The sequence below is a fragment of the Rhodococcus artemisiae genome (assembly GCF_036327795.1).
GTDB lineage: Bacteria > Actinomycetota > Actinomycetes > Mycobacteriales > Mycobacteriaceae > Rhodococcus > Rhodococcus artemisiae.
In genome coordinates, this window is sequence record NZ_JAUTXY010000003.1 from 114,657 (window position 1) to 229,593 (window position 114,937).

General features: G+C 66.5%; 111 protein-coding genes and 4 pseudogenes (1 of these 115 running past the window's edge). 71 read left to right on the top strand and 44 right to left on the bottom strand.

The annotated features are described in order from the left end of the window. The 3 genes from Q7514_RS08095 to Q7514_RS08105 form a co-directional block, all read left to right on the top strand. Window positions 1-287, top strand: partial view of a TetR/AcrR family transcriptional regulator gene (locus Q7514_RS08095; RefSeq protein ID WP_330132749.1) — the final stretch only. The gene continues 487 nt to the left of window position 1, outside the view; only the last 287 of its 774 coding nucleotides appear in the window; the start codon falls outside the window, past its left edge; its stop codon occupies window positions 285-287. A 149-nt stretch (window positions 288-436) separates the two neighbouring features. Continuing rightward, complete coding sequence (locus Q7514_RS08100) at window positions 437-1,276, top strand: tyrosine-protein phosphatase (RefSeq protein ID WP_330132750.1); 840 nt, start codon at window positions 437-439, stop codon at window positions 1,274-1,276. A gap of 54 nt (window positions 1,277-1,330) precedes the next feature. Beyond that, on the top strand, window positions 1,331-2,167 hold the full coding sequence (locus Q7514_RS08105) for a tyrosine-protein phosphatase (protein ID WP_330132751.1): 837 nt from the start codon (window positions 1,331-1,333) through the stop codon (window positions 2,165-2,167). Between the two features lie 10 nt (window positions 2,168-2,177). On the opposite strand, the gene Q7514_RS08110 is transcribed toward Q7514_RS08105, so the two are convergent. Together Q7514_RS08110 and Q7514_RS08115 are read right to left on the bottom strand one after the other, a co-directional pair. Then, complete coding sequence (locus tag Q7514_RS08110) at window positions 2,178-2,474, bottom strand: VanZ family protein (RefSeq protein WP_330133078.1); 297 nt, start codon at window positions 2,472-2,474, stop codon at window positions 2,178-2,180. A gap of 99 nt (window positions 2,475-2,573) precedes the next feature. Further along, entirely contained in the window at window positions 2,574-2,981 is a 408-nt protein-coding gene (locus Q7514_RS08115; RefSeq protein ID WP_330132752.1) for a DUF1707 SHOCT-like domain-containing protein, read from the bottom strand. A gap of 162 nt (window positions 2,982-3,143) precedes the next feature. On the opposite strand from Q7514_RS08115, the gene Q7514_RS08120 reads away from it, so the two are divergent. Continuing rightward, the gene (locus tag Q7514_RS08120; protein WP_330132753.1) at window positions 3,144-4,580 is read left to right on the top strand and encodes an FAD-dependent oxidoreductase; all 1,437 of its coding nucleotides are present in this window, start codon (window positions 3,144-3,146) and stop codon (window positions 4,578-4,580) included. Window positions 4,581-4,583: 3 nt separating this feature from the next. Here Q7514_RS08120 and Q7514_RS08125 read toward each other — a convergent pair whose 3' ends face one another. The 6 genes from Q7514_RS08125 to Q7514_RS08150 form a co-directional block, all read right to left on the bottom strand. Then, complete coding sequence (locus Q7514_RS08125) at window positions 4,584-4,958, bottom strand: DUF1707 SHOCT-like domain-containing protein (protein ID WP_330132754.1); 375 nt, start codon at window positions 4,956-4,958, stop codon at window positions 4,584-4,586. 38 nt (window positions 4,959-4,996) lie between these two features. Further along, window positions 4,997-5,254, bottom strand: coding sequence for a hypothetical protein (locus Q7514_RS08130; protein WP_054714170.1), 258 nt, complete (start codon window positions 5,252-5,254; stop codon window positions 4,997-4,999). 118 nt (window positions 5,255-5,372) lie between these two features. Then, window positions 5,373-7,163, bottom strand: a complete 1,791-nt coding sequence (locus tag Q7514_RS08135) for an acetyl/propionyl/methylcrotonyl-CoA carboxylase subunit alpha (protein ID WP_330132755.1) — start codon at window positions 7,161-7,163, stop codon at window positions 5,373-5,375. Window positions 7,164-7,283: 120 nt separating this feature from the next. Continuing rightward, window positions 7,284-8,735, bottom strand: coding sequence for a condensation domain-containing protein (locus Q7514_RS08140; protein WP_330132756.1), 1,452 nt, complete (start codon window positions 8,733-8,735; stop codon window positions 7,284-7,286). Between the two features lie 7 nt (window positions 8,736-8,742). Next, complete coding sequence (locus Q7514_RS08145) at window positions 8,743-9,156, bottom strand: SufE family protein (protein WP_330132757.1); 414 nt, start codon at window positions 9,154-9,156, stop codon at window positions 8,743-8,745. Then, complete coding sequence (locus Q7514_RS08150) at window positions 9,153-10,046, bottom strand: sulfurtransferase (protein ID WP_330132758.1); 894 nt, start codon at window positions 10,044-10,046, stop codon at window positions 9,153-9,155. The genes Q7514_RS08145 and Q7514_RS08150 overlap by 4 nt, the downstream gene beginning before the upstream one ends. A gap of 62 nt (window positions 10,047-10,108) precedes the next feature. Here Q7514_RS08150 and Q7514_RS08155 point away from each other — a divergent pair, with 62 nt between their 5' ends. Further along, window positions 10,109-10,501, top strand: a complete 393-nt coding sequence (locus tag Q7514_RS08155; RefSeq protein WP_330132759.1) for a group III truncated hemoglobin — start codon at window positions 10,109-10,111, stop codon at window positions 10,499-10,501. 57 nt (window positions 10,502-10,558) lie between these two features. Here Q7514_RS08155 and Q7514_RS08160 read toward each other — a convergent pair whose 3' ends face one another. The 4 genes from Q7514_RS08160 to Q7514_RS08175 are packed head-to-tail and all read right to left on the bottom strand — an operon-like array spanning window position 10,559 to window position 13,750. Further along, window positions 10,559-11,137, bottom strand: a complete 579-nt coding sequence (locus Q7514_RS08160) for a hypothetical protein (RefSeq protein WP_330132760.1) — start codon at window positions 11,135-11,137, stop codon at window positions 10,559-10,561. Beyond that, window positions 11,130-11,792, bottom strand: a complete 663-nt coding sequence (locus Q7514_RS08165) for a Maf family protein (protein WP_330132761.1) — start codon at window positions 11,790-11,792, stop codon at window positions 11,130-11,132. Before Q7514_RS08165 ends, Q7514_RS08160 begins: the two co-directional genes overlap by 8 nt. Before the next feature lie 3 nt (window positions 11,793-11,795). Beyond that, entirely contained in the window at window positions 11,796-12,113 is a 318-nt protein-coding gene (locus Q7514_RS08170; RefSeq protein ID WP_330132762.1) for an acyl-CoA carboxylase subunit epsilon, read from the bottom strand. Continuing rightward, window positions 12,110-13,750, bottom strand: coding sequence for an acyl-CoA carboxylase subunit beta (locus Q7514_RS08175; protein ID WP_330132763.1), 1,641 nt, complete (start codon window positions 13,748-13,750; stop codon window positions 12,110-12,112). The genes Q7514_RS08170 and Q7514_RS08175 overlap by 4 nt, the downstream gene beginning before the upstream one ends. A gap of 116 nt (window positions 13,751-13,866) precedes the next feature. Here Q7514_RS08175 and Q7514_RS08180 point away from each other — a divergent pair, with 116 nt between their 5' ends. Genes Q7514_RS08180 through Q7514_RS08195 form a run of 4 tightly spaced genes read left to right on the top strand, consistent with a single transcriptional unit; the run spans window position 13,867 to window position 17,355 of the window. Further along, complete coding sequence (locus Q7514_RS08180; protein ID WP_330132764.1) at window positions 13,867-14,715, top strand: biotin--[acetyl-CoA-carboxylase] ligase; 849 nt, start codon at window positions 13,867-13,869, stop codon at window positions 14,713-14,715. A 23-nt stretch (window positions 14,716-14,738) separates the two neighbouring features. Next, window positions 14,739-15,302, top strand: coding sequence for a PH domain-containing protein (locus tag Q7514_RS08185; protein ID WP_330132765.1), 564 nt, complete (start codon window positions 14,739-14,741; stop codon window positions 15,300-15,302). A gap of 48 nt (window positions 15,303-15,350) precedes the next feature. Beyond that, the gene (locus Q7514_RS08190; RefSeq protein ID WP_330132767.1) at window positions 15,351-16,034 is read left to right on the top strand and encodes a response regulator transcription factor; all 684 of its coding nucleotides are present in this window, start codon (window positions 15,351-15,353) and stop codon (window positions 16,032-16,034) included. A 13-nt stretch (window positions 16,035-16,047) separates the two neighbouring features. Further along, window positions 16,048-17,355, top strand: coding sequence for a sensor histidine kinase (locus Q7514_RS08195; RefSeq protein ID WP_330132768.1), 1,308 nt, complete (start codon window positions 16,048-16,050; stop codon window positions 17,353-17,355). A gap of 10 nt (window positions 17,356-17,365) precedes the next feature. Here the strand turns inward: Q7514_RS08195 and Q7514_RS08200 are convergent, their stop codons facing one another. Continuing rightward, complete coding sequence (locus tag Q7514_RS08200; RefSeq protein ID WP_408016064.1) at window positions 17,366-17,851, bottom strand: GtrA family protein; 486 nt, start codon at window positions 17,849-17,851, stop codon at window positions 17,366-17,368. A gap of 233 nt (window positions 17,852-18,084) precedes the next feature. On the opposite strand from Q7514_RS08200, the gene Q7514_RS08205 reads away from it, so the two are divergent. The 6 genes from Q7514_RS08205 (at window position 18,085) to Q7514_RS08230 (ending at window position 25,129) form a co-directional block, all read left to right on the top strand. Further along, a complete protein-coding gene (locus tag Q7514_RS08205; protein WP_330132770.1) occupies window positions 18,085-19,356 on the top strand; it encodes a 5-(carboxyamino)imidazole ribonucleotide synthase in 1,272 nt (423 codons plus the stop codon). Window positions 19,357-19,379: 23 nt separating this feature from the next. Next, window positions 19,380-19,883 carry a 5-(carboxyamino)imidazole ribonucleotide mutase gene (gene purE, locus Q7514_RS08210; RefSeq protein WP_330133079.1) on the top strand — a complete coding sequence of 168 codons (504 nt, stop codon included), beginning with the start codon at window positions 19,380-19,382 and terminating at the stop codon, window positions 19,881-19,883. A gap of 11 nt (window positions 19,884-19,894) precedes the next feature. Continuing rightward, complete coding sequence (locus tag Q7514_RS08215) at window positions 19,895-21,073, top strand: sensor histidine kinase (protein WP_330132771.1); 1,179 nt, start codon at window positions 19,895-19,897, stop codon at window positions 21,071-21,073. A 10-nt stretch (window positions 21,074-21,083) separates the two neighbouring features. Beyond that, a complete protein-coding gene (locus tag Q7514_RS08220; RefSeq protein WP_330132772.1) occupies window positions 21,084-21,788 on the top strand; it encodes a response regulator transcription factor in 705 nt (234 codons plus the stop codon). A gap of 114 nt (window positions 21,789-21,902) precedes the next feature. Beyond that, window positions 21,903-22,688: an ABC transporter ATP-binding protein gene (locus Q7514_RS08225; protein WP_330132773.1), complete on the top strand. Its 786-nt coding sequence runs from the start codon at window positions 21,903-21,905 to the stop codon at window positions 22,686-22,688. Then, window positions 22,685-25,129, top strand: coding sequence for an FtsX-like permease family protein (locus Q7514_RS08230; protein WP_330132774.1), 2,445 nt, complete (start codon window positions 22,685-22,687; stop codon window positions 25,127-25,129). The genes Q7514_RS08225 and Q7514_RS08230 overlap by 4 nt, the downstream gene beginning before the upstream one ends. Here Q7514_RS08230 and Q7514_RS08235 read toward each other — a convergent pair whose 3' ends face one another. Further along, on the bottom strand, window positions 25,130-25,609 hold the full coding sequence (locus Q7514_RS08235; protein ID WP_330132775.1) for a MarR family winged helix-turn-helix transcriptional regulator: 480 nt from the start codon (window positions 25,607-25,609) through the stop codon (window positions 25,130-25,132). A 147-nt stretch (window positions 25,610-25,756) separates the two neighbouring features. On the opposite strand from Q7514_RS08235, the gene Q7514_RS08240 reads away from it, so the two are divergent. Both Q7514_RS08240 and Q7514_RS08245 read left to right on the top strand, forming a co-directional pair. Further along, entirely contained in the window at window positions 25,757-27,199 is a 1,443-nt protein-coding gene (locus Q7514_RS08240) for an MFS transporter (RefSeq protein WP_330132776.1), read from the top strand. A gap of 92 nt (window positions 27,200-27,291) precedes the next feature. Then, window positions 27,292-27,660 carry a hypothetical protein gene (locus tag Q7514_RS08245; protein ID WP_330132777.1) on the top strand — a complete coding sequence of 123 codons (369 nt, stop codon included), beginning with the start codon at window positions 27,292-27,294 and terminating at the stop codon, window positions 27,658-27,660. A gap of 41 nt (window positions 27,661-27,701) precedes the next feature. On the opposite strand, the gene Q7514_RS08250 is transcribed toward Q7514_RS08245, so the two are convergent. Beyond that, window positions 27,702-28,436, bottom strand: a complete 735-nt coding sequence (locus tag Q7514_RS08250) for a TIGR03089 family protein (RefSeq protein ID WP_330132778.1) — start codon at window positions 28,434-28,436, stop codon at window positions 27,702-27,704. 36 nt (window positions 28,437-28,472) lie between these two features. Beyond that, entirely contained in the window at window positions 28,473-29,969 is a 1,497-nt protein-coding gene (locus tag Q7514_RS08255) for an LCP family protein (RefSeq protein WP_330132779.1), read from the bottom strand. 267 nt (window positions 29,970-30,236) lie between these two features. On the opposite strand from Q7514_RS08255, the gene rfbD reads away from it, so the two are divergent. The 4 genes from rfbD to Q7514_RS08275 are packed head-to-tail and all read left to right on the top strand — an operon-like array spanning window position 30,237 to window position 33,940. Beyond that, entirely contained in the window at window positions 30,237-31,103 is an 867-nt protein-coding gene (gene rfbD / locus Q7514_RS08260) for a dTDP-4-dehydrorhamnose reductase (RefSeq protein WP_330132780.1), read from the top strand. Between the two features lie 59 nt (window positions 31,104-31,162). Then, window positions 31,163-32,080 carry a glycosyltransferase family 2 protein gene (locus Q7514_RS08265; protein ID WP_330132781.1) on the top strand — a complete coding sequence of 306 codons (918 nt, stop codon included), beginning with the start codon at window positions 31,163-31,165 and terminating at the stop codon, window positions 32,078-32,080. Continuing rightward, window positions 32,077-33,162 (top strand): mannose-1-phosphate guanylyltransferase, encoded by a 1,086-nt coding sequence (gene manB, locus Q7514_RS08270; protein ID WP_330132782.1) that lies wholly within the window; start codon window positions 32,077-32,079, stop codon window positions 33,160-33,162. Before Q7514_RS08265 ends, manB begins: the two co-directional genes overlap by 4 nt. Next, entirely contained in the window at window positions 33,155-33,940 is a 786-nt protein-coding gene (locus tag Q7514_RS08275; protein WP_330132783.1) for an SGNH/GDSL hydrolase family protein, read from the top strand. The genes manB and Q7514_RS08275 overlap by 8 nt, the downstream gene beginning before the upstream one ends. A 22-nt stretch (window positions 33,941-33,962) precedes the next feature. Here the strand turns inward: Q7514_RS08275 and Q7514_RS08280 are convergent, their stop codons facing one another. From Q7514_RS08280 to cofD, 3 genes are read right to left on the bottom strand one after another with little or no spacing between them, the layout of a single operon-like run. Beyond that, a complete protein-coding gene (locus Q7514_RS08280) occupies window positions 33,963-34,514 on the bottom strand; it encodes an NUDIX hydrolase (protein ID WP_330132784.1) in 552 nt (183 codons plus the stop codon). Window positions 34,515-34,516: 2 nt separating this feature from the next. Next, window positions 34,517-35,887: a coenzyme F420-0:L-glutamate ligase gene (locus tag Q7514_RS08285; protein ID WP_330132785.1), complete on the bottom strand. Its 1,371-nt coding sequence runs from the start codon at window positions 35,885-35,887 to the stop codon at window positions 34,517-34,519. Beyond that, window positions 35,887-36,876 carry a 2-phospho-L-lactate transferase gene (gene cofD / locus Q7514_RS08290; RefSeq protein ID WP_330132786.1) on the bottom strand — a complete coding sequence of 330 codons (990 nt, stop codon included), beginning with the start codon at window positions 36,874-36,876 and terminating at the stop codon, window positions 35,887-35,889. Before cofD ends, Q7514_RS08285 begins: the two co-directional genes overlap by 1 nt. A 344-nt stretch (window positions 36,877-37,220) precedes the next feature. On the opposite strand from cofD, the gene Q7514_RS08295 reads away from it, so the two are divergent. Next, window positions 37,221-37,481, top strand: a complete 261-nt coding sequence (locus tag Q7514_RS08295; RefSeq protein WP_199233150.1) for a WhiB family transcriptional regulator — start codon at window positions 37,221-37,223, stop codon at window positions 37,479-37,481. Window positions 37,482-37,625: 144 nt separating this feature from the next. Here the strand turns inward: Q7514_RS08295 and Q7514_RS08300 are convergent, their stop codons facing one another. Further along, window positions 37,626-38,123, bottom strand: a complete 498-nt coding sequence (locus Q7514_RS08300; protein WP_330132787.1) for a metallopeptidase family protein — start codon at window positions 38,121-38,123, stop codon at window positions 37,626-37,628. Between the two features lie 90 nt (window positions 38,124-38,213). Here Q7514_RS08300 and Q7514_RS08305 point away from each other — a divergent pair, with 90 nt between their 5' ends. The 14 genes and pseudogenes from Q7514_RS08305 to secA all read left to right on the top strand — a co-directional run bounded on the left by Q7514_RS08305 (window position 38,214) and on the right by secA (window position 54,442). Then, window positions 38,214-38,609: a DUF3499 domain-containing protein gene (locus tag Q7514_RS08305; RefSeq protein ID WP_330132788.1), complete on the top strand. Its 396-nt coding sequence runs from the start codon at window positions 38,214-38,216 to the stop codon at window positions 38,607-38,609. Between the two features lie 77 nt (window positions 38,610-38,686). Next, a complete protein-coding gene (locus tag Q7514_RS08310; protein ID WP_330132789.1) occupies window positions 38,687-40,057 on the top strand; it encodes a phosphomannomutase/phosphoglucomutase in 1,371 nt (456 codons plus the stop codon). Window positions 40,058-40,150: 93 nt separating this feature from the next. Next, window positions 40,151-41,233: a tobH protein gene (locus tag Q7514_RS08315; RefSeq protein WP_330132790.1), complete on the top strand. Its 1,083-nt coding sequence runs from the start codon at window positions 40,151-40,153 to the stop codon at window positions 41,231-41,233. After that, window positions 41,233-42,471 (top strand): mannose-6-phosphate isomerase, class I, encoded by a 1,239-nt coding sequence (gene manA / locus Q7514_RS08320; RefSeq protein ID WP_330132791.1) that lies wholly within the window; start codon window positions 41,233-41,235, stop codon window positions 42,469-42,471. The genes Q7514_RS08315 and manA overlap by 1 nt, the downstream gene beginning before the upstream one ends. A gap of 175 nt (window positions 42,472-42,646) precedes the next feature. Then, window positions 42,647-42,952, top strand: a pseudogene (locus Q7514_RS08325) (alkane 1-monooxygenase); the annotation flags it as partial. Window positions 42,953-43,026: 74 nt separating this feature from the next. Then, window positions 43,027-43,401 carry a hypothetical protein gene (locus Q7514_RS08330; RefSeq protein WP_330132792.1) on the top strand — a complete coding sequence of 125 codons (375 nt, stop codon included), beginning with the start codon at window positions 43,027-43,029 and terminating at the stop codon, window positions 43,399-43,401. A 111-nt stretch (window positions 43,402-43,512) separates the two neighbouring features. Further along, window positions 43,513-45,018, top strand: a complete 1,506-nt coding sequence (gene ahcY / locus Q7514_RS08335) for an adenosylhomocysteinase (RefSeq protein ID WP_330132793.1) — start codon at window positions 43,513-43,515, stop codon at window positions 45,016-45,018. A 35-nt stretch (window positions 45,019-45,053) separates the two neighbouring features. After that, window positions 45,054-45,671 carry a dTMP kinase gene (locus Q7514_RS08340; RefSeq protein WP_330132794.1) on the top strand — a complete coding sequence of 206 codons (618 nt, stop codon included), beginning with the start codon at window positions 45,054-45,056 and terminating at the stop codon, window positions 45,669-45,671. Window positions 45,672-45,676: 5 nt separating this feature from the next. Next, window positions 45,677-46,353: pseudogene (gene mtrA, locus Q7514_RS08345) on the top strand (MtrAB system response regulator MtrA). Beyond that, on the top strand, window positions 46,350-48,125 hold the full coding sequence (gene mtrB, locus Q7514_RS08350; protein ID WP_330132795.1) for an MtrAB system histidine kinase MtrB: 1,776 nt from the start codon (window positions 46,350-46,352) through the stop codon (window positions 48,123-48,125). Before mtrA ends, mtrB begins: the two are co-directional and overlap by 4 nt. Beyond that, window positions 48,122-49,906, top strand: a complete 1,785-nt coding sequence (lpqB, locus tag Q7514_RS08355) for an MtrAB system accessory lipoprotein LpqB (RefSeq protein ID WP_330132796.1) — start codon at window positions 48,122-48,124, stop codon at window positions 49,904-49,906. The genes mtrB and lpqB overlap by 4 nt, the downstream gene beginning before the upstream one ends. A 30-nt stretch (window positions 49,907-49,936) precedes the next feature. Continuing rightward, complete coding sequence (locus Q7514_RS08360; RefSeq protein ID WP_330132797.1) at window positions 49,937-50,581, top strand: ComF family protein; 645 nt, start codon at window positions 49,937-49,939, stop codon at window positions 50,579-50,581. A 215-nt stretch (window positions 50,582-50,796) separates the two neighbouring features. Beyond that, a complete protein-coding gene (gene hpf / locus Q7514_RS08365; protein WP_330132798.1) occupies window positions 50,797-51,465 on the top strand; it encodes a ribosome hibernation-promoting factor, HPF/YfiA family in 669 nt (222 codons plus the stop codon). Window positions 51,466-51,649: 184 nt separating this feature from the next. Beyond that, entirely contained in the window at window positions 51,650-54,442 is a 2,793-nt protein-coding gene (gene secA / locus Q7514_RS08370) for a preprotein translocase subunit SecA (RefSeq protein ID WP_408016065.1), read from the top strand. Between the two features lie 21 nt (window positions 54,443-54,463). Here the strand turns inward: secA and Q7514_RS08375 are convergent, their stop codons facing one another. Beyond that, on the bottom strand, window positions 54,464-54,811 hold the full coding sequence (locus Q7514_RS08375) for an Rv3235 family protein (RefSeq protein ID WP_330132799.1): 348 nt from the start codon (window positions 54,809-54,811) through the stop codon (window positions 54,464-54,466). A 322-nt stretch (window positions 54,812-55,133) separates the two neighbouring features. Here Q7514_RS08375 and Q7514_RS08380 point away from each other — a divergent pair, with 322 nt between their 5' ends. The 6 genes from Q7514_RS08380 to Q7514_RS08405 all read left to right on the top strand — a co-directional run bounded on the left by Q7514_RS08380 (window position 55,134) and on the right by Q7514_RS08405 (window position 61,350). Continuing rightward, complete coding sequence (locus Q7514_RS08380; RefSeq protein ID WP_330132800.1) at window positions 55,134-55,589, top strand: HAD family hydrolase; 456 nt, start codon at window positions 55,134-55,136, stop codon at window positions 55,587-55,589. Beyond that, on the top strand, window positions 55,586-56,998 hold the full coding sequence (locus Q7514_RS08385; protein WP_330132801.1) for a WS/DGAT/MGAT family O-acyltransferase: 1,413 nt from the start codon (window positions 55,586-55,588) through the stop codon (window positions 56,996-56,998). The genes Q7514_RS08380 and Q7514_RS08385 overlap by 4 nt, the downstream gene beginning before the upstream one ends. A 3-nt stretch (window positions 56,999-57,001) precedes the next feature. After that, complete coding sequence (locus Q7514_RS08390; protein WP_408016057.1) at window positions 57,002-57,505, top strand: DUF6912 family protein; 504 nt, start codon at window positions 57,002-57,004, stop codon at window positions 57,503-57,505. A 74-nt stretch (window positions 57,506-57,579) separates the two neighbouring features. Continuing rightward, window positions 57,580-58,710, top strand: coding sequence for a ferredoxin reductase (locus tag Q7514_RS08395; RefSeq protein WP_330132802.1), 1,131 nt, complete (start codon window positions 57,580-57,582; stop codon window positions 58,708-58,710). 47 nt (window positions 58,711-58,757) lie between these two features. Further along, the gene (locus Q7514_RS08400) at window positions 58,758-60,053 is read left to right on the top strand and encodes a fatty acid desaturase family protein (RefSeq protein WP_330132803.1); all 1,296 of its coding nucleotides are present in this window, start codon (window positions 58,758-58,760) and stop codon (window positions 60,051-60,053) included. A gap of 61 nt (window positions 60,054-60,114) precedes the next feature. After that, window positions 60,115-61,350, top strand: a complete 1,236-nt coding sequence (locus tag Q7514_RS08405) for a fatty acid desaturase family protein (protein WP_330132804.1) — start codon at window positions 60,115-60,117, stop codon at window positions 61,348-61,350. Window positions 61,351-61,418: 68 nt separating this feature from the next. Here the strand turns inward: Q7514_RS08405 and rsgA are convergent, their stop codons facing one another. Both rsgA and aroA read right to left on the bottom strand, forming a co-directional pair. Then, window positions 61,419-62,438 carry a ribosome small subunit-dependent GTPase A gene (gene rsgA, locus Q7514_RS08410; RefSeq protein ID WP_330132805.1) on the bottom strand — a complete coding sequence of 340 codons (1,020 nt, stop codon included), beginning with the start codon at window positions 62,436-62,438 and terminating at the stop codon, window positions 61,419-61,421. Then, window positions 62,405-63,691: a 3-phosphoshikimate 1-carboxyvinyltransferase gene (gene aroA, locus Q7514_RS08415; protein ID WP_330132806.1), complete on the bottom strand. Its 1,287-nt coding sequence runs from the start codon at window positions 63,689-63,691 to the stop codon at window positions 62,405-62,407. The genes rsgA and aroA overlap by 34 nt, the downstream gene beginning before the upstream one ends. An 80-nt stretch (window positions 63,692-63,771) precedes the next feature. Between aroA and Q7514_RS08420 the strand changes: the two genes are divergently transcribed. Further along, on the top strand, window positions 63,772-64,518 hold the full coding sequence (locus Q7514_RS08420; protein WP_330132807.1) for an SOS response-associated peptidase: 747 nt from the start codon (window positions 63,772-63,774) through the stop codon (window positions 64,516-64,518). A gap of 23 nt (window positions 64,519-64,541) precedes the next feature. On the opposite strand, the gene ybaK is transcribed toward Q7514_RS08420, so the two are convergent. Further along, a complete protein-coding gene (gene ybaK, locus Q7514_RS08425) occupies window positions 64,542-65,039 on the bottom strand; it encodes a Cys-tRNA(Pro) deacylase (protein WP_330132808.1) in 498 nt (165 codons plus the stop codon). A 224-nt stretch (window positions 65,040-65,263) separates the two neighbouring features. Between ybaK and Q7514_RS08430 the strand changes: the two genes are divergently transcribed. Continuing rightward, a complete protein-coding gene (locus Q7514_RS08430) occupies window positions 65,264-65,932 on the top strand; it encodes a sigma-70 family RNA polymerase sigma factor (RefSeq protein ID WP_330132809.1) in 669 nt (222 codons plus the stop codon). Then, a pseudogene (rsrA, locus tag Q7514_RS08435) lies at window positions 65,929-66,198 on the top strand (mycothiol system anti-sigma-R factor); the annotation flags it as partial. The gene Q7514_RS08430 and the pseudogene rsrA, both read left to right, overlap by 4 nt. Before the next feature lie 13 nt (window positions 66,199-66,211). Here the strand turns inward: rsrA and Q7514_RS33175 are convergent. Next, window positions 66,212-66,286 (bottom strand): 50S ribosomal protein bL37, encoded by a 75-nt coding sequence (locus Q7514_RS33175; protein ID WP_022597109.1) that lies wholly within the window; start codon window positions 66,284-66,286, stop codon window positions 66,212-66,214. A gap of 104 nt (window positions 66,287-66,390) precedes the next feature. Here Q7514_RS33175 and Q7514_RS08440 point away from each other — a divergent pair, with 104 nt between their 5' ends. After that, the gene (locus tag Q7514_RS08440) at window positions 66,391-66,606 is read left to right on the top strand and encodes a biotin/lipoyl-binding carrier protein (RefSeq protein WP_330132810.1); all 216 of its coding nucleotides are present in this window, start codon (window positions 66,391-66,393) and stop codon (window positions 66,604-66,606) included. Window positions 66,607-66,623: 17 nt separating this feature from the next. After that, entirely contained in the window at window positions 66,624-68,096 is a 1,473-nt protein-coding gene (locus tag Q7514_RS08445) for a sensor histidine kinase (protein WP_330132811.1), read from the top strand. An 83-nt stretch (window positions 68,097-68,179) separates the two neighbouring features. On the opposite strand, the gene Q7514_RS08450 is transcribed toward Q7514_RS08445, so the two are convergent. Beyond that, on the bottom strand, window positions 68,180-68,434 hold the full coding sequence (locus Q7514_RS08450) for a WhiB family transcriptional regulator (RefSeq protein ID WP_132470936.1): 255 nt from the start codon (window positions 68,432-68,434) through the stop codon (window positions 68,180-68,182). A gap of 17 nt (window positions 68,435-68,451) precedes the next feature. Here Q7514_RS08450 and Q7514_RS08455 point away from each other — a divergent pair, with 17 nt between their 5' ends. Continuing rightward, complete coding sequence (locus tag Q7514_RS08455) at window positions 68,452-68,652, top strand: hypothetical protein (RefSeq protein WP_330132812.1); 201 nt, start codon at window positions 68,452-68,454, stop codon at window positions 68,650-68,652. Window positions 68,653-68,658: 6 nt separating this feature from the next. Here Q7514_RS08455 and Q7514_RS08460 read toward each other — a convergent pair whose 3' ends face one another. Continuing rightward, window positions 68,659-69,621: a diacylglycerol/lipid kinase family protein gene (locus tag Q7514_RS08460; protein WP_330132813.1), complete on the bottom strand. Its 963-nt coding sequence runs from the start codon at window positions 69,619-69,621 to the stop codon at window positions 68,659-68,661. A gap of 47 nt (window positions 69,622-69,668) precedes the next feature. Between Q7514_RS08460 and Q7514_RS08465 the strand changes: the two genes are divergently transcribed. Beyond that, window positions 69,669-70,136 (top strand): hypothetical protein, encoded by a 468-nt coding sequence (locus Q7514_RS08465; protein ID WP_330132814.1) that lies wholly within the window; start codon window positions 69,669-69,671, stop codon window positions 70,134-70,136. On the opposite strand, the gene Q7514_RS08470 is transcribed toward Q7514_RS08465, so the two are convergent. Further along, complete coding sequence (locus tag Q7514_RS08470; protein ID WP_330132815.1) at window positions 70,116-70,586, bottom strand: GNAT family N-acetyltransferase; 471 nt, start codon at window positions 70,584-70,586, stop codon at window positions 70,116-70,118. The genes Q7514_RS08465 and Q7514_RS08470 overlap by 21 nt on opposite strands. A 110-nt stretch (window positions 70,587-70,696) precedes the next feature. On the opposite strand from Q7514_RS08470, the gene Q7514_RS08475 reads away from it, so the two are divergent. Continuing rightward, entirely contained in the window at window positions 70,697-71,497 is an 801-nt protein-coding gene (locus Q7514_RS08475) for a ParA family protein (RefSeq protein ID WP_330132816.1), read from the top strand. Window positions 71,498-71,522: 25 nt separating this feature from the next. On the opposite strand, the gene Q7514_RS08480 is transcribed toward Q7514_RS08475, so the two are convergent. Beyond that, window positions 71,523-72,755 (bottom strand): Rv3212 family protein, encoded by a 1,233-nt coding sequence (locus Q7514_RS08480; protein WP_330132817.1) that lies wholly within the window; start codon window positions 72,753-72,755, stop codon window positions 71,523-71,525. A gap of 4 nt (window positions 72,756-72,759) precedes the next feature. Next, window positions 72,760-74,457 (bottom strand): DEAD/DEAH box helicase, encoded by a 1,698-nt coding sequence (locus Q7514_RS08485; protein ID WP_330132818.1) that lies wholly within the window; start codon window positions 74,455-74,457, stop codon window positions 72,760-72,762. 203 nt (window positions 74,458-74,660) lie between these two features. Here Q7514_RS08485 and Q7514_RS08490 point away from each other — a divergent pair, with 203 nt between their 5' ends. Together Q7514_RS08490 and Q7514_RS08495 are read left to right on the top strand one after the other, a co-directional pair. Then, window positions 74,661-75,365, top strand: coding sequence for a ferritin-like fold-containing protein (locus Q7514_RS08490; protein ID WP_330132819.1), 705 nt, complete (start codon window positions 74,661-74,663; stop codon window positions 75,363-75,365). Between the two features lie 46 nt (window positions 75,366-75,411). Then, window positions 75,412-75,642, top strand: coding sequence for a DUF3107 domain-containing protein (locus Q7514_RS08495; protein ID WP_132470929.1), 231 nt, complete (start codon window positions 75,412-75,414; stop codon window positions 75,640-75,642). A gap of 102 nt (window positions 75,643-75,744) precedes the next feature. Here Q7514_RS08495 and Q7514_RS08500 read toward each other — a convergent pair whose 3' ends face one another. Beyond that, window positions 75,745-76,407, bottom strand: coding sequence for a TetR/AcrR family transcriptional regulator (locus Q7514_RS08500; protein ID WP_054719363.1), 663 nt, complete (start codon window positions 76,405-76,407; stop codon window positions 75,745-75,747). 211 nt (window positions 76,408-76,618) lie between these two features. Here Q7514_RS08500 and Q7514_RS08505 point away from each other — a divergent pair, with 211 nt between their 5' ends. The 8 genes from Q7514_RS08505 to Q7514_RS08540 all read left to right on the top strand — a co-directional run bounded on the left by Q7514_RS08505 (window position 76,619) and on the right by Q7514_RS08540 (window position 86,513). Further along, window positions 76,619-77,692, top strand: a complete 1,074-nt coding sequence (locus tag Q7514_RS08505) for a DUF3152 domain-containing protein (RefSeq protein ID WP_408016058.1) — start codon at window positions 76,619-76,621, stop codon at window positions 77,690-77,692. An 81-nt stretch (window positions 77,693-77,773) separates the two neighbouring features. Next, on the top strand, window positions 77,774-78,958 hold the full coding sequence (gene moeZ, locus Q7514_RS08510) for an adenylyltransferase/sulfurtransferase MoeZ (RefSeq protein ID WP_330133083.1): 1,185 nt from the start codon (window positions 77,774-77,776) through the stop codon (window positions 78,956-78,958). 142 nt (window positions 78,959-79,100) lie between these two features. After that, complete coding sequence (locus tag Q7514_RS08515) at window positions 79,101-79,955, top strand: TIGR02569 family protein (RefSeq protein WP_132470928.1); 855 nt, start codon at window positions 79,101-79,103, stop codon at window positions 79,953-79,955. A 145-nt stretch (window positions 79,956-80,100) separates the two neighbouring features. Then, a complete protein-coding gene (locus tag Q7514_RS08520; RefSeq protein ID WP_330132820.1) occupies window positions 80,101-81,531 on the top strand; it encodes a nitrate/nitrite transporter in 1,431 nt (476 codons plus the stop codon). A 51-nt stretch (window positions 81,532-81,582) separates the two neighbouring features. Next, window positions 81,583-84,141 (top strand): nitrite reductase large subunit NirB, encoded by a 2,559-nt coding sequence (gene nirB, locus Q7514_RS08525; RefSeq protein WP_330132821.1) that lies wholly within the window; start codon window positions 81,583-81,585, stop codon window positions 84,139-84,141. Window positions 84,142-84,229: 88 nt separating this feature from the next. Next, window positions 84,230-84,667 carry a nitrite reductase small subunit NirD gene (nirD, locus tag Q7514_RS08530; protein ID WP_330132822.1) on the top strand — a complete coding sequence of 146 codons (438 nt, stop codon included), beginning with the start codon at window positions 84,230-84,232 and terminating at the stop codon, window positions 84,665-84,667. After that, window positions 84,664-85,797, top strand: coding sequence for a uroporphyrinogen-III synthase (locus tag Q7514_RS08535; RefSeq protein ID WP_330132823.1), 1,134 nt, complete (start codon window positions 84,664-84,666; stop codon window positions 85,795-85,797). Before nirD ends, Q7514_RS08535 begins: the two co-directional genes overlap by 4 nt. Then, on the top strand, window positions 85,794-86,513 hold the full coding sequence (locus Q7514_RS08540) for a sirohydrochlorin chelatase (protein WP_330132824.1): 720 nt from the start codon (window positions 85,794-85,796) through the stop codon (window positions 86,511-86,513). The genes Q7514_RS08535 and Q7514_RS08540 overlap by 4 nt, the downstream gene beginning before the upstream one ends. 6 nt (window positions 86,514-86,519) lie before the next feature. On the opposite strand, the gene Q7514_RS08545 is transcribed toward Q7514_RS08540, so the two are convergent. The 3 genes from Q7514_RS08545 to Q7514_RS08555 are packed head-to-tail and all read right to left on the bottom strand — an operon-like array spanning window position 86,520 to window position 89,390. Continuing rightward, window positions 86,520-88,262, bottom strand: coding sequence for an NTP transferase domain-containing protein (locus Q7514_RS08545; RefSeq protein WP_330132825.1), 1,743 nt, complete (start codon window positions 88,260-88,262; stop codon window positions 86,520-86,522). Window positions 88,263-88,305: 43 nt separating this feature from the next. Beyond that, complete coding sequence (locus Q7514_RS08550) at window positions 88,306-88,599, bottom strand: MGMT family protein (RefSeq protein ID WP_330132826.1); 294 nt, start codon at window positions 88,597-88,599, stop codon at window positions 88,306-88,308. Window positions 88,600-88,601: 2 nt separating this feature from the next. Further along, complete coding sequence (locus Q7514_RS08555; RefSeq protein ID WP_330132827.1) at window positions 88,602-89,390, bottom strand: alpha/beta fold hydrolase; 789 nt, start codon at window positions 89,388-89,390, stop codon at window positions 88,602-88,604. A gap of 84 nt (window positions 89,391-89,474) precedes the next feature. Here Q7514_RS08555 and Q7514_RS08560 point away from each other — a divergent pair, with 84 nt between their 5' ends. The 3 genes from Q7514_RS08560 to Q7514_RS08570 are packed head-to-tail and all read left to right on the top strand — an operon-like array spanning window position 89,475 to window position 96,864. Beyond that, window positions 89,475-92,831 carry an ATP-dependent helicase gene (locus tag Q7514_RS08560; protein WP_330132828.1) on the top strand — a complete coding sequence of 1,119 codons (3,357 nt, stop codon included), beginning with the start codon at window positions 89,475-89,477 and terminating at the stop codon, window positions 92,829-92,831. Next, window positions 92,828-96,175 (top strand): ATP-dependent helicase, encoded by a 3,348-nt coding sequence (locus Q7514_RS08565; protein WP_330132829.1) that lies wholly within the window; start codon window positions 92,828-92,830, stop codon window positions 96,173-96,175. Before Q7514_RS08560 ends, Q7514_RS08565 begins: the two co-directional genes overlap by 4 nt. A gap of 5 nt (window positions 96,176-96,180) precedes the next feature. Next, window positions 96,181-96,864 (top strand): alpha/beta fold hydrolase, encoded by a 684-nt coding sequence (locus Q7514_RS08570; protein WP_330132830.1) that lies wholly within the window; start codon window positions 96,181-96,183, stop codon window positions 96,862-96,864. Window positions 96,865-96,871: 7 nt separating this feature from the next. Here Q7514_RS08570 and Q7514_RS08575 read toward each other — a convergent pair whose 3' ends face one another. Continuing rightward, window positions 96,872-97,261, bottom strand: coding sequence for a DoxX family protein (locus Q7514_RS08575; protein ID WP_330132831.1), 390 nt, complete (start codon window positions 97,259-97,261; stop codon window positions 96,872-96,874). Between the two features lie 34 nt (window positions 97,262-97,295). Between Q7514_RS08575 and Q7514_RS08580 the strand changes: the two are divergent. Then, window positions 97,296-98,032 (top strand): annotated as a pseudogene (locus tag Q7514_RS08580) (potassium channel family protein); the annotation flags it as partial. Window positions 98,033-98,042: 10 nt separating this feature from the next. Next, window positions 98,043-98,942 carry an NAD(+) diphosphatase gene (gene nudC / locus Q7514_RS08585; RefSeq protein WP_330132832.1) on the top strand — a complete coding sequence of 300 codons (900 nt, stop codon included), beginning with the start codon at window positions 98,043-98,045 and terminating at the stop codon, window positions 98,940-98,942. Here nudC and Q7514_RS08590 read toward each other — a convergent pair. Next, window positions 98,932-99,549, bottom strand: coding sequence for a TetR/AcrR family transcriptional regulator (locus Q7514_RS08590; RefSeq protein ID WP_330132833.1), 618 nt, complete (start codon window positions 99,547-99,549; stop codon window positions 98,932-98,934). The two genes, nudC and Q7514_RS08590, sit on opposite strands and share 11 nt — an antisense overlap. Window positions 99,550-99,667: 118 nt before the next feature. On the opposite strand from Q7514_RS08590, the gene Q7514_RS08595 reads away from it, so the two are divergent. After that, window positions 99,668-100,528: an SDR family NAD(P)-dependent oxidoreductase gene (locus Q7514_RS08595; protein WP_330132834.1), complete on the top strand. Its 861-nt coding sequence runs from the start codon at window positions 99,668-99,670 to the stop codon at window positions 100,526-100,528. A 49-nt stretch (window positions 100,529-100,577) separates the two neighbouring features. Here Q7514_RS08595 and Q7514_RS08600 read toward each other — a convergent pair whose 3' ends face one another. After that, on the bottom strand, window positions 100,578-100,847 hold the full coding sequence (locus Q7514_RS08600; protein ID WP_408016059.1) for a mycoredoxin: 270 nt from the start codon (window positions 100,845-100,847) through the stop codon (window positions 100,578-100,580). A gap of 130 nt (window positions 100,848-100,977) precedes the next feature. Here Q7514_RS08600 and Q7514_RS08605 point away from each other — a divergent pair, with 130 nt between their 5' ends. After that, window positions 100,978-103,113 (top strand): ATP-dependent DNA helicase UvrD2, encoded by a 2,136-nt coding sequence (locus Q7514_RS08605; RefSeq protein ID WP_330132835.1) that lies wholly within the window; start codon window positions 100,978-100,980, stop codon window positions 103,111-103,113. Window positions 103,114-103,146: 33 nt separating this feature from the next. Here the strand turns inward: Q7514_RS08605 and Q7514_RS08610 are convergent, their stop codons facing one another. Both Q7514_RS08610 and Q7514_RS08615 read right to left on the bottom strand, forming a co-directional pair. Next, on the bottom strand, window positions 103,147-104,169 hold the full coding sequence (locus Q7514_RS08610; protein ID WP_330133085.1) for an alpha/beta hydrolase: 1,023 nt from the start codon (window positions 104,167-104,169) through the stop codon (window positions 103,147-103,149). A 248-nt stretch (window positions 104,170-104,417) separates the two neighbouring features. Further along, on the bottom strand, window positions 104,418-104,777 hold the full coding sequence (locus Q7514_RS08615) for a VOC family protein (protein WP_330132836.1): 360 nt from the start codon (window positions 104,775-104,777) through the stop codon (window positions 104,418-104,420). Between the two features lie 139 nt (window positions 104,778-104,916). Here Q7514_RS08615 and Q7514_RS08620 point away from each other — a divergent pair, with 139 nt between their 5' ends. Both Q7514_RS08620 and Q7514_RS08625 read left to right on the top strand, forming a co-directional pair. After that, window positions 104,917-105,057 carry a hypothetical protein gene (locus Q7514_RS08620; RefSeq protein WP_330132837.1) on the top strand — a complete coding sequence of 47 codons (141 nt, stop codon included), beginning with the start codon at window positions 104,917-104,919 and terminating at the stop codon, window positions 105,055-105,057. Between the two features lie 122 nt (window positions 105,058-105,179). Next, window positions 105,180-105,491 carry a WhiB family transcriptional regulator gene (locus Q7514_RS08625; protein ID WP_206039552.1) on the top strand — a complete coding sequence of 104 codons (312 nt, stop codon included), beginning with the start codon at window positions 105,180-105,182 and terminating at the stop codon, window positions 105,489-105,491. A 76-nt stretch (window positions 105,492-105,567) separates the two neighbouring features. Here Q7514_RS08625 and Q7514_RS08630 read toward each other — a convergent pair whose 3' ends face one another. The 3 genes from Q7514_RS08630 to Q7514_RS08640 all read right to left on the bottom strand — a co-directional run bounded on the left by Q7514_RS08630 (window position 105,568) and on the right by Q7514_RS08640 (window position 109,335). Beyond that, the gene (locus tag Q7514_RS08630) at window positions 105,568-106,893 is read right to left on the bottom strand and encodes an ABC1 kinase family protein (protein WP_330133086.1); all 1,326 of its coding nucleotides are present in this window, start codon (window positions 106,891-106,893) and stop codon (window positions 105,568-105,570) included. 38 nt (window positions 106,894-106,931) lie between these two features. Continuing rightward, window positions 106,932-107,813, bottom strand: a complete 882-nt coding sequence (locus Q7514_RS08635; RefSeq protein WP_330132838.1) for a TOMM precursor leader peptide-binding protein — start codon at window positions 107,811-107,813, stop codon at window positions 106,932-106,934. A gap of 94 nt (window positions 107,814-107,907) precedes the next feature. After that, window positions 107,908-109,335, bottom strand: a complete 1,428-nt coding sequence (locus Q7514_RS08640) for a zinc-dependent metalloprotease (RefSeq protein ID WP_330132839.1) — start codon at window positions 109,333-109,335, stop codon at window positions 107,908-107,910. Window positions 109,336-109,422: 87 nt separating this feature from the next. On the opposite strand from Q7514_RS08640, the gene Q7514_RS08645 reads away from it, so the two are divergent. Beyond that, entirely contained in the window at window positions 109,423-110,448 is a 1,026-nt protein-coding gene (locus Q7514_RS08645) for a YlbL family protein (protein ID WP_330132840.1), read from the top strand. A 38-nt stretch (window positions 110,449-110,486) separates the two neighbouring features. Here the strand turns inward: Q7514_RS08645 and Q7514_RS08650 are convergent, their stop codons facing one another. Beyond that, a complete protein-coding gene (locus Q7514_RS08650; RefSeq protein WP_330132841.1) occupies window positions 110,487-111,086 on the bottom strand; it encodes a PPA1309 family protein in 600 nt (199 codons plus the stop codon). Window positions 111,087-111,250: 164 nt separating this feature from the next. Between Q7514_RS08650 and Q7514_RS08655 the strand changes: the two genes are divergently transcribed. Continuing rightward, window positions 111,251-114,262: a UPF0182 family protein gene (locus Q7514_RS08655; protein WP_330132842.1), complete on the top strand. Its 3,012-nt coding sequence runs from the start codon at window positions 111,251-111,253 to the stop codon at window positions 114,260-114,262. A 97-nt stretch (window positions 114,263-114,359) separates the two neighbouring features. Here the strand turns inward: Q7514_RS08655 and Q7514_RS08660 are convergent, their stop codons facing one another. Then, complete coding sequence (locus tag Q7514_RS08660; protein ID WP_330132843.1) at window positions 114,360-114,884, bottom strand: transglycosylase family protein; 525 nt, start codon at window positions 114,882-114,884, stop codon at window positions 114,360-114,362. Between the last annotated feature and the right edge of the window lie 53 nt (window positions 114,885-114,937).

Here is a 114,937-nt window from a genome sequence, read left to right on the forward strand (position 1 = left end):
TCGTCCGCCACTCAGCCTTGCTCCAACGAGAACTGGAAGAGGGACGAGAACCAGGCCAGGCTCAAACCGAGAGCCAACGTGAATATGCCGCAGCGCTCAATTGCGTCATCTCATCGGAGCAGTTCCCCCACACCTCGGCGATTCTCACCTCCGGCGCCCTCGGAACCGGCTCCGACCGCGACGACGAACCCGACCAGGACTTCACGGAAGGCCTCGAGCTCATCCTCGACGGCCTCGCAGCACGGATCACAGCCGCCTCTCGAGCGTCTCCGGGGAGTGTCCGATGAACGGTGGATCCGAATGATCCACCACGACCGTGCCGCGAAGGTCCTGGTTACGGAATACCTCGACGGCACGCTTGCCATGGGAACAGAATGAAAGTGAATTCTGGGATCGTAAGCTGCTCAAACGGATCATGTTGCGTAACTTGTGTGGCATGACTGATGCCGTGGACAACGCAACCGATCTGGCGCCGACCTTTGCCGTTCCGTCGCTCGTCAACCTTCGAGACATCGGGGGCCGAACCAGCTCGTTCGGCGGCATCATCCGCACCGGTGTGGTCTTTCGCTCGACAGCGCTGGCCGACATCACGGACACCGATATCGATGTGCTCACCTCGCTTCAGATTTCGGCCGTGTACGACCTTCGAACGGCAGCGGAACGCGAGCGGCGTCCGGATCGGCTCCCGGAGGGGGCGAAGCTCGTCGGTCTCGATGTGCTCGCGGATCGCCCGACGGGCTCGGTCGCGGGATCTCTCGGTGACGTGGTTGCCGACCCGGTTGCCGCTGCGGCTCACCTGGGAGACGGGCGTGCTGAGCAGCATCTGCTCGCCACCTATCGAGAGCTCATCACGTTGCCGAGTGCAGTGGCCTCGTACCGAGAGCTGTACACGGGTATCGCACACGGAGATGTTCCCGCGCTCATTCACTGCACCGCAGGCAAGGACCGGACGGGTTGGGCCGCCGCGGCGCTGCTCATGTTTGCCGGCGCGACCGAGCAGGATGTCTTCGACGACTACATGTTGACGAACGAGATGCTGCTACCGAAGTTCGAGGAGATGTTCGCCCGGTTCGAAGCTGCAGGCGGAGATCGTGCCCTGTTCCTCCCGTTGCTCGGGGTTCAGCGCACCTACCTCGAGAGTGCATTCGACGAGGCGCTGCGTCGTTACGGCACGATCGACGAGTACTTCGCAGCCGGACTCGGGCTCGACGACGACAGTCTGCAGGCACTGCGCACCCGGATGATCGACACCGAGGGCCCGTCTGTCCCAGCGTGATGTTCGTGTCGCAAGCGGGCACCGAATGCCCTCGCCGCCGGTAGCTTGGTGCGTATGAGCGATGGGGCGGGCAATGAACCCGATAAGGCGGCTTTCGCAGTTCCTTCGCTCGCCAACCTCCGCGACATCGGGGGCCGAGCCAGCTCGTTCGGTGGCGTCATTCGCACCGGAGTGGTGTTCAGGTCCACCGACCTGAGTAGTGTCACCGACACCGATCTGGACTTACTCGCCGAGCTGAAGATCACCACAGTGTTCGATCTGAGGACAGTGGACGAACGCGATCAGGCCCCGGACAGGTTGCCACCTCGAGCAAAGGGTGTCGACCTCGATGTACTGGCCGACAAGGATGCCGGGTCGATTGCTGCTGCCATGGGCGACCTGGTGGCCGATCCCGTCCAGGCAGCACTCGGATTCGCCGGCGGGAAGGGGGAGCAGTACCTCCTCGAGACGTATCGCGATCTCGTCACGCTGCCGAGCGCGCAACGTTCGTATCGGAGGATGTACCTGGATATCGCGCTGGGTGACGTACCCGCGCTCATCCACTGCACCACCGGCAAAGACCGGACCGGTTGGGCCGCCGCGGCGCTGCTCATGTTCGCGGGTGCGACAGAGGAGGTCGTCTTCGACGACTACATGTTGACGAACGACTTGCTGCTCCCGGAGTTCGAGGAGATGTTCGTTCATTTCGAGAAGCTCGGCGGCGATCGCTCGCTGCTCGTCCCGCTACTCGGGGTCGAGCGCAAATACCTCGAAGCGGCCATCGACGAGGCGCTGCGTCGTTACGGCACGATCGACGAGTACTTCGCGTCGGGTCTCGGCCTGGACGACGACAGCCTGCAGGCATTGCGTACCCGGATGGTCGACACCGAGAACGCCCGACCTGCCGAATAGGGCTGGTGGTCTACTTCGTCCGACCGGAATGAACTCGCCGCCCGACAGCGGCGGCGATCGCCAGGCCGATCGCAACACCCACGAGATCGGCGCACCAATCCCATATCGAACCGGACCGTCGCACCGCGATCGTGGCCTGCAGGACCTCAGTGAGGATGCCGTAGACCGCGAGCCACGCCACGGTGACGATCGGCGAGAAGCGTGCGTATCGAGAGCAGTACGCGAGCACGGCGAACATCAATGCGTGCGTGACCTTGTCGGTATGGGGAGGTCCGCTGGGAACCGTACCGCCGGGCGTCAGCAGCATGAAGGTGATCGTGATTGTTGCGAGCACCAACGGCACAACGCGGTACCAGGCGCCGAGGCACGAGGAAGAACGGCGATACCGGAACGAACCTGTCACAGGTCAGTTCTTCTTCTCGGGCTCGTCGTCCTCGTCGTCTTCGTCGTCATTTCTGCCCGCATACAGGACGATCGACACGGCCGGAACGAGGAGGAACCAGAGCCACGTGTCGAACGCGAAGAACAGCACGAGGGCCAGAAGCGGCGTCAGGCCCATCACGATTTCTCGCCAATGCCCGAGCGTGCCCGATGCGGTGTCCTTCTCCTGCACCGTGTCCGGCGTGTTCGCCGCCACATGGGGAAGGTCGGTGAACAGGATTTCGAGTTCTCCCCGCGTGGTCGCAGCCGTGGCCTGCGCGCTGCGTTCCTCGAACTCGGACAGGTTGAGACGTCCGTGACTGAAATGCTCGCCCAGCAGATTCAGCGCTTCGGCCCGCTCGGTGTCGCCGATTCGGATTTCGGGGGAGTCCATGATCAGAGCCTAGATCACAACTTCCGTACCTCATGCTCGCTGTCGCGATGAATTCTTCCCGCTGGACGGGAAGCCGTGCGCGCATCGGATTCGCACCGAAGATGATCCGTGTCACACCCATTCGCGGTGGAGTTTCGAACCAATGGCGAAAAGAGGGCACAGGTGAGTGGCAAAGCGTTCGACGAAGTATTCGACGTTGTTGTGGTGGGGTCCGGGGCCGCAGGTTCGGCCGCAGCGCTCGAGGCGCACCGGAGCGGAGCCGATGTTCTCGTGGTCGAGAAATGCGACGAGGGCAGCGCAGGAGGGAACACGCGCGTGTCCGGCGGAGGGTGGTGGGTCAATCGAGACCCGGAGCGGGCGCGGATCTTCCTTCGCGAGCTCAGCGGGTCCTTCCCCGTCGCAGATGATGTCGTCGACGCCTGGGCGACCGAGACGGCCGAAATCTCGACGTGGTTGAAGGAACTCGGCGCCGACGTCGCGATGAGTGGCGACTACCACACCGACCCCGAGTATCTGTCCGTTGAGGGCAGCGACTCGTATGCAGGCATGGACACCATCGAAGGACGCATGGGCAACGGTCTGCTGCACGCCTTCCTGATCTCGGCGTTGGTCGAACGCGGCATCGAGATCCGATTCGACACACCGGCCACGCGGTTGATCGTCGAGAGTGGCAGTGTCGTGGGCGTCGAGGTGGACGGCGTGAGCGGTTCGCAACGTATCGGTGCGCGTGGCGGCGTCGTCCTCGCGACCGGTGGTTTCCAGGCCGACACGTCGATGGTGCGTGACTATCTACGAATCGAGGATCATGTGCTGTGGGGGTCGCCCGCTTCGACCGGCGACGGCCACCGTATGGCGCAAGCGGTGGGCGCCGATCTATGGCACATGGGAAACATGATGACCATCACCGGAGTTCGAGACACCGCCGGCACCGGTCATTACCTCGCACTGTGGAACGCTCACAACTATCTGTGGGTGGGGGACGACGGTCGGCGTTTCGTGGACGAGACCGCACCTCCGTGCCACGGGCACACACTCCGTGGAGGATCGTACGAACTCTTCCCTCTTCGGCCGTTCCACTTGATCTTCGACGAGCAGATGCGCACTGCCGGTCCGTTGAGTCCGGCAGCCGAGGTCCTGCCGGTGGGATGGAATCTCCTCATGAACGGCTCGCGCTGGAGCGCCGACAACAGCGAGGAGGTCGAGAAGGGCTGGATCACGAGTGCGGAGTCGATCAAGGCACTGGCCGAGAAGATCGCGATGGACGCGTCCACACTCGGGCGTACCGTGGAGTACTACAACACCTCGTGCGCGGAAGGGCGCGACGACCACTTCGCCCGCGATCCGGGCACGCTCGGGCCGGTCGTGCAGGGCCCGTTCTACGCGCTGAAGATCACCCCGCTGCTGGGGTGGACCAATGGCGGACCGCGACGGGACGGACGCGCGCGCGTTCTCGACACTCGGGGTGACGTCATCGAGGGGCTCTACGCTGCGGGCGAGATCAGTTCCACCTACAGCTGGCGCAAAGACGGCGGATTCCACATCGGCGATGCCCTCGCGTTCGGCCGCGTGGCGGGACGCGACGCCGGGACGAGGGCATGATGGTCACCCGGTTCCGGTACCTCGCATCAGTCGCAGTCCGCGCCTGGCGACGATGAACAGGACCACGAATCCGAGCAGTATTGCGATCGGGTGCCGGACCGCCACCATGATGACCAGTGCCGCGAGCGCGAACGGAACCAGCGTCAGCAGGTCGGTGGCGACGTTTCCTGCTGCGGGTTCGTACAGGAACGACGGTGCAGACGGCAGGTCCGAGAACAACGGGACCAGATCGGCCCGCGTGACGGCCTGTGTCGCGAGCGCGACTCGATCGTCGAATTCGACGAGGGACAGGCGACCGGCCGAGAAGTGCTCACCGAGCAGCGCGACCGCTTCTTCGCGCTCTGCGGTGCCGATTCGGATTTCGGGCAGTTCGGCCATATGCCCAGAGTAGTAGGACTCGGGCGAGGTGGTGCGTATCACGCATCGCGCACAGTCAGCCCCAGCCCTCCCGTGGCAAATCTCGTGACTGCGGCGCGGGCAGCGTCGAGCGCGTCGGTGTGTCCGTCGATCGCGGTCCCGCTCAACGCACCGTCGGGCAGCAACGTGATGGTGGCCTGCACGTCGGCGGTCGTCGACTCACACACCGACCAGCCGTATGCGGTGTCGTCGGCCCACGCGTCGAGCTCACGCGCGAGGAGGTACCAGTTGCCGGCGTTGATCTCGACAGGTTCCATCAGATGCCTTCCGAACTTCTGTGAGGTGGAGAAAGCGACGGCGCCCGATCCCCTGGGCGGATTCCAGGGGACGGGCGCCGTCGATGGTGTTCAGCGCGCGTGATAGTTCAGTGCGTCATCACTTGAGTTCGGCGAGGACCGTTCCCTGGGTGATGGCTGCGCCCGGCTCCACCGACAGACCGGTGACGACACCGGCCTTGTGCGCGGTGACCGGGTTCTCCATCTTCATGGCCTCGAGCACTGCGATGAGGTCGCCCTCGGCGACTTCCTGGCCCTCGGCCACCGCGACCTTGACGACGGTGCCCTGCATCGGAGCGGTCACGGCATCACCCGACGCCTTGCCGCCACCGGCGCCGCCGCGCTTGCGCGCCTTCGGCTTCTTGCGGATCGCGCCTGCGGCGCCGCCGTTGCCGCTGAGCGAGAACTGACCGGGCAGCGACACCTCGACGCGGCGACCGCCGACCTCGACGACCACATTCTGACGCGGCAGGGCCTCGTCCTCGTCATCGGCTGCACCTCCGCCGGTGAACGGCTCGATGGTGTTGTCCCACTCGTTCTCGATCCACTTGGTGTAGACGTCGAATTTCTCGCCGTCACCGATGAACGCCGGGTTCTCGACGATGTGGCGGTGGAACGGGATGACCGTGGCGAGGCCGTCGACCTCGAACTCGGCGAGGGCGCGGGCGGCGCGCTGCAGCGCCTGCTCACGGTTTTCGCCGGTGACGATCAGCTTGGCGAGCATCGAGTCGAACTGGCCGCCGATGACGTCGCCCTGGACGACACCCGAGTCGACGCGCACGCCGGGGCCCGTGGGCTCCTTGTAGACGGCGATGGGGCCGGGGGCGGGCATGAAGCCACGGCCGGCGTCCTCGCCGTTGATGCGGAACTCGAAGGAGTGGCCACGCGGTGCCGGATCCTCGGTGAGCTCGAGCTTCTCGCCGTTGGCGATGCGGAACTGCTGGCGAACGAGGTCGATGCCGGCGGTCTCCTCGGTGACCGGGTGCTCGACCTGCAGGCGGGTGTTGACCTCGAGGAACGAGACCGTGTCGCCCTGGACCAGGTACTCGACCGTGCCGGCGCCGTAGTAGCCGGCTTCCTTGCAGATGGCCTTGGCGGACGCATGGATACGTCCGCGCTGATCGTCCGTCAGGAAGGGCGCGGGAGCCTCTTCGACGAGCTTCTGGAACCGACGCTGCAGCGAGCAGTCGCGCGTGCCGGCGACGATGACGTTGCCGTGCTGGTCGGCGATGACCTGGGCCTCGACGTGGCGCGCCTTGTCGAGGTACTGCTCGACGAAGCACTCTCCGCGACCGAAGGCTGCGATGGCCTCACGGGTGGCGGACTCGAACAGCTCGGGGATCTCCTCGATCGTCTGCGCGACCTTCATGCCGCGACCGCCACCGCCGAAAGCCGCTTTGATGGCCACGGGCACGCCGTATTGCTTGGCGAATTCGACGACCTCGTCGGCGTTCTTGACCGGGTCCTTGGTGCCGGCGGCCATCGGAGCATTGGCGCGCTCGGCGATGTGGCGCGCGGTGACCTTGTCTCCGAGGTCGCGGATGGACTGCGGCGAGGGGCCGATCCAGATCAGGCCCGCGTCGATGACTGCCTGCGCGAAGTCGGCGTTCTCGGAGAGGAAGCCGTAGCCGGGGTGGATCGCGTCGGCGCCGGACTTGGCCGCGGCGTCGAGGATCTTGTCGAACACCAGGTAGGACTCGGCCGAGGTCTGGCCACCGAGGGCGAACGCCTCGTCTGCGAGCTTCACGAACTGTGCGTCCGCGTCGGGTTCGGCGTAGACCGCGACACTTCCGTAGCCTGCGTCCTTGGCGGCTCGGATGACCCGCACAGCGATCTCGCCGCGGTTCGCGACGAGCACCTTCGAGATCTGCGCGCTGGCATGACTGGGCACGGAGCCTCCTGTTGATCGATCGTTAGGTTATTTCCGTCGTCGGCAGTGTAAGCGCCAATCGGATAGACGATGTAACCGGATGGCCTCTACACACTACGGTGCGCGATCGAACCCTCAATGCTACCGACCGGTAGCCGGGAGCTCGTGGTTCTCCAGGTCGGGCGCCCACGGCCCGGATGTGTTCAGCCGTCGCATCAGGTCGCGTACCCGATCCAGGAATTCCGGAACGTTCGCCGCGGCCTCGGGATTGTCGGGGAATCGGGCCGAGACATTGATGCCTTCCGGTGTCCGGTTGATCCAGACGTAGACGTCGTGGGTGTAACTGCGACTCCGCAGCGCACGCGCATTCGCTTCCGGCCATTGCGCGGCCATGGGCACGAACCGGACGTCCATGTACGACACGAGGAATCGAGGGCGGATCGGCACGCCGAGCAACTCACCGACCCTGTCGAAAGGAATGCGCGCGCTCGCCCGGGTACGACGCAGCTCCTGTGCCGCGCGGCCCGCGAGGGAGACGAAACCGGCGGAGCCGTCGAGGTCGAGATCGATCGGACGCAACCCGACGAACCAGCCCAGGGACCCGGCCCACATCGGCCCGGTACGGGTGTGCGACGGAACGACGGTGCGGAAGCGATCGGCGCCGGTGAGGTCTGTCGTGGCCTGGCCGAAGCACGCGAGCACACCCGCGAAGAATCCGACGTCGGCATCTCGGCAACGTTCGGAGAACCGGGTTGCGTCCTCGCTGTCGAACCAGCGCTCGGACAGGCGTTTCTGGGGCGTCGTCCGGGTGGTGCGGCGCCCGATCGGCAGCGGGAACCCGGGCATCGCTCCGTCGCTCTCACGCAGCGTCTCGCGCCAGATCCGCACCGCCTCGTGGTCGGCGTCGATGTCGTGGACGTCGGCGCGCTCGGACGCCCCGAAATCGATGTAACTGCCGACGGGGAACAGATCGGCCGGTCGGCCGGTCCGCTCCTCCTCGTACAGCGCCGTGATCTCATGCGCGACCAGCACGATGGAGTAGCCGTCGATGATCGAGTGATCGGCTCCGAAGAACACGGTGAAGGCGCCCGACCCACCTGATTCCTCGTCCGGATCGGCGGAGTCGTGGGCCAGCGTCGCGAAGACATACGCGGGCCACAGCTGCGGCGTCGTGTAGTCGTCGAACAACAAGTGGAGCTGCGTCCGGATGGTGGCGGAATCGGCCGGATCATGTTGGACACGCCGCACCGCCACTTTGCCGGGTGGGGCCGTCCGGCGGATCAGGGCGCTCGCCGGATTGCCCTTCGACGTGAACACCGCCTGACTGCGCAGGGGCTCGTGACGGTCGATCCACCGTTGGAGAGCACGACCGAATACTTCGGTGTCGATCGGACCGGCGATCTCGAATGCGGTACCCAGCCACGATTCCCGGCCTTCGCCGGACCGCGGGTCTGCGGACCGGCGAAGGTGCGCCTCGTGGATGTACGACGCAGGGCGCGGGTCCTGGCGCCACGCGTCTTCCTCGGCGCAGGGCAACCACTCGGTCAAGGTCCCCGCCGGGATCGAGTAGTCGGTGAGTTCCGTGAACTCCATGGATCCGTCAGGCTCGCAGATGCCGTTTGATGCGCGCCAGCATCGCGCTCATGCCGCGCAGTCGCAGCGGGCTGACGGCGTCGGCGAGACCGAGATCCGAGTAGAAGTCGTCGGGAACGTCGAGGATCTCCTGTGCGCTGAGCCCGTCGAGACCCTGATGCAGGATCGACGCGAAACCACGCGTGGTGGGTGCCTCTGCGGGCGCACTGAAATACAGTTTCACGTGCGCGCGGTCGGCGGCGTCGACGGAAAGGAACAGGGGCGACTGACATTCCGGGACAGGCTCCATCGCCGCTTCCTCGAGTTCTGATGGCAGCGGTGGCAGTTCGCGGCTGAACTCGAGGAGCAACTGGAGTTTGTCCTGGCCCTCGACGGCGGCGAAGTCGTCGACGATCTCGGCGAGCGGTGCGGGAATGCTCATGACGCGGGAACGTTTCCCGGCTCCTCGCCCTTGGCGATCGGGACGCGCACGGCGTTGCCCCACTCGGTCCACGAGCCGTCGTAGTTCCGCACGTTCGGGTATCCGAGGAGATGAGTCAGCACGAACCAGGTGTGGCTCGACCGCTCACCGATGCGGCAGTACGCGACGACATCGTCGTCCTTGCCGATACCCGCATAGATCTCGTCGAGCTCGGCGCGTGAACGGAATCGGCCATCCGGTGCCGCGGCCTTCGCCCACGGGATCGACACCGCGGTGGGGATGTGGCCGCCGCGCAGCGCGCCTTCCTCCGGGTAGTCGGGCATGTGGGTACGTTCGCCGGTGTACTCCTGCGGAGACCGGACATCCACCAGCGGGCCCTTGCCCAGGTGTTCGAGCACCTCACCCTTGAAGGCCCGGATGGGCGCGTCGTTGCGCTCGACGACGGGGTAGCCGCTCGTCGTGGTGACGGGAATGTCGAGGGTGGTGTCGCGATTCTCGGAGATCCACGCGTCGCGGCCGCCGTCGAGCAAGCGGACGTCCTCGTGACCGAAGAGCGTGAACACCCACAGTGCGTACGCGGCCCACCAGTTGGACTTGTCGCCGTAGATCACGACGGTGTCGGTGCGCCGGATTCCTTTGCGATCCATGAGCGCGGCGAACGCAGTGCCGTCGATGTAATCGCGGGTGACCGGGTCGTTGAGATCGAGATGCCAGTCGATCTTCACTGCACCGGGGATGTGTCCGACGTCGTAGAGGAGCACGTCCTCGTCGGATTCGACGACCTTGACCTCGGGGTGGCCCAGATGAGCGGACAGCCACTCGGAGGACACGAGGCGGCCGGGGTCTGCATAGGCAGCGAAGGAGGTGGTGGGGTCGGGCGCGACGGGCACAGGGGCTCCTGAGGCAGTGGTGGCAGGTGCGTCGTCGATTCTAGGCGGTACCTTCGGTGGGTGTGACCTCCAGTCGACCCCGCCGCACCGAACTCTCGTCGCGTGCCGACATCGACGGGTTGGTCGAGCTCTTCTACGACCAGGCCATGGCGGACCCTCTGCTGGCCCCGGTCTTCGAGGTGCTCGCGATCGTGGGACTCGACGAACACCTCGTGGTCGTGGGCGATTTCTGGGAACAGGTTCTCTTCCGCACGACACGCTACGAGGGCTCGTTCACACCCGTTCACCGCGCGTTACACGGGAAATACGGGCTGACCCCCGAGCGATTCGAGCGCTGGCGCGAGCTGTGGCACGAGTCGGTCGACGAACTGTTCACCGGCGTCGACGCCGACCGCGCGAAGTCGAAGGCGGACGCGATGGTCACGGCGTTGCGTCGCTCGACGACAGGGGTGTGAACCGCGGTCAGCGGCCGACTTCACCTCCACGAGGAAGAGCACTCGATCGCAGGGATCTCAGTCATCGTCTTCCAGCGCGTCGAGCACATACTGCGCGAACCACCGATTGTGGGGACGGGAGCTCGGGCCGCCGGCATTATCGGCCAGTAGTGCTGCCAGAGGCCCGATGGTGGACTCGTCGAGTGGCAACATGAAGAACTGGTCGTCGGCGCCCTCGTCGGAGAGGAACCAGTCGATCGCCACGGCGTCGCCTCCCGCGGATGCATCCTCGACCGGGCGGAAACGCAGCAGCGGGTAGCGCAGGAGAAGTTCGTCGAGCGGACATCCGAGCTGCCGCACCAGAGCGGAGATCGAGGTGACCATCACCGTGCGGTAGTCGACCGTCTCGCCGTTCTCGGTGTATCGGTCGACATAGAGGACCTCGAGCGGCCCGACGTCGAGTGAGAAAAGGCGGGTCATCCCGGCCTTCTCGTTGGTCGTCGGGAGACAACTCAACGTCCACTTCTCGCCCGCGACCGATTCCGGATCGTCGAATGCGGTGGCGAGGTAGCCCGCGACCAGGTCGACGACCACCTCGAAGAACGGTTCCTGTCGGAGGCGCTCGAAGCTTGCTTCGGACGCGCCGAGGTCACTCATGTGCTGAGGGGTTCGAGGACCAGAGGTCGGCGACGGAGATTCCCACGTCGGCGAGGAGTCTACGGACGAGCGGCAGACCGATCCCGATCACGGACGACGGATCGCCCTCGATACCGTCGATGAACCAGCCGCCGAGGCCGTCGAGTGTGAACGCTCCGGCGACCTGCAGTGCCTCACCGGTCGCGAGGTAGGACTCGAGGTCGGCATCGGACGGGGTGCCGAAACGCACCGTCGTGCCGGAATGGTCGTCGGCCTGCGCGACGATCTGCCCGCCGCGTGCACGCAGAACGCTGTGGCCGGTCAGCAACTCCGCGCTGTGGCCGGACATTCGCTTCCACCGGGCTCGGGCCACCTCGACGGTGCCGGGTTTGCCCTGAAGTTTCCCGTCGAACAGCAGCATCGAATCGCAGCCGATCACGACGAGATCGTCGTGGCCTTCGAGGACGTGGCCTTCTGCGGTCAGTGTGTGCACAACGTCCGCGGCCTTGGCTCGGGCCAACGTGGTGACCACGACTTCCGGTGCCGCGTCCGGGCCGAGTTCTGCGATGATCGCGTCCTCGTCGACTTCCGACACCTGTACGAGCGGCTCGACCCCGGCGCCGCGCAGCACGGACAACCGTGCCGGCGACGCCGAGGCGAGGACCAGACGGGGCATCGATCAGCCGCGGTTGGGATACGAGTACGGCGAGAACGGAGCCCACTGGCGGTGCATCCGAGTGGGGTCGCCCCACGTTTCCGGCGGCTTGCCGTCGCTCTCGGGCGCGCCGCCCGCGGCGGCAGCCGCGAGCACCGTGACCAACGCTGCGACATCGGCGTCGGTCGGGTTGCCCTTCACGATCCGGATGGCGGGTTCGTCGGAATCCGCTGCAGGCGCTGCGTTCGCGGTCGCCGGGGTGTCGGTGCCCGCGAGGGCACCGTCGGTCACGGCGGTCAGCTCTGCGTCAGTGATGATTTCTTCCTCGGTCAGCGCGGTCACAGCGGAATGTTCCCATGCTTCTTCGGCGGGAGCGAGACCATCTTGCGTTCGAGCAGTCGCAGTGCGGACACGATCTGGCCGCGGGTGTGCGACGGCGGGATGACCGCGTCGACGTAGCCGCGCTCTGCCGCGACGTACGGGTTCACGAGGGTGTCCTCGTACTCGTTCTGCAGCTCGAGGCGCAGTGCGTCGACGTCCTCACCGTTCGCGGCGGCGTCCTTGAGCTTGCCGCGGTAGACGAACCCGACGGCACCCGAGGCGCCCATGACGGCGATCTGCGCGGTCGGCCACGCGAGGTTGACGTCGGCACCCATGTGCTTCGAGCCCATCACGTCGTACGCGCCGCCGTAGGCCTTGCGGGTGATGACAGTGATCTTGCCGACAGTCGCCTCGCCGTACGCGTAGAGAAGCTTCGCGCCGCGGCGGATGATGCCGTTGTACTCCTGCTCGGTGCCGGGCAGGAAGCCGGGGACGTCGACCAGCGTGATGATCGGGACGTTGAATGCGTCGCAGGTGCGTACGAAGCGGGCGGCCTTCTCGGAGGCGTCGATGTCGAGGCAGCCGGCGAACTGCGTCGGCTGGTTGGCGACGATGCCGACGCTGCGGCCGTCGACGCGACCGAAGCCCACGATGACGTTCTGGGCGCGTTCGGCCTGAACCTCGAGGAACTCGTCGTCGTCGAGGAGGCGGCGGATGACCTCGTGCATGTCGTACGGCTGGTTCGCGGAATCCGGGATGATCGTGTCGAGTTCGAGATCCTCGTCGGTGAGCGAGTCCTCGATGGAGCCGGCGATCGGATCTGTCGGGGCCATGCGCGGCGCCGCGGCCTGGTTGTTCGACGGCAGGTAGGAGAGCAGATCCTTGACGTAGTCGAGGGCGTCCTGCTCGTCGCTGCCGACATAATGGGCGACACCCGACTTGACCATGTGGGTGTGGGCGCCACCGAGGTCTTCCATGGTGACGTCTTCGCCGGTGACGGTCTTGATGACGTCGGGGCCGGTGACGAACATCTGGCTGGTCTGGTCGACCATCACCACGAAGTCGGTCAAGGCGGGGGAGTAGACGTGCCCACCGGCAGCGGGGCCCATGATCAGCGAGATCTGGGGGATCACGCCGGAGGCCTGCACGTTGCGGTGGAAGATCTCGCCGTAGAGGCCGAGAGAGACGACGCCTTCCTGGATGCGAGCGCCGGCGCCTTCGTTGATGCCGATCAGCGGTCGGCCGGTGCGAAGCGCCAGGTCCATGACCTTGACGATCTTCTCGCCGTAGACCTCACCGAGACTGCCGCCGAAGACGGTCGCGTCCTGGGAGAACACACAGACGTCGCGGCCGTCGACCGTGCCGTAGCCGGTGACGACGCCGTCGCCGATGGGACGGTTGTCGGCGAGGCCGAAGTTGGTGCTGCGGTGGCGGGCGAGCGCATCGATCTCGACGAACGAGCCTTCGTCGAGGAGCGCGGTGATGCGCTCGCGGGCGGTCATCTTGCCCTTGGCGTGGACCTTCTCGATGGCTGCTTCACCGACCGGAGCCTGAGACTTGGCCTGGCGTTCGCGCAGGTCTGCCAGCTTGCCGGCGGTGGTGTGGATATCGGGCGTACTCGCCGCCTCGGGCGCGGACGGCTCCTGGACAGTGGTCATGGGCAGTCAGCTTAGCGATCGTCAATCTGCACCGCCGCACGGAGGTCCGTGTGCGTTGAATGATTGAACTGAAGCTACCGGCCAGTACCCATTTTCGCCCACTTTAGGGTGGACCCATGCCGAGTAACCCCGAATTGCCGAACGACCCCGATACGCGATCGCCGCTCGACGTGTCGCGTTTGCGGAAAGTGCTGGTCGACGGTGCCGGGGGCAGTGCAGGGTTCTACGAACGCCTCGACGTCGTCGAGGAGACGGGGTCGACGAACGCCGACCTGCTCGCCGAGGCCGCGTCCGGCGACCGCCGTGTCCTGCTCGCCGAGTTCCAGAGCGGCGGACGCGGACGGCACTCACGCGCCTGGAACGGAATTCCCGGGGCGCAGGTGATCGTCTCGGTGCTGCTGAAGCTGCCCGGCGTCGCCCTTCCCGATCTCGGTTGGCTTCCGCTGCTCACGGGCATCGCGACGGTCGACGCCATCCACGAGGTCACAGGCGTTCCGGCCGAGCTCAAATGGCCCAACGACGTCCTCGTCGACGGCCGTAAACTCGCCGGCATCCTGGTCGAGGTCGCGTCGACAGCCCCGGTTCCCACAGTTGTCGTCGGTGTCGGGCTCAATGTCACCCTCACCGAGGACGAACTGCCGGTGCCCACAGCGACGTCACTGATGCTCGCCGGTGCCCGCGAACTCGATCGCACGAGGCTGGCAGAGGTGTTGCTGACCTCGTTCGGTGAGCGCATCCGGCAGTGGGAACGGCACGGCTGGGATCCGACCGCCGCTGCCGACGCGTACCGGGACCGGTGCAGCACCATAGGCAGGCGGGTGCGCGCGATCCTGCCCGGCGACACGGAACTGCACGGGGTCGCCGTGAACATCGACGAGCAGGGCCGCATCGTCATCGCGCCGGACGGCGACGGCGAACCCGTCGCGGTCGCTGCCGGCGACATCACGCACCTGCGGCCGGTGTAGACCGATGTGCAATCGTGGTGCCCATGGGATACCCGGAGGATGCCCTCGCACCGGATGAGAACCTGCTGCTCCACCGGCATCCACACGCGAAGATGCTGATCGTTCCGGTCATCGTCTTCCTGCTGGCCACGGCTGTCGCCGGGTTCCTCGTGGGGCTCGCGCAGACCCGCCTCGACGGTGGGGCGTCCACCTTCCTGGTGATCGCGGTCCTGCTGTTGTGGGCCGTCCTCATGGGGTGGCGGTGTCTCGCCCCGTTGATCAGGTGGCTGACGACGCATTTCATCGTCACAGATCGGCGGGTACTCGTGCGCCAGGGCGTCATCACCCATTCCGGTATCGATATTCCTATGGGTCGGATCAGCAACGTGCAGTTCCGGCACGGGTTGGTCGACCGACTCCTGCGCACAGGCACGCTCGTCGTGGTTTCCGCGGCCGACGACCCACTCGAGTTCGACGACATTCCCGATGTCCAGAAGGTCCACACGTTGCTGTACCGGACTGCATTCGATGTGCAGGACGACTCGTACACCGACCGGTCCGCGGCGCCACGATCGGGTGAAGGCGAGAGACACCGGAAGGCGTGGTGACTGGCGTGGTGATCCGGTTTCCCACCGCACTGTCCGTAGGCTGAGCGGGTGACTGCCGTTCTGCTAGCGGAAGACGACGAAGCCATCGCGGCGCCCCTGTCCCGCGCACTCGGGCGTGAGGGCTACGAGGTGACCATCGAGGCCGCCGGTCCGAGAGCGCTCGAACAAGCGCTCTCCGGAAACTACGAGTTGTTGATCCTCGACCTCGGGCTGCCGGGTATGGACGGCCTCGAAGTATGCCGTCAGATCAGAGCGAACCGTTCCGACCTGGCAGTACTGATGCTCACCGCCCGCACCGACGAGGTCGATTTCGTGGTGGGTCTCGACGCCGGCGCCGACGACTACGTCGGAAAGCCCTTCCGGCTCGCCGAACTGATGGCGCGGGTACGGGCGCTGCTGCGCCGCCGCGGCGGCGGAGACGCGGACGAGGTCGTCGAGGTCTCCGGCATCCGCCTCGAACACGCGGCCCGGCGGGTTCTCGTCGACGGCGCCGAGGTCACCCTCGCCAACAAGGAGTACGAACTCCTGCGCGTTCTGCTCGACCACGCCGGTCAGGTCGTCTCACGCGACGCGATCCTCGACGAAGTGTGGGGCGACGCCGACCTCCGAGGTTCGAAAACCCTCGACATGCACATGTCCTGGCTGCGCCGGAAGATCGGCGACGAGGGGCCCGCGGGGGAACGACGCATCGCAACCGTGCGCGGGGTCGGTTTCCGGCTGAACACCGACTAGAGGGGGCGCGACGGTGCGCAGGCGCATCCTCAACGCCGTCCTGGCCGCGGTGCTGCTCGTAGCTCTTCTGCTCGGGCTTCCCCTCGCCTTCACCGCCTACTTGTTCGTGGAGGACACCACACGCCGAGACCTTCGGGATCGGCTCGAACGGATGTCCGACGAGATCATCGCGCAGGAAGGCACCGACGGCCTCGTGGTCGGCGGACTCGATACCAGTTCGCTGCGCCTGCTCGTACCCGACGGTGGGCGGGTGGTCGTCGTGTATCCCACTCCCGAGAACGAGGCGGCGCGCCTCGACATCGGCGACGTCACCCCGGCGAACCCACTCGTCGAATCCTTGTCTATGGGTACCTCGGGGTCGCTGCGGGTCGAGGCGCCCTCCGAGGGCATGCGCACGCTGCAACGGCAGGTGCTCGCCGCGGTCGGGTTCCTCGTACTGCTGTCCGTCGCGGTGGGTGCACTGGTTGCGGTAGCCACCGCCCGGCGGTTGGCCTTCCCGCTGCGCGACGTCGCTGCGCGTGCCGCCAGGCTCGCCGAGGGCGACTTCAAACCGGTGCCACAGCGTCATTCCATCGTCGAACTGGACCGGGTGTCGGACGTCCTCGACTCCGCGGCGGTGGAGATCTCGGGTCGGCTGCAACGTGAGCACGCGCTCGTCGGCGACGTGTCCCATCAACTCCGCTCCCGGATGACGGCGATCAGATTACGGCTCGACGAACTCTCCACACACGACGACCCGACGGTGGTCGAGGAGGCAGAAGCCGCGATGGCCCAGGTCGATCGCCTCACCGTCGCCATCGACGGGCTGGTTCGTCAGTCGCGGAACAGCGGCGCCGAACTTCGCACCGAGGTGTCCGTGGTGGGGGAACTGGCAGGGGTGATCGCGGACTGGCGAGGTCCCTATCAGGATGCGGGTCGCGAACTGCTGCTTCGAGGTGACCCGGCCCTGCGATCGTCCGTGACCGCCTCGCGCCTCCGTGAAGCAGTAGCGGTTCTCGTCGACAACGCGTTCGCTCACGGAGGAGGAACCTGCACCGTCGCCGTTCGGGAGGTCGCGATGCGGGGAGACTCGACAGTGTGTGTCGAAGTCAGTGACGAAGGGGAAGGCGTCAGCGACGACCTCGTGCCGCACATCTTCGAACGAGGCTTCTCCGGTGGCGGATCCACCGGTGTCGGTCTCGCCCTCGCTCGCGCACTCGCGGAAGCGGACGGTGGGCGCCTCGAACTGCAGCGGCGCAGACCCGCGTTGTTCGCGATGTTCCTCGGTGGGGCCCGCGACTGGACATCGGTACCCCCCGGCGGAGTCCGGGAACCGAGATGAGGCCGTGTCGTCAGGTCCGGTCGAGGTCGGGCCTGTCCAGTTCCTCCACTGTGTGCACGTCCGGCATGGTTTCGTCGGGGAACACGAACCGCTTGAAACAGTAGAAGCGGAAGAACATCTGCAGCAGGTTTCCGATGACGTACGCGCTGACGAAGTCGGCGATGTTCTCGACGGAAAGGCTGACCTCGGGCACACGCAGGTTGAACACGTAGCTCGAGATCCACAACGGAATGAAGCTGAGCACGACTCCGATGCCGCTGACGAAGAAGAACAGGAACGCTTCGTGCGCGCGTTCCCGCCCGCCACGGTTCCGGAACGACCATTCGCGGTTGAGGATGTACGAGCAGATCACCGCAACGACACCGGCGATGATCTTCGCGGTGACAGGCTTCTCCGAGAGGACCGTCAGCTTCAAGGTGTAGAAGATCCCGGAGTCGATCAGGAACGTGGTGCCTCCGACGATCGCGAACTTGATGAGTTCGCGGTGACGCAGCATCAGCTCTCGTAGTGGTGCGGGAAAGCGGCTCAGAGCATCATCGACGACGGACACTCGGCCGAGTCTACGAAACGCGGAGCGGTTTCTACGAACCACAGCGAAAATTTTCAGGCTTACCACAGGAAAGTGACGAATCGGAATGCCAGTCCCGAAATGTTCACCGGATCGCCACGCGAAGGCGATGGGCGCCGGGTCACGTGGCAGCTCGCCGCGCTGTGACACCATTGTCAGCTGTGACCGGAAGACCTGACTCTCTCCCCAGACCCGATTCCCCCCGCGCCCTGACGGCCGGGATGCCCGTCGTGACGATGATCGGCGGTGGCCAGCTCGCGCGGATGACACATCAGGCTGCGATCGCGCTCGGCCAGACGCTGCGTGTACTCGCGGGCAGTGAGGACGAACCGGCCGCTCAGGTGAGCCCCGACGTCGTATTCGGCAGCCACGACGATCTCGACGCGCTGCGGCGCGCCGCCACCGGTGCCCACGCGCTGACCTTCGACCACGAGGGCGTTCCGACCGAACACCTCGAAGTTCTGCAGAGCGAGGGCGTTGCCGTACTGCCTCCGCCGCAGGCGCTGATCTTCGCGCAGGACAAGATCGCGATGCGCAAGCGGCTCGGCGCGTTCGGTGCGCCCATGCCGAAGTTCGCCGAGATCACCTCGACCGGCGACCTCGCCTCGGCTCGGGAACACCTCGGATGGCCGTTCGTGCTCAAGGCTGCCCGCGGCGGGTACGACGGCCGCGGGGTGTGGATCGTCGACGACGAGGCCGAACTCGAGCGGATCGTCGCGGAGCAACTCGACCGCGGTGTGCCGCTGCTCGCGGAGGAGAAGGTTGCATGGCGTCGGGAACTGTCGGCAATGGTCGCCCGCTCGCCGTTCGGGCAGGGTGCAAGCTGGCCCGTCGTGGAGACGGTGCAACGAGACGGCCAGTGCTCCGTCGTGATCGCACCGGCACCGAACCTGCCTGCGGACGTCGCGGCCGCGGCCGAACAGCTTGCGTTGCGGATCGCGGGCGAACTCGGCGTGGTGGGTGTGATGGCCGTCGAACTGTTCGAGACGCAGGCCGGCGAGCTCATCGTCAACGAACTCGCGATGCGCCCCCACAACTCCGGCCACTGGGGGATGGACGGTGCGCGTACGGGCCAGTTCGAGCAGCACCTGCGCGCGGTACTCGACTACCCGCTCGGCGACACGACGCCCCTCGCGCCTGTCGTCGTGATGGCGAACGTTCTCGGTGCCCCGGAAGCGCCGGCAATGAGCATGGACGAGCGTCTTCATCATCTGTTCGCGCGGATGCCCGATGTGCGCGTACACCTCTACGGCAAGGGTGAACGCAAGGCCCGCAAGATCGGGCACGTCAACCTGCTCGGCGCACCGTCCGGCTCGCTCGAGGACGGGGAGTACGTCGCTGCCGTCCGGGAACGCGCAGAGCGCGCCGCGCACTGGCTTTCGCACGCAGAGTGGACCGACGGCTGGAACGAACACACGGGAGAGTCAGAGTGACAGACACGACACGGGGAACCGCCATGACGCAGGGCGCACAGGTCGGCCTGATCATGGGCAGCGATTCGGATTGGCCCACGATGGAAGCCGCGGCCGAGGCGCTCGCCGAGTTCGGTATCCGATTCGAGGTCGGTGTCGTCTCCGCCCACCGCACCCCCCAGCGCATGCTCGATTATGCGAAGGACGCCGCCGGTCGCGGGATCGAGGTCATCATCGCCGGCGCCGGCGGTGCAGCCCACCTGCCCGGGATGGTGGCGTCCGCGACCCCCCTGCCGGTGATCGGAGTTCCGGTTCCGTTGAAGTACCTCGACGGGATGGACTCGCTGCTGTCGATCGTGCAGATGCCTGCTGGTGTCCCCGTGGCCACCGTGTCGATCGGCGGGGCACGTAACGCCGGACTGCTCGCGGCCCGCATTCTCGGGACTGCCGACGCGGCGCTGCGTGAACGCATGGAGCAGTTCCAGGCCGGACTCGAGAGCATGGTGCTCGACAAGGACGAGGCGTTGCGGCAGAAGCTGCTCGGCTGACGGTGTGACCCGTGCAGACCACCTCGATGATCGAACGTTGGCAACGGTGGAGTCGTGGCCGCGTGCTCGTCGTCGACTCGGTCATCGCGGGCATGGTCACGGCGTTCGGATTGCTCGTCGTGGCGACCTCGGATCTGGAGTGGAGTGATGCGGCACTCGTCCTCGCGCTGAGTGTGCCTCTCGCCTGGCGCCGTACCCGCCCGGTGCTCGCGGGCGCGGTCGTCGCCGCTGCGGCGTTCGGTCACCTCGCGGTGTCCTCGGACATGTCGCCGGTGGCACCGGTCGCGGTACCCATGGCGGTGTATGCGCTCGCTGCGTATGCCCCGCGCTTGTGGGCCAACATCGCCCTGGTGGCAGCGGTGACCGGGGGCGCGCTGGCAGGGATCCGGTTCTTCGGGCAGTACGAAGGGCGCACCCTCTTCGACACGGTGGCGTCGGCGACGATGGTGGCGCTGTTCGTAGGCGGGATATGGGCGTTCGGTCGTCTCCGGGGTCTGCGGGTGCGGGAGATGGAAGCCCTCACCGAACGCAACCGATTGCTCGAGGTCGAACGTCTCAAAGAGGCCGAACTCGCCGCGACCCAGGAACGGACGCGTATCGCGCGGGAGATGCACGACATCGTCGCGCATTCGCTCACCGCGATCATCGCCCAGGCCGACGGTGGCCGGTACGCGGCGTCCGCCGACCCGGAAGCGGCAGCCACCGCACTCACCACGATCTCCGAAACGGGTCGACGGGCGCTGACCGACATGCGATCGCTGCTGTCGGTACTGCGAGAGGAGACTCCGCGTGAATTCACCACGACACCGGGTATCGGCGACATCCCCACGCTCGTCGAGCAGATACGTACGAGCGGCCTGGAAGTGACGCTCGCTGTGACAGGGGAGATCCGTGATGTCTCGGACGGCCTGGGCCTGTCCGTCTACCGGATCGTGCAGGAATCTCTCACCAACGTCCTCAAACACGCTGGACCTCGCGCGCACACCGAAGTGACCCTCGACTGGCGCACCGACACGCTCGTCGTCGAGATCGTCGACGACGGTCGCGGCGCCGCTGCGCTCGTGGAAGCACGGCCGGGGGGACAGGGTCTGACCGGTATCGAAGAGCGTGCTCGGCTGCACGGTGGTCGCTCGATCACCGGGCCACGGGACGGCGGTGGCTATCGGGTCCGTGCCGAGGTCCCGGCATAGGCTGGCCGTCGTGATCGAATTCGCCGAACCCATCCGCGTCGCACTCGTCGACGATCAGCAGCTCGTGCGCGCGGGCTTCCGTATGGTGCTCGAGTCGCAACCCGACATCGAGGTTGTCGCCGAGGCCTCCGACGGCGAGGCTGCGGTCGTCGAACTCGGTCGGGTGCGCACCGACGTGGTCCTGATGGACGTCCAGATGCCGCGGCTCGACGGGATCTCCGCGACCCGCACCCTCCTGCGCGCTCCGGATGCCCCGAAAGTTGTGGTGCTCACCACGTTCGACAACGACGACTACGTCGTTCAGGCCATCGCTGCCGGCGCGAGCGGTTTCCTCCTCAAGGACGCCCTTCCGGAGGACCTGCTCGATGCAGTGCGGACCGTGCACCGGGGCGATGCTGTCATGGCGCCGCGCGCGACACGTCGTCTGCTTCAGCACGTCACACCGCTGTTGGGGGAGGGGAAATCGAGTTCTGCTGCAGCAGCGTCGGTTCCGGATGACCTCACGCCTCGTGAACTCGAGGTTCTCGTCGCGATGGCTCACGGGCTGACCAACACCGAGATCGCTGATCGGTTCGTGCTGTCGGCGGGAACCGTGAAGACCCACGTGGGTAGGGTTCTGGCGAAGACCGGTTCACGCGATCGGGTCCAGGCGGTGCTGTTCGCATTCCGGGCCGGTCTCGTGCGGCCCGACGAGTTGCTCGGAGCAGGTGAGTAGGACCGTGGTCGGACCCGCGTCGTAGGTCGGTACTACCAGGGTGCGAGGGCGGCGTGGGGCAAGATGGAGCTGCGCTCCGATGTTCTCGCGACACATCGTTCCTACCGTCGATGTATGACTTCGAGAAGCACATTCGTTCCGGCTTGTTCCGCTCACGACGTGGTCCGTGTCTATGGACGCGGTGATGCCGAGGTGCGGGCCCTCGACGGGGTTTCCGTAGCATTCGAGCGAGGCCGCTTCACCGCGATCATGGGTCCGTCCGGCTCCGGTAAATCGACCCTCATGCATGCCCTCGCCGGTCTCGACGGTGTCGATTCCGGACGTGTGGTTCTTCACGGTGACGGTCGCCGAGAGGATGTCGAGATCAGTGCTGCCTCGGATGCGGTGCTGACCGGATTACGCCGCGACCGTATAGGTTTCGTGTTCCAGGCGTTCAACCTGCTGCCTGTGCTCACCGCCCGCGACAACGTGCTGCTGCCGATGCGCCTCGCCGGTACGCGACCGTCGCAGGAGTGGTTCGACGAGGTGACCGGCCGCCTCGGTCTGAGCGCTCGTCTCGACCATCTGCCACACGAGATGTCCGGCGGTCAGCAGCAGCGGGTCGCTGTCGCGCGGGCGCTGTTGCCGCAACCCGACGTCATCTTCGCTGACGAACCGACCGGCAATCTCGATTCGCAGTCCGGCGCGGAGGTGCTGTCGATGCTGCGGTCGAGTGCGCGGGAAACCGGTCAGACGGTGGTGATGGTGACGCACGATCCGGTTGCGGCGTCGTATTCGGACCGGGTGGTTCTGCTCGCCGATGGGCGCCCTGCCGGTGAGATCGCGCACCCGACCACGGATACCGTCATCGACACGATGCGCGCGCTGAACGTGACCGGTGCGGCGGTGGCGGCGCGATGAGGCACCTTGTTCTGGCGCAGGCCCGCGCCCACCGAGGGCGGTACGTCGCGACGGCGCTCGCGGTGATCGTTGCGGTGGCGTTCGTCGTGCTGACTCTCGTGCTCAGTGACACCGTGAATGCGTCGATCACGAAATCGACTGCGGCGCAGTACGAAGGGATTGCCACGGTGGTGACACCCGAGGGGCCCGAGACGGACCCGGATCGGACGTTGTCCGCGGTCGGGGCAGCGCCGGGTGTGCGCGCGGCCACCCTCGACGTGACCGGTCCCGTCCGGCTCGCGTACGCGGACGGAGCATCCGCGTACGGTACTGCGGCCACGATCGCTTCCGACGAGTCGATGCGCTGGCAACGGCTCGCGGATGGCCGATGGCCCGCCGGCGACGGAGAGATAGCGGTGGGTTCGTCGTCGGGGCGCGCGGTCGGTGACACCGTCACGGTGGCCGATCTGTCGGGTGGGACGGCACCCGCGTCCGTGACTGTGGTCGGTGTGGTGGACGTGGCCGGTTCGCCCCTCGCGATGGATTCGGGCCAGATCTTCGGTGACGCTGCGCAGGTACGGGCGTGGTCCGGAGAGTCTGCGGACTGGGAGATACGTGTCGCGGGCGACGGTGATGCGGTGCGCGACGCGGTCGCGCTCGCCGCGCCGGGGACCGAGGTGGTCTCGGGTGAGGCGCGTGCCACTGCGGTGTCCGACGCGCACGTCGGGGACATCGCCCTGCTGCGCAACGTTCTGCTGTGCTTCGCGGCGATCGCGGTGGTCGTGGCAGGACTCGTCATCGCGAACACGTTCGCGGTGCTGCTTGCCGCACGGACCCGTGAGCTGGCGCTCATGCGATGCGTCGGTGTCACCGCTTCCCAGGTGCGGCGCAGCGTGCGAGGTGAGGCGCTGATCGTCGGCTCCGTCTCCGCCGTTCTCGGCGTGCTCGCCGGGTGCGTGCTCGCTGCGGGTGTTGTTGCGGGTGCCCGCGCGGCGGATGCTCCGCTTCCTCTGACCTCCGTCTCGGTGACGATCACGACGATCGTCGCCGGACTCGTACTCGGAACCGTCGTCACGGTGGTCGCAGCGAACGGCGCGGCTCGAGCGGCGACACGGGTATCGGCGCTCGCAGCGATGCATCCGCTCGAAGCTCAGCCCGAGCCGGTGGGCGAGTCGTGGGTGCGCCGCGCGTGTGCGCTGCTGGCGATGGCCGGCGGTTCGGCATTACTGGTCATCGGCGCCTGGGTGAGCAACGTACTGATCGCATGTCCAGGTGGTCTGCTGCTGTTCGTGGGTGTCGTCCTGGCCTCGCGCCGGATCGTGCCGGCGGCAGTGGGGGCTGTCGGGGACGCCTTCGCCAGGGTGGGCGGGCCGATCGCATCCCTCGCGGCCGGAAATGCGCGACGCAATCCGCGGCGGACTGCATCGACTGCGACGGCCCTGTTCATCGGGGTGACGCTGACGGCGACGATCGTTGTGGGCATCGGCACGCTCAAGGCCGGGGCACCCGAAGTCGTCGATCAGAACTTCCCGGTGGATATCGCTGTCAGCGCGACTACAGAACCGGTTCCCGTGGGCGGCTCGGCCCGCTTCACCGCGATCGACGGGGTTCACGCGGGCACCGAGATCGCGTCTGCGACGGTCACGGTGGCAGGTACGGAATTTTCTGTCCTGGGTGTCGATCCGGCGTCCGCCGCGGCGACGATCCGCGCCGAAGTGCGCCTGCCCGAAGCCGGGACGATCGTGCTCGAGCGGTCGCTGGCGGAGACATTGGGCGTGCACGACGGCGAGATCGTCGAGGTCGGCGGTGGCACCGGCATGCACGACCTGACCGTCGCCATTGCAGACGCCGGGTCGCCGGACATGATCTCCATGGGCGACCTGAGTGCAGTCGATGATTCGGCAGCGCCTGAAACGATGTGGCTGAAACTGGACGACGATCTGTCCGAGGAGGACCTGGTCGCTGTCAGCGACGAGGTGTCGCGGGTGGCGGAGGCAGCGTTTCCGGGTAGCGAGGTCGTCGGAGCTGTGAAGATGAGGCAGACACTCGAGAACGTCCTCGACACGATGCTGCTGATCGTGGCCGGCCTCCTGTCGGTCGCCGTGGTGATCGCGCTCATCGGGGTGGGCAACACCACGGCCTTGTCGGTTCTCGAACGGCGACGAGAGACGGCGATGCTCCGCTCGGTGGGTCTGTCCCGGTCAGGAGTGCGGAGCCTTCTCGTGCGTGAGGCAGTGATCATCGCGGGAGTCGCGTCGGTCCTGGGTGTCGCACTCGGTCTGGTGCTCGGGACGTTCGGCACCGCATCGGTCATCGGTGCGAGCCATGTCGGTCTCGGCGCTGTGCCCTGGCTGCAGTTGGCAGGAATCGTTGTCGCGGGCGGCGTGGCAGGCATCGTCGCCTCCCTGGTGCCGGCGCAGCGGGCGAGTCGGGTGTCGCCCGTGGCTGCGCTGGCCGGGTAGTCACGAGCTCTTCGGGTGCCCGATGTCGGCGCGCCGGGTCCACGGCGAGCCGGACAAGCGTTCGATGTCGGTGTTGAACCGTTCGAGATAGCGCGCGAATTCGGCCACGTCGTCGGCGTCCCAATCGACCAGAACGCGCTCGAGCGACTCGATCGCTCGGGCGCGTTCGTGGTCCAGGCGTCGGGCGCCGTCCTCGGTGATCTGGAACTTGCGTGCGATGCCCCCGTCAGGGTCGGGGATGCGCTCGGCCAACCCTGTCTTCAACAGTGTCGAGGTCTGGCGATTGACCGTGGATGAATCGAGTCCGAATGCGTCGCTCAGCTGGCCGATGCTCATCGGTCCCTGGGCTGAGAGGCGACTGAGCATGGTGTACGCACTGCGGTCCAGACGTCCGGCATCTCGCCGGCGGGGGCCGAAGAAGTTGAGATGCCGCCCGATGAGCATCATTTCGAACTCGATCAGGTGCGTCGGCTTGTCCATCTGTGTGTCTCATCACTCCTAGGTCGCGTTTTCCCAGTATGGGCGAACTCGGTGTTGACCCGCGAATATGCATCATGCATACCATGTGCTCAATACATATTACCCGCTGGCTTGGGTTTTTCTTTACTCGAAGACGGAGTTCGTTTCATGCAAGGTTCTGTCGCGGCGCCGGAAGTGCGTCCCTCGCTGTTGGTGGGGGTGCTCGCGTTCACCGGAATTGTCGGCGCTCTCACTCAGACGCTCGTGGTTCCCCTCATCGGTCAACTGCCCATGATGTTGGACACGACCGCGTCCAATGCATCATGGGTGATCACCGTCACTCTGCTCACGGGCGCGGTCGCGACGCCGGTCATCGGGCGCCTCGGCGACACATACGGCAAGCGTCGGATGCTGTTGATCTGCACGATTCCGTTGATCCTCGGTGCGGTGCTGTGTGCGCTGTCGTCGTCGCTGCTGCCGATGCTTCTCGGTCGCGGATTGCAGGGGCTGGGCGTCGGCCTGATTCCGCTGGGTATCAGTCTGCTGCGTGACGTTCTCCCGCCCGAGCGTCTGCACTCGTCGATCGCTCTGATGAGCGCGTCTATGGGTATCGGCGGCGCTCTTGGCCTCCCCATTGCTGCTGCTGTCGCCGAGAACACGAGCTGGCGTGTGCTGTTCTGGGCAACGGCAGTCCTCAGTGCGGTGGTATTCGTGCTGCTGTGGAACGTGGTGCCCGATGGTCAGGCCAAGGCGAATCCCGGACGCTTCGACATCGTGGGCGCCATCGGTCTCGGTATCGCGCTGACATCCTTGCTGGTCGCGGTGTCGAAGGGAGCCGACTGGGGATGGGGGAGTTCGACGACTCTCGAGCTGTTCGCTCTTGCGGCGATCGTGCTGGTGGCCTGGGGTTGGTGGGAACTACGCCGCACCGACCCGCTCGTCGACCTGAGGATCGCGGCCCGGCCCGCAGTTTTGCTGACCAACGCGGCATCACTTGTGGTCGGATTCGGGATGTACGCGCAGTCGTTGATCATCCCGCAGCTGCTCCAGCTTCCCACCGAAACCGGATACGGACTCGGCCAATCGATGCTGGCAATGGGTCTGTGGATGGCGCCCGGCGGTTTGATGATGATGGCCGTCTCGCCGATCGCCGGCAAGCTGTCGTCGGCGCGCGGGCCCAAGGTCTCCCTGTTCGTAGGGTGCGTGATCATCGCGATCGCGTACGGCTCGTCGCAGTTGCTCATGGGCTCGACGTGGGGCCTGATGATCGTTGCCGCGATCTGCAGTACCGGCGTCGGATTCGCGTACGGTGCAATGCCCGCGCTGATCATGAGTTCCGTCCCTCAGAGCGAAACGGCATCCGCCAACAGCGTCAACTCGCTGATGCGCGCGATGGGCACGTCGATCTCGGCCGCCGTCGTCGGTGTCGTGCTGGCTCAGATGAGCGTGCAGTCGGGCGGCTACAGCATCCCGACCGAAGCAGGCTTCCGGACAGGGCTGCTCATCGGGTGTGGGGTCGCGTTGGTCGCGGCCGCAATCACGCTCAGCATCCCCGTCGCCAAGCGGAAGAAGCTCGACAAGGTGGAAGACGCCGTCCCGATACGGGCCTGAACAGCGTGTCGCGGGTGGGCGGTCCTCGGGTGAGGGCCGCCCACCGTCGCTAGGCTCCACTCGTGTCGAGAACAGGCCGGTCTTCACACCGCATGACGCGGGCATCGCGGGGAGTGCCGTCCGCCCGTATCCCTACCGCTCTGGCGTTGGGTTGGGCCCGGCTCTGGGGCGGTGCGGTGATGTTCGACGATGAGTTCGGTCTCTATGTGTGTACCGGCATGCGCGGCGGATTCGCGCGCGGTGGCACCACCGTCGGCGGAGTGTTCCTCACCCGAAAACCACCACCGCGCCGGCTGCTTCGACACGAAGCCGTCCACGCCGACCAATGGGCGCGACACGGACTCGGTTTCGCTGTGCGCTACCTGTGTGAGGAACTACGCAATCCCGGTTCGCGCAACAGATTCGAGATCGAAGCAGGGCTCGAGGACGGCGGCTACCGGACCGGCGGCGCCGGGCAGTAGTTGTCGACCTCGCTGCCGGTGGCTCAGCGCCACGGTGTGCGTCATGCGTCCAATCGTGCGGTGATCTTCTCGCTGGCGATGCGCCGTTCGATCGCGGCAGGGTCGGGATTGCTCACCTGGACGAGGGAAGCGCCGACCGAGAGTGCAGCGAGCAATCCGTCGACGAGCTCGTCGACGGTGCCCCAGTCGCGGCTCGACAACACGCGGTCGGTTCCGGTGATCCCCGATCGCGCCGCGGACTCCTTCGCCGCCGCAAGCACGTCGGCGGCCGTGCGGCCGCCGAGTGCGGCGTCGCCGGCGCCGGACGTCACCGTCGTCGTCGATGCTGTCGGGCGGAACTGGTCGCCGTGCAGCCGCACATTCGTGGCGTAGTCGGTGACACCCGGTGGCAGGTCGGCCACGGGGCGTCCGAATGCGTCCAGGGACAGCGCTGCCACCTCTGTGACGTCGTCGACCTCGTCGAGCCGGTCCGGGGTGACGAGCGCGAGATCCGCGTCGGGGTCGGCGTCGAGAACCACTTCGGTGCCTGCCCACCATGCACCGAGCAGGACCGCCGCGCTCTGCCAATGTGCGGGCAGTAGCACCGCAACCCGGCCGCCGGGTAGCAACCCGAACTCGTCGCGGATCATGTTGGCGGTCTTGGCTGCCCAGTTTGCGAGCGTGAGTGCGGACAGTTCGATCCGCGCGCCGGTCGCATCGTCGTACCACGTGATGCGCGGGCCGGCGGGATCGGACGCGAGGATCGGGTCGAGCAGGGCTGCGGTCAGGGTTGTCACGGAAAACCTCGTTCTCGGGAGTCGGTGCGGGATCGATCAGTTGACGCAGCGCGGTCCGTCGGACCCGGCGTCGATGGGCGGTGCGGCCGGGGCCGGCGTCGCCGACTCACCCGCCGGCATCACATCGGATTGCGTTGTCGTGTCCGACGTGGATCCTGAGCTCGATCCGGAGTAGGACGACGAACCCGGGCCGGTGTAGTCGTCGGCGAGCACCACCTCGACGGTTCCGGACGGGAGGTTCGGGTCGGAGTCGATGTCGACGTTCCCGAGCGCGGCGGCAACGGCGAGTGCCTCGTCGGAGTCGGGATCGGCGGCGTACAGGGTGGTCGAGGACATCGTGCCGCCCTCGTAGTTGCCGACCACGCCCTCGACGTAGCCTTCGGAACTCATCGCCAGCGACACCTCGGATGCCAACCCGGACACGCTGCCGGCGTTGGAGACGTTCACGGTCACGGTCGACGGGTCGATATCGGGGGCCGGTGTGTCACTGGCGGTGGGTGTCTCGGATCCGTCGTAGTCCGCACCGACCAGGCCGGCCACATACTCACGGACCTCGTCCGGATCGACCTGGACGACGGACTCGCCGTAGTCGGTCATCGCATTGATGTCCTGCACCGGAATCGTCGAGAACTGCACCGCACCACCCGCGAGATCTTGCATCTGGGTAGCGAGTTGCACGATGTCCCAATCCGAATCGAGCACCACCGAGCGCTGCACCGCAGCGGTCAGTTGCCCCACCTTCGACGGATTGCTCAACGTCTTCGCGCTGAGGACCTTCTGCACGAGCGAGGCCATGAACACCTGCTGCCGCACGATCCGATCCAGATCGCCTCGCGGCAGGTCGTGACGCTGACGGACGAAGCTCAGTGCATCGGACCCCTGCAGGGTCTGTTCCCCGGCCGTGAAACGGGCGCCCGACATCGGTTCGTCCACCGGGGCGTTCAGGCACACATCGACGCCGCCGACCGCGTCGGTGAGTAGGACGAAGCCGAGCAGACCGACCTCGGCGTAGTGATCGACCGTCACGCCGGTCAGGTCCGCGACCGATTCGATCAACGCTTCCCGGCCGGCTTTCGTGGAGGTCTCCTCGACCGCGGCCTCTTCACCGGACTCGACGGCCTCGAGTCGCGCGAGTTCCTTCGTCGCGCCGTACGCGGCGTTGATCTTCGACATTCCGATCTCCGGCACGTCGACGTAGGTGTCGCGGGGAATGGATATGGCTGTCGCGGAGCTTCCGTCGTTGGGCACCCGGATCAAGATGATGGTGTCGGTGTTGTTGGCGACCTCTTCGCCGGCGCGCAATGCGTCGAGCTCGCGCTGCGACAGGGGGTTGCCGTGCGCGTCGGTGCGGCTGTCGGTACCCACCAGGAGGATGTCGAGGGCGCCGTCCGCGCCGTTTCCGAGGTTGAGACCGTCCACCGATGCGAGCGACGATGCGAACGAATCGTAGGTGCGCCATCCGACCCCCGTAGCGATCAGGACGAGTGCGGCGGCGATCGCGGCAGCGAATTGGCGCGGCCGGCCTGTGAACACCCGTGATACCCCCTGAGTGGCCTGGGGCCTCGCGCGTTCCGCGGTCGGGCGCCGGGACGTGTGTCCCTCGCGTACGGGCCGGGACGACGAGCCCGTCGGACGCGTCCTACGCCGCTCGTCCGTGCTGGGGCGCGCCCTGGTCCTGCGGCGGGGCGGCTCTGACGGCACGTGCGATCCTCCTTCGACTGGCGTCCGGGTACCCGATGAAGGTTACTGGTGGAATTCCTCGGCGGGCGTGTCCGACACCGGCGTGCCAGACTCGAACAGGTGCGTAACGTTCTTGTGACCGGGGCCCACGGCCAGCTCGGCCGCCATGTGATCGACCTTGCGACCTCCTCCGGAATTCCGATTCGTGGCGCAGGCTCCGCCGAGATCGACATCACCGATGACGCATCGGTGGCCGGCGCCGTCGCTCCGGGGTCGGTGGTGATCAACTGCGCCGCATACACGGCGGTCGACGCGGCGGAGACCGACGAGGAAGCCGCCACGGCGGTCAACGGGCACGGACCGGCAGTGCTCGCCCGGGTCTGCGCCGACGTGGGTGCAACCCTGATCCACGTGTCCACCGACTACGTGTTCGCCGGAGACGCCACACAGCCGTACCCGGTCGATGCGCCCACCGACCCCCGTAGCGCCTACGGACGGACCAAGCTGCTCGGTGAGCAGTCTGTCCTCGCGGCCCTGCCGTCCGCGCACATCGTGCGGACCGCATGGGTCTACACCGGCGACGGAAACGATTTCGTCGCGACGATGCGACGTCTCGAACGTGACCGCGACACCGTGCGCGTAGTCGACGACCAGGTCGGATGCCCTACCTATGCCCGCGACCTCGCCGCGGGCCTGCTGGAACTCGCCACCCGCGCCGACGCCGATCCGGTACCGGGTGGGATTCTGCACGCGACCAACGCGGGTGAGGCCACGTGGTACGACCTGGCTCGCGCAGTCTTCGCCGGTGTCGGCGCCGATCCGGAACGGGTTCACCCCTGCACGAGTGACGAGTTCGTCCGCCCGGCTCCGCGTCCCGCCTACTCGGTACTGGACGGGCAGGCCTGGTCGGCTGCCGGTCTCACTCCGCTCAGGCCGTGGCGGGAAGCGTTGAGTGCAGCGCTCGGCGCATTGGATGCGCCGGAATGAGCCCGGCGAAGTCCGCCTGTGACTCGTCGCACATCGCTTCGGCCGCTATGGTTGCGCGCGTGGATTCGACGCTGGCCGTGGTGACGGTGACCTACTCGCCCGGCGAGCACCTCGAGAACTTTCTGACGTCGCTCGCGACGGCGACGTCGCTGCGCACCCGGGTGATCATGGCCGACAACGGTTCGACCGACGGCGCGCCGGAAGCGGCAGCGCTGGCGCATTCGAACGTCACCCTGCTGCACACCGGGGGCAACATCGGCTACGGCGGCGCAGTCAACCGTGCGGTTGCCGAGATCGACGGGTCGGCAGAGTTCGTGGTGGTCGCCAATCCCGACGTCCGCTGGAGTCCGGGCTCACTGGACACGCTGCTGGAGGCGGCCGGGCGGTGGCCGCGCGCCGGTTCGCTGGGGCCGCTGATCCGTGAACCGGACGGGAGCATCTATCCGTCCGCGCGCACGGTGCCGACGTTGTCGTCCGGTGCCGGCCACGCACTGCTCGGAACGGTATGGCCCACGAACCCGTGGACACAGCGCTACCGCCAGGAGAACGAGGCGATCAGTGAGCGGCCCGTCGGATGGCTTTCCGGGTCCTGCCTGCTTCTTCGTCGCGCCGCGTTCGATACCGTCGATGGATTCGATTCCCGCTATTTCATGTACATGGAGGACGTGGACCTCGGTGATCGTCTCGGGCGCGCCGGATGGCACAACGTCTACGTTCCGTCCGCCGAGGTGACGCACGCGAAGGGGCACGCGGCGGGACGTCACCCGGAACTGATGCTTCCGGCGCATCATGAGAGTGCGTACCGATTCCAGGCCGATCGGCATCCGCATCCGTGGCAGGCGCCGTTGCGCTGGGCGCTGCGCGGTGGTCTCGCGGTGCGATCCAAGCTGGCGGTTGCTTCGGCCGTGCGCGAGCGCGATGCAGGCAAGGTCGGTCATGAGGGGACCGATTTCGACGAGAAACAGGGGAAATCATGACGAGTGCTGCCGCACCGCATACCGACGCGGTGATCCTGGTCGGCGGGCAGGGGACGAGGCTTCGCCCGCTGACACTGTCGGCGCCGAAGCCCATGCTGCCCACCGCGGGACTGCCGTTCCTGACACACCTGCTCGCACGGATTCGCGAGGCGGGCATCAAGCACGTGGTGCTCGGCACGTCGTTCAAGGCGGAGGTCTTCGAGGAGCACTTCGCGGACGGATCCGATCTCGGTCTCGAGATCGAGTACGTCACCGAGACCGAGCCGCTCGGGACGGGCGGCGGCATCCGCAACGTGCTGCCGAAGCTTCGCGCAGAGAACGTCATGGTGTTCAACGGGGACGTGCTCGGTGGAACCGATCTCGGTGCGGTGCTCGACACCCACGTCCGCACCGAGGCCGACGTCACCTTGCACCTCGTCCGTGTGGGTGATCCCCGCGCGTTCGGTTGTGTGCCGACCGACGCCGACGGTCGCGTCACGGCCTTCCTGGAGAAGACGCAGGATCCGCCGACCGACCAGATCAACGCGGGTTGCTATGTGTTCCGCCGCGAGGTCATCGAGGCGATCCCTGAGGGTCGTCCGGTGTCGGTCGAGCGTGAGGTGTTTCCCGCGCTGCTGACAGAGGGCAAGAAGCTGTTCGGCCACGTGGATGCCGCGTATTGGCGTGACATGGGCACGCCGGAGGACTTCGTGCGTGGTTCGGCGGATCTGGTGCGCGGGATCGCTCCGTCGCCGGCGTTGCCCGGCCAGCGTGGGGAGTCGCTGGTGCATCCCGGTGCGTCCGTTGCTCCGGGTGCGTTGCTGATCGGGGGGACGGTGGTCGGCCGCGGCGCCGAGATCGGTGCGGGTGCCCGCCTCGACGGTGCCGTGATCTTCGACGGTGCGCGGGTCGAGGCCGGTGCGGTGATCGAGCGGACGATCGTCGGATTCGGTGTGCGGGTGGGTCCGCGCGCGTTGATCCGCGACGGTGTGATCGGCGACGGCGCCGACATCGGTGCGCGCTGCGAACTGCTGCGTGGTGCGCGGGTGTGGCCCGGCGTCCAGATCCCGGATGGAGGGATCCGGTTCAGCACCGATGTCTGAGATCGACAACGCCGTGACCTACAGGAAGTATGTGGCGCTGGGGGATTCGTTCACCGAGGGAGTGGGAGACGACGACCCCACTCGCCCGAACGGTGTGCGCGGGTGGGCCGATCGTGTTGCCGAGCAGCTCGCTCGCGGCAATGACGGATTCGGCTATGCCAACCTCGCGATCCGTGGACGGTTGCTCCGGCAGATCCTCGATGAACAGCTCGATGCTGCACTTGCACTCGAACCCGACCTCGTGACGATCTATGCGGGCGGCAACGACATCATGAGGCCCGGCCTGGATCTCGATGTGCTCGTCGCGCAGTACGAGGAGGCGATCGCCGCGCTCACCGGAACCGGCGCCCGGGTGCTGATGTGGACGGCGTACGACGTCGGCTGGGCCCCGGTGTTCCGGCACCTGCGGGGACGGATCGCCATCTACAACGAACTCGTCCGGGGGGTCGCCGACCGCCACGGTGCGACACTCGTCGACTACTGGCGGTTCGGTGAATACCGGGACTACCGCATGTGGGACTTCGATCGCTTGCACATGTCGCCGGAAGGGCACCGCAACATGGCGATCCGGGTGTTGGATGCGTTGGGAGCGCAGCATCGGATCGAGCCCGTCGATCTCGGGCCGACACCGGTCGTTGCTCGCCCCGAGCAGCGTCGGGCCGACGCCAAGTGGGCGCGCGAGTTCCTCGTGCCGTGGGTGGGGCGACGGGTCCGAGGCGAATCGTCGGGCGACGGGATTGCCCCGAAGCGCCCGGTGCCGGCACCTATCGACCTGTAGCGCGCCGGCCGACCACAGCGGATCAGCGTCGAGCAGCAGCGAGCCGTACGAGGAGGTCGATCGTCTCGTGTTCTGCGTCGGTCGGCAACGCGTCGATCGGCCACCACTGCAGGTCTGTCGACTCGTCGCTGCGCACCGGTACCGCACCCACCGGTGCGATCACGAGGAACCTCAGGTCGAGGTGCCGTGTGGGTACGCCGAGCGAGCACGTGATCGGGTGCGTATGCGCCGAGAGCACGTTCGGATCGATCGTGAGTTCGTCGATGCCCGACTCTTCGCGGGCCTCGCGCAGCGCGGCATCGACGACGGTCTCGTCGCTCTCCTCGCAGTGCCCACCCAGCTGGATCCACCTGCCGACCCGCGGATGCAGCGTGAGCAGGACATTGCGGTGATCTGCGTCGAGTACGAGCGATGACGCGGTGATATGCCCGGGAACGTGGGAGCGCAGGCAGCCGCCTGGCGCGGAGTCGAGGAACGCGAGCATCGTGTGCCGTAAGGACTCGGCGTCCACCGAATCGGTGTACCACGCGTCGAGCCTCTCGAGTGCGGACGCGTGCAGGGAATCGGCCGACACGATTACAGCTCCCGCAGGGCGTCGCCGGGATCAGCGGCTTCGCGCGGCTGCGGCGCGTCATTCGGATATCCCACCGCGATCGCGCCCAGAGGCGACCAGTTGCCGGGGAGATCGAGTTCCTCACGCACGACGTCGGGGGCGAAGATCGTCGAGCCGATCCAGCAGCTTCCCAGGCCGCGTGTCGCGAGTGCGACGAGCAATCCCTGCACGGCCGCGCCCGCGGCGACGGTGAACATCGTGGCTTCGGCGGCGGTGCGGCGCGCATCCGGATACTCGTGGGCCCCATCGGGGACCCAGAACGGCACCAGAACTTCGGGTGCGTCGTAGAGGATCGATCCGCGTGCGAGACGGCGTTCGATGGCGACGGGATCGAGTCCGTCGCCCGCGAGATCGTCGGCCCAGCGGTCGCGCATCCGATCGAGGAGCCGGCGGCGGACCTGCTCGGTCCGCACCCACACGAACCGGACCGGGCGGGTGTGGTGGGGCGCCGGCGCGGTGAGAGCTTCGGCGACCGCGTCGCGCAGGTCTTCGGGATCGACAGGGTCGGCGGAGAACTCGCGAATCGATCGGCGCAGCAGCAGTGCTTCACGTCGGCCCCGTTCGAGTGCTTCGGCGGTGCCGAGCCAGAACAGGTCGTCCTCGCCGCCGCGCACGAGTGCGCGCGCGGTGGAACCGTCGTCGGGTAGATCGAGCCCGCGCACCACCGCGACGGGGACTCCGCCGAGCTTGCCCTTGACGAGATCTCCAGCGGCCGCGATCTCGTCGGCGAGTGCGACGGACGTGACCATGAGTTCGTTGCCTTGCGAGTCGTGGGAGCCCTCGTAGCCGTGGAGGACCGGCAGTCCGGCCGATCCGATCGCTGCGTCGGTCTGGCCGATACGCCACGCACGACCCATGGTGTCGGTGACCACGACGCCGACGGTGACTCCGAGTAGTTCGGAGATCCGGGTGCGCAATGCGGCGGCGCTGGCATCGGGATTCTCGGGTAGGAGCGCGAGTTCCGCGCCGTCGACGTTGGAGCCGTCGATTCCCGACGCGGCCTGCACGATCCCGAGCTTGTTCTCGGTGATCAGGGTGCGGCCCTTCTGAGCGAGCACCCTCACCGCTTCCTGTGTGACGAGGCGTCGTCGGAGTGCGTCGCGCGCGTCGGGGTCGGTGGGCGAGGGGACGATGCGGCCCTCGGTCTTCGACAGGACTTTGCTGGTGACCACCAGGATGTCGCCGTCGGTGAGCCACGGCGCAGCAGCGACGAGGGCGGCTGCGAGGTCGTCGCCGGGTCGGAACTCGGGTAGTCCGGTGACCGGCCGGATCTCGAGAGGGCCGCCGGGTGCGTGGTCGCGCACCGGGGCGTCGGTCGTGCTGTCTGCGGGCATCACAATTGCACTCCGGCGAGTTCCAGTGCGGCACGTGCCATGTCGGCGGTCGTGTCGGGATCGGACATGAGGAGCGGCACGCTCCGCACATCGACGCCCGGGACATCGGCGTCATCGGTCGAGTGCACGAGCCAGCCGTCGAGGATTCCGGTGCCGCTACGCGCTCCGTAATGTCGACCCACGGCCTCTGCGGTGGTGTCGACGCCGATCACGTCGAGGCACGCGTCGGCCATGCCGCGCAGTGGCTTACCGCCGACGACGGGGGACAGGCCGATGACCTTCGCCTTCGTCGTCCGTAGTGCGCCGCGGATGCCCGGAACGGCGAGGATCGCGCCGACGCTGACGACAGGGTTCGACGGCGCCAGAACGACCACGTCGGCGGACTGGATCGCGTCGAGGACACCCGGTGCAGGTTTTGCCTCGTCTGCGCCGATGTGGGCGAAGCTGTGGGTGGGGACCTGTGCGCGATGACGCACCCACCATTCTTCGAAGTGGATTGCGCGCTGATTGCCGTCGGCGGGGTCGGTGATCACGACGTGGGTCTCGCTGCGGTCGTCGGACGCCGGGAGCAACGTGACTCCGGGCTTCCATCGCGTACACAGCGCTTCGGTGACGGCGGAGAGCGGATATCCTGCACGCAGCATTCTCGTGCGGATCAGGTGGGTGGCGATGTCGCGATCGCCGAGACCGAACCAGTCGGGGTCTGCTCCGTATGCCGCGAGTTCTTCCTTGGCATTCCAGGTTTCGGCCTTGCGGCCCCAACCGCGCTCGGTGTCGATTCCGTCGCCGAGTGTGTACATGCATGTATCGAGATCGGGACAGATCCTCAGGCCGTGCATCCACACGTCGTCGCCGACGTTGACGACGGCGGTGATCCGATGCGGCGCGTCGGGGTCGATGTCCGAGCCCGGTGCGATGTCGAGGAGTTTCCGCAACCCTGTGAGGAAACGGGCACCGCCGACACCTCCGACCAATACAGTCACATTCACGGGGCCAGCCTATGTGGTGCGCGTGGTACCCCGTCGAGCGCCGTCCTAAACCAAGAAATTGCAAAGTCGTCGATCGTAAGCGAGAAAATCCGTTCCGCTTGACCGCGACACGCCCGGCGTGTCTAATCACATATGTGTCATTCCGAGTTTCCGGATCGGGATCGATTGCGACGACGTCGCATTCGAACAAGATTCGGGGGGTGGCAGAAAGATCCCGATCCGCGAAAGTTGCGGCGCTGCAGGTGAGGAGGCGGAGGATGGCCGACGAGCGCGAAGTTTTCGAGATCTCTCGGATCGATACGCCAGTCGAGAGTGACTGCGACGATTCCGACAGCGGAACACCGATTCTGCAACTGATTACAGGATTCGGTGATTCGGCGGACGTAGAAGAGCAGTGGCAGGAACGTGCACTGTGCGCACAGACCGACCCGGAGGCGTTCTTCCCTGAAAAGGGTGGTTCGACGCGGGAAGCGAAGCGCATCTGCCTGGGGTGTGAAGTTCGTGACGAGTGTCTCGAGTATGCCCTTGCTCACGACGAACGTTTCGGAATCTGGGGTGGGCTGTCCGAAAGGGAACGGCGGCGCCTCAAGCGCGGCATCGTCTGACGGTCGGGTCAGGTCCGGTACGGGGAGTACGGGCTCGATCCATTTGTGTCCGGAGGTGATGCGTGACGAAGGCCGGGTACTCGGGCGACCGAGTGCTCGGCCTTCGTCGCGTCCGGCCTTGCTTGTCCGTTCGGCCCTGCTCGTTCAGCTCTCGTCGCCGAGATCGCCGAGTTCCGGATCGACGACCTCCGGTTCGAGACCGAGGTAGGTCGCGACCTGGTGGACGAGCACGTCGTGAACGAGGTCGGTGAGATCGTCGGGATCTTCCGCGCGGAGCTCGAGCGGCCGACGGAACAACACGATCCTGGCGCGAGTCGCAGCGCCGCGACGGTCGATACCCGCGGGGACGAGGCGCGACAGTGGGACCGGCCCGTCGGCGACGACCTCGTCGGGCCAGTTGACCGAGTCGGGGTCGCGTGCGCGAATCTTCGGAACATCGTCGACCGCGAGATCGAGTTTCGTCAGCCGGTCGTGCCACTGAGCGTCGATCGGCGCGAACGCGCTGAGCACCAGGAGGTCGAATTTCTCGGCCCGCGACTTCCATGCCGGCAGGTCGTGAGGAAAGAGCGGTCCGCGGATTCCGCGACCGCGTCGCGTCACCGCGCGGGATGACACGGGGGTGGTACGACGTGCTCGGGCCATGCAGTGGAGATTACGACAGAGGAAAACAGACGGATGCTCCCCGGTGTGTCCGAATAGTCCCGGGGCCGGCGACACGCTACGCTCCGATGCGTGAGATCACTGCGTCGATGCTGCCGGCCTGGGTGCAAGAACCCTGCTGTTGCGACGCTGACCTACGTGTATTCGGACTCGACCGCCGTTGTGGGGCCCCTGGCAACGGTCGCAGAGCCGCACTCGTGGGATCTGTGCGAAACGCACGGCTCGAGAATCACCGCGCCGAAGGGCTGGGAACTCGTCCGATACGAGGGGGCGTTCGACACCGCCACCCCCGACGAGGACGATCTCACCGCTCTCGCCGAGGCGGTGCGCGAGGCAGGCATGGGCGAACGCGACCGCGCCGAAGCGGATCCGGCGGAGGCCGAGGTCGCGCCGCGGGTAGCGGTTCCGTCGACCGCCCGCACCGGCCGCCGAGGTCACCTTCGGGTGTTGCCCGATCCCACGAGCTGAGTCCGTCGCACTAGGCTGATCGCGGACCTGCGCCACGAGGATGGCGCGGTGCAATTCGACGATCAGGAGCGGAAACAGTGGCGAGATCTGCCGAATCGGTTGCAGCCGTGATCAAGGCGTACGACGTTCGCGGCGTGGTGGGGACGCAGATCGACGAGGAGTTCGTCCGCGAGGTCGGTGCGTCGTTCGCACGTCTCGTCCGGGACGACAGCGCCGCAACCCGAGTGGTGATCGGTCACGACATGCGCGAATCGTCCCCGACGCTGGCCGGCGCCTTTGCCGAGGGTGTCGTCGCGCAAGGACTCGACGTGGTGCTCATCGGCCTCGCCTCCACGGATCAGCTGTACTTCGCCTCCGGCATTCTCGACGCGCCCGGTGCGATGTTCACCGCGAGCCACAACCCGGCCGAGTACAACGGCATCAAACTGTGCTGGGCCGGTGCGAAGCCGGTCGGCCAGCAGACCGGGCTCGGAACTATCTCCACCGACGTGATCGAGGGGGTTCCGGCCTACGACGGCGCTCACGGCACGATTACCGAACAGGACGTCCTCGAGCAGTACGCGTCGTTTGTTCGGGGATTGGTCGATCTGTCGCAGATGCGCCCGCTGAAGGTGGCGGTCGACGCCGGGAACGGAATGGGCGGACACACCGTCCCGGCCACGTTCGGGCCGCTCCCGATCGACCTGGTGCCGCTGTACTTCGAACTCGACGGGACTTTTCCGAACCACGAGGCCAACCCGCTCGATCCCGCGAACCTGGTGGATCTGCAGCGCCTCGTCGTCGAATCCGGTGCCGATGTCGGCCTGGCCTTCGACGGCGACGCGGACCGTTGCTTCGTCGTCGACGAGCGCGGTGGACTCGTGACTCCGTCTGCTGTGACCGCCTTGGTCGCGGCTCGCGAACTCGGTAAGGAGCCGGGGGCCACGATCATCCACAACCTGATCACGTCGCGCGTCGTGCCCGAACTGGTCGCGGAGCTCGGTGGGAAACCGGTGCGCACCCGTGTCGGCCACTCGTTCATCAAGCAGCAGATGGCCGAGACCGGTGCGGTGTTCGGCGGCGAGCATTCTGCCCATTACTACTTCCGCGACTTCTGGGGCGCCGACTCCGGCATGCTCGCCGCGCTGCATGTCCTCGCCGCGCTCGCGGGTCACGACGGTTCGTTGTCCGATCTGATGGCGTCCTACAACCGGTACGAGGCGTCGGGTGAGATCAACTCCACCGTCAGCGACGCGGCGGAGCGGACCGAGGCAGTCGTCGATGCGTTCGCGGACCGCACCCGGTCCGTCGACCGGCTCGACGGAGTGACCGTCGAACTCCCCGGCCACACCTGGTTCAACCTGCGGGCGTCGAACACTGAGCCGCTGCTGCGGCTGAATGTGGAGGCGCCCACCCGCGCGGAGGTCGACGCACTGGTCGAAGAAATTCTGGCTGTCGTGCGTGCGTGACGGAAGCATTCGTGGCAGCGATAATCGAAGTGTCCGGTGTGTATGCAGCGTCGGGCCGACCAGAGTCTGCGAGGAGAGAAAGGGGGCACGGTCGTGACGGCTCCCTCGCCGCTGTTCGACTTCGATGACGCGAGTGCGCTCATCGAGGCCGATGTCGACGGCATCCTGCGTAGCGCCGCGCTCGGGGGCGCGCAGATTCGCGCGAGCGTCTCTGCCGCCGACGAGTTCCTGCGCGACCGCCTGCGGGGCATTCATCCGCGCAGCGTCGTTCTCGTCGCCGGCGGTGTCCGCGCCGGTCGCGCGGCTGAGCTCGTGGTTGCTCTTCTCTCGGATCGTTGTGCAGTGCCGCTCGTGGCCGCTCCCACCACACCTCCGTGGGTAGGACCGCTCGACGTCGTGGTCGTCGCGGGGGACGATGCGGGCGATCCGACGCTGGTTGCGTCCATCGACGGTGCGCTTCGGCGAAGCGCGGAGGTCGTAGTGGACGCCCCCGACGAAGGGCCGGTCCGGTCGGTGGCCGCAGGCCGTGCAGTGTTACTTGCGCCGCGCATTCACGTCCCGACTGCCTATGTGTTCGCGCGGCACCTCGCTGTGTTCTGCGCGGTGCTCACGTCGCTGGAGACATCCCGCCTCGGTGGCGCGGTCCCTGATCTCGGGCGGATCGCCGATTCGGTCGACGCCGAGGCCGCGCGTGACCATCCGTCGTACGAGGTTTTCGAGAACCCGGCGAAGGCGCTGGCGACGCGGATGTTGTCGCGGCGGGTGGTGTTTGCGGGGGATTCACCGGCGACGGCGGTGCTGGCGCGGCATTCCACGGATTCGTTGTTGCAGATCGCCGGTGTGGTTGCCACGCCGGCGGCACTACCGGATGTTCTGGTGGCGCGAGATCGCCTGCTCGATTCGACCGCTGCTTCCGACACGTACGACCCGTTCTTCCACGACGAGGAACTGGACGGTCCCGCACCGGTCGCACCGGTGCGGGTGTTCGTGCTCAGCACGGACTCGGATCGACCTGCCGCGCGACGCCGAGCCGCGGCACTACCGGATATGGAATTGGTGTCTGTTGTGGGGGAGTTCGAAGCCCGTGAGGTACCACCTGCGCTCGAGCAGGTGGCGGTACTGACCGTGCGACTGGAGATGGCGGCGGCCTATCTGCGTCTGGTCGGTGGTCGGTAGTGCACCGACTCGAAGGTGCAGTGCGCTCCTACGCATGGGGTTCGCGTACTGCCATTGCCACGTTGTGCGGCAGGACCGTGCCGTCCGATCATCCGGAGGCGGAGCTGTGGTTCGGCGCGCACCCGGCCGATCCTGCTCGGGTGATCGACGACGACCATGTGCCGGTGTCACTGCTCGATCTGCTCGACGAGGATCCTCCCGCGCAGCTGGGGGACGACATCGTCGAACGCTTCGGACCGAGGCTGCCGTTCCTGTTGAAGCTGCTCGCGGCGGAGGAACCGTTGTCGTTGCAGGCGCATCCCAGCGCCGCGCAGGCTGCTGAGGGCTATGCGCGTGAGGAAGCGCTCGGCGTGCCACTCGACTCGTCGGTGCGCAATTACCGCGACCCGAACCACAAGCCCGAACTGGTCGTCGCCTTGACACGTTTCGAGGCGCTCGCGGGATTCCGCTCTGCGGCGCGTACCGTCGAGCTGCTCGAGGCGCTGCGCGTGCCCGAACTCGATCCGTATGTGGGCCTGCTTGCGGGTCAGCCGGACTCCGATGGTCTCCGTGCCCTGTTCACCACCTGGATCACGTTGCCGGCGCAGGCGCTGTCCGCGCTCGTTCCGCGCGTCCTGGACGGGTGTGTGACGTATCTCGCGACCGGAGGTGATGCTCCCCGTGAGTTCGTCGCCGAGGTACGCACCGCGTTGCAGCTCGCCGAGATCTATCCCGGCGACGCGGGTGTTCTCGCATCATTGTTGCTGAACCGGATCACCCTCGAGCCCGGTCAGGGCTTGTACCTCGACGCGGGCAACCTGCATGCCTACCTGCACGGGATGGGTATCGAGATCATGGCGAACTCGGACAATGTCCTGCGCGGCGGCCTGACTCCCAAGCATGTCGATGTGCCGGAACTGTTGAGAGTGCTCGATTTCGGTGCGCCCGGTGTGCCGATCCTCGAGGCGGACCTTGTGGGTTCGCACGAATGGCGGTATCGCACGCCGGCTCCGGAGTTCGCTCTGTCGCGTTTCGAACTCGATGCGGGCGAGACCGTGTCGCTGGCTCCGTGCGGACCTCAGATCCTGCTGTGTACGTCGGGCTCGGCCACGGTCGAGTGCGGCGGCGAGAGCATCGAGTTGGGGCAGGGGCGCTCGGTGTGGCTTCCGGCCTCCGATCCGAAGCTGGAGATTCGTGCGGGTGACGCTGCTGTGCAGGCGTTCCGCGCTCGCCTCGGGTTGGATCCGGGAGACAGGTGACATCGTGACGGCACAGATTCGAGCGGTGTAGATCGCTCGAATTCGGGGCGCTTCCCTGGGGGAGCGCCCCTTTTGCGCAGCTATGAATGTTTACAAATCAGAGAATTTGTCTATACCAAGTACGAAAGTGCGATTAATGTCCATGATGCAGTGACATGAATCATTTCTTTACGGGATGAAGGGCACGGCCACGGCCACGAACACGGGAGGGGTTCAGGACCCATCCGCATCACAATGGCACGACCGCAAGCGATATCTGTGGCTACTCGGTCTCGTTCCACCTACCGCGGTCTTCATGGCCACGGTGCTGGTGTGGGGCGGCAACCGGCTGGGGCTGGACGCGGTCACGCCCGTCATCTGGTGGATCGGACCGATCCTCGTCTTCCTACTCGTTCCTGCCCGCGATCTCGTATTCGGACCAGACGGGGAGAACCCGCCCTCGGAGATCGTCGAGACGCTCGAGAACGACCGGTTCTACAGGAGTTCTCGTCCCGGCAGCGGCAGGGTCTCGCCCAGGGATATGGGCTGCGGCTCGTCGACGAATTCGCCGATGCGGTGGCGGATTCGGTGTATGCCCACGTCGGTGACGCGCGCTCAGCCCTTGTCGACGGGTTCGGCTCCTACTTCGTCGCTTCTGCCGCTGATCCGCTGGTGCGGTCACTACTCGACGGTGAGGCCAAACCGGACCTGCTGCGCTTGATCACGACGGACGCCGCGCCGATCCTCGAGCGCGGCGCAGGCAGGCTCGCCGACACCTTCGCGAACAGCTGGATCTCGGCACCCACTACGGACGCCGTGATGCTTGCCCGTGTCGTGGTGCGCGTGGCGCTGAGCTTCATCTCGATGCCACCGACGTCCGGCTCGGATGTCGCGACCGAGCTCGCGGATATCCTCGTGCCCTTCGTCGAGAAGGTCGCCGTGACGGAATGAGCACACCGTGAACCGGGCTGCGATGGACAGGGCTGGGGCAGGTCATACGGCGACAGATTGTATAGCCTGGTGGGCATCCACCGATTGCCGATAGGAAGAGGCATCCGCACAGTGTCTGACACCACGTTCGTCGCCGACCAGATCAACGGGCTCGATTTCAAGGTCGCCGATCTGTCGCTGGCCGAGTTCGGCCGCAAAGAGATCCGTCTGGCCGAGCACGAGATGCCCGGGTTGATGGCGCTGCGCCGTGAGTACGCAGAGGTTCTGCCGCTGAAGGGTGCGCGCATCTCCGGTTCGCTGCACATGACGGTGCAGACCGCAGTCCTGATCGAGACCCTCGTCGCGCTCGGCGCGGACGTCCGGTGGGCCTCGTGCAACATCTTCTCCACGCAGGATCATGCTGCGGCCGCCGTGGTCGTGGGCCCGCACGGCACCCCCGAGGAGCCCAAGGGTGTGCCCGTGTTCGCGTGGAAGGGCGAGACCCTCGAGGAATACTGGTGGGCGGCCGAGCAGATGCTCACGTGGCCGACGGGAGACGGCGCGGAGCAGAGCTCGACCCGGGAATACGGCCCCGCCAACATGATCCTCGATGACGGTGGCGACGCCACGATGCTCGTCCTCAAGGGCGCCCAGTTCGAGAAGGCCGGCGTCGTGCCGCCGACGGACGAGGAGCAGGACTCCGCCGAATACCAGGTGTTCCTGCAGCTGCTGCGCGAGTCGCTCGCTGCGGATTCGAAGAAGTGGTCCACCGTCGCCGAGTCCGTGCAGGGCGTCACCGAAGAGACGACGACGGGTGTGCTGCGGCTCTACCAGCTGGCGGCTGCCGGTGAGCTGGTGTTCCCCGCGATCAACGTCAACGACTCGGTCACCAAGAGCAAGTTCGACAACAAGTACGGGACCCGCCACTCGCTGCTCGACGGCATCAACCGCGGCACCGACGTCCTGATCGGCGGCAAGTCTGCGCTGATCTGCGGCTACGGCGACGTCGGTAAGGGCTGTGCCGAGGCGCTGCGCGGGCAGGGCGCACGCGTGTCGGTCACCGAGGTCGACCCCATCAATGCCCTGCAGGCGATGATGGACGGGTACGACGTCGTCACTGTCGAGGATTTCATCGGCCGGGCCGACATCGTGATCACCTCGACCGGCAACAAGGACATCATCACCTTCGAGCACATGAAGGCCATGAAGCACCAGGCGATCCTGGGCAACATCGGTCACTTCGACAACGAGATCGACATGGCGGGCCTCGAGCGGGCCGCCGACGTCACGCGGATCAACATCAAGCCGCAGGTCGACGAATTCCGATTCGCCGACGGCCACACGATCATCGTGCTGTCCGAGGGCCGGCTGCTGAACCTCGGCAACGCCACGGGCCACCCGTCGTTCGTGATGTCCAACTCCTTCGCGAACCAGGTGATCGCACAGATCGAGCTGTGGACGAAGCCCGACGAGTACGACAACCAGGTCTACCGCCTGCCCAAGCACCTCGACGAAAAGGTCGCGCGGATCCACGTCGAGGCACTCGGGGGCACCCTCACCAAGCTCACCAAGGAACAGGCCGAGTACATCGGTGTCGACGTCGAGGGCCCGTACAAGCCCGAGCACTACCGCTACTGATACGGCGAAACCGAGAAACCGAGAAGCACAGCCGCATGGGTGTTCTGATCGTCGTCGAGACCTGGCGTGCGCACGGTTCGTCGGTGGCGACACTCGCCTTCCCGCGCTACGGGCAGTCCGTGCACGCCGACCTGGGGGCCGAGGCTCTGCGGGGCGGGCACGGCGACACCGCCTCGAGTATCGAGGCAATGGCATTGCTCTGGGCGCTGGATCGGCGTGATGCGGCGGAAGAACTTCGAAAGCTCCTCGCCGACAACGACATCGTGCTGCTCGATCGATACGTAGCGTCGAACGCTGCGTACACCGCTGCGCGGCACCACGAGTCGGCGTCGGGGTCGTCGGTCGAGTGGGTGCGCGAACTCGAGTTCGGCAGGTTCGGTCTTCCCGCGCCGGATCTGCAAGTGCTGCTGCGGGTCCCCGTGGATCTGGCGGCCGAGCGTGCACGCACGCGGGAGGCCGCAGATTTCACGCGCGATCGCGATGCCTACGAACGCGACGGCGATCTGCAGGCACGCACCGGTGAGGTGTACGACGGGCTCGCGTCGGACCGGTGGATGTCGGAGTGGATTGTCGCCGGACCGGATTCCGACCCGCAACAACTCGCCGTTCAGATCTCAAATCTGCTTCACAACGGTCAAGGAGTGACACGATAGAGGTTATGAAGCCGAGGATTCTGGTTGTCGACGACGATTCTGCACTCGCAGAGATGCTCACGATCGTCCTGCGTGGTGAAGGGTTCGAACCCTTCGTGGTGGGCGACGGGACTCAGGCTCTGGGCGCAGTGCGCGAGATCCGCCCCGATCTGGTCCTGCTCGACCTCATGTTGCCCGGCATGAACGGGATCGACGTGTGCAGGGTGCTCCGGTCGGATTCGGGCGTGCCCATCGTCATGCTCACTGCGAAGTCGGACACCGTCGATGTCGTCCTCGGCCTCGAATCGGGCGCCGACGATTACATCGTCAAACCGTTCAAGCCGAAGGAACTCGTCGCGCGTGTACGGGCGCGGCTGCGCCGTACCGAGCAGGAACCCGCCGAGATGCTCTCCATCGGCGAGATCTCGATCGACGTCCCCGCACACAAGGTCAGCCGTGGCGACGAGCAGATCTCCCTCACCCCGCTCGAGTTCGACCTGCTCGTCGCACTCGCGCGGAAGCCGCGGCAGGTGTTCACCCGCGAGGTGTTGCTCGAGCAGGTGTGGGGATACCGTCATGCCGCCGATACCCGCCTGGTGAACGTTCACGTGCAGCGTCTGCGCGCGAAGGTCGAGAAGGATCCCGAGAACCCCGAGGTTGTGCTGACTGTCCGGGGGTCGGCTACAAGGCCGGACCGCCGTGATCCGTGGTTACCGTCTGCGGCGGAGGATCACACGAAGAACTCTGCCGCTGCTGAGGTGGTCACGCACGCTGAGCAGTGGGCTCGCGCATACCTGGCGTCGATCACTTCAGCTGAGGGTCGTTGCGTCGACCCTTTCTCTGTCGCTGATCGTGATGCTCGTGCTGGGTGTAGTCCTCACGAGCCAGATCACCGACCGTCTCCTCGAAGTCAAGATCGATGCGGCCACCGAGGAGATGGAACGTTCCCGCGCGCTGGTCGAAGCCCAGCTTGCGGGAGCCGACGATTCCGGTTCCCTGACCGTCCGGCTCGACGGTGCTGCCGCAACCCTGACCAACAGGGGGAGCGAGGCGGGGCAGGACACCGGTGTCGCCGGAACCTTCGACCCGGTGCTCATCGTCCCCGGTGACGGTCCGCGCGCACCGACGTCGAGCGGTGCTGCGGAGCAGATCCCGCAGAACCTGCGCGCGTTCGTTCAGAACGATCAGATCGCGTACCAGTTCGCGACGGTCGACGACCCGGACGGGTATTCCGGACCCGCTCTGATCATGGGTAGCCCGACCGAGTCCGACATCTCGACCCTCGAGCTGTACCTGGTGTTTCCCCTCGGCGGCGAGGAACGCACTCTCGCGCTCGTCCGCGGAACCCTGTTCGTCGGTGCCGGTGTGCTCCTGGTGTTGCTGGCGGCGATCTCCATGATCGTCGCCCGGCAGGTCGTTCTTCCCATTCGCTCGGCGTCGCGGATCGCGGTGCGTTTCGCGGACGGACGGCTCAAGGAACGCATGCCGGTGCGCGGCGAGGACGACATCGCGCGCTTGGCGATGTCGTTCAACGAGATGGCGGAGAGCCTGTCGCGACAGATCACTCAACTCGAGGAATACGGCAATCTGCAGAAGCGGTTCACCTCCGACGTCAGCCACGAGCTCCGCACTCCGCTGACCACGGTCAGGATGGCTGCCGATCTCATACACGATGGCAGCGACGAACTGGATCCCTCGCTCAGACGTGCCTCCGAACTGCTGGTCGCCGAACTCGACAGGTTCGAGTCTCTGCTGAACGACCTCCTGGAGATCAGCCGCCACGACGCCGGGGTCGCCGAACTCGCGTCCGAGCAACTCGACCTGCGCATGTGCGCGCGGGCGGCGATCGGGACAGTCCGTCATCTCGCGCGCGAGACGGCCACCGAACTGATCGTGGATCTGCCGGACGAACCCGTCAACGCGGACGTCGATCCGCGCCGTGTCGAGCGGATCCTACGCAACCTGCTCGCCAACGCCATCGACCACGGCGAGGGTAAACCGATCCTGTTGCGGTTGCGCGCCGACGACAACGCCGCCGCGTTCGTCGTGCGCGACCAGGGCGTCGGATTGCGCCCGGGTGAGGAGAAGCTCGTCTTCAACCGGTTCTGGCGCTCCGACCCGTCGCGGGTGCGACGTTCGGGTGGCACCGGTCTGGGTCTGGCTATCAGCGTCGAAGACGCGAATCTGCACAACGGCAAACTGGAGGCCTGGGGTGAACCAGGGCGGGGCGCCAGCTTCCGGTTGACGCTGCCACGCGTGCGAGGACGCAAGGCGGGCCGTAGCCCGCTTCCGCTCGTGCCCACCGCGGCTCACGCGGTCCAAGGTAAGCCGCCGCCGTTGGTACCGGAAGCCGAGACGGACGGGGTCGTCGAGGACCCGGCGGTCCCCGGACACCCCGGAACGAACGACAGTGCCGGAACGAACGACAGTGCCGGAACGAATGAGCCTGCACGATCTGAAGGAGCCTCAACATGAGCCACACGCGCTCACGTGTCCTCGGCCCCGTGATCGTCCTGCTGTCGGTGCTCGCGTTGATGGTGTCCGGCTGTGCGAGCCTTCCCGATTCCTCGTCACCCCAGGCCATCGGGACGATCGACCGGGGACCCGCGACGACGGAGGTCCCGGCACCCGAACCGGGACGCGAACCCGACCTCCTCTTGCGTGACTTCCTCCAGGCGAATACCGACCCCGCCAACCGGCACGTCGCAGCCCGTCAGTTCCTCACGTCGGGGATGTCGGGTCGGTGGGATGATGCGGCCAGTGCCACGATCGTCGACAAGGTCGATGTGCTGGCCGAGGAGCGCGACGACAACACCGCGAAGTACGTCGTGCGTGCGAACATCGTCGGGCATCTCGAGGAAGGCGGCCTCTACCGCGCCGACAACGGTGAACTCGAAGCGAAGTTCACCCTGGTCCGTGACGACGGCGAATGGCGGATCGACGAGCTGCCGCCGGGCGTGATCATGGACAAGCCCCGATTCCTCAACAGTTATCAGCGTCGCTCGCTGTACTTCGTCACCCCCAGCGGCAGCACCGTCGTTCCCGATCCCCGGTGGATCTCCGGAACACCCGAGCAGGCCGCGGCGCAACTGATCGGGCTTCTCATCGAAGGTCCCAAGCCCTCGCTCGCCCCTGCGGTCCACAACGAGCTTGCCGGCACGACGATCCTCGGGGCGATCACCAAGGCAGACGGTCGGACCGGTCAGGTCGGCGTGGGTCTGGGCGGCATCCGGGTGGATTTCGGCGGACTCACGTCGCTGACGGAACCGGCTCGGGAACTCCTGGCGGCCCAGGTGATCTGGACCTTGGCCAACGCAGAGATCGCGGGACCCTACGTCCTTCTCGCCGACGGACGGCCGCTCGACGAGCGGTATCCGAACGGCTGGACCACCGCGGATGTCGCGTCGATGAATCCACTCGCGACTTCGGGAACACCGATCGGATTACATGCGCTGCTCGGCGGCAGTCTGGTCAATGTCGCGGAAACCGGCGTGACTCCGGTTCAGGGCTTCTTCGGATCGGTCGACAACCTTCGCTCGGTCGGGATGTCGCGGGACGGTGCACTCCTCGCAGCGGTTGCGGACACCGGCCGACCGGAACCGGAACCCGCTGCAGAACTCGTGGTCGGTGCCTACAACGACGGATCGCCCGAGCCGGCTGTCGAAGGAGAATCGATCACCCGGCCGTCATGGGCTCCCGACAGCAATTCGGTCTGGGCTGTTGTCAACGGCACAGCCGTCGTGAGGGCCGTCAGAGAACCCGGGAGTGGACGCGTCACGGTCGTGGGGGTCGAAGCCGGAGCAGTCCGCGCTCTCGGTGGCCGCATCAGCGAGTTGCGACTGTCGCGCGACGGCGTGCGCGCAGCGATGATCATCGACGGACGTGTCTACATCGCAACCGTGGTGCAGACCCCGAACGGAGAGTTCTCGCTGACGAGTCCACGCGAGATCGCGTTCGAGCTGGGTGGACCCGCCCTGTCGCTGGACTGGAGCACGTCCGACACCGTCGTGGTCTCTCGCTCTGCCTCCGACATCCCCGTTGTTCAGATCGCGATCGACGGATCGCGAATGGACGCGCTTCCGAGCCGGAACCTCACGCCACCCGTCGTGGCGGTCGAAGCGTCGACGACCACCGAGTACGTGGCCGACACGAGAGCGGTGTTCCAACTCAACAACAGCGACCCCGCGGGCGACCGCTACTGGCGAGAGGTGCCCGGCCTGGCCGGGTTGACCGCGGTACCGGTGTTGCCGGGCTGATCTGTCGTATCGGGTCGGCACACTGTGCGAGTGCTGTCGGCTTTGCTCGATCTCGTGCTCCCCGTCCGCTGTGGCGGCTGCGACGCACCCGGTACGCCGTGGTGCCGTGAGTGTGCCCGCGTTCTCAATGATCCACCGGCGCAGGTGCACGTGCGTGTCGACCCGGGAGTGCCGGTGTGGGCGCTCGGGGCGTACTCCGGTGTGCGGCGCAACGCTGTCGTCGCGGCCAAGGAGCGTGGCCGCCGAGACCTCGCGGCACCACTCGGGTTGGCGGCGGCGGTCGCCGTCGCTCGCTTACGACGGTGGGGTGAGCTCCCCGCAGGGCCGCTGATCGTGGTGCCTGCCCCGACCCGCGCCCGGGCGGCGCGTGCGCGCGGGGGAGACCCGGTCACGCGGATGGCCCGATGCGCGGCCTCGCACGACCCGACGCTTCACGTGCATCCGATGTTGGTCACGGGTGCGACGGTGCGCGACTCGGTCGGGCTGTCGGCGTCTCAGCGGCAGGACAATCTCGCCGGAAGGATCTCCATACGTGCCGATTCCGTACCGCGGAGCCTTCCCTTGCTCGTGATCGACGACATCGTCACCACCGGAGCGACCACGAGGGAGGCTGTCCGAGTGCTCCGAAAAGGGGGGTTTCGGACGTCCGGAATTCTGGTGATCGCGCGCGCCTGACGCCGTCTGTGTGATAGGTGACGACACGCCTGAGAAGTGAATTCGATCGGAACAGTGGCGGACCTTCCGGTTACGTACTACCGTCGGCCTCAGACCCGGAAACAACAAGGTAGACGGGTAGAAATACTCGATCTTCCCCGTTTCGGGCAGAGCGCCCAGGCGCTCATCGATCCTGCCGGTGCGCGTGCTGCGCCGGCCGTACTCGGGAGGTACGAGTGACGACCCCTTCGAATTCCACCGTCGCGGTCGCCGAGACAGGCGACTCCGCTCCGCAGACCGTGAACGCCGACGTCGTGGTGAAAGGCCGCAACGTCGAGGTCCCGGATCATTTCCGGATCTACGTGTCGGAGAAGCTAGCTCGGCTCGAACGGTTCGACCCGACGATCTTCCTGTTCGACGTCGAACTACAGCACGAACGCAATCGTCGCCAGATGAAGAGTTGTCAGAGAGTCGAGATCACGGCTCGGGGTAAAGGGCCCGTTGTTCGCGCTGAGGCCAAGGCCGACAGTTTCTACGCTGCGTTCGAGTCGGTGACGGCCAAGCTCGAATCTCGACTGCGCCGCACGAAGGACCGCCGCAAGGTGTCCTATGGAGACAAGACCCCGGTGTCGGTTGCAGAAGCAACGGCAGAGCTGGCTCAGGACGACTCGCTCGCGATCTCGCCGGATCTGGGCCTCGACGGATATGAGCAGGAGCCCCAGGGCCCCGGTCGGATCGTTCGTACGAAGGAACACACAGCGGAGCCGATGACGGTCGACGACGCACTCTACGAGATGGAACTCGTGGGCCACGACTTCTACCTGTTCCACGACAAAGAGACCGACAAGCCATCAGTGGTGTACCGCCGTCATGCGTTCGACTACGGGTTGCTCAGACTCGGATGACATCCGTGTGAGACGGCGATGAGGTAGTGGCCATCGCCGTTGGTTCGAGAGAACGCCTACCATGGAATCCGGCCGGGGTCCGAAAGGCCTCGGCCGGATTTCTTGTCCGTGCAGGTACCCGAGATTGAGGACGAACACACCAGTGCTGTCGCTGACGAAGCTGCTCCGGATCGGTGAAGGTCGCATGGTCAAGCGGCTCAAGCACATCGCAGAGCACGTCGAATCCATTGCTCCTGAATTCGAGAGCTTGACCGATGCGGAGCTGCGGGCCAGGACCGACGAGTTCCGCGGTCGACTTCAGGATGGGGAAACCCTCGACGACCTGCTGCCGGAGGCGTTCGCGACGGCGCGGGAAGCCTCATATCGTGTCATCGGCCAGAAGCACTACACCGTCCAGATCATGGGTGGTGCGGCGCTGCATTTCGGCAACATCGCCGAGATGAAGACCGGTGAGGGCAAGACCCTCACCTGTGTTCTTCCGGCCTACCTCAATGCTCTGGCCGGCGATGGCGTCCACGTCGTCACCGTCAACGATTACCTCGCCAAGCGCGACTCCGAGTGGATGGGGCGTGTCCATCGGTTCCTCGGTCTCGAAACCGATGTGATCCTCTCCGGCCTCACCCCGGCCCAGCGCCGCGCCGCATATGCGGCCGACATCACGTACGGCACGAACAACGAGTTCGGCTTCGACTACCTGCGCGACAACATGACGCACTCCCTCGACGACCTGGTGCAGCGCGGGCACCACTTCGCGGTCGTCGACGAGGTCGACTCGATCCTCATCGACGAGGCCCGTACCCCGCTGATCATTTCGGGTCCGGCCGACGCGTCGAGCAAGTGGTACGCGGAGTTCGCGCGCATCGTGCCGATGCTGAAGCTCGATGTCCACTACGAGGTGGACATCAAGAAGCGCACCATCGGTGTGCACGAAGCCGGCGTCGAACTCGTCGAAGACCAGCTCGGCATCGACAATCTGTACGAGGCGGCGAACTCCCCGCTGGTCAGCTACCTCAACAACGCGATCAAGGCGAAAGAGCTCTACACCAAGGACAAGGACTACATCGTCCGCGACGGCGAGGTCGTCATCGTCGACGAGTTCACCGGACGTGTGCTCTCCGGTCGCCGCTACAACGAGGGCATGCACCAGGCGATCGAGGCCAAGGAAAAGGTCGAGATCAAGGCGGAGAACCAAACCCTCGCCACCATCACGCTGCAGAACTACTTCCGCCTCTACGACAAGCTCTCGGGCATGACCGGTACGGCCGAGACCGAGGCGGCCGAGCTTCACCAGATCTACGACCTCGGCGTGATCCCGATCCCGACGAACCGCCCGATGATCCGTGTGGACCAGGGCGACCTCATCTACAAGTCCGAGGAGGCGAAGTTCGCTGCCGTGGTGGACGACGTGGTCGAGCGGCACCAGAACGGTCAGCCCGTCCTGATCGGTACCACCAGCGTCGAACGCTCGGAGTACCTGTCGAAGCAGTTCACCAAGAAGGGTGTGCCCCACAGCGTCCTCAACGCGAAGTTCCACGAACAAGAGGCGCAGATCATCGCGGAGGCCGGCCGGTCGGGCGCGGTCACCGTGGCGACCAACATGGCGGGTCGCGGTACCGACGTCGTGCTCGGTGGTAACCCCGACATCCTCGCCGACATCGCGTTGCGCAAGCGTGGCCTGGACCCGGTCTCTACTCCGGAAGAGTACGAAGCAGCCTGGGACCCGACTCTCGAGCAGATCAAGGCCGAGGTCAAGGCAGACGCCGAGCGGGTGCGTGAGGCGGGCGGACTGTACGTCCTCGGCACCGAGCGGCATGAGTCGCGGCGTATCGACAATCAGCTGCGTGGTCGTTCCGGTCGCCAGGGCGATCCGGGTGAGTCCCGGTTCTACCTGTCGCTCGGCGACGAATTGATGCGGCGCTTCAACGGCGCTGCACTCGAATCGATCATGACCCGCCTCAACCTGCCCGACGACGTCCCGATCGAGGCGAAGATGGTGTCGAAGGCCATCAAGAGCGCGCAGACGCAGGTCGAGCAGCAGAACTACGAGATCCGCAAGAACGTCCTCAAATACGACGAGGTGATGAACCAGCAGCGCACCGTCATCTACGAGGAGCGTCGCCGGATTCTGCGTGGCGAGGACCTCGAAGGCCAGGTCGAGCGCATGCTCACGGATGTCGTCACCGCGTATGTCGACGGAGCGACCGCCGAGGGTTACGTCGAGGACTGGGACCTCGAGCAGCTGTGGACAGCGCTCAAGACCCTCTACCCCGTCAGCGTGGACTACAAGAAGCTGGTCACGGAGAACGAGGACCTCGACCGCAACGAGTTGCGCGAGATCCTGCTGCAGGACGCGCGGGATGCATACGCGCGTCGAGAGGCCGAGATCGAGGGCATCGCCGGTGACAGCGCGATGCGCGAACTCGAACGGCGGGTGTTGCTCTCCGTCCTCGACCGCAAGTGGCGCGAGCACCTCTACGAGATGGACTACCTCAAGGAGGGCATCGGCCTGAGGGCGATGGCTCAGCGAGACCCCCTCGTCGAGTACCAGCGCGAAGGCTTCGACATGTTCACGGGCATGCTCGAGGGGCTCAAGGAGGAATCGGTCGGCTTCCTGTTCAATCTGCAGGTCGAGGCGAACACAGCTCAGGCGCCGGCGGCAGGGGGCGGAGTTGCCGTCACCCCGGCGTCCGCGGCCGTGGCTGCCCGCAACGCACCTTCGTTGACCAAGTCTGCGCAGCAGCCCCAGCCGCAACCCGCGACTCGACAGCAGGCGGCTCCGGCTCCGGCAGCGCTGCGAGCGAAGGGTCTCGACGAGACCGAGCGCAGACTGACGTACACCGGGCCGGCCGAGGACGGCCGCGCTCACGTCGCCCGGAGCACCGGTCCGAGCGAGGGTACCGGCCCCCAGCAGGGTGGCACACGCCGGGAACGCCGCGCCGCAGCCCGCAAGGATGCCAAGAGCAATCGGCGCGGCTGATCATCTCCCGGTCGCCGGCTTTCAGCCGAGCCAGAGGGTTGTGATGACCCATCCGTGACGGGTTCGTCCGCGCACCGGTGTGCGCACGACCCGTCCGGCCATCGCGAACACACGGTGCCCGCGCGCGTAGGACCCGAACAGTTCTGCCGTGCGGGCATCGACTGTCTGCAGGCGGGTGCGAAGTACGACGGCGGAGTCGGCTTCGGTTCGAGCGTGGCGTGCCGCACCGAACGTCGTGACCAACGCCGGTGTGAGGACTGTCATGAGTTGGGCGTCCGGTCGGCGCCCGTCCACGACTTCGAGGACGAGTCTCACGGCGAGCTCCGCGAACCGGTGCGCGCTCGTATCGACCTTCCGGCTGGGTGCCATCTCCACGACGTAGGGCGGTCGAAGCCGATCCGCGGCGACACGGGTTCGCCCCGACCTGCCGGAGTGTGGTGTGGTCCGACGTAGGACATGGGGACGGTGCGCGGTGCAGGATTCCTCAACCGGAGGTTCGAAATGTGGAACGGGTCGGATGAAGCGGCCCGACTGTGGACGTGACATACGCATGCCTCCCGGAACATCGACTGGCACCGGCCGGCGGATGCCGGTCGGTGGTGGGCCCCGGGAGAGGACGGAACCAGGAACATCGTGACATATCGTCGCGCAGAGAGCCCGATGACAGGGTCAGGGATCGAGGAGCCGAACGGTGCTACGCGGATTGATCTTGGATTTCGGTGGTGTTCTCGCCGGCCCGGGTGCGGAGGCGGACGCGTTGTGGGCGATGGTCGCCGAGTTGCGTGGTCGCGGTGTGCGCACGGCGATCCTGAGCAACGATCCCGGTGGCTCCGGGCCGGGTGCGCGGGCACTGCGTCGTCTCGGTTCGGGTCGGATGGTCGACGAGGTCGTCCTGTCGGGAGACATCCGTGTGGCGAAGCCCGACCCCGGCAGCTATCTGCTGGTTGCGCAACGGTTGGCTCTGGAGCCGTCGCACTGCGTGTTCGTCGACGATCTCGTCGTGAACGTACGCGGTGCCGCCGCGGTGGGGATGGTCGGTGTCCACCACGTCGTTCCGCGCGCAATGAGGGAGGAGTTGGCCGTACTCTTCAATATCGGTGAGGCATCGGAAGATGCCGACGGGATGGAGGGGGGCGCTTCGCTATGACGAGCCGCATGACGGCGCAGGACGCATCGTTCTACTACCTGGAGACGAGCAATACTCCGATGCACATCGGATCGTTGGCCATCCTCGAACCACCGGAAGGTGGACTCGAGTACGAGAACGTCGTCCGCCTCGTCGAGAAGCGTCTCCCGGAAGTCGCGAGGTACCGGCAGAAGGTCCGCGAGGTGGCCTTCGGCCTGGCGCGTCCGGTCTGGGTCGACGATAGGGACTTCGACATCACCTATCACGTGCGACGCTCGGCGCTGCCCCGGCCGGGATCGGACGAGCAACTCTTCGATCTGATCGCGCGTCTGATCTCCCGTCCGCTCGATCGCACGCGTCCATTGTGGGAGATGTATCTCGTCGAAGGCCTCGCCGACGGCCGGGCCGCGTTGTTCACCAAGTCCCACTCCGCCCTCGTCGACGGCGAGGAGTCCCTCGAGATCGGGCAGGTGCTCTTCGACCGCACTCCCGAGCCGCGTGAGGTCCCCGAGGAACTCTGGATGCCCGAGCAGGAGCCGTCGGACACCGCGCTGCTGGTGGGTGCGCTCGCGGGCGTGGTGGCACGACCCGGTGAGGGCGTGGCAGCTGTGCGTACGGCGCTCGGAGATTTCGCATCGACTGTCGCGGAGACGGTCGACGTGGTGGGCAGGCTTGCGAGAACCGCTGCGCAGTCCGCACCGGAATCGCCGTTGAACGCATCCATCTCACGCAGCCGCCGATTCACGGTCGTGCAGTCCGATCTCGCGCCCTATCGAAAGATTCATGCGCGATACGGATGCACGATCAACGACGTGGTCCTTGCCGTCATCGCGGGTGCATTGCGCTACTGGCTGTTGTCGCGTGGGGAGCCACTCACCGAGGCGACGACGGTACGCGCGATGGTGCCGATGTCGGTGTACACCCAAGAACCGGAGGGGCCGGTCGGTGACGGTGACACCATCCGGGTCCACCCTCAGGGCGAGGTGTCGTCGTTCCTGGTGGATCTGCCGGTGGGCGAACCGAACGCGGTGGTGCGACTGTCTCACATCTCTCATGCGGGTGAGGCGTACTCGCGACAGCGGCGACGGATCGCCGCGCAGACGATGATCCGATTGTCGGGCTTCGCGCCTGCCACGATGCACGCGGTGGGGGCGCGGGTCGCGACCGGATTCTCGCAGCGGATGTTCAATCTCATGATCACCAACGCCCCGGGTCCGCAGCACGCGCTGTACCTCGCGGGGGCGCGCGTCCTCGCGATGTATCCGGTGTCGCCGTTGCTCAAGACACAGGCGCTCAGCGTTGCCCTCACGTCGTACGACGGCAATATCTACTACGGTTTGAATGCAGACCGTGATGCGATGCCCGACGTGGATGTCCTCGCATCATTGCTGCACGAATCGCTCGAGGAGTTGTTGGATGCCAGTAGGTGAGAAGTGACGCGCGTCTATGTACCGGCGACGCTCACGATGTTGCAGCGGCTCGTGGCCGACGGCGAGATCGATGCGGTGAGCGGGACGGCCTTCGCGGTCACCGCTGCGCTGCGTGAGGCGTATACGGCCGGTGACGATGATGAGCTGGCCGAGGTCGCGATGGGGGAGGCTGCCAGAGCGTCGCTACGATTGCTCGCGGCAGAGGACGACGACGGGGCACTCGGACCTCGGCGGGTCGTGATCGCGGCCGACGTCGACGGTGCGACACCTCGCCCCGATCTCGACGACGCGGTGGTCAGGCTCGACGCGGCCGTCCCGATGTCGGCCCTCGCGTCGGTCCACGTGGACCTGGGTGCGGCCGAGAGCGACGTCGCGCGTGCCGTGGCGGTGATCGACGCGGCCGATCTCGGCGACGAAGAAGCGGAATTCGTGCTCGGCGACGCCGAAGATCACGAACTTGCGTGGTACGCCGCTCAGGAACTGCCGTTCCTGCTCGAGCTTCTCTGAACGCTCGCAACCTACGCTACCGTAACTTCTGTTAACCTACGGTGGCGTAGGAATCGGCGAGGAGAAGGTGTCGGATGGGTTTGAAGGAATGGATCGAGAAGCCGGCGGCGCATGTCGTGTCCTCGGAACGGTCCCTGTCGAATGTAGTGCGTGGCGCTGTCGCACGGGTGACCACACCGCTGTTGCCCGACGACTACCTTCATCTGGTCAATCCGCTCTGGTCGGCACGTGAGCTCCGCGGCCGAATCGTCGAGGTGCGTTCGGAGACGCCCGACTCCGCCACGATTGTCATCCGTCCGGGGTGGGGCTTCGACTTCGAGTACGAGCCGGGTCAGTACGTCGGTATCGGTCTGCACATCGAAGGGCGCTGGCACTGGCGTTCCTATTCGCTGACGTCCACGCCGGTTCGCGACGACAAACTCATCTCGATCGCCGTGAAGGCGATGCCGGAGGGCTTCCTCTCCAGCCACCTGGTCAGCGGTGTTCCGGCCGGGACCGTCGTTCGGCTGGCGGCGCCGCAGGGTGACTTCGTCCTCCCCGATCCGCCCCCCGAGAAGATTCTCTTCCTCACGGCGGGCAGTGGCATCACACCCATCATGTCGATGCTCCGGACACTCGACCGCCGCGCGAACGAGCGTGGAGCCGTGATCTCGGATGTCGTGCACGTCCACTCGGCGCCCACCCCCGACAGCGTGATGTTCCGTTCCGAACTGGAGGGGTTCGACGAGTCCCACGAACGATTCCGCTCGCACGTCCAGTTCACGCGCACGCAGGGGAAGTTTGCGCTCTCGAGCCTCGACGAGGTGTGCCCGGACTGGCGCGATCGCGCCGTCTGGGCTTGCGGTCCACAGGCGATGCTCGACGATATCGCTGCGTTCTGGAAGGGCGCGGGTATCGACGAGAAGCTCCATCTCGAACGATTTGCAGTCTCCCGAGCCGATACGTCGGGATCCGGCGGTACGGTGACCTTCGCGAAGTCCGGTAAGACGGTCACCATCGACGGTGCGACGACCCTGCTCGAGGCGGGGGAGAGTGTCGGTGCTCTCATGCCCTTCGGCTGCCGCATGGGAATCTGTCAGACTTGTGTGGTGCCGTTGGAGAAGGGGCACATCGTCGACCTCCGGTCGGGCAAGGAGCATGCAGAGGGCGAGCGTGTCCAGACCTGCATCTCTGCGGCCGCGGGCGACTGCACGCTCGACGCCTGACCGCGTCGTTCAACACAGGTCGTTCAACACAGGGGGAAGGGCCCCGTTTGGCTATCAGCGATATTCGGGAATTCGCGCATCTTACCGACGCCGATGTCGAGGCGCTCGGACGTGAGCTCGACGCGATTCGAAGCGATATCGAGCGTTCGCGCGGTGTGCGCGATGCGCGGTACATCCAGAACACCATCCGGCTGCAGCGGACGCTCGAGGTCATCGGTCGTCTGGCGCTGTTCCGGTCACGAGAGCGGCCGTGGTGGTTGTTGGGCACCGCGTCGCTGTCGTTGGCGAAGATCATCGAGAACATGGAGCTCGGGCACAACGTGATGCACGGGCAGTGGGATTGGATGAACGATCCCGAGATCCACTCGACCTCCTGGGAGTGGGATCAGACGGGCCCGTCCGCCCACTGGAAGCGCGCGCACAATTACGCGCACCACACCTACACGAACATCGTGGGCATGGATGACGACGTCGGATTCGGCATCCTCCGGATGACCCGCGACGAGAAGTGGCGTCCGATCAACCTCCTGCAGCCGGTAGCGAACGTGATTCTTGCTGCGGGCTTCGAATGGGGCATCGCGCTGCACGACCTGACGGCGGCGAAGGACCTTGCCGGTGTGCCTCATGCACAATGGAATTCGGAGCCGAACAAGGAGTTCGCTGTCAAGGCGGGTAAGCAGATCCTCAAGGACTGCGTCCTCTTTCCCGCGGTCACGGGTCCCGCGTGGCGCTCGACGCTGAAGGCGAATCTCACGGCGAATCTCATCCGTAATCTCTGGGCGTACGCGGTGATCTTCTGCGGGCACTTCCCGGACGGTGCGGAGAAGTTCACCCCCGACGAATTCGAGCGGGAGACGCGCGCGCAGTGGTATCTGCGTCAGTTGCTCGGCAGCGCGAACATCTCGGGCGGCAAGGTCATGGGATTCATGACCGGTAATCTGAGCTATCAGATCGAGCATCACCTGTTCCCGGATCTGCCGAGTAATCGGTATCCCGAGATCGCGGCCCGGGTTCGCGCGTTGTGCGGCAAGTACGACCTGCCGTACACGACCGGATCGTTGGGGCGTCAGTACTGGCTCGCCCTGCGGACGATCCACAAGCTTGCACTTCCCGACCGGTTCTTGAAGGCGACCTCCGACGATGCGCCCGAGACGTCATCCGAGCGCAAGTTCCGGCACGTGCGTGCGAACGTGGGGATGCCGGCGATCACCACCGACCCGATCACGGGCCGTCGACGGGGTCTGCTCACCGCGCTGCGGGCGCACGCGGAGCACGCTGTGGCCGCGCGACGCACGAAGGCTGCTGTGCGACACGGGAAGACGCCCGCAACCAGCAGTGCGTGATTCCTGTCACAGCCGGAAATCTACCAACCTACGGAGTCGTAACCTACGGTAGGGTAAGTGCATGGCGATTTCGGATGTCAAAGAGTACGCGCACCTTACTGAGGCCGACGTCGAGGCCATCGGCCGCGAACTCGACGCGATCAGGCGCGAGGTGGAAGAGTCTCGCGGTGAGCGTGATGCCCGCTACGTCCGCAATACCATCCGGCTGCAGCGCGGGCTCGAGATCGGGGGGCGTGTGGTCCTGCTCGGCTCGCGGAAGCGCCCCCTCTGGATTCTCGGGACGACCATGCTGTCTCTGTCGAAGATCATCGAGAACATGGAGCTCGGGCACAATGTGATGCACGGGCAGTGGGATTGGATGAACGACCCGGAGGTGCACTCGGCGAGCTGGGAGTGGGACAACGCCGATCCGTCGGCGCACTGGAAGATCACCCACAACTACCACCACCACAAGTACACCAACATCCTGGGCATGGACGACGACGTCGGATACGGTCTGCTCCGGGTCACGCGCGATCAGCGCTGGAAGCCGTTCTACCTCGGCAACATCGCCTACAACGCGCTCCTCGCGTCCCTGTTCCAGTACGGCATCGCGATTCAACTACTCGAACTCGGCAAGGTCATCCAGGGCCGTGACGATCGTGAAGTGACGAAGGCCCGTGGCAAGGAAGTGCTCGCCAAGATCGGCAAGCAGAACCTCCGTGACTACGTCGTCTACCCAGCCCTCACCGGTAAGGCGTGGAAGTCGACGATCAAGGCCAACGCCACCGCCAACTTCGTCCGTAACCTGTGGACCAACGCGGTGATCTTCTGTGGCCACTTCCCGGATGGCGCCGAGAAGTTCACCAAGAACGATATCGAGAACGAGACCCACGCCGAGTGGTATCTGCGGCAGATGCTCGGGTCGGCGAACATTTCGGGCGGCAAGGTCATGGATTTCATGACCGGCAATCTGAGTTACCAGATCGAGCACCACATCTACCCGGATCTGCCCTCGAATCGGTACGCCGAGATCGCCGTGCGGGTGCGCGAACTGTGCGACAAGTACGACCTGCCGTACACGACCGGTCCGCTCGCCGTGCAGTATTGGAAGTCGTGGCGAACCATTGCCAAGCTGTCGCTTCCCGACAAGTACCTCAAGGACACGCGTGACGCAGCGCCGGAAACGGCGTCCGAGCGCGGATTCGGCGGGCCCGCCGAAGTGGATCCGGTCACGGGTCGCAGGCTGGGTCTGGCCACGACCATCGAGAAGGCCCGTAAGCGTGGTCTCGTCCGCCGTGTGCTCGGGATGCGCTGACCGACACGGAGGGACAGACGACAGAGCCCGGCTTCGTTTCGACGAGGCCGGGCTCTCGCATGGGTGGCCTACCAGGAGTCGTTCGTGGCCAATGCGGTGAGCAACTCTCGTACAGCCATTGCGCGGCGCAACGACTGTCCGTCGAGTTTGTCGAGTGCACACTCGGGATCCGCCGGCGGCCCCAGGTGGGTGCATCCGCGCGGACACTGCTCGACGGCCACCGCGAGATCGGAGAATGCGCCGATGACGTCGTCGGATTCGATGTGAGCGAGTCCGAACGACCGGATACCGGGCGTGTCGACGACCCACCCGCCGCGGGGGAGCGGTAGTGCCACCGACTGCGTGGAGGTATGGCGTCCTTTACCGACTCCGGACACGACGCCGGTGGCGCGCGCGGCGTCGGGGACGAGCCGATTCACCAGGGTGGACTTGCCCACTCCGGAATGGCCGATCAGCGCTGTGACACGGCCCTGCAACAGTGCGGTCAACTCGGTGAGGTCGTCGTCCTGCCCGGCGAGCATCACCGGAACGGAGAGGTCTGCGAAGTGCGCAGCGAACTCGTCGGGATCGGCCAGGTCGCTCTTCGTCAGGCACAACACCGGCGTCAGGCCACCCGTGTATGCGGCCACCAGCGCGCGCTCGACGAGGCCGGTGCGCGGTGGAGGGTCGGCCAGCGCGACCACGATCAGCAGATGCGAGGCGTTGGCCACCACGACTCGTTCGTACGGGTCGGTGTCGTCTGCGGTTCGTCGCAGGACCGTGCTGCGATCGTCCACGCGCACGATCCGTGCGAGGGTGTCGGGGCGTCCCGACAGATCGCCGACCACCCCCACTTGATCTCCCACCACGATAGGAGTTCGTCCCAGTTCCCTGGCGCGCATTGTGGTGACGCCCCGATTCGGGTCGCCGCCCAGAACCACACCCCAGCGTCCGCGGTCGACGGAGACGACCATGCCGTCGATCGCGTCGCTGTGCGCGGGCCGATCCTTGGTACGAGGCCGCGATCCTCTGCCCGGGCGGACACGGACATCGGACTCGTCGTACTGTCGCCGTTTCAGGAGCGGACTCCCGTCAACATCCTGTCCCACAGGGATTCGAATCCCGGCAGCGTCTTGGCCGTCGTACCGATGTCCTCGACATCGACTCCGTCGATCACGAGACCGATGATTGCGCCGGCCGTCGCCATCCGGTGGTCGGCATAGGATCGCCACACCCCGCTGTGCAGCGGCACCGGTTCGATACGCAGGCCGTCGTCGGTCTCGGTGACCGATCCGCCGAGGCCGTTGATCTCGGTGGCCAGAGCGGCGAGCCGGTCGGTTTCGTGGCCGCGCAGATGAGCGATCCCGCGCAGGTAGGACGGGCCGGCCGCGAACGCTGCGACCGCCGCGATCGTCGGGGCCAACTCGCCCACGTCGTGCAGGTCCACGTCGATGCCGGCGAGTCTCTCCGGTCCGTGCACGGTGAGCGCACCGTCGGTCAGCGACACGTCCGCGCCCATGCGCTCGAGAATGCCGCGGATCGCATCCCCGGCCTGAGTGGTCGTCGCGGGCCACAGTGGCACCGAGACGGTGCCGCCGGTGACGGCCGCAGCGGCGAGGAACGGCGTGGCGTTCGACAGATCGGGTTCGACCGTCACGTCGTGGGCCTTGATCGTGCCCGGCGCGACCCGCCACGTGTTCGCCTCCGACGTGTCGACGGAAACTCCTGCCGCCCGGAGCATGTCGACGGTCATGTCGATGTGTGGCATCGACGGCACCGGCTTGCCGTCGTGGTGCACGACGACGCCCTCGTCGAACGCCGCGCCCGACAGCAACAGACCCGAGACGAACTGCGAGGACCCGGACGCATCGATCGTGACACTGCCGCCTCGCACCGAGCCCTTGCCTCGCACGGTGAACGGAAGCCCGTCGCCGTCGATGTCCGCCCCGAGGCCGCGCAGCGCGTCGAGGACGGTGCCCATCGGGCGGACTCGTGCCTGCTCGTCGCCGTCGAAGTGCACGTCACCCACCGCGAGCGCGGCCAACGACGGTACGAACCGCATGACCGTGCCGGCCAGGCCACATTCGACCGAGCCGCTGCGCAACGTGCCGGGAGTCACGTCGAGGGTCGTGCCTCCGTCGCGGTCGACGATCGCGGTGCCGACTGCGCGCAGCGCACCGATCATCAGATCGGTGTCGCGGCTACGCAAAGCTCCGGTGATCGTCGACGGCCCGTCGGCCAGCGCGGCCAGGATCAGGGCGCGGTTCGTGATCGACTTCGATCCGGGTAGCGCAACGGACGCGTCGACAGCGTTCACGGCTCGGGGTGCTCTCCACAGGCTCACCCGACCATCTTCGCCCATGGACCGGCCGAACCTCGACTGCGGATGCTGCTGTGAGGTGAAAATGGCGAGGTGTCGGTCGCGGCTGCCAGACTCATGGCATGTGCGGTAGGTATGCGACCACAGCGGATCCAGCGACGTTGGCAGCCGAACTCGATGCGATCGACGAGACGGGTGACGCCGAGATCGTGCCCGAGTACAACGTGGCACCCACGACCGGTGTGCTCACCGTGGTGGCACGGCACGATCGCGAGGAACCGGAGAGCGCAGCACGACGTCGGATCCGGCGCATGCGCTGGGGCCTGGTGCCGTCCTTCGCGAAGGAGATCGGCAAGAGCGCACCGCTGTTCAACGCCCGATCCGAGTCTGTCGCGACCAAACCGTCGTTCGCGCAGTCGCTTCGCTACAAACGCTGCCTCGTCCCGATGGACGGATGGTACGAATGGCAGGTCGAACCGGCTTCCGGCGGAAAGACCCGCAAGGTTCCGTACTTCATGTCGCAGGGCGACGGTTCACGCCTCTACATGGCGGGCCTGTGGGCGGTGTGGCACGACCCGCGCACCCCCGACGCACCACCGCTGCTCAGTACCACGATCCTCACCGCGGATTCGATTGCGCAGCTGGGCAATGTGCATCAACGGATGCCCCTGATCATGCCGCCCGAACGATGGGACGCCTGGCTCGATCCCGACAGCCTCGGGCATCCGGATCTGATCGTGCCCAGCGCAGAGGCGGTCTCCGGGATCGAGATCCGCCGTGTGTCGGACAAAGTCAACAGTGTCCGGAACAAGGGTCCGGAACTCGTGACACCTGACGAAGGCAGCGGAGACCAGCTGGCATTCCTCTAGACCGCCCGGGAGCGGGCAGGTGGTCAGCGGCCGGAGACGACGGACGCCACCACGGCGTCGGTGAGGCGGATCAGATCGGCGGGGGACAGTTCGATCTCGAGGCCCCGCCTGCCGGCGCTGCACAGCACGCGATCCCACTGCTGCGCCGAGGCGTCGACGACGGTGTGCAAACGCCTGCGTTGACCGAGCGGGGAGATTCCACCCAGTACGTACCCGGTGGCACGTTCAGCGGCTGCGCGTTCCGCCATCGCAGCCTTACCGCCACCCAGGGCTCCCGCTGCGGCCTTGAGCGACAGCGTATCGGGGACGGGTATCACCGCGACAGCGAGCGAACCGTCCGACAGGGAGATCACCAGCGTCTTGAAGAGCTGCGCGGCAGCCACACCGAGTCGTTCACCGAGGACGTCCACCGCCTCCGAGCCGTACGACCCCGATTTCGGATCGTGCGAGTATTCGTGAACACGGTGGTCGACCTTCTCACGCTTCAGCAGGGTGGTCGCAGGGGTGGAGGTAGAGGCCATGAACATCAGACTAGGAATACCTGCCGGACAGATGGTGGGAGGCCCGGAAATGTGAAGGTCCGGGAACAACTCGCACTGAGATGTTGTTGATCCCCGTGGGCCGCATGTCGAGGACTTCGGCCCCCGTCGAGCGAACACGTCGAAGCGAGAAGATCGGAGCACCGGTGCCGGTATTGAGCCCTCCCCGTCCCGATCCCGATTGCCCGGTAGCCTTCACCGAGGGGATGAGTGAAGGGATCGGTGTGGTCGAGGAGTCTGCAGAACAACTGGCCGAGCGGTTCGAGCGGGATGCGATGCCCTTGCTCGACCAGCTCTATGGCGCCGCATTGCGGATGACCCGTAATCCTGCCGACGCCGAAGACCTGGTGCAGGAGACCTATATCAAGGCCTTCTCGGCATTCCGGTCGTTCCGGGAGGGCACCAACCTCAAGGCCTGGATGTACAGGATCCTGACGAACACGTACATCAACACGTACCGGAAGCGGCAGCGTCAACCCGCCCAGTATCCGACGGACGAGATCACCGACTGGCAGCTCGCGGCAACCGCCGAGCACTCGTCGACCGGTCTGCGGTCCGCCGAGGTGGAAGCGCTCGATGCGCTGCCCGACGACGACATCAAGGCAGCACTGCAGGAGCTCCCGGAGGACTTCCGGATGGCCGTGTACTACGCGGACGTCGAAGGTTTCCCCTACAAGGAGATCGCCGAGATCATGGGCACGCCGATCGGCACCGTGATGTCCAGGCTGCACCGGGGACGCAAGCAATTGCGAGGGCTCCTCGCAGATGTCGCGCGTGAACGTGGATTCCACCGTGGCCGCGCGAAGGACGAGACGGCGACTGTCAGCACCGACGGGTCTGTCGGCACCGAGGGTCAGAAGGGAGTCTCGCAGTGAGCGAGCAGGCAGATTTCGAGCAACTCGACTGCTCAGCGGTCATCGCGGACGTGTACCTGCTCCTCGATTCGGAGTGCGACGAGGCATCGAGAACTCGACTGCAACGGCATCTCGACGACTGTGGTTCGTGCCTCGAGACGTATGGCATCGAGGAGAAGGTCAAGGCGCTGCTCAGCCGCAAGTGCGGTGGCGAACACGCGCCGGAAGGCCTACGGGAACGTTTGATGATCGAGATCCGTCGGACCGTCGTGGTGAACGTCCGCGACGACTGTCTGTGCGTCAGGCGTTGGGACGCTTGCCGTGGTTTGCGGCGTTGCCCTTGCGGCTGCGCTTCTTGCGACCTCGCTTACCCATGGTGGGATCTCCTTTCCTGTTGATTACAGTGTTCCACGTGCGGTCGAGTGGCCTTGTCGGCAGGTCCACCGTCCGGGCTCCGGAGCAGCGAATCGAGGTGTTCGATGGCAGAGGACGTGCGCGCCGAAATGGTCTCCACAGTCTTCGAGGTGGTTGTCAGTGAAGGCGATGTGGTGGCGGAGGGAGACACCCTGGTCATCCTGGAATCGATGAAGATGGAGATTCCGGTGATCGCGGAGAATGCGGGCACCGTGACCTCGGTCGACGTCGTGGTCGGCGACGTCATCCAGCAGGGTGACCTCATCGCGGTCATCTCCTGAGCGCGGAAGTTCAGACGGTGTCGACGCTCAGCGCGCTGCTCGCAACCCATACCGATCTGCCGGGCGCTGCTGTCGACCACCTCCAGAGGGTGGTGGGGGAATGGCAGTTGCTCGCGGACCTGTCGTTCGCCGATGTACTGCTGTGGGTCAACGCGGATCCCCGCGGCATCGTGTGCGTGGCTCAGTGCCGCCCGACGACGACCTCGACGGTGCTGCCCGAGGATGCCGTGGGCATCGTCGTATCGGACGACGAGCACCCGTATGTGCGTGAAGCGTTCGAGACCGGACGGATCGTCACCGCGCAGCCGGGCTCCGGCGATGCGATCAACATGCGGCAAGCGGTGCCCGTGCGATGGGGCGACGACATCGTTGCGGTCCTCAGCCGCGACGCCGCACGTGTATCGAGACGGTCGGCGAGTGCATTGGAGACCGCCTATCTGGAATGCGCCGATGCGCTCTACCGGATGATCAGTGAAGGAAGTTTCCCCACCGCCGAGGCACGTTCCGACACGAAGTCGAGCCCGCGTGCCGGAGACGGTTTCATCCGGCTCGATCGGGAAGGCCGTGTGGTCTATGCGAGTCCGAACGCCCTGTCGGCCTATCACCGCATGGGATTCAACTCGGATCTGCGCGGGCAGGACCTGATCGAGACGACTCGGGCGCTCGTCACCGATCCCTTCGAGAGCCGCGATGTCTCCGACTATCTGAGGAGCGCTGTGGAGGGCCGCAACGGGCAGCGCATGGAGGTCGAGGCCCGTGGCGCGACGGTGCTGATCCGTGCCCTCGTCCTGACACCGGGGGGCCGGATCGACGGTGCGGCGGTCGTCATCCGCGACGTCACCGAGGTCAAGCGACGCGACCGCGCGCTGATGAGCAAAGACGCGACGATCCGCGAGATCCACCACCGGGTCAAGAACAACCTGCAGACGGTTGCCGCACTGCTGCGACTGCAGGCGCGCCGAACGGGCAACGGCGAGGCACAGCAGGCACTCGGCGAAGCAGTCCGACGTGTGACGTCGATTGCGCTGGTGCACGAGGCACTGTCGATGTCGGTCGACGAGGAAGTCGACCTCGACGACGTCTTCGACCGGTTGATACCGATCGTTGTCGATGTGTCGGCGGTGGGCAGTCAGGTGCGTGTGCATCGTGAGGGCAATCTGGGCGTGTTTCCGGCGGACCGGGCGACCCCGCTCGTCATGGTGCTGACGGAACTCGTGCAGAACGCGGTGGAGCATGCGTTCGATCCGGGCGCGCACGGCACTGTCACTGTGAAGGCGCACCGTTCGTCCCGTGTGCTAGATGTGGTGGTGCACGACGAGGGCAAGGGGCTACCCGACGGCTTCCGCCTCGAGGATTCCGATCGTCTCGGCCTGCAGATCGTCCGGACGCTGGTCGCTGCCGAACTGGGGGGCTCCATCGAGTTGGAGACCAGCAGCGCCGGCGGAACGGAAGCCCGGCTCAGCCTGCCGCTGGGCAAGCGGCCTGCCTGACGACAACCAGGACGCACAAAGGCCCGGCACCCGAAGTGGTGCCGGGCCGTGCGTCGACTTCGATGCCTCACACAGGCGTTACGTCACACAGCGGTGCGTGCCCGGGTCCGGGCGTTGCGACGCTTGAGTGCGCGGCGCTCGTCCTCGCTCATACCGCCCCACACACCTGCATCCTGGCCGGACTCGAGAGCCCACGACAGGCACTCGGTGGTGACCGGGCAGCGGTTGCACACGAGCTTGGCATCAGCGATCTGCGCGAGCGCCGGGCCGCTGTTTCCCACAGGGAAGAACAGTTCCGGATCCTCGTCGCGGCAGATGGCCTTGTGGCGCCAGTCCATGCTTCTACTCTCCTTCGATGGTGCTGCGCGCACCGGATGATGGTCTTATCGAGTTCATGCTGGAGTCGCGAAGTATTTCCGCGGAGTTACTTGTGAATGCTTTCACGAACGAGCGTGAAGTCAATAGAATCGACCACGACCGTGGGGAAGCTCACGCCGGCATTGATGCCGTGTTGTTCTCGAAGTACATTTTTACATCCTGGCCAGCGGAGATGTAAGACGAATCACAGAATTACCCGCTTGGATTCTGACGCGGGAGCCACTACGTCCAGTAAGTCCGGAACGGATACGAATTCGACGTCCGTTCGCATTCCCAAGTAATCGCCGTCGACCTGGAGTCCGATCGGTCGCGTCGATAGTGCCCGTACCCGTGGGATGTCGTCGATACGAATCAGATGTGGGGATTCGGGTTCGCCGTGACGTGCCAGCAATTGACGCACCACTCGAAGACTCGGTGCCACCCGGGTGGTGGTCATGGCGAACACACCCAACCCGGTGTCGAACGACGTACCGGGATTGGTGTGCACCGGACGCTCGTCGAGGAAGGTCCACGGACTCGAGTTCGACACGAATGCGTAGTAGACACCCTCGGCAGGATCACGGCCGGGAATCTCGAGTGTCAGCGCGGGCTCCACCCTCTTCGATTCGAAGAACTGTTTGACGGAATGCCGCACGTATCGCGCGGTGGTGACCTTCTTCCCGGAAGCCCGGGACAGGTCGATGGCCTCACACACCTGGGCGTCGAGTCCCAGGCCGGCGTTGAAGACGAACCAGCGGTCCTCGCAGAAACCGAGCCCGATCCGCCGTCGGGACCGCTCGGAGAGCAGCGTCAGAAGCTGCTCGGTGGCCTCCATCGGATCGGCGGCGATCCCCAACGAGCGCGCGAACACATTCGCCGAACCTCCCGGAACCACGGCGAGCAACGGCATCGTCGGATCTGCGGTACGCGGGGACGGTTCGCCGAGCATCCCGTTGACGATCTCGTTGACCGTGCCGTCACCGCCGTGCGCGATGACCACGTCCATACCGTCGGCGTGCGCCGATCGGGCCAGTTCTGCTGCGTGCCCGCGGTGAGTCGTGTGCGCCACGGTCAGCGAGACCGGACCTGCCAGAGCGTGAGCGAGCCGGTCGCGACCGGCCGGTGTGGTCGTCGTCGCGTTGGGGTTCACGATCAGCAGTGCGCGCACGGAACATCAGCCTAAGTGGTCTTTCACGGGTCCACTACGCTGGCCGGGTGACCACCGAATCTTCCCGCAGCGCCATTCCGTCGACGGTCCGTATCGCCGGCATACTCGTCGTACTCGAGGGCGTTGTGGCAATGGGGTTCGCGGTGTACTCGATCTTTCGCGCCGCATCGGGTGAACACGACCAGTCGGTGACCAACGGATACGGCTTCGCGTTGTGGCTGGCGCTGTTGTTCGGTGGCGTCCTTGCCGCGGGCATCGCATTGCTGCGGGGGGCGCGTTGGGGCAGAGCAGTGGCCGTCGTTGCGCAGATCCTTCTGCTGCCGGTCGTGTGGTCGCTGCTCACCGACTCACATCAGCCCGCGCTCGGGGCACTGATGGCCGTGATCGTGGTTCCGGCCTTGGTGTTGTTGTTCGCACCGGCGACAACGGGATGGCTCGCGCAGGACTACGCGCCCGACTCGCCGCCGGACACGGATACAGATACCAGCAGCGGCTCAGGTTCCGAGCGCACGTAATGCCTCTCCGCTGAGCCGGAAGGTTGTCCACTCGTCCTGAGGCTCCGCGCCGAGTGACCGGTAGAAACCGATGGACGGCTCATTCCAGTCCAGGACAGACCAACTCAAGCGTGTGTAATCGCGTTCCACGCACTCGTGGGCGAGAGCCGCAAGCAGGCCGCGCCCGTGTCCCGCACCTCGGTGCTCCGGGAGCACGAACAGGTCTTCGAGGTAGATGCCGTGCACGCCGTCCCACGTCGAGAAGTTCCGGAACCACAGCGCAACACCCACCACTGATCCGCTCGATTCCTCCGCAACGTGGGCGAATACCGACGGCTCCGGTCCGAACAGGGCGGTGTTCATCTGCTCCGGAACAACCGTGCACAACTCTCGCGCATGTTCGTACTCTGCGAGGGCGTAGATCAGGTCGGTGATGGCGGCGATGTCGTCGGGGCGGGCGCGGCGGATCACGGGCGGAATACCTCCTGCGGTCGTGTCGGTCGGCGTACCGGCGACACACGCGGGCAGCCGTGTATGCGTCAAGTGTCGCGCGGGATGCCGCTATGAGCGAGGATCGACGCGTGGCAACAGTACTTGCGGTGGCAAATCAGAAAGGTGGCGTCGCGAAGACGACCACCGTCGCGTCACTGGGTGCTGCCCTGGTGGGTCTCGGGCAACGTGTCCTCGTGGTCGATCTCGACCCGCAGGGCTGTCTGACGTTCTCCCTGGGGCACAACCCGGATCGGCTCGAGCGGTCCGTGCATGACGTGCTCATGGGTGATGTCGACATCGCGGACGTGCTCATCGAGACGGGGGAGGGCCTGGTCCTGCTACCGGCGACGATCGATCTGGCCGGCGCGGAAGCGCTACTGCTGATGCGCCCCGGGCGGGAATACGCTCTCAAACGTGCTCTCGCGGTCGTCGAGGACGAGTACGACATCGTCATCGTGGATTGCCCGCCCTCACTCGGTGTGCTCACCCTCAACGGCCTGACCGCCGCCCGGTCGGTCCTGGTACCGCTGCAATGCGAGACACTCGCCCACCGAGGCGTCGGACAGTTGTTACGCACGGTCGACGAGGTCAAGCAGATCACCAATCCCGATCTGGAGATGCTCGGCGCCCTACCTACCTTGTACGACGCGCGGACCACGCACAGCCGTGATGTGCTCGCCGATGTGTCCGATCGGTACGACCTGCCCGTTCTCGCGCCACCGATTCCGCGGACCGTGCGGTTCGCCGAAGCATCGGCGTCGGGTGCGACGGTCCTGTCCGGACGAAAGAACAAGGGCGCGCAGGCCTATCGGGAACTCGCAGAGAACCTGCTGGCGTGTTGGACGGACGGTGCCGCGCCGGTCACGCTTGCGGTTCAGGCCGAGGCGTAGCACGCAGAGGATCCAGCGGGCCCGTTCACTGCGTGCCCACCTCCGTCAGCGCGACCACATCGTCGCCCCGTTGTTCGAGGACCGTGTCGCCGGCGACGGACAACGAGACCGTGGTGCCCCTGTCGCGGTCGACGTCGATGGTCCGAGAAATCTCGCCCGTCGCAGGGTCGACCACGGCGATCGCGTCGTCGATCGGTAGCAGCACTGATCCTGCCATCCGGGAGCCGCGTCCGAGCGTGCTCTCGACGGTCCAGAGCGGCGTGAAATCCTCGGTGTCGAGCGCGACTGTGTCTGTGCCGGTCCACCACAGGAGCAGATCGTCGAATCCGTCCGCCGGACCGGTGGCCGCGCCGGCCCCGGCTACCTGCGGCAACTCGTGCCGGTCGACTGCGGAACCCGATGCATCGAACACCTCGAGGCGTGCACCGCCGTCCGGGCCGGGCGGAAGATAGACGGCGGTGTGATCGTCGACCACTGCGACGATCTGCGCGTCGCCGTCCGGTACCGCGGCAGGCAGGATCGAGGATGCGAACTCTTCGGGCTTCTGGCTGTCCTCTGGCGTGGTATCGAGCAACGTCAGCCGCCCGGCCGGTTCCCTGGCGCATTGTTCGAGCACCGCGACGTGATTGTCGTCGGCGTCCGCCGACCGGAGCACGCAACCGCTGCGAGGCTGTGCATTGGGGTTGACGGGCGCGTCGACCCGGCCGTATTCGACCGTGCGCACCAGATCCGATCGCCACACCTCCAGGCGGGTGTCACCGAGCGCGATCAGGTGCGTCCCGGTGTCGACAAGACGCACCTCGCTGTCGGTGTCGCTCGAACGTTGCGCACCACGTGCACCGGTGCCCGCGTCGAGCGCTGTCACCTGCCCGCATCCGCGTGGATCGTTGTAGACCGACACGACGGAGCCCCAGACGCCGACAGCTGCGCACAGCGGCCGGTCGCGTCGGTAGCTCCACCGCTCGGCCCCCGTCCGCAGGTCGCGGCCGACGACGGTGTCACCGTCGGCCGTGGCAACGGTGTCGGCGATCACGACGGCATGTGCCGTCGCCGAACTCGGAGCGCGCCACGACTCCTCGAGGGTGTCGGGCACGGACTCCGCGACAGGAGGGGCGGCGGCCGCCCCGTCCCAGGTGATCGACGTGGTGCCGCGTGCATCCGATCGCGACCATACGACACACACCGCCACCAGGACGGCGACGACGAGTACCGCTGCAACGATCAGATCCGCCCGCGTGCGACGCTCGGGCACAAGCACGTGGCTAGCGGGCCGAGTTGCTCGACACTGCGTCCTTGACGCCGGCAGTGTCCGATGCCCTCGTGTCCGACGCCGTGGTATTCGATGCCGCATCGCTCTCGGCGATATTGCGGCGCCGGCGGCGACGCCGGCGGGTGGGTGAGGCAGTGCCATCGGTGGTGTCGCCGGCGTCACCGTCGGCACCGGACGTCGCTGCTGCCGGGGCCTCGGCTGCGGGAGCATCCGCCTGGTCGGTGCCCGTGGCGGTAGTACCGGCGACCTTGCCTCGCACGGTGCGACGACGGGTCCGGGTGCGCTTGGGTCGTGTCGGGCCCTCGCTACGCGCTGGGCGCTCACCCGATCCGCCCTCGGACTCGGTGCGGGTCGTCGTGGGCTTGCGAACACGGCCCGTGGATCCCTCGGGGATGCTGAGCTCCTCGAACAGATGCGGCGAGCTCGAGTACGTCTCGACGGGGTCCGGCATACCGAGGCCGAGAGCCTTGTCGATGAGCTGCCAGCGCGGGATGTCGTCCCAGTCGACCAGGGTGACGGCGATGCCCGTGCGACCCGCACGACCTGTGCGGCCGATCCGGTGCACGTATGTCTTCTCGTCTTCGGGGCACTGGTAGTTGATGACATGGGTGACGTCGTCGATGTCGATGCCACGTGCGGCGACATCGGTGGCGACGAGAACGTCGATCTTGCCGTCGCGGAAACGTCCGAGCGATTTCTCGCGCGCGATCTGACCGAGATCGCCGTGGACGGCACCCACCGCGAAGCCGCGATCTGCGAGTTCGTCGGCGACCTTCTGCGCGGTGCGCTTCGTGCGGGTGAAGATCATCGTTGCGCCGCGGCCCTCGGCCTGCAGGATGCGAGCGACCAATTCGGCCTTGTCGAGCGCGTGAGCCCGGTAGACGAGCTGATTGGTGAGCTCGTGGACCGCGGAGGACTGGGGTTCCTCGGCGCGGATGTGGGTCGGCTGGGTGAGGAAGGTACGCGCAAGCGTGATGATCGGGCCGGGCATCGTGGCCGAGAACAGCATCGTCTGGCGCTTGTCGGGCACCATCCCGAGGATCCGCTCGATGTCGGGAAGGAAACCCAGATCGAGCATCTCGTCGGCCTCGTCCATCACGAGCACGCCGATTTTGCCGAGGATCAGGTGCGACTGGTTGGCGAGGTCGAGTAGTCGGCCCGGGGTGCCGACGATGACGTCGACGCCCTTCTTCAACTGGTCGATCTGCTGCTCGTAGGGGCGGCCACCGTAGATGGCGAGGACCTCGAGGCCCTTCTTGCCGCTGCCGGGGAGGTACTTCGATGCGTTCTCGAGGTCGTGCGTGACCTGGACGCACAATTCGCGGGTCGGGACGATGACCAGCGCGCGTGGAGTGCCGTCGAGCGGAGCGGTGCCGGAGGCGGCGGTGGTGACCCGGTGCAGCAGTGGTACGCCGAATCCGAAGGTCTTACCCATTCCGGTGCGGGCCTGGCCGATGAGGTCGTCGCCGGCGAGTGCAAGCGGCAGCGTCAGTTCCTGGATGGCGAATGTGCGTTCGATGCCCACCTCGGACAGCGCGCGCACGATTTCGTCACGGACGCCGAGTTCGGCGAAGGTGGGGGCAATGTGAGTGTCGTCGAGTTGCGCGGAGACGGTGTTTTCGCTCGCATCGTCTTCGTGGTCGATGGTGATCTTGCTCAGGGGTCTGGCCTTCCTGGTCTCGGCACGCACGCACGAGGTGGACAAGGCGACCGGCCTGCGTATTCACGCGAGCCTGAAGATGGGGCCCGCGAGCGCGGCAGCGATCCTCAAACGGGTGCGCGCACATTATCGTCGAAGACCGCGGGCCACGGTGAGCGGCTCGATGCGCAGTCTTCTGACCCCATTGTACCGCGAGGGGCGCATTCGACGAGGTAGTACTACGCTTTGTCGTCATGGGAGCCGAAACGTCGCCGTCCGCCGCAGAACCCCGCCTGTCGCCCTCTGCGGCGCCCTTACCGGCCGATCATCCGGGGGTCTTGGAACTGTTCTCGGTGCTCGCCTCCGGTGAGATCGCCGCGTTCTACCGTCTCGCGGACGAAGCCAAATTCTCGCCGTCGCTGCAGGGGAAAGTCGCGTTCGCGCAGATGGCGGCCTCCGAGATGCGCCATTTCGAGATCTTGCGCACAGCACTCGAAGAGCGAGGCGTGGATATCTACACGGCTATGGCGCCCTACCATCAGGTGCTCGACGCCTACCACGACTCGACGACACCCTCGACGTGGCTCGAGTCGTTGGTCAAGGCCTATGTCGGCGACGGAATCGCAGCCGATTTCTACTGTGAGATCGCCGACATGCTCGATCCTCAGGTTGCCACCGTGGTGCGCGGAGCGCTCGCCGAGACCGGACACTCGAAGTTCGTAGTGCAGGAGGTCAGGTCGGTCGTCGAACGCAGCAGCACGCAGAAGGACCGGCTCATGTTGTGGGGTCGGCGTCTACTCGGTGAGGCGATCACACAGGCCCAATACGTGCTCGCACAACGTGAGGAGCTCGCCGAACTCGTCATTCTCGCGTCGGGCGACCTGTCGAACATCGCTGCGCTCATCGATCGGATGCAGGTCGAACACGCCAAGCGGATGGCAGTGCTCGGCTTGCATTAACCTGGCGAGGACAAGCAGTTCAGCCTGAGAATCTCGGAGGTCTTTCGTGGAGGTCAAGATCGGTGTCGCGGACAGCCCGCGCGAAATCGTCATCGTCAGCGAACAGACACCCGACGAGGTGGAGGCGCTCGTGACCGATGCCCTGAACGGCGGCAACAAGGGCGTGCTCGCGCTGGTCGACGAGAAAGGCCGCAAGGTTCTCGTGCAGGCCACCAAGGTCACGTACGTCGACATCGGACCGGGCACCGCCGGCAAGGTGGGCTTCGCCGCGAACTGACGTCGCATACTACGAAGGGGCCGGGACGCACTCGAAGTTGCGTCCCGGCCTCTCGGCGTTTCTGCCCCTTCGGTGTTTCGCTGGGTGGCTGTCGTGCGGGAGTCAGCGCTTCTGCAACTCGGGCTGCAGTGGGACGTGCTTGAGACCGCCCCAGGCAAGGGCGACGGTGGTGTCGACAGCGTCGTCCTTGGAGATGGGCCGTGCTGCATCGAGCCAGTAGCGAGCCGTGAACTGGCTCGTACCGACGAGCCCGACTGCGAGGATCCGCGCGCGATACGGATCGAGACCCGAATCGTGAGCGACGAGATCGAACACGGCGTCGACGCAAGCCTCGGTCGCCTGCTCGACGCGGTGTGCCACCTGCGGCTCGCCCATGAGATCGGACTCGAACACCAGTCGGAAGCCCTGGCTGTCGTTGTCGACGAAATCGAAGAATGCCTGGACCGCGGCGCGGACGCGCTGCTTGTTGTCGGTGGTCGACCGCAGGGCCTGCCGGACCCCGTTGATCAGGATGTCGACGTAGTTCTGGAGAACAGCACAGTACAGCTCGAGTTTGCCGGGGAAATGCTGGTAGAGCACCGGCTTGCTGACCCCCGCGCAGTCTGCGATCTCGTCCATACCGGCGGCGTGGTAGCCCCGCGTGACGAACACCTCGCTGGCCGCCTCGAGCAGCTGAGCGCGTCGCTCGTCCCTCGGCATGCGAGAGCCCCGCTTCGTGCCGTTGGTGTTGCCTCGTCCCGAGGCTCGGGCGGCGACTTCGGTCATGCTTGCTCCCAATCTGCACAAGCGGCGATCGTGAGCATTGCCACGTCGACGCGAATCATCTCTGCAGGTTACAGGTCGGTGTCGGTGCAGGCGGATAGCCCTACCGTCGAGTATCCGCCTTTTCTGGTGGTGCGGTAGCCCCTTGTGCGAGAAGTGAGGACCCGTCACGGACAGGCCGTCCGATCGACCGCAGTGTGACATTCTGACAACCGTGATCGACCGAGGAGGAGCACGTACGACCCGCAGACCGCACGGCTCGGCCCTGTCTTCGCAGGACTCGCAGCAATCACAGGACTCCCGGCTCCGCGCGCGCCGGTCACTCGACGATTCGGGTCCGCGTTCCGGATCGCGGCAACCGCTCCGGGCGCAGTGGGATCCGGTCGGAGGCGACCGCCGTCCGCCGCGCCGGCCTCGACCGACGCGAGATGTGCGCAAGCAGAGCCGGCTCGGACGCTTCGTCGCGCGGTACGGGTGGCGCGCCTACGCCGTGCCCGTACTCGCCGCAGTGACGGTCTTCGTGATGTGGGACGCGGTGCAGGGCGACGCAACAAGTGCGGTCGCAGACGGTGAGGACACGACAAGGGCCGTGGACGACGCCATCGTCGAGGCGCCCATCGCCGACGGGAACTTCCCGGCCGATCTGGAATCCGGCGTGCTGCCGGACGGAGGATCATTCACCGAGAGCGGCGCCGGTACATGGCGGGTTCTTCCCGGCAGTACCGAGCAGGCGGGATTCGGTGAGCGGCAGGTGTTCACCTACACGGTCGAGATCGAGGACGGTGTCGACACCACCGCGTACGGCGGGGATGCCGCATTCGCCAGGATGGTCGACGAGACTCTCGCCGACCCGAGAAGTTGGACCGCCGATCGGGCATTCGCGTTCCGGCGGGTCGACAGTGAGGTCCCCGACTTCCGGGTCTCGCTCACCTCGCAGATGTCGATCCGGCAGTTCTGTGGATTCGACATCGAACTCGAAGGCTCGTGCTTCAATCCCGGTGTCGAACGTGTCCTCGTGAACGAGCCACGTTGGGTTCGGGGGGCGGTCGCGTTCCACGGCGACATCGGTTCCTACCGCCAATACCTGGTCAACCACGAGGTCGGGCACGCGGTGGGCTATCCCGACCACGAAGGGTGCACCACCGACAGTGGACTCGCGCCGATCATGATGCAGCAGACATACGGCACCGCGAACGACGACATCGCCCGGCTCGATCCCGAGGGGCTCGTTCCCGCCGACGGAAAGGTCTGTCGCTACAACCCGTGGCCATTTCCCCGCGGAGCATGACCACCTCGGAGCGGGGTCGTCGACGGTGGGACAATCGGCGGCGTACCCGCAGAGGAGTAGATCGTGACCGCACTGCCGTCGGTGGAACCGACTCTTGCCCTACCAGCGCTTGTGGAACCCGCTGGTGAGCTGACCCGCGAGGAGATCGCGCGATACAGCCGGCACCTGATCATCCCGAACGTCGGCGTCACGGGCCAGAAGCGGCTGAAGAACGCCAAGGTGCTGTTCATCGGAGCCGGCGGTCTCGGATCGCCCGCGCTGTTGTATCTCGCGGCTGCCGGTGTCGGCACCATCGGCATCGTCGAGGACGATCACGTCGAATCCTCGAACCTGCAGCGGCAGATCATCCATGGGCAGGCGGATGTTGCGCGTTCCAAGGCGGAGAGCGCGCGCGACAGCATCCGCGCCATCAACGACAACGTCGCAGTGCACCTGCATTCGGAACGACTCGATTCGAGCAACGCCGTGGCGCTGTTCGAACAGTACGACCTGATCCTGGACGGCACCGACAACTTCGCCACCCGGTACCTCGTCAACGACGCCGCGATCCTCGCCCGGAAGCCGTATGTGTGGGGGTCGATCTTCCGGTTCGAAGGCCAGATCTCGGTTTTCTGGGACGATGCCCCTGGCGGACGCGGGCTCAACTACCGCGATCTCTACCCGGAGGCTCCGCCACCGGGCATGGTGCCGTCGTGTGCAGAAGGTGGTGTGCTCGGTGTCCTGCCGGGCACGGTCGGCACGATCATGGCAACCGAGGCGCTCAAGCTGATCACCGGGATCGGCGATCCCTTGCTGGGCCGTCTGATGATCTACGATGCACTCGCCATGACTTTCCGCACCGTCACGCTGCGACGCGATCCGGGGCGCTCGCCTGTGACGGAACTCGTCGACTACGAGGAGTTCTGCGGGATCGTGCCCGAGGACGCGGCCGCAGTGGGAGCAGATGCGTCGATCACCGCGACCGAGCTGCGGACGATGCTCGACTCCGGTCGAGACCTCGCATTGATCGACGTCCGGGAACCGGTGGAATGGGACATCGTCCGCATCGACGGGGCGCGACTCGTTCCGAAGGACCGGATCCTCTCCGGCGACGCACTCGCCGAGCTGCCTCAGAACACACCGATCGTCCTCTACTGCAAGACGGGCATCCGGTCGGCCGAGGCTCTTGCCGTACTCAAACGGGCCGGGTTCGCCGACGCGACCCACCTCCAGGGCGGTGTCGTGGCCTGGGCGCAGCAGGTCGACACATCGTTGCCGTTGTACTGACAGCGATGGGCACCGCTCGGGGAGTGAGTGCGGGCGGTCGCGAGATGGGCGCAAGCTCTCAGGGCGGATCGGTGTCAACTTGTGACCTGGGTGCCGGGGTGCCTTCCCTGCGGTGCCGCATACCAGCGGTAGCGTTGGCCGCGTGAGTTCGCTCGAACCCCCGCAACACGTGTGCTCCACGTTCGGTCTCCGCGACGTCCAGCCGATCCCGCTCGGGGCGGACTGGGACGGCGGTTATCGCTGTGGAGATGTGGTCCTGTCCAGGGTTGCCGACCACGCGCGGGCAGCGTGGTCGGCGAAAGTCCGGGAAACCCTCACTGTGGACGGGGTCCGGCTGGCCCGGCCGGTCCGCGCGACCGATGGACGATACGTGGTGTCCGGCTGGCGTGCGGACACCTACATCGTCGGAACCTCCGAACCTCGACACGACGAAGTGGTGTCCCTGTCGTTACGGCTGCATGCGGCCACGTCCCAGCTCGAGCGGCCTCGGTTCCTGATGCAGCCTCCGGTCGCGCCGTGGGCGGACGTCGACGTCTTCGTCGCGGCGGACCGGGCGGCGTGGGAGACGGTACCGCTGCGTTCGGCGCGTGCCGCCGGTGCGCCCGAAACGGTCACGCCCGACGGTCGCAAGAGCCTCGATTTGATCGCGCAGCTCGCCACGTTCCGCAAGCCTGTGCACCTTCCGGACCAGCTGGTCCACGGCGACCTGTTCGGCACGGTGCTGTTCGCGGGCCGAGCTGCTCCGGGGCTGACCGATATCACTCCGTACTGGCGACCGGCGTCGTGGGCCGCCGCCGTGGCCGTCGTCGACGCTCTGTCGTGGGGTGGCGCCGACGACGCATTGATCGGCAGGTGGGAGGACCTTCCGGAATGGCCGCAGATGCTCCTGCGCGCGGCGATGTTCCGGCTGGCGGTGCATGCATTGCACCCGCGGTCCACCGAGGAAGCGTTCCCCGGTCTCGCGCACACCACAGACCTGGTGCGCCTGCTCCTCTGACGCTGCTCCTCACACCGGACACGCCCTCACACCGGACATCGGGGACCGGTGAGGAACTCTTGACTTTCCAGTCACCGCAGGCAGCACCGCGGCAACACCCGCTCCATACCTTGGGTGCATCAGAAACCTGAGAGGGGTGGCCGGCGTGAGTGTCGTACTCGAAAAAGAGCCGCTGCGAAGCAAATTCGCACGCAAGCACTACATCGACAAATGGGACGCCGAGGATGTCGACGCGTGGGAAGCGGGCGGCAAGGACATTGCCAAGCGCAACCTGATCTGGTCGGTGATCGCCGAACACGTCGGTTTCTCGGTGTGGTCGATCTGGTCGGTGATGGTGCTGTTCATGCCCACCGAGATCTACGGAATCGACGCCGCCGGCAAATTCTTCCTCGTCGCCGTGCCCACGCTCGTGGGCTCGATCCTGCGCATCCCGTACACGGTGGCGACCGCGAAGTTCGGCGGGCGTAATTGGACGATCTTCAGCGCACTGGTCCTGCTCGTCCCGACTGTGGCCACGCTGTATCTGATGCTGAACCCTGGTCACTCCTACACTACGTTCATGCTGGTCGCGGCCCTCGCCGGTGTCGGCGGCGGCAACTTCGCGTCGTCGATGACGAACATCAACGCGTTCTATCCACAGCGCCTCAAAGGGTGGGCGCTGGGTCTGAACGCCGGTGGAGGCAACATCGGTGTCCCCGTGATCCAGCTGATCGGCCTGCTGGTGATCGCGACCGTCGGAAACACCGCACCGTGGATCGTCTGCGCGATCTACTTGGTCCTCTGCTCGGGCGCAGCCCTCGGTGCAGCCCTGTTCATGGACAATCTCGGCGACCAGCGCGCAGATCTCCGGGCGATGGGCGAGAGCCTGAAGTTCAGCGACTCGTGGGTCATCTCCTTCCTCTACATCGGCACCTTCGGCTCGTTCATCGGATTCAGCTTCGCGTTCGGGCAGGTGCTGCAGATCAACTTCCTCGCCGGCGGCGACACCCCGGCGCAGGCCGCCCTCCACGCCGCACAGATCGCCTTCATCGGCCCCCTGCTCGGCTCGGTGGCCCGCCCGCTCGGCGGCAAACTCGCCGATCGGATCGGCGGGGGGCGCATCACCGTCTGGACGTTCGTCGCGATGGCGCTCGCCGCCGGCGTCCTCATCGTGGCGGGAACCCTCGACGACGCCACCGAAGGCGCCGCATCCGGCGGGATCATGGTCGCATTCGTCCTCGGCTTCGTCGCACTGTTCCTTCTGTCCGGACTCGGCAACGGCTCGGTCTACAAGATGATCCCGTCGATCTTCGAAGCGAAGGCGCAGGGGCTCGAGCATCTCGATCGAGCCGGGAAGGCAGCGTGGTCGCGCAGTATGTCGGGTGCGCTCATCGGTTTCGCCGGTGCTATCGGCGGTCTCGGGGGAGTCGGCATCAACCTGGTACTCCGCGCCTCGTACTCCGGTGAGGCACAGTCCGCGACGATGGCCTTCTGGGTCTTCGGCGCCTTCTACCTGGCCTGCATAGCGGTGACCTGGGTGGTCTTCCTGCGGGTCCCGCGGCAGGACGCGGAAATCGAGCCGGCCCCGGCCTCCTGACCTGCACCACCAGTACCGGCACCACCTGCACGAAGAGAAAGCGAAGAACCCATGAGCCGCAAGAACGTACTCGTCGCCGGTCACGGCATGGTCGGACACCGTTTCGTCGAGGCGCTGCGCGCACGCGACGAGCAGGACACATGGTCGGTCACGGTGCTGTGCGAGGAGGCGGACCCGGCCTACGACCGTGTCGGTCTGTCGTCGTACGTCGGCTTGTGGGACCGCAAGGAACTTGCCCTCGCCGGCAATGACTACCGCGGCGACGAGCTCGTCGATCTCCGGACCGGCACCCGTGCTGCGTCGATCGACCGGACCGCGCGCACGGTCACCACCGGCGACGGGGAGGTCCTGTCCTACGACGCGCTCGTCCTCGCGACCGGCTCCTTCGCATTCGTGCCGCCGGTCCCCGGCCACGACCTGCCCGGATGCTTCGTCTACCGCACGCTCGACGACCTCGACGGGATCCGCGACGCCGCAGCACGCACTGTCGCCGACTCCGAAGCCACCGGACGCAGCGCCGCCGGAATCGTGGTCGGCGGTGGCCTGCTCGGCCTCGAGGCCGCGAACGCCCTGCGAGGCATGGGCCTGACCGCGCACATCGTCGAATACAACGACCGGCTCATGCCCGCCCAGGTCGACGAAGGCGGCGGCAAGGTCCTCGACCGGCTCGTCACCGGCCTCGGCCTCGTCACTCACACCGGCGTCGCTACCGAGAAGATCGAACCGGGGTCTGCGGGGCTGAGGGTGTCGCTGTCCGACGGCAGCACGATCGACGCAGGTCTGGTCGTGTTCTCGGCGGGTGTGCGCCCCCGCGACGAGCTGGCGCGGGAGGCCGGACTCGACCTCGCGGGCCGAGGGGGTGTGCTGACGGATCTCTCGTGCCGCAGCACCAACGACGAGTCCGTCTACGCGATCGGGGAGGTCGCCGCGGTCGACGGCGTCTGTTACGGGCTCGTCGCACCCGGCTACAGCACTGCCGAGGTCGTCGCCGATCGATTGCTCGGCGGCGACGCCGAGTTTCCCGGTGCAGACATGTCGACCAAGCTCAAGCTCCTCGGTGTCGACGTCGCGAGCTTCGGCGACGCGCACGCACGGACCCCCGGCGCGCTCGAGGTGGTGCTGTCGGACTCCGCAAAGGGCACTTATGCGAAGCTCGTCGTCTCCGACGATGCCAAGGTCCTCCTCGGCGGCATCCTGGTCGGTGATGCCTCGGCGTACGGATCGCTGCGACCCCTGGTGGGTCGTGAACTGCCCGGTGACCCGGCATCGCTGATCTCACCGGCCGGTGAAAAGCCCGGAGCGGGATCACTGCCCGACGACGCCGAAGTGTGTTCGTGCAACGGCGTCACCAAGGGTGCGATCTGCGGGGCGATCGCCGAGGGCGCATGCGATATCTCGCAGATCAAAGAATGCACCAATGCCGGCACCACCTGTGGTGGCTGTCTCCCCACCGTCAAACAGCTTCTCGCGTCGTCGGGCGTGGAGATGTCGAAGGCGCTGTGTGAGCACTTCGAGCAGTCCCGCGCCGAGCTGTTCCAGATCGTGCAGGCAACCGGGATCCGCACCTTCTCGGCTCTGATCGAGCGCCACGGCACCGGACGTGGTTGCGACATCTGCAAGCCGGTCGTCGCCTCGATCCTGGCTTCGACGGACTCCGACCACATCCTGCACCGCAGCCAGGCAGGTCTGCAGGACACCAACGACCATTTCCTCGCGAACATTCAGAAGAACGGCACCTACTCCGTGGTGCCGCGGATGCCCGGCGGTGAATGCACCGCCGAGCAGCTCATCGTCATCGGCGAGGTGGCCCGCGACTTCGGGCTCTACGTGAAGATGACCGGCGGGCAGCGCGTGGACCTGTTCGGCGCCCGCGTCGAGCAGCTCCCGCAGATCTGGAAGCGACTTGTGGATGCGGGTATGGAGTCGGGTCAGGCCTACGGAAAGTCGCTACGGACCGTCAAGAGCTGCGTGGGCTCGACCTGGTGCCGTTACGGTGTGCAGGACTCGGTGGGCATGGCCGTCGACCTCGAGAACCGCTACCGGGGCCTGCGGTCTCCGCACAAGCTCAAGTTCGGTGTGTCCGGGTGTGCGCGCGAGTGCGCCGAGGCCCGGGGCAAGGACGTCGGTATCATCGCCACCGAGGGCGGATGGAACCTCTACGTGTGCGGCAACGGCGGTCAGTCGCCCAAGCACGCGCAGTTGCTCGCCGGCGGTCTCGACGACGAGACCCTCGTCAAGTACATCGACCGGTTCCTCATGTTCTATGTGCGGACTGCCGATCGGCTCCAGCGCACCGCGCCGTGGCTCGACGCGCTCGACGGCGGGCTCGATCACCTCCGGGCTGTCGTCTGCGAGGACAGCCTCGGCATCGGCGAAGAACTCGAGGCGGCGATGGCCAAGCACGTCGCCGGATACAAGGACGAGTGGGCGGGTGTGCTCGAGGACCCGGAGAAGCTGGCCCGCTTCGTCTCGTTCGTCAATGCCCCCGACGAGGCCGATCCCACCGTGCAGTTCGACGATTCCGGCGCACGCAAGGTGCCTGTTCTCATGGGTATGCCGGGAGTCCGGACCGGCGAGACGGCCGGCGTCGGCCCACATCCTGCGGAATAGAGCGTGATTACCCGGTGGGAACCGCCGGGTAACGCAGGCGAAACACCGCAGGATCAGAATTTCGGGTAACAAGTCTCGAGGAGGACCCATGACCGTCATCGCGACGCCGACCGCGGAGACCGCGACACGCGACAGTGTGCTGAACGGCCGGCTGGAATGGACATCGGCCTGCCCACTGAGCCACCTCATCCCAGGGCGGGGAGTGGCCGTGTTGCTGCGAGGGGGAGAACAGGTGGCATTGTTCCTGCTCGACGACGGCACATTGCGTGCGGTCGGCAATATCGACCCGATCGGACGCGCTGCTGTGATGTCGAGGGGAATCGTCGGTGACCGTGCCGGTGAACCGACCGTGGCGTCGCCGCTGCTCAAGCAGGTCTACTCGCTCGACGACGGTCGTTGCCTCGACGATTCCACCGTGAGCCTGCAGGTATACGACGTCCGCGTGTGGGCAGGGGTCGTGCAGGTTCACAGCCCGCTCCGCGGTCGCAGGGGTGTCGAGACCGTGGACTCCGGCGTCGTTTCGTGAGCTCGGAGAACACGCCACTGCGCGGGTTCACCATCGGGGTGACGGCGTCGCGGCGCGCCGACGAGTTCGCGACGCTGCTCACACGGCGAGGTGCCGACGTCGTCCGCGCTCCCGCGATCCGGATCATCCCACTGTCCGACGACGCCGAGCTCGAGCACGCCACCCGTGCCATCGTCGCCGCTCCACCGGACGTAACCATCGCGACCACCGCGATCGGTTTTCGCGGATGGATCGGTGCGGCGGACGGCTGGGGGCTCGCGGACGATCTGTCGCGGGCGCTGAGCGCGAGCCGCATCCTCGCAAGAGGACCGAAGGTGACAGGGGCGATTCGGGCCGCGGAACTGCGAGAGGAATGGTCGCCGGAGTCCGAATCCTCGGGCGAGGTCCTGGAGCACCTCCTTGCGGAAGGTGTCGCGGGAAAGCGGATCGCCGTTCAACTCCACGGGGAGCGAACCGAGTGGGAACCCGGAGAAGACCTGTGCGACGTGCTGCGCGCCGCCGGAGCAGACGTAGTACCGGTGCCCGTGTACCGCTGGACTCCACCCGAGGATTCGACGTCGCTCGACCGGATGATCGAGCAGATCAGCGACCGCGCACTCGACGCCGTCACCTACACCAGCGCCCCGGCGGTCGCGTCGATGTTGATGAGGGCCAAGGCAACCGGAATGCTCGAACCGATGTTGCAGGGGTTGCGCACCGGAGTGACCGCCGTGTGTGTCGGTCCGGTGACAGCCGCGCCGTTCGCCGAACTCGATGTGCCCGTGACCATGCCGACCCGGGCGAGGCTCGGATCGCTTGCACGCCACATTGCGGAGGACCTGCCCCGGCGGGCTGTCCGGATCAACATCGGCGCACACGTGCTCGGGCTGCGGGGCCGGTGCGTTGTCGTCGACGACGAGGTGCGCTGCCTCGCTCCCGCAGGCATGGCACTGATCCGGGCACTGGCGGTGAAACCCGGAAACGTCGTGTCCCGAGAAGAACTGCTGACCGTCCTGCCCGGCGGTGGTGGGGATACCCACGCCGTCGAAACCGCGGTGGCACGGTTGCGTTCGGCACTCGGTGTGCCGGCGCTCGTGCAGACAGTCGTCAAACGTGGATACCGACTGGCAGTGGAGTTGGAGGAACTATGAACTCGACCGACCCGGCACTGCTCCTCGTCGCGCACGGCACCCGGAATCCCCGGGGAGTCGAGATGATCGCGCAACTCGCGGGCGAAGTGTCGCAGACAGCGGGGCCGACGCGCGTGGCGTTCGTCGATGTGCTCGGACCCTCGCCCGCGGAGGTTCTGCGCGACAGTGACCGCCCGACCGTGCTCGTGCCTGCCTTTCTCGCGTCGGGCTATCACGTGCATACCGACGTTCCCCGGGAGGTGGCCGAGAGCGGTCATCGCGATGTCGTGGTGACCGATGCTCTCGGACCGGATCCGGTGCTGGCGCGGGTGCTGGTGACGCGCTTGCACGACGCGGGATGGCGACCCGGCGATGCGGTGGTACTCGCGGCGGCGGGATCGTCCGACCTGCGGGCACTGTGCGACGTCAGGTCCGCCGCCCGGATGCTGGCGGCACTCACCAGGACCACGGTCAGGATCGGATATGTCGCGACCGGAAGTCCGCGGGTGGCCGACGTCGTGAACGACCTGCGGGTGCAGGGGGACCGCAGGGTGTTCATCGCGTCGTATCTGCTCGCCGAGGGGCTGTTCCACGGCCGGCTGTTCGAGTGCGGCGCCGACGGTGTCGCTGCGCCGCTCGGGGTGACGGACTCGATCGTCGAGTTGGTCGCGCGGCGCTACCGGGCGGCGATCACCCCCGCGCTCCGACCGAACACGGCAAGCGTGTACACCACCTGACGGTGGTCACCGGGGCAGGAGTACGAGTTCGACCGCATCGCCGTCGGCGGCATTCGGCGGCACCAGGGCGATTGCCGAACGGCCGATGAGGCCGGCCAGATGTGACGTTCGAATCGTGTTGTCGCACAACCATTTGCCGCTATCCAGCTGTCGTGCCGGGAGGAAGCGGGTGAGGTCCCCGGCAACCTCCGATGCGTTCGCCAGTGGCGCCGTCAGCGGAGTCGCTGATGTGCGGAGGGTGCGCCCGTCGATGATCGCGGGCAACATCACAAGCAGGGTCGCCAGTGCCGCAACGGGATTGCCCGGAAGGCCGAGCACCGCTCGGCCGTCCGGAAGCACTGCCGCGACCTGGGATCCCCCCGGCTTGCACCGTACCCGTTCGACCACCACCGAGGCCCCGGCGCGGTCGAGAGCACCGCGCAGCTGATCCGCCGCGCCGCGACCGGTTGCGCCGACGATCACGATCGCGTCGGCGTCCGTGGTGGTGCGCAGCAGGACGTCGAATGCGTCGGCAGTGTCTCGGAGATGCTCGTTGCCGGCCACCTCTGCGCCGCACCACGACACGTAATGCGGAAGCACCGGCCCGAGCGAATCGCGCGTCTGCCCCTCGCGCAGCGGGCCGCTGCGACGGATCTCGTCGCCGGTGAGCACCAGGTGGACCCGCACAGGGCCGCGTACGTCGACGTGCGAGACCTCGCCGCTCGCTGCCGTCGAGACGATCGCGGGCGTCACGGCCGATCCGGCTTCCGCCAGGACGTAGCCGGGCTCCCATTCCTCACCGATGCCGCGGAAGTCGTCGCGCACCGGAGCGTCCGGGAGTCGTGAGACGATGCCGTCCTCGACGGCGATGTACTCATCGCGCACCACCGACGTCGCGCCGGACGGTAGGTGCGCGCCCGTGGCAATGCGGGCGGCCTCCCCGGGATTCAGTGCGAATTCACCCGCAGCCCCGGCATATCGGACTTCCGTCCGCAGAGTCCACGGGCCGGCCCCGGACACTGCGTACCCGTCCATGGCGGACGTCGCGGCGGGTGGCAGCGGCGCCGCTGCGACGAGTGCAGACGCGAGCGTGGACCCGAAAGCCCCCTCTCGCGCAACACTACGAATCGGCAACGGACGCTGAGCATCCCGAAGAATATTTCGCGCTGCGTTCGGGTCCACCCGGGTGCCCGTGGCTACCCGGGCGCGATGCAGGTCATCGGGTGTGTCGCAATCCTCGGTGCCGCGCACGGCCGCGGTGACGTAATGCTCCGGCAATAGCGCCTTCATGGGCTGATCGGACGGGTCGGGTCCGAGTGCCGACAGACGTGTGGACAGTGCGTGTCCACGCCATGCTGCGAGCAGGAACTGCAGGTTCCCGTCGTTGTCGACCGCGAAGGCCGCGTCTGCGTCGGGTGCGGCGTCGAGCGCACCGACCAGAACGGCGATCGACTCGGCGGTGACGAACGGGAGATCGGCCGCGAGGATGACGACGACCTCCGCGGCGGGGTCGGCGGAGGCCAACGCGGCGACGGGCCCGCCGCCGATCGGGGACTCCTGGGTCTGGACGACCGCGGGGTCGAGACCATCGCGGTGCGGCCCCACGACCGTGATGCGGGGAAAACCTTCCACCGCGGCGAGCGCGGTGTCGAGCATCGACCGACCCGCGACCACGAGTGCGGGCTTGTCGACGCCACCCATCCGGGTTGCTCGCCCACCCGCGATGATGACGGCCTCGGACCCGGACACAGAGTCGGACAGCATGGACATGTACTCATGCTGCCCGACACCGTCCGACGACGTGCGTGCGCCGTCAGAATGTGTGACGCGCTCGGCTCATATCGACCCGATCGCCGCTGATCGGTGTGCCGTCGAGTGCGAGCCTCGACAGCTGACGATGGGCGAGATGCGGGGCCGGTTTGCCGGACGCCGGGACCACCCGGTGCCAGGGCAGGTCGGAACTGTCGGTCCGCATGATCCACCCGACGGTGCGGGGGGTGGACAGCCCCGCCGCGTCGGCGAGGTCGCCGTAGGTCGCCACGAACCCGGCGGGAATCGCCGCGACGAGCGCGCGTACGTGCTCGATCTGAGCATCTGTCGTGACCACGCCTACAGCACCTTCCTGACCAGTGCTGCAGCACTCTCGGGCATAGCCTGGTCGATCATGTGGTCGCAGTCGAGCTCGAGCATCGTCAGATGCGAACCGAGCTGCCGGGCCAGTGCCGCGAGAAACTCGTCCGACGTGTACGCGGGGCGGACCTTGCCGGCACGTGCGAGAACCGTGGGGACGTGGGCGGGCGGCAGCACGAACTCTCGTGCGAGTTCGCCCCACGACGCCACCAGCGCCGGCACGCAGTAACGCCAATTCACCCGTCCGGAGTCGAGTGCGACCAGATGCTCTGCGATCTCTGCATCGAGAAGTTCCGGGTCGACCTCACCCCAGTCCCCGTGCACCTTCTCCGCGCGGGCCTCGGCCTCATCTGTGTAGTCGGGAAAGCGCACGGTGAGATCGGCGACCTCGAGCAACCGGCCCGGCGGTAGTGCGATCGCAGGATCGAGCAGGACGAGCGCGCGAACCCGGTCGGGTGCTGCGGCGGCGAGGTGCAGTGCCAGTGCGCCACCGAAGGAATGCCCCAGCACCGTGACCGGTTCGCGGGTGTGCGCGTGGAGGACACCGAGAAGGTCGTCGACGTGGGAGTCGAAACTCCACGGAGGCTCCCACGGCGACCGGCCGTGGCCCCGCAGGTCCGGAGCGATCACGCGGAGGTCCGGGAGATGCCGATCGGCCAGGTTCTGCCAGCGTCTGCCGTGGCCGGTCAGGCCGTGCAGGGCCAACACCGGTGGTCCGTCGGCAGGTCCGAACAGATGTGTGTGGAGGGGTGGTGCGGAGGCGCTCACCTCGTTCACTATGGCACCCGGGTGACGCCGTGGACGACGGAGGTGGTGCGCCGGCCTGTCGGACCCTTCTGGTGGGATACCGGTATGACCGACGCCGATCTCCGCACGGGACTGCGGGGCGCTCCTGAGCGCCCGCACCGCCCCGCCGCGCGGCTCGTCCGGCGGCCGGATGACAGGTCCGTGCCCCGGGCGTGGGCACCGGACGTCCAGCAGATCTTCGCCGACGCTCCGCCCGCCCCACAGTGGCGACCGTGGCAGGTCCTCGGCGGTCCAGGCACCGGGAAGACCGGCCTGCTCGTGGACCTCGCGGTACATCGCATCGCGTCCGGGGCTCAACCCGACTCGGTGCTCGTGCTCACACACTCGCGGCGGGCGGCCACGGCGGTGCGCGAGGCGATCACCGCGGGCCTTCTGAGGGCAGGCGCGGCGAGTGGTCCGCGCGCCACCCGCGAGCCGCTCGTCCGCACGGTGCACTCCTACGCGTTCGCCGTGCTGCGCCTGCAGGCGTCCGCGCACGGGAATCCTCCGCCGCGATTGATCACGGGTGCCGAGCAGGATGCGGTCCTGCGTGAGCTGTTGCGCGGCGACATCGACGACGGCGCGACGATGTGGCCTGAGCGTCTTCGACCCGCACTCGGCATGACCGGTTTCGCCGTGGAATTGCGCGATCTGATGCTGCGGGCCAACGAGCGCGGTCTGGGTCCCGAAGACCTCATCGAGCTCGGTGAGCGTCGTGAGCGCCCCGAATGGGTCGCGGCCGGGTTGTTCGCGCAGCGGTACGAGCAGGTGATGCTCCTGCGGGGAGCGGTGGGGCTCGAGGCTCCCGAAGCCACCGCTCCGGCGCTCGATGCTGCCGAACTGGTCGGCGCAGCACTCGCGGCGTTCGCGACCGATCCGGATTTGTTGGCGGGGGAGCGCACTCGCATCCGGCATCTTCTCGTCGACGACGCCCAGCATCTCGATCCGCAGGCCGCTCATCTCGTGCGGGTCATCGGCACGGGTACACGCACGAGCACGATTGCGGGCGACCCCGACCAGAGCGTGTTCACCTTCCGCGGCGCCGATCCGGAGTTCCTCACCGGGCTCGCCGGGCACGATCTGCAGCGTCGCGTCATCTTGGGCACCGACTTCCGCGCGGCAGTGGGGATCGCGTCCGTCACCGACGCGATCGCCGGACGTCTCCCCGGGCTTCCGCCACATCGCGGCGCCTCGGTGCCCGAGGTTCCGGTCTCCGACGGCATTGCTCCAGGCGCTGCGGTGGCCGACGACACCGGGCGGGTGCGCGTGGCCGTGATGTCGTCGCAGGCGAAGGAGGCGGCTGTCGTCGCCGATACTCTGCGCCGCGCCCACCTGGTCGACGAGGTGCCGTGGTCGAAGATGGCCGTGATCGTCCGATCCGTCCCGCGGGTGCTTGCGCCACTTCGCCGTGCACTTCTTGCGGCCGGTGTACCGATGACCACGGCCGCATCCGAATTACCTCTGGCCAGGCAGCACAGTGTCGCCGGGATGCTCCTGGTGCTGCGGGCGGTGTCCGAGCGCCGTTTCGGTCCCGAGGAGGCGCTCGCGTTGTTGTCGGGTCCGGTCGGCGGCGCCGAGCCGGTCGCGTTGCGTCGGCTCCGGCGCGGACTGCGCCGGGTCGAACTTGCCTCCGACGGCGACCGTGACTCGGCCGAACTACTCCGGACACTCCTCGTCGAGGACTCCGCCGAGTCCGACCGGATGATGCGAGGACTGACCGACGTGGAGGCGGCCCCTCTGAAACGGGTGCGGTCGGTGGTGGCCAAGGCGCGATCGGCATTGCTTCGCGGCGGAGGTCTCGAGGACGTGTTGTGGGCGGCATGGCAGGCAACCGGCCTGGAACGTCGCTGGGTGGCGGCATCCGCGCGCGGCGGCCCGGTGGGCGCACAGGCCGACCGCGATCTCGACGCGGTGGTGGCGCTGTTCGACGCGGCAGCCGACTACGTCGACCGGCTCCCACGCGCCCAGATCTCAGGATTCGTCGACTACCTCACCGAACAGGAGATCCCGGGCACGGTGCGCAGCCGTGCCGCGGCCGAATCCGAGGCGGTCACCGTCCTGAGCGCGCACTCCGCGGCGGGCCGCGAGTGGGATGTCGTCGTGGTCGCCGGCGTACAGGAAGGGTTGTGGCCGAGCCTGCGGGCGCGTGGCAGCCTGCTCGGCATCGAAGCACTCATCGACGCGGTGTCCGGGGCCGACGGAGGAGACGGCAGCACCACCCGCCTCTCGCGGACGGCCCCGTTGCTCGCCGACGAGCGGCGGCTGTTCCTCGTCGCCTGCAGTCGTGCACGCACGCACCTTCTCGTCACGGCGGTCGACTCGGTCGGCGGCGATACCGAGCTGGTGCGGTCGCGGTTCGTCGACGAGCTTCTCGGATCCGACGACGAGAACGGTTCCGAACAACCGGTCGTGCCCGACGAGGTGCGCACGCGCGTACTCGCCCTGCCCGCGATCGTCGCGGAATTGCGTTCCGTCGTATGCGATCCGGTGCTCGTGGAGCACGAACCCGACCGGGTACAGCGTGCCGCCGTGCAACTCGCGAGGCTCGCCCGCGCGGGAGTGCAGGGCGCCCACCCCGACAAGTGGTACGGCACCGCAGATCCGAGTACCGATCTGCCGCTGTGGGAGCCGGACGAGGATGCGGTACGCCTGTCGCCGTCCACCGTCGAACAGCTCGTCACGTGCCCTCTCCGCTGGATGTTCGAGCGCCACGGCGGATCCGACGGCGAGAACTCGCACGCTGTGACAGGCACGCTCGTGCATACCCTCGTTCAGGCGCTCGCGGGGCGAATCCCCCCGGACCGGATCGATCAGGCGCTCGAGAACGCGTGGGGTTCGGTCGATCTCGGTTCCGACTGGTATGCGCGCCGCGAACTCGAACGGACGCGCAGAATGCTCGACACCTTCTCGACATGGCTGCAGGGCACCCGCGGCGAACTCGAGGAAGTGGGCGTCGAGGTCACGGTCGACGGCATGATCGAACCCCGTAAGGAAGGCGCGCCCCGGATACGTCTGCGCGGGCGAATCGACCGGCTCGAACGCGACCCTGACGGGCGCCCCGTGGTCGTCGACGTCAAGACCGCGAAGAATCCCGTGTCGAAGGACGCCGCGCGCGACCACGCTCAGCTGGCGGCCTATCAGGTGGCGGTCGCCGAAGGAGCTGTCGAGGGGGTACCCGCAGCGGCGCCGGGTGGTGCGCGCCTGGTGTTCGTCGCCAAGCCGCACAACAAGGAAGGGGCCACCCAGCGAGTCCAGCCCCCCCTCGACGACGAGGGGCTCGAGCAGTGGCGCGAGGTGATCCACGAGGCGGCGGCCGCAACCCGCGGACCACAGTTCCTCGCTCAGGTCAACGACGGATGCCGGCACTGCCCGGTCCAGTCGAGTTGCCCCGCGCACGATGCAGGCAGGCAGGTGACCGGATGAGCCGGGCCCGGGTGAGCGCGGAGCAACTTGCCGAGGCGCTCGGACAACCGTCCCCGACAACCGAACAGACCGCCGTCATCGAGGCGCCGATGGGTCCCGCCCTGGTGGTGGCCGGCGCAGGGGCGGGCAAGACCGAAACCATGGCGGCGCGGGTGGTGTGGCTCGTCGCGAACGGCTACGTGGAGCCGGAACAGGTGCTCGGTCTGACCTTCACACGCAAGGCGGCCCAACAGTTGACCACCAGGATCCGTCGGCGGCTCGCGAAACTCGCCGGGTCGTCGCTGATCCGCGACCTCGACCCCGCCGGCGGACTTCGCAGCCGTATCCTGGGCAGCGAACCGGAGGTCGGGACGTACCACGCGTATGCAGGGCGCCTTCTGGGAGAGCACGGGCTGCTGCTGCCGATCGAACCGTCAGCGGCGTTGCTTTCGGAAACCGAGCTCTGGCAGATCGCGCACCGCGTGGTCAGCGCGTGGGACGGTGAACTGGACACCGACCGGAACCCCGCGTCGGTCACCGAGACCGTCCTCGCGTTGTCCGGTCAGCTCGCCGAGCACCTCGTCGATCCCGAAGAGCTGGCAGAAGCACATACCGACCTCGACACGCTGATCCACACGTTGCCGGGCGGGCCGGGGCAGCGCGGTGGGCCGTCGAAGACGCTCCTCGGTTACCTCGAGACCCAGGATGATCGTGTGCAACTGCTCCCTCTGGTGCAGCGACTCGCCGAAACCCTGCGCCGTGAAGGCGCACTCGACTTCGGTAGTCAGATGTCGCTCGCGGCGCGTGTCGCCCGAGATCATCCGGAGGTCGGAGCAGGCGAACGTGAGCGTTTTCGTGTAGTCCTGCTCGACGAGTACCAGGACACCGGGCATGCTCAGCGGATCCTACTGTCTGCACTGTTCGGTGGCGGCCAGGACGGTGGTCTCGCTGTCACCGCTGTGGGTGATCCCATGCAATCGATCTATGGGTGGCGTGGTGCCTCGGCAGCGAATCTTCCGCGCTTCGCGACAGACTTCAGGCTCCCCGACGGCGAACCCGCGCCGAAGCTGGAACTCCTGACCAGCTGGCGTAATCCGCCGGAGGCACTCGAACTCGCAAATGTGTCATCCGAGCCTCTGCGTGAACGAGGTGTCGCCGTGAGCAGGTTGAGGCCACGACCCGATGCGGTCCCCGGCGACGTGCGGATCGCGCTGCACAGCGATGTCGACGCCGAACGCAACTGGGTGGCCGACCGGATCGCCGCCGAATGCGCGGCCGCCCGCGCCGAGGGCATACCGCCGCCGACCGCTGCGGTTCTGGTGCGCCGCAACGCCGACGCAGCTCCTATCGCCGAGGCACTACGTGCTCGCGGATTGCCGGTCGAGGTGGTCGGCCTCGGTGGTCTCCTGCACACACCGGAGGTCGCCGACGTTCTCGCGATGCTGCGTCTCGCCGCCGATCCGATGGCAGGCAGTGCTGCCGTACGGGTCCTGACGGGCGCCAGATGGCAGCTCGGCGCCGCCGACCTGCGTGCTCTGTGGCGGAGGGCGCAGGAACTGGCGATCTCCGGCCGCCACGGCGTCGCCGGCGCTGTCACGGATCCCGATGCTCTCGACGACGCTCTCGATTCGGCGTTGCCCGGCGAGTACGCCGACCAAGCAGGGCTTGCCGATGCGATCTCGGATCCCGGTAGGCCGGAGCAGTATTCGAAGTTCGGATTCGCACGGATCGCGGCGCTCGCCCGCGAACTCGCGTCGCTGCGCGAACGGCTGGGGCAGCCACTGACCGAACTCGTGGCCGAGGTCGAACGTGTCGTCGGCATCGGCATCGAGGCGCAGGCCCGGGTAGGCAGCCGCAGCGGGGTGGCCGGGCGCGAGCACCTCGATGCGTTCGCCGACGTCGTCGCGTCCTTTGCCGGTCGCGGCCACGCGACCTTGCCCGGACTGCTCGCATACTTGTCGGCGGCCGAGGAGATCGAACAGGGACTCACCCCGGGGGAAGTCGAGGTCGACCCGGAGCGGGTACAGATCCTGACGGTCCACTCGGCGAAGGGCCTCGAATGGCAGGTCGTGGCCGTCCCGCACGTGAACACCGGGATCTTCCCGTCGACCACCGGAATATCGACGTGGCTCGGTGCGCTCGCCGAACTCCCGCCTGGGCTCCGCGGCGATCGTGCTCAGCCGGGAGACGAGCCGGGTGGGAGCACAGACGGTGTGCCCGTGCTCGACCTCGCCGACCTGTCCGACCGCAAGATGCTCGAGAACGCGATCGATGCCCACAAGGATGCCCTCAAACGGCGCAAGCACGACGAGGACAGGAGACTGTTCTACGTGGCGCTGACCCGAACCGAGCGGGCCCTGTACGCGTCCGGACACCACTGGGCCGATACCGGGTCGGAGCCCAAAGGGCCGTCGGAGTTCCTCACGGAATTACATGCACTGCTGACCGCACGCCCGGGTCTCGGAGCGATCGAGCAGTGGGAACCCGCACCCGAGCCGGGTACTGCGAATCCGATGACCGAGACGCCGCGCAGCGCCGTGTGGCCGCGCGACCCACTCGGAGCGCGTCGTGGTGCAGTCGAACGCGGTGCCGCGCTGGTGCTCGACGCGGTGGCCGCCGGCGAACCCGAGCCACCCGACGATCCCGACGACCCGGATGAGTGGGCAGCAGACGTCGACGCGCTCCTCGCAGAGCGCGAACAGCGTGCCGAACTCGGCGCCGAAGTGGTGATGCCCGCGCAGTTGTCGGTCAGCCAGCTCGTGGATCTTTCCGCGGATCCTGACGCTCTCGCGGCACGTCTGCGCAGGCCCCTGCCGTTCCGGCCCAACCCGCTCGCGCGCCGCGGTACAGCGTTCCACGCGTGGCTCGAACGCCGCTTCGGCGCGACCCGGCTGCTCGATCTCGACGAACTGCCCGGCGCTGACGACGAAGGCGGCGACGAATCCGACTTCGACAGGTTGCAGGAAGCGTTCCTGCGGTCGCCGTGGGCCGCACGGAACCCGATCGAGGTCGAGGTGCCTTTCGAAACGTCCTTGGCCGGCACCGTGATCCGTGGCCGGATCGACGCGGTGTTCGAGGATCCGGACGGCGGCTGGACGGTGATCGACTGGAAGACCGGCGCCGAACCCGATGCCGACAAGCTCCCGTCGGTGGGGATGCAGCTGGCTGCGTATCGGTTGGCGTGGGCGAGGTTGATGGCGGCGCGCACCGCGCGGATCACCGGACGTCCCGCAGAACTTCCGCTCGACAAGGTCCGTGCGGCATTCCACTATGTGAGGACGGGCCGGACGGTGTCGCCCGACGACCTTCCGGGCGCCGATTCCCTCGAACGGCTCGTGCGATCGGCGGGTGCCGAGAACGGGTGAGTGCGATGTCGACGTTCGTTTTGTTGCCAGGCGCGGGATCGGACTCGTGGTACTGGCATCGAGTGGTGCCGTTGCTCGCGCAGCGCGGACACACGGCGATGCCGGTCGACCTCCCGTACGGCGACGATCAGGCCGACCAGCGTACCTATGCCGACATCGTGGTCGCGGCGATCCTGGGTGCCGAGCGACCGTTGATCGTCGTGGGGCAGTCGATGTCGGCGTTCACCGCGGTCCTCGTCGCTGAGTGTGTTCCCGTCGACGAATTGATCCTGGTGGCGCCGATGATCCCCGCACCCGGCGAATCACCCGGGCTGTGGTGGGGCAACGTCGGGCACGAGGAGGCCAAGCGCACCCAGGACGTCCTCGACGAACGCGATCCTGATGCGGCACCCGACCCTCTGGAACTGTTCTTCCACGATGTGCCCACGGAGTTGCGCGATGAGGCGTTCTCGCGTGAAGAGACCCGGTTGTCGGAGAAGGCCTTCGAACCACAGTGGGATGCGGTGAGGTGGCCCGACGTTCCGGTGCGGGTCATCGCCGGTCGCAACGACCGGCTGTTTCCGCTCCCGTTCCTCACACGGTTGGCGAACCACAGACTCGGTGTCGAACCGGAGACGGTCGACAGCGGTCATCTTCCGGCGCTCGCGTGTCCGTCGGAGCTCGCCGAACTCCTGCTGGAGCGCCGGTAGGAGGACGTCACGAACGGGCGGTACGCCGGACCTTCAACGCTTCGGTGACGAGTGGGATCTGCAGGGGAAGACGGGCCACTGCCAGGGCCTTCGCCGCGGGGGAGACGCGGTTGCTGCGAAGCCAGCTCATCGCCATCTGCACGTTCGCGGGAAACACCGCGACGAACAACGCCGCGGCGAGGGTGCCACCGAGCCGGCGGGTGCGGGGAACCGCCAGCGTCGTCGCGACGGCCAACTCGGCTACACCCGACGCGTAGGTGTAATGACGAGCCTCGCCCGGCAACTGCTTCGGCACAATGCTGTCGAACCGTGCCGGCAGGACGAAATGCAGGACGCCGGCGCCGGCGAGGAGAGCGGCGAGGCGCAACGCCGGGCCGCGGGAACGTTGCGGGGACATGCACGCCACACTAGCGCTCTGAGCGTAGGCTGCCGTCTTGGCCGGTACGACACGCTCGGACCGGCCGATACTCTGCGACAGGCATTCGAGATTCAGCGATGGAGGCGCCGCGTGCGTAATCACACCGTCGTCATCGGTTACGGCACCAAAGGCCATACAGCCGTCGATGCGATGCTCGGCGACGGGGTTCCCCCGTCCGAGATCGTGGTGGTCGACACCGACCCCCACGTCCTCGAAGCCGCGGAGCGTCTGGGACTCGTCACGGTGCAGGGCTCGGCCACCAAATCCGACGTGCTGCGACTCGCGGGCGTCCAGCACGCGGCCGCGGTGATCGTCGCGGCGAACCGGGACGACACCGCGGTTCTGGTGACTCTCAGCGCACGCGAGATCGCGCCGAAGGCGAAGATCGTTGCGGCGATCCGTGAATCGGAGAACACCCACTTGATGCGACAGTCGGGAGCCGATTCGGTGGTGATCTCGTCCGAGACCGCGGGACGGCTCCTCGGTATCGCCACGACCACCCCCAACGTCGTCGAGATGATCGAAGATCTGCTGACGCCCGAGGCAGGCTTCGCGATCGCCGAACGTGATGTGGACGAGAGTGAGGTGGGGGGTTCGCCCCGTCATCTCAAGGACATCGTTCTCGCGGTGGTGCGCGACGGCCGCATGTGGAGGATCGGGTCTCCGGAGGTCGATGCGATCGAGCCCGGCGACAAACTCCTGTACATCCGGCTGGTGTCCGGTTCGGCTTCCGGAGCGATGCGCGGTTAGTGTGCACGGTGTGACGGCTTTCGCATTGGGTGAGACACCGCTGTTGTCGCGCACCGTCGTCGAGCGTGCCGAGGAACTGCGCTCCGACGTCGACGCGCTTCGCTCCGGATGGGCAACAGCGAAGCTCCTGCGGATCGATCGCCGAGGCCAGGCGCCTGTCGCCGGATCGGTTCTCGTGCTGGCCGAGGCCACCGAACTGGGGCCGGAACCTGTATCCGGCGCAGTGTTCCTCGGGATTCGCGACGGTCTGCACGTGTGGGCGGTCCGCGTGCTCGCACAGACCGGAACGGTCGCCGACCTCCGCCGGGTGGGCGAAGATCTCGGTGATGCCGACGCCGATCTGATGGTCAGTGCTGTGGCGCTGCTCAATTGGCACGATCAGGCCGCATTCAGTGCTGTCGACGGTTCCCCCAGCGAGCCCACCGTCGCGGGCTGGTCGAGGATCAGCACCGTGACCGGTCACGAGGAATTCCCCCGAACCGATCCGGCCATCATCTGCCTCGTGCACGATGGCGACGGCCGCGTTCTCCTGGCCCGCCAACCGTCGTGGCCCGAGCGCCGCTTCTCCGTGCTGGCGGGATTCGTCGAGGCAGGGGAATCGCTCGAAGCCTGCGTGGTTCGTGAGATCCGCGAAGAGGTCGGAGTCGACGTCCACGACGTGCAGTACCTCGGAAGTCAGCCGTGGCCGTTCCCGCGCTCGCTGATGCTCGGGTTCTCCGCAGTGGCGGATCCGGACCAGAGGGTCGAGTTCCTGGACGGAGAGATCGCTGAGGCACGGTGGTTCACGCGCGACGAGGTGCGCGCTGCCCTCGCCGTAGGCGACTGGGCGTCGCCGGAAGACGCGCCGTTGTTGCTGCCCGGCTCGATCTCGATTGCGCGCGGACTGATCTCCGGCTGGGTCAACGGCTGATCGCCGAATCGGTACGTCGTATTCCGTCCAGCGCGACTTCGACCATGCGGTCGGCGTAGTCGGCCGTCAGTGGCCCGGTACGGAACAACCATCGCTGGGTCAGAGGCGAGAAGATCGCGTCGAGTGCGGCGTCGAGGTCGAGGTCGTCCGGTAGTTGACCGGATTCCTGTGCCGTTCGGAGTCGTTGCTTCTTCACCTCTCGTGTGGGTGCCTCGAACCGCCGCAGGTACTCCTCGGCGAGTGCGTCGTCGGTGAGGACCGCGACGGTCAGTGCGCGGAGAGGTTTCTCGAATGCGGGGTCGTGTAGTTCCTCGATCGACGCGCGCATCACCGTTTTCAGGTCCGCGTCGAGGTCGCCGGTGTCGGGAAGGCCCGGCGAATTCTCGGAATCACCGGTGTTCTTGCGCAGGAATGCGTCGAGGAGCACCGCCCCCTTGGACGGCCACCACCGGTAGATCGTCTGCTTCCCGACACCGGCGCGTGTGGCGATTGCTTCGATCGAGAGGCGCGCGTAGCCGACTTCGGCCACGAGTTCGACGGCCGCATCGAGTATTGCGGTGTGCGAGGCGGCGCTGCGTCGCGAACGGTTCGGTTCGATGGAGGGCATGGCGCGATCATACGTTCCAGTCGAGACGAGACGGACCGTATTGACTCGCGCGAGGGATAAGGTTACTGTTTCGATCATAACGAGACGGATCGTCTCGTCTTATTTCGAGGAGGCGCAGATGACTCGATCGGATACACGAGAGCGCGTGTGGTTCGTCACCGGAGCGAGCCGCGGTCTGGGTAGGGCGTTCGTCGATGAAGCGCTCGCGGCGGGCGACCGTGTGGTCGCCGTCTCCCGCACGATCGACACCGTCACCGATCTCGACGACGACAGAGTGCTCAGGCTTCCCGTCGACGTCACCGACCGCGCGGCGGTCTTCGGGGCGGTCGATACCGCCGTCGAACGTTTCGGTCGCATCGACATCGCGATCAACAACGCCGGAACCATGTGGTCGGGTTTCGTCGAGGAATTCGACGAAGCGCAGGTGCGCGCTCAGATGGAGACGAACTTCTTCGGGGCGCTATGGGTGAGCCAGGCGGTGGCGGGCGTGATGCGGCGCCAGCGAGGTGGCCACCTCGTGCAGATCTCGAGCATCGGCGGTGTCGTCACCGGACCGACCTCCGGAATCTACAGCGCGAGCAAGTTCGCACTGGAAGGCGCGAGTGAGGCACTTGCTGCGGAACTTGCGGGCTTCGGCGTCGACGTCACCATGGTCGAACCCGGCGGATACTGGACCGACCTCTACACCGGGATGGGATTCACCGAGCCGTCCGACGACTACGCGCAGCTCCGCGCCGACATCGCCGAACAGTTCGCCGATGCCAGTATCGACAGCGAGCCGGCCCTCGCGGCCACGGCGATCAGCGCACTCGTGGACAGTGATGCGCCGCCACTGCGTCTCATTCTCGGCAGTGCGGTACTCGACGCGGCCGTCGACGCAGCGAAACAGCGTGTCGACACCTGGTTGGCGTGGCAGGAGGTGAGCCGGGCTGCGGAGTCGGCTGTCCCGGCTCCCGGTGGACGAGTGCTCACCGAATGAGTCGGGCGGTGCAGGTCCGCGACGGGCACCGCCCGCCCGACCGGCCGATCTACAGACCCAGCGCCCGCTTGACGGCGGACAACGGCGGATTGGTTTCGGTCGTCCCGTTCGCGTACTTCACCGTCGGGACGACATGGTTGCCGTCGTTGACGCTTCCGACGAACTCCGCGGCAGCGGGGTCGGACTCGATGTCGATCTCGGCGTAGCCGATGCCGTTCTCGTCGAGCTGCTTCTTGAGGCGCTTGCAGTACCCGCACCATGTGGTCGAGTAGATGGTGAGCGCGTGCGTGTCGGCGGTCGAAATATCGGAGGTCGTCATGACGGCGACAACGTCACGCGGGGCCCGATCTGTTCCACTTCCCCTCGAATGTGTTCTCGGACACAGGCGGCGCGCGGGGTGGTGACGCCGGTCGGTCGCGATGTCGGTCCGCACTGCCATGATGGGGGTCATGCGTGTGGAAGCGGCGGTGGACGGTCTCGACCCGGAACAGGCAGTAGCGGTCCTCGCACCCCGGGGTCCGGTGTGTGTTCTCGCCGGCGCCGGTACCGGCAAGACCCGCACCATCACGCGCCGGATCGCTCACCTCGTCTCCGACGGCCACGTCTCGGCCGGGCAGGTCCTCGCTGTCACCTTCACGGCGCGTGCCGCGGGAGAGATGCGCTCGCGTCTCCGGGAACTCGGGGTCGGCGGATCGGGTCCGCAGGTTCAGGCCCGCACATTCCACGCTGCCGCTCTGCGGCAGCTGCGCTACTTCTGGCCGCAGGTCGTCGGCGATATTCCGTGGCATCTGCTCGACCGCAAGTTCGCGGTTGTGTCCCAGGCAGCACATCGCGCAGGTTTCCCGACCGACACCGACACGGTCCGCGATCTCCTGTCCGAGATCGAATGGGCGAAGGGGTCGCTCCACGCACCCGAGGACTACCCGGCGGCCGCCGCCCGGGCACGGCGCGAGCCGCCCGCCGCCCCCGAACGGGTCGCGAAGGTCTACGCAGGATACGAATCCCTGAAGAACCGGGGCGAAGAAGGCATCTATCTCGACTTCGACGATCTGCTGTTGCAGACGGCGGGCGCTCTCGAGGGCAACCCGACGGTGGCGGAGGAGTTCCGCGACCGGTATCGGTGTTTCGTCGTCGACGAATACCAGGACGTCACACCGCTGCAGCAGCGCGTGCTCGATGCGTGGCTCGGCGAACGGGACGATCTGACGGTGGTCGGCGACGCCAACCAGACGATCTATTCGTTCACGGGAGCCTCGCCCAAGTATCTACTCGACTTCTCCCGCCGGTTCCCCGAGGCCACCATGGTCCGGCTCGAACGCGACTACCGATCCACTCCACAGGTCGTCGACCTCGCGAATCGGGTGATCGGTCAAGCACGAGGCCGGATCGCCGGCACCAGACTTCAGCTGATCGGTCAGCGCCCGCCCGGGCCAGAACCGGTCTTCGCCGAATACGACGACGAGCCCGCCGAAGCGAAAGCCGTCGCGAAGGCCATCGCCAAGCTGCTGCGCGACGGCGTCGCGGCCTCCGAGATCGCCGTGTTGTACCGGATCAACGCTCAGTCCGAAGCCTATGAGCAGGCCTTCACCGAGACCGGCATTCCCTATCAAGTTCGAGGGGGCGAGGGGTTCTTTCAGCGCGCCGAGGTGCGCCAGGCGGTGAACGCCCTGCGTCAGACCGGCTCGCGCGACGACCTGCCCGAGGACGCGGATCGCGGAAGCAACCTCGTCAACCTGGTCCGTGCCACCTTCGTTCCGCTCGGCCTGACCGACACCGAACCTGCCGGTACCCAGGCGCGCGAGCGGTGGGCGTCGCTCACCGCCCTCGTGCAGCTCACCGAGGAACTCCTCGAACACGAACCGGATCTGACGCTCGCGAACCTGCTGCGCGATCTTGCGGCGCGCGCCGAGGCCAGACAGCCACCGACCGTTCAGGGCGTGACCCTCGCGTCCCTGCACGCGGCAAAGGGGCTCGAGTGGGATGCAGTGTTCCTCGTGGGGCTCACCGACGGCATGCTGCCGATCACGCACGTCACCGGCGACAAGGACACCGCACCCGACGAAGCCGGCATCGAGGAGGAACGCCGGCTGTTGTATGTAGGGGTGACACGCGCGCGTGTGCATCTGCAGTTGTCCTGGGCGTTGTCGCGCACGGAGGGCGGGCGCAAGACCCGCCGCCGATCACGATTCCTGCTGGGGTTGATCCCCGACAGTTCGCCGGCGTCGAAGATCATCGAACCGGCGCCGTCGAAGAAGAAGCGCCCGCACTGCCGGGTGTGCGGGAAGCCTCTGATGACCTCGACCTCCACGAAACTCGGCCGATGCGAGGGATGCCCGTCGAACCTCGATGAGGACCTACTGGTGGCGTTGAAGGACTGGCGACGCGATCGATCCAAGGAACTCAAGGTTCCCGCCTACGTGGTGTTCACCGACAACACCCTGGTCGCGATCGCCGAACAGCAACCGGCCGACGATCGGGCGCTCGTCTCGATCCCGGGAATCGGCGCGAGAAAGCTCGAACAGTTCGGGGCCGACGTCCTCGCGCTCGTGCGCGGTGAGCGGGCCGCCGATACCCTCGATCTGTAAGACTCAGATCTGTAGGACCCAGATCTGAGGGACTCAGCGGGTCTGCAGTGCCGGGGCGATCGTGGTGCTCCACGCTTCGCGCAGCTGATCTTCGAACAAGGCCCAGGTGTGGGCGCCGGTGTCACGCATCGACACCGTCGCCGGGACACCCGCTGCTTCGAGCGAATCGACGAACATTGCGGTGCATCGGTGCACGAGTGCTTCGACGACCATGCCGCCGACCGGCGGGATCGCGCCCTCCGGGATCTGGTCCACCGCACCCACAGCCCCGCGGGACGCGCTGACGTACACGGCGGTACCGGCGAGTTTCGCGGCATTGGCAGCGGGGTCGTGTGCTTTCCACCCCCGGCTGCCAGGCGGGCCCCACATGTTGAACGGGTTGTTCAGCCCGCTGGCGATCATGGTCGAGATACCCACGCTGGCAAGGAGATTGCTGGGAGCAGGGCATCCGCTGAACGATGCGGCAGCCTGATACAACGCGGGTGCTTGGATCGCGAGATCCAGCGCAGGCCCGCCGCTCATCGACAACCCAGCGACCGCGTTGAGTCCGGTCCCGTCGAACTCGCTGTCGATCACGCCCGGCAATTCCCGGGTCAGATAGGTTTCCCACATGTTGATGCCCAGGATCGGATCTGGGGCGCCCCAATCCGTGTAGAAGCTGAATCGCCCGCCGATGGGCAGTACGACGGTCACGTTCTTGTCGGCGAAGAAGGCGGGGGCCTGCGAATTGTTCATCCAGCCGACGCCGTCCTCGCCGCCGAGTGCACCGTTGAGGAGATACAGCGTGGGTAGCGAGCCGCCGTGTGCGGGCCGGAGAACGTCGTTGGAGATCACCCGATCCATTGCCGGGGAGTAGACGTCGACGACGGTGTGGGTGGGGGAGATCTCCCGGGTCTCCACCACATGCGGAGCGCGATCCGATACGGCAGTGTTCTCCGATATGGCAGTGTTCTCCGATGGTTGCGGTTCCGCGGCGGGCTGCGCCGCGGCGAGGCCGTACGCGCCGATCCCGAGGGCCAACACTGTAATCGACGACGTAGACAACACGCGCAACATTGACCTCACACACAACTTCCGCATCACTCGATAGTCGCATTCGACAAGACGGCGGGGGTCGCGTGGCGGTGTGGGGTCGGTTGCAATCCGGTCTCGTCCGGCTCTCGGTCACTGATTCGGGGGTCGGAACGACCGACTTGTCGCTTTTACGTGGAGTGTATTGATCGCTGCGGTGCCGAGCTATTCGGTCCTCTGGGTGCGAGTGCGGACGACATGGGTATCCGAGGTTCGCCGACCTCGAGATCCCGTCAGCACGAACAAAGGCAGAAGTGGTGGCCCGCCGGGTCCCGGAACACACGAAACGTCGTCGCTGTCGATGGGCCGTGGACTCGGGTCGCGCCGAGATCGAGTGCGACTCGCTCGGCGTCGTCGAGGTTCGGGACGTTGAAGTCGAGGTGGGCGATGACGCCTTCGTCCGGCCATCGCTGCGGAACGAAGTCGGGCGCGAGCTGGAATGCGATCGCGGTGCTTTCGTCCCGGGCCAGTTCGAACCACTCGTCCCGGTCCGTCTCGATCTGCCAGCCGAGTAGGTCGCGATAGAAACCGGCGAGCGCTCGCGGGTCGGGGCAATCGAGCACGGGAATGAATCTCCTCGTTGCGAGTGTCATGTATCCACGGGTAACCGTCGTCGTAGACCAACAAACCTGCAGGTAGAAAATAACTTGTGTCATCCGCGGGGGCATCACTACTCTGGATGACGATGTCACGGGAGAGCCCGTGCACGAACCACGGTAGGAGGTAGCACCGATGCTCGGCTTCACAGCGCTCGCACTCATCGCTGCCCCCGCCGCCGGGGCAGCCGACGTGGCTGCTCTGCGTGCCCGTCGTGTGCGTGCAGCAGCCGTCTCGTCCGTGGTCAGGATTCTGCCCGAGGTTCGCCTCCGGTAGTCGCATCCGAATTCCAGGCCACGGACCCCGCCCAGCGGACCGTGGCCTTCTTGCTTTTCGGCCCGGTTCGCACCGCATTTCATCCGAACCAGCGAAAAGGAGCTCTCGTGCCGAGCGACACCCTGTCGACCGCCCCGCACGATTCCGACGGAGATACCGGTGCGCGTGCCGGAATCCTGCCGTGCCACAACTACGATCCGGACCTGTGGTTCGCGGAGACGCCCGCCGACCTCGAGCGTGCCAAGGAACTGTGTTCCGCATGCCCCGTGCGTTCGCGGTGCCTCGCAGCCGCCCTCGATCGCGAGGAGCCCTGGGGAGTATGGGGCGGCGAAATCCTCGACCGTGGAACGGTCGTCGCACGCAAGCGCCCCCGGGGGCGTCCGCGCAAGCATCCCGTCGTCACCGATCCCGACAAGGAATTGGTGTGTGCATGATCTACTCAGGCGGCCGGGGGAGGGCCATGCCCCGGCCGCCCGGGGCGGCCCCTCCTGCCCCGGCCGCCCGGGGTGGTCACTCGTCGACGAACCCCGGCAGCCACTCGGTGAGGATCCGCATGTAGGGCGCGTATGCGTCCAGTTGAGCGCAGATCCCCACCGAACCCAACAGAACCCGGAAGATGCTCAGATACTCGGGCGGAAGATTCAACGTGCGGGCAGTCCGGAACTGAGGACCGGAGAAGTCGGTGGCCACACCCGCGGCCTGCTGCAGCCAGGACCGGGTGAAATGGAACGACTCGGTTCGGATCGGGTCGGTGAACGGCCGGAGATAGTCGGCGATCTCCTGGTCCGTCACCGTCCGGCCGGGTAACACGAACTTGCTGTCGTACAACAGTTGCGTCAGCTCGTCGAACCGTTCGTCGAGCGCAAGCCGGACCATCCGTCCCAGTACCGGTGGGAAACCGTCCGGCATCGCTGCGGTGGCGCCGAAATCGATGACGCCGAGACGTCCGTCCTCGAGGAGCATGAAATTGCCCGGGTGCGGATCGCTGTGCAGTAACCCCACTCGTGCCGGTGAGGAGAAGTGGAACTCGGCGAGCAAGGCGCCTGCCCGATTACGTTGCTCCCGCGTCCCGCCCGTGATGATCGACGACAAGGGAGTGGCAGAGAGCCATTCGGTCACAGTGACTTTGGGGGCACTCGCGACGACGCGCGGCACTTTGAACTGCGGGTCGTTCTCGAACACCTTCGAGAATGCGCGTTGATTGTCGGCCTCGGTACGGTAGTCGAGTTCCTCCTCGGTCCGTGCCGAGAGTTCGTCGAGGATTGCTCGTACATCGGTGCCTGGCATCACGGTCGAAAACAGGCTCGCGAACCGCGACAGCGTCTTGAGGTCGGCGCGCAGCGCCTCGTCGGCGCCCGGGTACTGCACCTTGACCGCGACCTCGCGGCCATCGGACCACACCGCCCTGTGCACCTGGCCGATGCTGGCCGACGCGGTCGGTACATCGTCGAACGACGCGAATCGCTCACGCCACTTGGTGCCGAGCTGTTGGTCGAGCATGTGATGTACGGCCTTGGCCGGCAGCGGTGGTGCCTCGGCCTGGAGTTTCGTCAGGGCCTCTCGATACGGCTCAGCGAACTCCTCGGGGACCGCAGCCTCCATCACGCTGAGGGCCTGCCCGAGCTTCATGGCGCCACCCTTGAGTTCGCCCAGCACGGTGAACAACTGTTCCGCGGCCTTCGCGGTCATCTCGGCGTCGATCTCGTCGCGATCGCCCCCGGCCAGACGCCTGCCGAAGCCCACAGCGGCGCGCCCCGCGATACCCAGCGGAATGCTCGCGAGTTTGGCGGTGCGGGAAGAGCTTCTGCGCGGGATGTCTGCCACGCACACCATCATGCCTGACCGGGCCCACATGATCTCCGGCCCGGGGCGGGTCACCTGGCGCATTCGCAGTCCGGGTGACGGAACCAGCGTCGCCTCGACAACCGGTACGACGAGAGATCTATCTCCACGGTGTGATCGGCCACAGCAGGCGACACGGACCCGGCAAGAATTGCATCGAGCTCTCCCAGCGCGATAGCAGCGGTGGCGAGAACGGCCGCGCGCTCGGCATGCGCGGGCCGATCCCACAGCTGAGCGGCGAGGACCGGCCACGAGGGATCGAGATCGGTGCGGGTCAGATCTGCGCATCGCAGGCAACTCGTTCGACCGGGGACGACAAAGGGACCGACGATCCCGCGCCCGTCCCTCGTACGGACAGTCAGATGAGGGACACGATGCCGCATGAGGTCGCGCACCACGAGTGGATCCGGCACCTGGATGTCGGCGAGGACCACGCACGCGAGGTCCTCCTGGAGACGTTCGTCGCCGGTGTACCTACCCGCCCGGAACCACTTGGTGTCCCGCAACGACAGCTGCGTGCACAGTGCATCGGCGAGCGGACCGTCGCCGTAGATCCGGATCCGCTGTGCGGGTCCCGGCGCGACCCGGGGCCGGGGCCGTGCCGGCGCCCGGACGATCCCGGTGGCGACGAGATCATCGAGCAGCAACCGAACCCCGGCGGGGTCTGCCCCTCGCTCGACCGCGGTCTCGACGAGTTCGTCATCCGTGTGCCGTCCGTCCAGCAACTGCAGGACCGTGCGCACATCGAATTCGTCGAGTCCCTCGGGCGGCACGATGACGCGACCGGTGTCGGGACCCCACCCCAGCTGTACACGACCATCGGTGCGTCTCAACACGAGCAGTGCGGGGTCGCACGAGAGACCGGCATGAGCGTCGGTATCGACCGACGCTTCGGTACGGACGGAACTGGTCATACCGGGAAGCTTCGCAGCCGCGTTGCTCCACCCGAGGTCGTTCAGGCCAGGTTATCCACAGGTTCGAATGCCTGTGACCAGGGCAAAGACGGTCTCAGTCCGATTCGTCGGGATTCTCGTCGTCCGAGTTCTTCTCACGCTCGGCCTTTTCGCGTTCCATCGTCGCCTTCAGCTGCGCGATGGGGTCGTCGAACGCATCGGTTCCGCCCCCGATCACCCGATCGACGAACGCGGTCGGATTGTCGAGGTCGGCGGAATCCGGGAGTAGGTCGGGGTGTGCCCAGACATTGTCGCGTGAATCTGCGCCGGCATCGGTGGTGAGGCGTCGCCACAGTGTCGCGGCCTCCCGCAGCTTCCGCGGCCGGAGCTCGAGACCCACCAGCGACGCGAAGGTCTGCTCCGCCGGACCGCCGGTGGCGCGTCGACGACGGAGAGTCTCGCTCAGCGCGGACACGCCGGGGAGACGATCGCTGAGAGCGTCCGACACCACGATCTCGACCCAGCCCTCGATCAGTGCCAGCATCGTCTCGAGCCGCTCGAGTGCAGCCTTCTGCTCCGGCGTGGTCTGAGGTTCGAACGCGCCTTGCCCGAGGAGTTCCTGGATCTTCGAAGGATCGGTCAGTGCCGCCGGATCGATGCCCTGAGCAAGATCCTCGATGGCCGAGAAGTCCATCTTTATTCCGCGGGCGTACTCCTCGACCGCGCCGAGCAACCGCTGACGCAACCACGGCACGTGGCTGTAGAGCCGCTGGTGTGCGGATTCGCGTGCCGCCAGGAACACCAGCACCTCCTGCGCCGGCTGCTCGAGTCCCTCACCGAACGATTCGATCGCCGCGGGCATCAACGCGGCCGTACCTTCGGGCCCGAGAGGAATCCCGATGTCGGTGGAGGTGAGCACTTCCTTCGAGAGCTGGCCGAGGGCCTGACCGAGCTGCGAGCCGAACGCGAGGCCGCCCATCTGGGCGAACATGCCCATCATCGGGCCCACCATCGTTTTTGCTTCTTCTGGAAGCCCCTGCACCATCATGCCGTTGACCTGTTCGGCGATCGGGTCGGCGAGACGCTTCCATGTGTCGAGCGTGTTGTCGAGCCAATCGACAGGGGTCCAGGCCACGGCCTTGGTTGCGCCGGCCGGCAGCGTCGTCGCGGCGTCGAGCCACAACTCCGCGAGACGTGCCGCGTCGCGCACGGCATCGGTGGTGCCGGCGGACACCGGGGTGACCGACCCGATCTGCTGACGGGCGAGCTTGGTGGCGACGTCGTAGTTGACGGGACCGGACTCGCCGGTACCCATCGCGCTGCCCATGCCGCTGAGCATCTGGCCGAACTGGCTCAGCATCTGCCCGAGCTGGGACGGGTCGAAGCCTTGCGCGCCGAAGGGGTTGTCGCCGCCGCTGCCCGGCACGCCGAAACCGAACGGAGATCCGCCCCCGGAGCCGCCTGCGCCGCCGTCGGACCCCCCGTCCTTCTTACGGTCGGGATCGTCGTCGGGGTTCGAGAATCCGAAGGGGGTGTCGCTCATACCGTCAACGGTACAAGGGGACGGAGCCGGAAACGGCCGGTGTGGTCACGCTGAACGCGAACATCGTGCGCCCGCTACCCTGGCCGGGTGAATCGACGCCTCGTGATGCCCCTTGCCGTTCTGCTCCCGGTAGTGGTCCTCGCGGTGCTGGCATTCAATGTGCGTGTGCCGTACGTTGCGCTCGGCCCAGGGCCGACCTTCGACACGCTCGGCGACGTCGACGGGACACCGGTCATCGAAATCGAGGGCGTCGAACCCGACCCCACAACCGGCGAATTGGTGATGACCACGGTCGGTGTCACCGACAACCTGACGCTCGCGCAGTCCGTCCTGGCCTGGTTCAGCGGACGTTACGGTCTGTCGCCGCGTGAACAGGTGTACCCGCCTACTCGCAGCAAGGACGAGGTCAAAGCGGCAGATCACGCACAGTTCGCGCAGTCCGAGCTCAGTGCCGAGCTGGCAGCACTCCATTACCTGGACATGCCGGTGACCCTCCGGGTCGCGCAGGTGGCAGACGACGCCCCGGCCGCGGGGCTGCTCCATGAAGGCGACCGGATCCTCGCGGTGAGCGGTGAGACCGTGAGCACCGCCGGCCAGGTGCAGCGCGCGGTCGGCGACACTGCGCCGGGCAGCGACCTGGAGATCACGATCGAACGCGACGGCGTCGAAGAGCTCGTTCCCGTCACGGTCGGAGAGCGCCCGACCGACCCGGACAAGGGCTTCCTCGGAATCGGCACCGAAGAGATTCCGGACGTGCCGTTCACCGTCTCGTTCAATCTCGCAGACGTCGGTGGCCCGTCGGCGGGCCTGATGTTCAGCCTTGCCGTCGTCGACAAGCTGAGCCCGGGTGAACTCAACGGCGGGAAGCACGTTGCCGGCACCGGCACCATCGACTCCGACGGTGTCGTGGGGCCGATCGGCGGCATCACCCACAAGCTGACCGCGGCCGCAGAGGGCGGCGCCGAATACTTCCTGGTTCCGGCCGACAACTGTGCCGAAGCGTTGACCGACACGCCTGACGGCATCCAGCTGATCGAGGTGGAGACCCTCGAAGATGCAATCGACGCACTCGCGTCCGTCGCTTCCGGCGGCGACGCGCCCACCTGCGGCTGACCGAACAGGGACGGGCCGGGTGGTGGTGGAGCTCCCGATCAGTCGTCCTCCGCGGCCTCCAGCGTCGCATAGAGCGCCTCGACGACATTCGGAGCGAGATCGTCGGCGGTGCGCAGTTCGGCGCCCGCGAACGGATCGTCGTCGGTGGGACGAAGCTCGAGCAGGCTCATGGACGGGCCGTCGCGCAGCACCGCGGTGATCAGGCGAGCCTCGCGACGGTCGGGGTGCGTGCGCGCGGCGCCGAGTGCCGCATCGTCGGCTGCATGCCTGTCGGCGAGCCGGGGGACGAGTGCTTCGTCCAGGTCGGTTTCCGCGCTCGGGGGAAGCACGACGATCTCCTGCACGAGCGCGCAACCGGACACCGAGGCCGGCCAGCTGGTGGTCGCGAGGAACTCGTCCAGTGCCGGGCTGCCCCCCTCGATGTCGTCGGGCAGCAGATCCTGGACGATCGGCGTGTACTCGTGGCCGTCGTCGAGCTGGTCGCTGAGGGTCGGTTCCGCTGCTGCGAGCAGCGCGGTGGGGACCAGAGCGAACATCACCGGAGGTCGGTCCCAACCCTCCGCATCGACGAAATCGACGATCTCGTGGACGGCATGCGAGAGCGCATCGGGAGAAGGGACAGGGAGGTGATCGTTCACATGCCTATCCTGACATTCGAAAGACCGGGATGTGCCCACCGGAGCGGCGGGTGCACCCACGCCACGCGGTTTCCGTAGAGTAGGGCGAAACGGTCACCGGGTTGTGACACGAGGTGGAGACGGCGCGGATCCCCGCGTCGCCGTACGAGTTGGGAGCGTGGCACGTGGGCATGAGGCCCCCGACCGGAGTACCGAGTCTGACGAAGCGGAGCAAGGCTCTGCTGATTCTCGCCTTGGTGGTGGCCGTGTTGCTGCTACTCGGCCCGAGAATCTTGGATACTTATACGAACTGGCTGTGGTTCGGATCAGTCGATTTCCGTGGCGTATACGTCACAGTCCTCCTGACACGATTGGCGTTGTTCGTCGTCGTCGGCATCCTGGTGGCGGCGGTGCTGTGGCTTGCGCTGTTCCTCGCCTACAGATCGCGCCCGGTGTTCGTGCCCACAGCCGGGCCCGGCGACCCGATCGCGCGGTATCGCACGACGGTCATGACGCGGATGCGGGCCTTCGGACTCGGAATCCCGATCGGTATCGGCGTACTGTCCGGGCTCATCGCCCAGTCGAGCTGGGTGACGGTCCAGATGTTCTTCAACGGGGGATCGTTCGGAACCACCGACCCGCAGTTCGGGTTGGACGTCGGGTTCTACGCATTCGACCTGCCGTTCTTCCGCTTCGTCCTCAACTGGCTGTTCGTCGCGATCATCCTGGCGTTCTTCGCGAGCCTGGTCACGCACTACATCTTCGGCGGAATCCGCCTCGCAGGTCGCGGCGGAAGCGGTGGCCACATCTCCAACGCGGCGCGTATCCAGCTGGCCGTCCTTGCAGGCCTGTTCGTCGCGTTCAAGGCGGTGGCCTATTGGCTCGACCGGTACGAACTGTTGTGGAGCGGCCGGAAGGAACCCACGTTCAGCGGCGCGGGCTTCACCGACATCAACGCGGTTCTGCCCGGCAAGCTGATCCTGATGGCGATCGCCATCATCTGTGCGATCGCGTTCTTCGCGGCGATCGTGTTCCGCGATCTGCGGATTCCTGCCCTCGCGACGGCGCTGCTGGTGCTCTCGTCGATTCTCGTCGGCGCGATCTACCCGCTCATGGTCGAGCAGTTCTCGGTCCGGCCGAACGCCGCCGAAAAGGAACGCGAGTACATCGAACGGAACATCGAGGCCACGCGCGAGGCATACGGAATCACCGACGACAAGGTCACGTACGAGGACTATCCCGGGGTGGGCACGGTCTCTCCCGAGGACGTTCCGGCGGACATCACGACGATCGCGAACACCCGTCTCCTCGATCCGAACGTGCTGCCGCGTACCTTCACGCAGCAGACTCAGCTCAAGAACTTCTACGGCTATCCCGAATCGCTGGACATCGACCGCTACGAGGTCGACGGCCGTGTGGAGGACTACATCGTCGCCGCTCGTGAATTGTCACCCACGAGCCTGACCGGCAACCAGACCGACTGGATCAACCGCCACACGGTGTACACCCACGGCAACGGTCTCGTCGCGGCTCCCGCGAACCGGGTGAATGCCGCCGCGAGTACCTCTGCGGAAGAAGCTGCGAACAGCAACAGCGGGTACCCGGTCTACATGATCAGCGACCTCGCGTCGCAGGCGGCCGGCAACCAGGTCATCCCCGTCGAGCAGCCGCGCATCTACTTCGGTGAAGTGATCGCCGAGGCCGATCCCGATTACGCGATCGTCGGTGGCAGGGAGGGCACAGCACCCCGTGAGTACGACACCGACACCGAGACCTACACCTATACAGGTGCGGGTGGCGTCGACATCGGCAACTGGATCAACCGCTTCGCGTTCGCCGCGACATACGCCGAGCGCAACATTCTGTTCTCCAGCGCGATCGGCAGCGACTCGAAGATCCTGTACAACCGAGACCCGCGCGACCGCGTGACCAAGGTCGCGCCGTGGCTCACCGCCGACGGCGATGCCTACCCGGCAGCGGTCGACGGCCGCATCGTGTGGATCGTCGACGCGTACACCACGCTCGACAATTACCCGTACGCCCAGCGCAGCTCGCTCGAAGGTCTCCTCGAGGACAGCATCGACCAGACCACCGGACGTCTGCTGCCTCGCAAGGAGGTCTCGTACATCCGTAACTCGGTGAAGGCGACCGTCGACGCGTACGACGGCACTGTCACGCTCTACCAGGTCGACGAGCAGGACCCTGTCCTCAACGCGTGGATGGGGGTCTTCCCGGACGCCGTGACGGCCGAGGACCAGATCTCCGACGAGCTCCGCTCGCATTTCCGCTACCCCGAGGATCTGTTCAAGGTTCAACGGGAGATGCTCGCGAAGTACCACGTCGACGAGCCGCTGGAGTTCTTCACCAACAACGCGTTCTGGTCGGTTCCGGCAGACCCGACGGTCGATACCACCGCCAATCAGCCGCCGTACTACCTGCTGATGGGCGACGAGGAGACCGCCGACGCAAGATTCAGGTTGACGTCCGCGATGGTGGGCTACAACCGGCAGTTCCTGTCCGCGTACATCTCGGTGGAGGCAGACCCGGAGAACTACGGGCAGTTCACGATCCTGCAGTTGCCGACCGACACTCAGACCTTCGGTCCGGAGCAGACACAGAACGCGATGATCTCCGACACCCGTGTCGCATCCGAGCGGACTCTGCTCGAGAGATCCAACCGGATCCAGTACGGCAACCTGCTCACGTTGCCGATCGCCGAGGGCGGCATCTTGTATGTCCAGCCGATGTACACCGAGCGAAATCCGACGGCGGGCAGTACATCGACGTTCCCGCAGCTCTCCCGTGTGTTGGTCAGCTACCGTGAGCCGGGCTCGGGAGGTGGTGTGCGGATCGGTTACGCACCGACCCTGGCTGCAGCCTTGGACCAGGTGTTCGGGCAGGGTGTCGGCGATGCCGCGACGGCACCGGGCGGTTCGGCGGTGTCGAGTGCGGAGATCGAGGACGATACCCGCAGCGAGACGGTCGAAGGTGCGGTGCCTGACGATGGTCAGCAACCGGAGCCCGGAACACCTCCGGTGGCGGTTCCCCCCGCCAGCCGTGAGTCCGCGGTGACCGAGCTCGATTCGGCACTCGACGAGCTCGCCAACGCGCAGCGCAGTGGCGACTTCGATGCGTACGGCAATGCACTCGCGCGGGTGCAGCGCGCGGTCGAGAGTTACCAGTCGAGTGGTGGCTGATCATCCGCTGTGACAGGCGGTGGCACAGCGCCACATGACGAGATGACGAGGCCCCGCCGCCGATGGGGGCGGGGCCTCGTCATCTCTCGGGGCAGGATCAGAGTCCGGCGACACTGACGAACTGCGCGAACGGTGCATCGAAGCCGTGCTGCGCTGCGAGGTCGGACGCGGCGTCGAAGACCTGCTGGGCCTCGGCGGGAAGGGCCGGAACCTCCACGATCGGAGCGTCGGGAACGACCGGAGAGGCAGGCGCCTCCGGTGCAGGGGCGGGTTCTGCCGGTGCGGACTCGGTGGTCAGGTACTGGCCGCACACGGGCCACGCGCCGGGGCCCTGGGTCTGCAGCGTGTTCTCTGCGACCCGGATCTGCTCTTCCTTCGAAGCATTCGCGGGGCTGCCGCTACCCCCGTTGGCCTCCCAGGTGCTCTGGGAGAACTGCAGGCCGCCGTAGTAGCCGTTGCCGGTGTTGATCCCCCAATTGCCGCCGCTTTCGCACTGTGCGACACCGTCCCAGTTGTGGGAAGCGGCGGATGCGGTGCCGGCCGCGAGGCCGAGCGGGACAGCGACGAGTGCGCCGGTCACGACGACGGTACGAAGGGCGTGCTTGGTGAGCAATGCGTTCATGCTGGGTGGTCCTCTCGCGCTCGCAGCAAGGCGGTCCATCGACGACATGTCGT

Coding starts and splice junctions, on each gene's coding strand:
- Q7514_RS08100 (WP_330132750.1), top strand. CDS start 437: ATGACTGATGCCGTGGACAACGCAACCGATCTGGCGCCGACCTTTGCC.
- Q7514_RS08105 (WP_330132751.1), top strand. CDS start 1,331: ATGAGCGATGGGGCGGGCAATGAACCCGATAAGGCGGCTTTCGCAGTT.
- Q7514_RS08110 (WP_330133078.1), bottom strand. CDS start 2,474: ATGCTGCTGACGCCCGGCGGTACGGTTCCCAGCGGACCTCCCCATACC.
- Q7514_RS08115 (WP_330132752.1), bottom strand. CDS start 2,981: ATGGACTCCCCCGAAATCCGAATCGGCGACACCGAGCGGGCCGAAGCG.
- Q7514_RS08125 (WP_330132754.1), bottom strand. CDS start 4,958: ATGGCCGAACTGCCCGAAATCCGAATCGGCACCGCAGAGCGCGAAGAA.
- Q7514_RS08130 (WP_054714170.1), bottom strand. CDS start 5,254: ATGGAACCTGTCGAGATCAACGCCGGCAACTGGTACCTCCTCGCGCGT.
- Q7514_RS08140 (WP_330132756.1), bottom strand. CDS start 8,735: ATGGAGTTCACGGAACTCACCGACTACTCGATCCCGGCGGGGACCTTG.
- Q7514_RS08145 (WP_330132757.1), bottom strand. CDS start 9,156: ATGAGCATTCCCGCACCGCTCGCCGAGATCGTCGACGACTTCGCCGCC.
- Q7514_RS08160 (WP_330132760.1), bottom strand. CDS start 11,137: ATGAGTGACCTCGGCGCGTCCGAAGCAAGCTTCGAGCGCCTCCGACAG.
- Q7514_RS08165 (WP_330132761.1), bottom strand. CDS start 11,792: ATGCCCCGTCTGGTCCTCGCCTCGGCGTCGCCGGCACGGTTGTCCGTG.
- Q7514_RS08175 (WP_330132763.1), bottom strand. CDS start 13,750: ATGACCACTGTCCAGGAGCCGTCCGCGCCCGAGGCGGCGAGTACGCCC.
- Q7514_RS08180 (WP_330132764.1), top strand. CDS start 13,867: ATGCCGAGTAACCCCGAATTGCCGAACGACCCCGATACGCGATCGCCG.
- Q7514_RS08185 (WP_330132765.1), top strand. CDS start 14,739: ATGGGATACCCGGAGGATGCCCTCGCACCGGATGAGAACCTGCTGCTC.
- Q7514_RS08200 (WP_408016064.1), bottom strand. CDS start 17,851: ATGCTGCGTCACCGCGAACTCATCAAGTTCGCGATCGTCGGAGGCACC.
- purE (WP_330133079.1), top strand. CDS start 19,380: ATGACGCAGGGCGCACAGGTCGGCCTGATCATGGGCAGCGATTCGGAT.
- Q7514_RS08225 (WP_330132773.1), top strand. CDS start 21,903: ATGACTTCGAGAAGCACATTCGTTCCGGCTTGTTCCGCTCACGACGTG.
- Q7514_RS08230 (WP_330132774.1), top strand. CDS start 22,685: ATGAGGCACCTTGTTCTGGCGCAGGCCCGCGCCCACCGAGGGCGGTAC.
- Q7514_RS08235 (WP_330132775.1), bottom strand. CDS start 25,609: ATGGACAAGCCGACGCACCTGATCGAGTTCGAAATGATGCTCATCGGG.
- Q7514_RS08240 (WP_330132776.1), top strand. CDS start 25,757: ATGCAAGGTTCTGTCGCGGCGCCGGAAGTGCGTCCCTCGCTGTTGGTG.
- Q7514_RS08245 (WP_330132777.1), top strand. CDS start 27,292: ATGACGCGGGCATCGCGGGGAGTGCCGTCCGCCCGTATCCCTACCGCT.
- manB (WP_330132782.1), top strand. CDS start 32,077: ATGACGAGTGCTGCCGCACCGCATACCGACGCGGTGATCCTGGTCGGC.
- Q7514_RS08275 (WP_330132783.1), top strand. CDS start 33,155: ATGTCTGAGATCGACAACGCCGTGACCTACAGGAAGTATGTGGCGCTG.
- Q7514_RS08285 (WP_330132785.1), bottom strand. CDS start 35,887: ATGCCCGCAGACAGCACGACCGACGCCCCGGTGCGCGACCACGCACCC.
- Q7514_RS08300 (WP_330132787.1), bottom strand. CDS start 38,123: ATGGCCCGAGCACGTCGTACCACCCCCGTGTCATCCCGCGCGGTGACG.
- Q7514_RS08340 (WP_330132794.1), top strand. CDS start 45,054: ATGGGTGTTCTGATCGTCGTCGAGACCTGGCGTGCGCACGGTTCGTCG.
- lpqB (WP_330132796.1), top strand. CDS start 48,122: ATGAGCCACACGCGCTCACGTGTCCTCGGCCCCGTGATCGTCCTGCTG.
- secA (WP_408016065.1), top strand. CDS start 51,650: ATGGTCAAGCGGCTCAAGCACATCGCAGAGCACGTCGAATCCATTGCT.
- Q7514_RS08375 (WP_330132799.1), bottom strand. CDS start 54,811: ATGGCACCCAGCCGGAAGGTCGATACGAGCGCGCACCGGTTCGCGGAG.
- Q7514_RS08385 (WP_330132801.1), top strand. CDS start 55,586: ATGACGAGCCGCATGACGGCGCAGGACGCATCGTTCTACTACCTGGAG.
- Q7514_RS08395 (WP_330132802.1), top strand. CDS start 57,580: ATGGGTTTGAAGGAATGGATCGAGAAGCCGGCGGCGCATGTCGTGTCC.
- Q7514_RS08405 (WP_330132804.1), top strand. CDS start 60,115: ATGGCGATTTCGGATGTCAAAGAGTACGCGCACCTTACTGAGGCCGAC.
- aroA (WP_330132806.1), bottom strand. CDS start 63,691: ATGGGCGAAGATGGTCGGGTGAGCCTGTGGAGAGCACCCCGAGCCGTG.
- Q7514_RS08420 (WP_330132807.1), top strand. CDS start 63,772: ATGTGCGGTAGGTATGCGACCACAGCGGATCCAGCGACGTTGGCAGCC.
- ybaK (WP_330132808.1), bottom strand. CDS start 65,039: ATGGCCTCTACCTCCACCCCTGCGACCACCCTGCTGAAGCGTGAGAAG.
- Q7514_RS08430 (WP_330132809.1), top strand. CDS start 65,264: ATGAGTGAAGGGATCGGTGTGGTCGAGGAGTCTGCAGAACAACTGGCC.
- Q7514_RS08440 (WP_330132810.1), top strand. CDS start 66,391: ATGGCAGAGGACGTGCGCGCCGAAATGGTCTCCACAGTCTTCGAGGTG.
- Q7514_RS08450 (WP_132470936.1), bottom strand. CDS start 68,434: ATGGACTGGCGCCACAAGGCCATCTGCCGCGACGAGGATCCGGAACTG.
- Q7514_RS08455 (WP_330132812.1), top strand. CDS start 68,452: ATGGTGCTGCGCGCACCGGATGATGGTCTTATCGAGTTCATGCTGGAG.
- Q7514_RS08490 (WP_330132819.1), top strand. CDS start 74,661: ATGGGAGCCGAAACGTCGCCGTCCGCCGCAGAACCCCGCCTGTCGCCC.
- Q7514_RS08500 (WP_054719363.1), bottom strand. CDS start 76,407: ATGACCGAAGTCGCCGCCCGAGCCTCGGGACGAGGCAACACCAACGGC.
- nirB (WP_330132821.1), top strand. CDS start 81,583: ATGAGCCGCAAGAACGTACTCGTCGCCGGTCACGGCATGGTCGGACAC.
- nirD (WP_330132822.1), top strand. CDS start 84,230: ATGACCGTCATCGCGACGCCGACCGCGGAGACCGCGACACGCGACAGT.
- Q7514_RS08540 (WP_330132824.1), top strand. CDS start 85,794: ATGAACTCGACCGACCCGGCACTGCTCCTCGTCGCGCACGGCACCCGG.
- Q7514_RS08545 (WP_330132825.1), bottom strand. CDS start 88,262: ATGTCCATGCTGTCCGACTCTGTGTCCGGGTCCGAGGCCGTCATCATC.
- Q7514_RS08560 (WP_330132828.1), top strand. CDS start 89,475: ATGACCGACGCCGATCTCCGCACGGGACTGCGGGGCGCTCCTGAGCGC.
- Q7514_RS08565 (WP_330132829.1), top strand. CDS start 92,828: ATGAGCCGGGCCCGGGTGAGCGCGGAGCAACTTGCCGAGGCGCTCGGA.
- Q7514_RS08570 (WP_330132830.1), top strand. CDS start 96,181: ATGTCGACGTTCGTTTTGTTGCCAGGCGCGGGATCGGACTCGTGGTAC.
- Q7514_RS08575 (WP_330132831.1), bottom strand. CDS start 97,261: ATGTCCCCGCAACGTTCCCGCGGCCCGGCGTTGCGCCTCGCCGCTCTC.
- Q7514_RS08590 (WP_330132833.1), bottom strand. CDS start 99,549: ATGCCCTCCATCGAACCGAACCGTTCGCGACGCAGCGCCGCCTCGCAC.
- Q7514_RS08595 (WP_330132834.1), top strand. CDS start 99,668: ATGACTCGATCGGATACACGAGAGCGCGTGTGGTTCGTCACCGGAGCG.
- Q7514_RS08600 (WP_408016059.1), bottom strand. CDS start 100,847: ATGACGACCTCCGATATTTCGACCGCCGACACGCACGCGCTCACCATC.
- Q7514_RS08605 (WP_330132835.1), top strand. CDS start 100,978: ATGCGTGTGGAAGCGGCGGTGGACGGTCTCGACCCGGAACAGGCAGTA.
- Q7514_RS08610 (WP_330133085.1), bottom strand. CDS start 104,169: ATGTTGCGCGTGTTGTCTACGTCGTCGATTACAGTGTTGGCCCTCGGG.
- Q7514_RS08615 (WP_330132836.1), bottom strand. CDS start 104,777: ATGACACTCGCAACGAGGAGATTCATTCCCGTGCTCGATTGCCCCGAC.
- Q7514_RS08620 (WP_330132837.1), top strand. CDS start 104,917: ATGCTCGGCTTCACAGCGCTCGCACTCATCGCTGCCCCCGCCGCCGGG.
- Q7514_RS08630 (WP_330133086.1), bottom strand. CDS start 106,893: ATGATGGTGTGCGTGGCAGACATCCCGCGCAGAAGCTCTTCCCGCACC.
- Q7514_RS08635 (WP_330132838.1), bottom strand. CDS start 107,813: ATGACCAGTTCCGTCCGTACCGAAGCGTCGGTCGATACCGACGCTCAT.
- Q7514_RS08640 (WP_330132839.1), bottom strand. CDS start 109,335: ATGAGCGACACCCCCTTCGGATTCTCGAACCCCGACGACGATCCCGAC.
- Q7514_RS08660 (WP_330132843.1), bottom strand. CDS start 114,884: ATGAACGCATTGCTCACCAAGCACGCCCTTCGTACCGTCGTCGTGACC.